This window comes from Lysinibacillus sp. JNUCC-52 (assembly GCF_015999545.1).
Lineage (GTDB): Bacteria > Bacillota > Bacilli > Bacillales_A > Planococcaceae > Lysinibacillus.
Genome location: NZ_CP065546.1, coordinates 4,490,146 through 4,605,488 on the forward strand (window position 1 = coordinate 4,490,146; position 115,343 = coordinate 4,605,488).

Sequence of the window (115,343 nt, forward strand, 5' to 3'; positions counted from 1 at the left end):
TTTTTTTACAAAGGAATAGAACCACCACTGGATGTAATAATTTTTTTAGGAATAATATTCCCTTGAATAATAGTGAAGTCTGTGTTTCCTGTCGCAAGGTTTTTAAATGCCAAATAGTTAACACTAAATTCAATAGAAACATAAGTTTTATTATCAATGAAAATTCGTAATAGTTTAGTTATTTGATCATAGCCTTCTTCTGCTAATCGTAAGACTTCATTTTTTCCCACTCATTCGCACTTGTTAATGCAGATACAAGTAGGGATGGAATAGCTGTATAAGCTGATTTATTAAAAACCTTTTCTAAAGCAGCAGTAGCTAGTCCACCTAGGAATGTTGTTGTTGCTGCCGATGAAACCTTACCGTTCCAATAATTGATGAATGCCTCTTGGGCTCGATGCATATCAGTAACATTTGGTCGAGAAATAGAAGTAGTTGCATTGTACTCATAACGTGAATATTTAGCTGTTGTCTTAATTAAATTCCTCCATATTAATAATAGATTTTGTTTTGTTAGTACTAACACTCTATTAAGGGGAATTTTGATTCCATTTTACAACCTCTTTTTTAAAAAGATTTAAAGCGTTATGGATACAATTTGTATTGGAATGGATAAAAAACCTGCCTCAGTTTTATAATGGATAATATTTGGAAATCTTGATAGAATAGTTTTCTATTAAGGTTTTATTTATAAAGAGAACACTTTGAAAGGGGCATTATATGTTAAACGATAAAGTCAGAAAGTTTCTTTTAAATAAAGGTTGGTTAGTTACGGATGACGATAAAGAATACGACAGTGTCATAAGTAATCTAGCTATCCCTTATAATTCTAGTTTTGCAGATTTTCAGAGATATACTACAGAGTGCACATTTAGTACAACAAAAGGACCTGAATTGATTAATATTTGCTGGTTTTCAATATATAGTGGTGATTTTAAAGCCTTGACAAATTCCCTGTGGAAAAAGAGACCAGGAGGAAATCTACCACAAAATTATATTCCATTTAGTAATAGAAGCGGAGACTCAATTTTATTATACGATAAAATTAACCAAGGCATATATTATGTAAATGAATTAGAAATTAGTGAACTGATTAAAGGTAAATTTAATCCACAGTGGGACGATTTCAATGAATTTTTAGAGTGGTACTTTGATATTAACTAAAGGAAAGGTCACTTTGATACTGTGAGAGTCTGAATATCCTAAGTATCAAAGATTAGGTGGTAAAGGGTAAAGTTCCTGGTCAAATGTTAAGAGGATACTATTCCTTTCATCATGTGTTTCCTATAGTGATTGGTGAAAAGTGAGGGCTAGATATAAAGCAGGTTCTTTCTGCCAGGATGCAATCCAAATAAAGAAATAGCATTAAAGTGAGGGAGGTAAATAATGGATATACGTAATAATAAAGAAATCGAATTGAAGAGATCAGAGCTATCGAAACACTTTACAGATTATTCAAATGATATTTATCAACATTATCTTAAGTTAAAGAGCACGATTACTAATTGGTCGTATTCTTTAGGTGTTACTGAAGATTTAATGCCATATGAGGAATTAATCCCTTCAGTTATTTCTACGAAAAAAGGGAAGCCTCTTCCAAAACCTAGTAGGGCTAACTTTGAGTCGAAAAATTTAGTTACCTATGGCATGGATCTTGAAGGTAATGTTCTTTTAGAGAGTAGAAAATATAATAAAGATATCGCGAAATTTGGAGAAAACATTAGATATGTAGATTTTATAAACGGCGAAAAAGTAATTGTTAATGCGCATATTTATGAGTCTAATCCTTCTAGCTCTAGATTAACTTCTCTTTGCCATGTTTTTGAGAAAAAAGGGTTAGTGTACTATGTTTCTATTACACCACCCCATAACTGGTATGTTAGAGTGGATTACATGCAAGATAATAAAATCGAAAAAATATCAACATACGCTACAAGTTGGTATAAACAAATGGATTACAGCCTTTATTATGATGACAGCTCCATGTTATCAAAAATAATGATTGAAGAGCATTTACATTGGGAAAATCGAAAATAAGTCCTAATAGTTTGCGAGACTAACTACGGTTCCACTTGGAGGAAATAAATGATTTTAAATTTTAAGTCGACACCTTTAATCACTAGAACAGGAAGAAACATTGAGGCATATGAAATCCATAGTCATTTTCAAACTATCATACCTTCAAGAATGATTGAGTTTTGGAAATCGTACAGTGAAGTTTCATTTGAAAACGGAGTAAATATTTATGGCCTTGATATCGCAATTGAAAGAAATAGGTTGTATGAAGTAAGTACTTATGCACCAGAATATATTTTAATAGGGGATGATGGAGGGGGGCAAGGATTGTTTATAAAGAAGAATGGCGACCTAAACGTTTACTATCAAGATTTGGGGGCTTTGTCATTGCCCTTTTATTCTTTAAATATTGATTTTTTTAGTTGGCTAGAAGATGATCCTGTAATAGATGAAGATAATTGGACTTCAGACGAACTTGATTTGATAGATAAGGTAAAAGTTTATGTTGTCAGAAAACCAATTGAAGCAAATAAATTTATGATGGAAATAAGAAAACTTTTTAATTTGAAACTTTCGATTCGCGATATGAGAGAAAAATTGAATAGTTTACCTTATTTGATGATCCAAGATATCACACTTATGAAGTATGGCCAAACAATTGAGGGTTTAAATAAAAAATACAATTGTTTAGAGGTTCGCAATTCAAAGAATGTTATTTTAATTAGTCCAGAAATAAATTAGCAAGTATTAAAGATTGAGTTAATATCGAGCAATGTATAAAGTGAAATGATATTAATTTTATGGTAAAATTAGGATGAAATTTCAGGGCATATGTAAAGAAAACGCTAAATAACGCTTTCATTACATATGTTTTTATTTATTAAAAAGGCTTTTGTAATGGGCATGGAAGTGTTAAAGCGTGTTATGTTCATAGACAGCGTCAAATTGAGGCAGCTAATCAAAAAAACGAGGGGATAGAATTATTTATGAAACAACTAGAAAATTCACTATTAAAATTCATACAGGCAATGGATGAATATCCAAAAGAAGAAGCTCCAGTTAACAAAAATGGTGGAGTACGATATAGGTCGAAATTAGCAAATCTTCATGTCGATGAAAAAATCTATCTATCTAGGGAATTAATATTCTTTTATCAACATTGTGAAATAATTTGTAAAATCCGTCCTGATGGCTATCAATTAGATTGTACAGATATTGATTTAGGGAATAGCCTACTTTATTTGTATCCAGCAGATAAATTGGTTCGAAGGCAAGAAGGATTTCGATGGATTGGAACCGAAAAAAGAGATAATCCAAATTGGGATCCCAATTGGCTTGTAGTTGCTGATAAGGATGATGATCCAATTGTAGTAGTCATAAACCAAGAAAATTCACCTGTTTTTGCAAGTTATGAAACAAGTCCTTTATTTCCAATTGCAGATTCTTTTTCGGCCTTTCTAGATGCACTTGCGGTGACATTAGAAATAATACATAAAAAATTCAAAGGAGAAATAATGGATGAAGAAACTTTCGATATCTACGATGATTTTATTGAGATGTTAAAGTCATCTTTGAGTAGTATTTTGAAAAAAGAGGAATACGCTGATAATTTTATTGATTACTTATATGGTTAATAAATTATAAATAAATTATCTATTCCGTTTTGATAGAAGAAACTAACCAAAATTAATGCACATGTAAGAAGGTTTTTTATATGTGCTTAATATTTATAGTCATTCAGTTAAGTGTAATGAACTCGGTTTTACAGCTAGCCTAAATGGTAGGTCAGCAACTATTCGAACCCATTTCGATATTACATCGTAGATTTATAAAACTACTGAGAGGTAAAAGGTATGAAAAGAGAGTTAAAAATATTACCTAAAATAGGGATAAACGAAGTGAGTCTATCTATGACCTCTTCAGACCTAAAAAATGTCTTAGGCGAATTGGAAAAGAAAACTGTCAAAGGAAATGAATTTTTTCAATATCAAGATGATTATATATTTCATTTTATAGATGATGTTTTGGTAAGTATATCAGTAAACAAACCAGAGATTATTTTCTTAAATAATCAAAACATTGACTTAATAAATGAATCAAAGCATTTTTTATTCAAAGAAAATCCGTATTTTATAGATGGATGTTATTTATTTCCTCAGTATAACATGTCGATTTACGGTTTAGATTTTCCTGATGATGGAATACAATTAACGATTTATTCAGATAACCGAAAATATATTTACGAGAAAGATATAAAATTAGGTTCCCAATTCAGAAGTACTGAAAATCAGTTAAAAACCTTAAAATATAAAATTTCTCCGTATCAATCAGTTGGATTATTGAAATTTGGTATGCAGCCGATTGAAGTTAAAAATATATGGGGAATGCCTTTAAAAACAAGCAAGAATACTAAAAAGGGTATAACAATAGAAAACTGGAAGAATAGTCAAGCAATCTATAATGAAAAAGGACAGTTAATTCAAATAGCTTTAAATTGTAAAGAGGATGTTCTTATTGATAATAAATTGTTATCTAAATTCGGCTCTAAATTGGATAGTTTGAAAAATGAAGAGTACTTTATCAACAGAAACTATAAAATATATTTCAAGTTTGGCATTGCATTAGATAATTTAGGAAACATATCTTCAAATGATTTTATTTATGTTTTTTCAGAAGGAATGATTCCTTACTGGAAAGATATATATCGCCCTATAATCTAACGATGCTCATAAAGGATTGAAATCGAAGCGGAATCAGAAATAAACCCATAAGTGCCGAGGATGTTTATAGAATGCTCTACTCAACTAACGATAAGTGATGTAAAAGATGTTGGGACTAAAAAGATAACTATCTAACAATTAATATGGCAGTTACAGTAGAAGAATATAGAAAATGTATAAAGTAGAGCAAAGGTATAATTTAGGGAAACTATTTTCAGAGCTTCTAAACACTGCGTTAGTAAAATACACCTTATTTTAATGCCAAAACACATGTAGTGATTTCATTACATGTGTTTTTTTATTAGAAATAAAAACTGCATGTGGTAAAACTTTTTACATGAGAAACAAAAGGAAATTTATACAAAAATCATGTTTATAAGGAGGGCAGCAGGTTACTTAAGTATTATTTTTTCTAAATTATGTTGAATAATAGGAGGGAAAATAATATGGTTAAAAGAAATAATGGTAATAAGTGTAATTTTGTGTATTTGGTTTAGTAATTACAACATACATGTCTGTCCAGATACAACATCCTGCTTGAGGATTATTAGAAACAAAAAATATTGGGATATATAGGCTCATCAAAGTATTCCATAAATCAAAAATTGGATTCGAAAAAGTAAAAATTAAAAATACATACGCGTTCCAAAAAGTGTAGTGAGGTTGATTATAAAGTCCATTGTTTGATACATACGGACAACCTAAAAAGTGAGTTATAAAAAGGCATTGGTATCCAAATTTTCTTGTTGTGCCGACAAGGATGAAGTCCCAATTGTAAGTGTAACAAACAAAGAGAATAGCATTGTTAATAAAGGAAGTGAATTATTTTGAATAATACGTTATTAAATATTGAGGAAATAAGGATAATTTTAGATAGAGATTTTATTCCTTTAGAGTCCTTTGTTACAGGGTTAAGATTAAAGAAACAAGTTGAAATGGAAACAAATGTTGAGCGGATAGAGCGGAGACTTAAGGTGAAACTCCCTGTTGATTTTGTTAATTTAATTTTAAATTACGATTTTGGGGATTTTAGTATTTTAGGTGTACATTTTGGTAGTAATACAAATTATCTAGATAAGCTAATAAGTTACCATGAACATTTATCTAATGAAGATATAAAGAATTTTTCCAATCAATTTATAACTATAGCTATGGGAGATTACTTTACATTTATTATGGATGTTAATTGTGGGAGTATTTACGTTTATGGCTCAGAGACATCATTTAATAAAAAAATAAAAGTGGCTGAAACTTTCACAAAACTAATTCAAACATTAGGAACAGCGTATTTTCATAGTTCTCAAAACACCCAAACTGAGTTTTTAGATATTGTAATAAAGAAATTTGACGAAGAATGCATAAACTTTTGGAAAGAAATCATTAATTAAACACTATGTTAAGCAGTTGTGGCAGTAACTAAAAGTAGAGATTTTTTTCATATTCCACTACTAGAAGATGAGGATGGTTGTACATATACAACATCTATTGGAGCAAAAGATAGAAGGATAGACTATTCCGAGGAATTCGAGAATTTTCTTCTATTACATATCCCTTTTGCAAATAATGATTTTTGGATTGATATTCAAACAGGTGAAACCGAATATATAGATTATGAAGAAAGTTACGATCCTGATGATGATGTAATTTTTGTAAATGATGAAGAAATGAAAACATTATGCAAGTACCTTCCTATTGCGAAATCAAAAGAGAATTTTGCCCCAATTGAGCAACGAATTATAGAAAACTTAAAAAAAAATTATGTGTATCTTGAAGATCCAGGTGAAAATAAAGCAAAAGTGATCCTAGCATTAAAAAAGAAACAGGACTTTCATTTGAGGAAATACGAAACCGATTAGATAGTCGTGAGTTTCTAATAGCTGAGGGCTATGGGGAAAATACTAAAGTTATAGCTGATTATTTTATTTCTTTGGGCGCAATTGTAAAAATAGAACAAAAATAAAAGATATTAGCACATTCAACTTTAAACGATTGGGGTAACATTATGAAATACTTTATGTTAGTCAATGATAGAGTTACTTCTCCCATTTATTTAGATGGGGTTTTGCACGAAAGCTTTACTGAAGATAAATATGCAGAAGGAATGAACTATGAATGGAATCGACCATTTATTGAACAAGTGGAGTTTCCAAAAGATCTTTGGTTAATAACGAGAAGCAAAGTTCAATTTGATTATTATGAAAATTTCTTCGGTCATATAATTTCTGGGGAGTTTTTATCTTCAATGGAACAAGTGAATGCATTACAGGATTATGTTATAGCTAATTTGGAAGTGGTGAGTACTAAAGGTAAACCAAAAGTAAATGGTTTATTTTTCTTTATAAAATGTATTAGACGACAATCATTAGTAGATTATGAAAGCTCTAAGTTTCTTACAAGAAAAGTGCCAAGCAATGCAAAATTAAAAGTTGATGGAAGTTTTGTTGATAAGTATATAAATTTGGTGTTAAAAGACACTGATTGTGATGTATTTCAATTAAATGATTTAAAACTGGGAAGATACTTGTTTTGTTCGCAAAGATTTAAATCATTGTGTGAAGAGGATGCTATTAAAGGTATTCAATTTATAGATTTAGAGTCAGTGCCTAACTATCTACAATCTATAGTGTAAGTAAGGAAAACATTCTATTAACGACATCATTTGTAAGGGGGGGAATACCCATTGAAAAATAAAAATGAAATATTAATAGAACAAAAAGAAAGTATTATATATCAGTTAGACAGGAACTTAGATTTTGGTAATGGATGGATTGGTGGAAATGCGCCAGCTTATTTTGATGATAAAATTGACCTGCTTAGTAACAGTGGAACGGATTATCAATTCTATCTGTGCTTTGTAAATCCTCTAGATAAAAATAACATGATATCTATCTTTATACCAAGTGAATATGAAAATCGTGTTTCAAACAATATTTATCCAAACTGTTCATTGAATATGTTTGAGCATCCGATTTCGAAAGAAAGTTTGGATTCAACTTATACTGAAGTTGGATTAGTTAAACACTATATTTCAGAAGGAATTAAGGTTAGTGAAGAACAAGCATTTGAAACACCTTTTTTTATTAAATTTGGAGGTAAACCCTTTCATATCCAAGAGGAGAAGTACTATTACACAGAGTTAAGAAAAGATGGATATAGTTTTTTCTGTCAAATTGACGAGGATGGCTATCCAGGTGGATTATTCCATCCAGGCACAAGCTTACCGTTTGGCTTTGGGGCTGTATATTTGTATGCAAACATAATGGAGGATTCTATTAAAAATCCCATAGTAGGATACTGGCAATATTCTTAGGGAAAGGTGTTAATAATGGCTGAGAGAAGTTTAAATAGAAAAGAGCTCATAGAATTGGTAACTAAGATAATGAATGCTGAAGGTAAGACCGAAGAGGAAAATGATCAGTTATTAGTAAGACTTCTTGAAAACGTACTTGATCCAGAAGCAGCTAATTACATTTTCTACGATAATTTACTCCCAGAAGAAGTAGTTGATAAAGTTTTGAGTTATAAGCCCATTCAATTATAAGGCTATTCATTGAAATGTCAGGATTTTTTTTAGAAGATAATCCTAAAATGTGATTCGTGCAATTTAAAAGGAAGTGACTTTACTAAATATTCTTATCAAATCGTAGAAAGAGGAGTTATGGTGGAAAAAATTTTAGATACCGCAAGTTACGGAATTTGTTTATTTTCCTTAGACGTATTAGGGGATTTTTTGAAAAAAGAAAAAGTGAGGTCGAAAAAACTTTTAAAAAATTTTCAGGATAATCATAAACGTTATTTAACTTCCCTAGCAGAAGGGATTTGGATTCCTGTCTTACCAATAGATTCTATTGAATATGTAATCAAAGTTGAAAATTTTAATCAGTCGTTTGACGATGAATGGGATGAAAAACTAGTCCATCATAACTTCAATATTGAAATTAAAGATTCTTTATGGATTGTTGATATTGGTTCGTTTTATACATTCGATAATAATAAATATTTAGATCAAGATAAAGTATCATATCAAACGTTAGATGGAGAGACATTGTATTCTGGATTTAAATATAAAGTTTCTTCTGGGAAATATTTAGTATCCATAAAGGGCTATGCACGTAAGAAAAGATTAGAATATCCTCATCCGAATTTTGGGTATTTATTTACACTTGTTAAAGTAAATGACTTTGATGGGTTTAATGATCCACGTGAAGATGAAATATATAACTTTAATGTGGCGAATATGGATTAATTCTTGCAAAAAAACTCTTTTAGCATTTTAAAAGCATAGCAGCAAGAATCTTAATAATTGGAGTTTTTTGCGACACATTTCTGTAGAATATTTATTCATGTTTTCAATGTTATGGGCAGGTTAAATTGGCAAAATATTATTTAATACGTTAGAGATAGGGGTAAATATTTTGAATAATTTTATGATTTTAAATGACAAACTTACGTCACCTACTTTCTTAGATGGGGTAATACATGAACATTTTGATGAAACAAAGTATTACGAAGGAATGGGTTATAATTGGAATCGTCATTTTTTTAACAAAGATGAATTTCCTAAAGAGTTGTGGCTAATAACAACAAGTAAAATTGAATTTGACTATTATGAAGGTTTTTTAGGTCATATTGTTGAAGAACAGTTCTTAAATCTAATGGTTGAGTCGAAATCGCAACAAGAGTACGTCTTAGCAAAACTAAATATAGTTAACACCAAGGGAAATGCAAAAATAAAGAAAAACAAAAACTATTATTTTATTAAATATTACGATGGTATTTCATTAGTGGATTATGAGAAATCGGATTTTATTTCTAGAGAAGTACCTAAACATAAAATTTTTAAATCGGAAGGTTCCTTTGTTGAAAAATATCAGAAAATAGTTTTCAAAAATACTGATTTTGATGTCTTTCGTTTAAAAGATCTAAGATTAAGTTCATACATATTTTGTTCAGAAAAATTTAAGCAACAATGCATTGCACAAAAATTAAAAGGTTTGAAATTTATTGAATTAAATGACGTGGCAAAACATATTAACGCTCATTTGGCAACAAATATAGAAAAAAGAGAACGGGTGATAATTGGAACTCCTCTGAGTTAGAAATGTTCAGAGAGAAAGGAAAGAAGGAGGAATTTGATGCACCTTGTTATACGTGGTGTTCTAGAAAAAGTACAAGGTGGGAATACGTTACAATCTAAACTGACAGGACAAGACTACATTGTTAAGGGGGGGTTACAAGATGAGTTATTTTAGATTATTGACATCGTATGAACGAGATGTATATTTCTTTTTTTCTGATGAAAATCCATACAATCGATTTGATTTGGAAAAAGGTATGTCTTATGCTCAGAATGAAAAATTACGTTACGTGGTCGATAGGTTTGATTCTTATTTAGATAAGTATGATATTTTACCAACAGTGGGTGGCAAGTTAGTAAGCGCAAAGCTAAAAAAGCTAATAGAAAGCTTAGGTTCAGATTGTGAGTTTATTCCTGCAATTATCAAATCTACAGAAACGGGAGAAATAAACGATTCCTTTTTTGTTATGAATGTATTAAATGTAATTCCTTGTTTAGACTATAAAAAGTCAGATTACGAACCATTAGTTAAATCTATACCTAATGGGCCAATTAGTTTAAATTATATTGCTCTTATTCCAGAATCCCTAAATAGCTATCATGTCGTAAGAATGAAAGAATCAAAAGAAGAGATAGTAGTAGATAGAGTTTTCGTGGATGCGTGCAAAAAAGAAAAAATTAAAGGTGTCTTGTTAGTTAAAGAAGGAAATGTACGTAGTCCAGAATTTGTTGAACTTAGATAACAATGAGGCTGATGTGTATAAATCTTCATATGGAACACATTACTTCAGTAAATTGTAGTAAATTTGATTTTTTTTCATACTTAAAAGAGTAGCATCAAACTTTCATAATCAAAATCAAAGGAGGAACCATTGTGAAAAAACTTGATTCGGAATTCAAATATTTATCGGATATGTACGAAGATTCTTATTATCCATCGTTTTTAGTAGATAAAATTAAATCAAACATTATTAAAGTAGTTCTTTTTATGGAAGAAGGCAATCATTCGGTTGCGGAGGTTCAGGAAAAGTTAGATGAAATGACTGTAGCAATCAATGAACTACAGGATGAGTTTTATCAAAATGATAGTGAAATTGAAACTGTTGCACGAGATTCTATCGCAATAACCGTAGAAGAAATTTTACAATATTTTGAGGTTGATATAGATATTGAAGAAGCTTTAAGAGAAAGAGATTGGTGAAAAACCAAATTACATGAGATATGACATATAATCATCTTCTTTATCTATGTTTTTTACCTGGGTAGAAGGCCAAATATATTTTAGCCTTCCTCTGACAATTAAATCAATTTCTCCTAAAGAAATAAAAAAGTAAAGAGTACTTGCTTGCCTAATAAGCAACAAGTGCTTTTTAATGTTTAAGGTAGATGCCCGACAATACTCTTGTTTTTAAATTAATCCACTTTATGCATTTTAATGTTTTTGAAACTGAAGAGGGGCTCCTACTAAACAGATTGCATAATATCTTCGTTTAGTAGGGGCCCCTCTAACTAATGCTAAAGAATTTGTTGAAAAGCGAACCTAGTGAATGAAATATCAATATATTACTATTTAGTAATGTTTAATAAGGAGAATTTACACCTTTTAGAAATATTCAATAAAACGAAAGAAATTATTGAAATATGACCGATATAAACAATAGATGTATGAAGGAGGTATAAAATTGAATAAAAAATTATTTATCACAGTAGCAGCTATTCCTGCAGTTCTTATTGTCCCAACAATTGCGGGAGCGGCGGAATCAGAAGTGACAGTGACAGGTCAAAATATGGTGAATGAAGTTTTAAAAGCTTCAATAGAAAACTTACCAGCCAATACAATTGTTAAAGGTTACCAATGGTATTATGTTGAAAAGACTTCGGGCGAAAATGGAACGACTAATGTTACAAATATACCGATTTCTGGTGCAACTACTTCATCATTCACAGTACCAGTAGATGCTGCAGGGAAAACAATTTTTGTAGAAGCGATCACAACGACAGATAATAGATATAAAAGTGCAACACGAACTATAAATACACTACAACTTGCGATTACAAAACCAGAATTTTTAATTGCTTCAAAATATATCGTACCTGGCGAAGAAGTAAAAGTGACAGTCGATGTTACTGATAGTGCAGGAGCAAAATTACAAAGTAGTCAAATTACATATAGCTACCAATGGTTTTATAAAGTTGGTGATTCTTTCACAATTATTGATGGAGCAACTAGCGGTACATATACAGTTCCAAAAAATGCATTAGAAGAAAATATAAAAGATATTATGGTTAGGGTAAAAGCAAAAGTTGGTCCTGCAATTGTAGAATCAGATTTTTCTGATGAGATTACTGTATCCAATGAACCAACTAACACAATGATTAATGAGATTAAAACGTTGCTTAAAAATGACCATCAATATAATATCTCAAGTCTAGCTTCATTTAAAGCGGATGTTACAGCGTTAGAGGCGAAGTACCAGGCCTTAACAGCACCTGCAAAGGCCAATGTGACAAATTATGATGTTTTAAAGCGAGCTATAGCTGATATAGAGACATTGAGTAAGTTAAATGAGAAAGTAGATAAAGTGAGTGAGGTTGAAGAAAAGAACCTATCACAATATTTAAAAGAAATTGAAGAGGCTTATGATAAGTTGGATTTATTACAACGCAGCTTAGATATCAATGATGCTTTATATAATAGTATTAAAACTATATTGAAAAATCCAACTGATATCGATGAATTTAAGGAAGTTAGACGATTAAATCAGGAAATTGTGGCATTATTAGCATATGAAAATTCCCTTGTGAAATATGTACCAACTAACATTAAAGCATTACAAACAGCAGTGGAAGCAATAGAAAAAGATATAGCCAAATTATCTCAAAATTATCGTTCAGCTGTTCAAAATCAAACCATTTTAAGTGATGCGAAGCAGGATATTAAAAAGGTTGAGCAATTTATTAAACTATTTGATAAGCTGTCACCCAATAATACACCTAGCAAGCAAGTGACGACAGCAAAATCAATACGTACAGCTTATGAAAAGCTAACATATAAACAATTACAGTTAGTACCAGCCAATTATGTCACGACATTACTTGAAGCGGAAAACGCAGAAGACAGTCAAATTGATAGATTAAATGCAGAAATCGACACCTACGTTGGTGATGCAGAAGACATGTACCCAATCGATCCGTCCGTACATTCTTGGCAAAGTCATGTTACGAATGTAAACCGAATTATTAATGAATATAAAGGGCTAACGAAAACTTCTGCTGCAAAAATTATTGGTTATGACCGCATTGTTACGTTGCAGAAGGATTTAAAAACAGCTGAAAAAGTAATAAAAGAAATGGATGCTTATAAAAAGCTTTCCGAAGTTTCTGGTGTTGCCGAAAACAAGCTTAATTCAAGCTATACTAGTACGTTGAAAGCTTATAATAAGTTAACTAGCTTGCAACAATCACTCGTTTATAGTGCAGATGATTTTTTATTAAATTCGCCTAATGTTACGGTTGATGGAAATGGTAAGGTGCCTGCTGATAAGGATGCTGCAGAAGCTTTAAAAGCAAACGTTGCAAAGCTTGCTGACGTTACAAGCTTTACATTTGCCCAATTTGAATCGGCTGTCAATGCAGCGACAGTGACATATAAGAGTCTATCTTCGCCAGCACGAAAGTATGTCACAAACTATTATTTATTAACTGCTGCTAGCAAAGATCTTTCTGGAGTTAAGTCATTCCATAAAAAAGTTCAAACAGCACGAGAAGAAACAGATGTTACAAAACAAGCAAAAAAAATTCAAACCGTACAAACTGCTTACGCTAAACTCCCTGCCAATCAGCAGCATTTAGCGAAACAGCAATACGAAGATTTACTTAACAATCGCTTAGTGGATGGTAATGCACCAGACATAGTTGCTTTGAATAATACAATTGCGACTATTATCTCAAATGATATGTATTCCGTTACAAAAGAGAAAATAATGGAGCTTTCCGCACAATATAATAAGTTAAGCGCTAATGATAAAAAACGTATTACGAATGCTTCGATTTTAACTGCGGCAGTTTCTGACGTGAAAAAGGTTGAGACCTTCCTAAAGCAGTATGAAAAATCATTTATTAGTAATCCAACAACAGTGATTAAAGCTTTTGCAAAGCTATCTTCCAAACAAATGAGTTTAGTTAGCTCAGAAATCCGACAAGCTATTATTGAGAAGGAACAAGGACAGCAGCAATCGAATGAAATTGCTTTGAAATTAATTGAATCCATTAATTCGTTGCTTATTCAAGGCGAATATATTGATGATTTAGAAACGAAAGTAAAAGAAATTCGTGCAACATATGACGCTCTAGGTACTTCTGAAAAAAGTATTGTGAAAAATTATTCAAAACTGACACAAGCAGAGAGTGACTTGAAAAAAGTTGCAGATGTTCATGCGCTCTATGTACCTGCTACAGAAGGCAACGAAGCGGCTCGTAAAGCATGGCAAAATGCCTATGCCAAGCTTTCAAAGAAATTAGAAATCCTTTATAATAAAATGTATACAACTGATAAATAATAACAATGTCCCCGAATAATTTTCTATTATTCGGGGTTTTCGTATAGTTGAAAATCTGCTGAATAAATGAAAAATATCGCTTTCATTTGTCCAGACAATCTAATTTTCGCTATACTATTTACAGTTAATTGATTAAAAAAGTGAGAATTCCTTAAAAAACAGTGCAGTTTGATAATAGAAGGTAGGAAGTTATGATGTATAAAATAGGTGTTGTTGGACCGATTAAATCTGTTGAAAAAATCATCGAAATGGCACAGGAAATAGAACAGGATATGGAGTTTATTCCATATATTTATGGCGTTGCTTCAGAAACAAGGCACATTGTGGAGACGCATAATCAAGATGTTGATTTTTGGCTATTTTCAGGATACATACCTTATACAATTGCGAATCAGTCAAGTATTTCAAAGGATAAGCTTGCGCATATTATTTTTTCTGAGGCAGCCATCTATAAAGGCTTTTTAGAGCAAACTTATAAAATGAAGAAATTTATTGAGCGTGTAAGTATAGATATTATCCCTTCCCCTGCACAAATGGCATCAGAAGGATTAGCAGAAATTGAAAAAAGCGTGAAGAAAATGTATGTAAAAGAATTTGATGTCGCCATTGATCCAAAGGAATTATTTAATTTCCATTATGAGCTTTGGAAGGATGGTAAAGTTGATTTTGTCATTACGTGTTATCCATCGGTAGATGAGCAATTAAAAAAAATGGGTGTTCCTTCGCATTGGGTTTCGCCAACAAAGACCGAGATTTATCATACAGTACAGTTATTCACTGAAAAAATCAAAACGTCGTATTATAAAGAAACGCAAATTGGTGCAGTGATGCTCGAAATTAAGGACTTCGATTCATTGAAGGAACGAATGAAACAAGGGTATCGTATACAGTATCTAGAATTACGGATGAAGGAAAACTTTCTGCAATTATGTGAACAAATTGATGGCTCCTTAATTGAAGAAGGGAATGGAAGGTATACGATTTTTAGTACGAGAGGTGCAATTGAAGGGCACATACAATTTATCACTGAAAAAATGTATCAATTATCTATCGAATTGGATGCCAAGGTTACAGCGGGCATAGGTTTTGCACAAACTGTCTTTAATGCGGAATTAAATGCACACCGCGCTGTCCGACAGACGAAAGTCAATGATTCCATCGATGTTGTGATGATTCAAGAAGATGGTACTATTATCGAATCTGTCGGAAATACAGAACAGCTCACTTATTCTTATCGAGCCGATGATCCTGAAATACTCGAAAAATTAAAAAGAGGTGGAGTCGGTATTAAAACCTATACAAAAATATTGGCTCTCGTCCAGAAAATGCGATGGAAGCATTTCACAACAAAAGATTTAGCTACCCAGCTTCAAATGAGTGAACGAAATGCACAGCGTATCGTTGCTGATTTATGTAATGTCGGTTTAGCAAAAATGTGCGGTGAGGAATTACAGCATACACGTGGTAGACCAATTAAAATCTATCAGCTTGTGTTGCAACATTCGACTAATTAAAATGAACAATGTCCCAAACCAATTATTGGTTTTTGGGGCATTTTTTATTTTGTGAGTAGAAAATAGAAGCGTAATTACCATTAAAAAATTTCAACTAGTTTTATAAACAGAGATTAATCTAAAAATGCAGGTACATCAACGATTTTTTGTTTCGACCAACATATTTGGAAGCTATTTCCCCTCGACTATCTATTAAAAATTTTCAAAAAAATATTGTCATATTTAAATAATTTGATTATTATACGAATATATAACGAAATTGTCGTTATATAAAGGGGATATTTATTTACACTAGATAGGGAGAGGTGGAAAAGTAGTGATATTTGTAAAAAATGGTAGTATGGGAAATTTTAAAAAATTACTCACCTTTGCCTATACTATCAATTGCAGCATTATTGGTGATAGACGTTTCATGAAACATGGGAGGGATATGGATGACAGCAAATGAAATGACAAAAAAATCTAGAAATATAATTCTTGCACTATTATTTTTAGGATGGTCGTTAGGGAATTTAGATCGTTACATTATGAACTATGCAGTTGTAGCAATTACAGGAGATTTAAGCTTAGATGCGTCTTCTACAGGTATTATTTTAAGCGCTTTCTTTCTAGGCTATGCCATTATGCAAATTCCTGGTGGATGGTTAGCAGATAAATTTGGAGCGAAACGAATTTTATTAATAGCAGTTATTATGTGGTCCATCTTTACGGGCTTAACTGCGATAGCGTGGTCTTTAGCAGCAATGATTGTCATTCGTTTTTTATTCGGAATTGGTGAAGGTGGGTTCCAGCCTTCTAGCTCAAAAATTATTGCAACCGTTTTCCCTAAAGAAGAAAGAGGAAGAGCAATGTCGATTATGCTTACCTCTGGAGGAATTGTATCGCTAATCGTTCCTCTACTTTCGGCTTATTTATTAGGAACGATTGGCTGGCGTATGATGTTCATTATTATCGGGTTAATAGGCGCAATTATCGCCATTTTGTACTGGAAATATATTAAACTTCCACAAGAGCAAACCGAATCAACAGGTAATGTTGGTGAAGGAAAAGTCACTACTAAAGTTAGCTTCAAGGAGCTATTTAAGACGCCACTTATGTGGAATTTAATTATCGCTTATTTTTGTATTTATGCAGTGAACTGGGGATTAGTATCATGGATTCCAACGTATCTACAAAAAAATCGTGGTCTTGATTTAATGTCAATCGGCTGGGCACAAACAATACCAGCAATTACAACAATTATTGGTGTTTATGGTAGTGGTTATATTATTGATAAGCTACCACGCGGGATGGACAAAATTTTAGGTGCAATTTCTTGTGCAGTGATTGGGATTTTATTGTATTTAATGTTTACAGCAGAATCTGTGACATTATTTATCGGTTATCAAACAGTTGTTTCGATCTTTATTGCATTTGTTATTACATTACTACCTGCCATTGTCTTAAAAAAGTTACCATCATCTATTACAGGTTCAGCAATGGGGATTGCCAATACTGGCGGTCAATTAGCAGGGTTTGTAACACCAATGGCTATCGGCTTTATGGTCGATGCGTTTGATGGTTCTTTTGACGCAGCCTTTTGGATGCTAATAGCATTTGCGGGTATTTGTATTATTTCATTACTAACATTAAATGATCAAAAAGGAAAACTATTAAATTTATAAACGTCATTGGAGGAGAAAATATGAGTATTTATGAAAAAATATCTTCGTTAATTGAAGCAAAAAGTGAAGCAAGTGTAGCATTAAGTAATACAATTTGGGCGGTGCCTGAACTGCACTTTCAAGAGAAAAAATCGGTTCAGTATATGAAAGCAGCATTAGAAAAAGAGGGCTTTGCGACAGAAGTTGGCGTTGCTGGGCTTGAAACGGCACTCGTAGGAACATTCGGTTCTGGAAAGCCTGTTATTGCTTTTTTAGGTGAGTATGATGCACTTCCTGGCTTGAGTCAAAAGGGTGGTGCTACCCATTATGAACCATTAGAGAATGGAGGAAGTGGTCATGGTTGTGGACATAACTTATTAGGAACAGGCGCATTTGCTGCTGCTGTTGCGGTGAAGGATTACTTAGAACAACATAATCAGTCGGCGACGATTCGATTCTACGGTTGTCCAGCTGAGGAAAATGGTTCAGGGAAAGCTTATATGGCGAAGGCGGGTATTTTTGATGATGTCGATATTGCAATATCTTGGCACCCAGGCACATTTACATCGGTCATGACTTGTAGCTCTCTAGCAAACTATGCAGTAACTTTTAAGTTTACTGGGAAGAGTGCACATGCTGCCGCTGCACCACATCTTGGCAGAAGTGCGTTAGATGCTGTTGAGCTCATGAATGTTGGGGTAAACTATTTACGCGAACACATTATTCCAGAGGCGCGCTTGCATTATGCGGTTACAGATTCGGGTGGAACATCTCCGAATGTTGTCCAACCATATGCGGAAGTAACTTACTTAGTAAGAGCACCTAAAAAACAACAAGTACAAGAGATATATCAACGTGTTGAAAATATTGCGAAAGGTGCAACGTTGATGACGGGAACTTCGGTGGAGATTGCCTTTGAGGGAGCTGCATCCAATCTTATTCCAAACAAAACACTGTATGACGCAATGCAAAAACAAATACTTGAAATTGGGATGCCAACTTATACAATAGAAGATGAGCAGCATGCACAAGCTATTTATAATACGTTTAGCCCTGAAATTCAAGCTTCCTCTTTCGTTGGTCTAAAAAAAGAGGATGCGATGCAATTAAAAGATAAAGTAATTGCTGATCACATTCCAAGTGTGCTGCCTGAATTTATTATGGGCGGATCAACAGATGTAGGAGATGTTAGCTGGATTGTTCCAACTGTTCAATGTACAACTGTTTGTATGGCACTCGGTACACCGCTTCATACTTGGCAGGTTGTATCACAGGGCGTCATGCCGATTGCACACAAAGGAATGCTACAGGCTGCCAACATTATGGCTTGCACGGCAGTTGAATTAATAAATAATCCTACGCTTATTGCAGAAGCTAAAAAAGAATGGAAGGAACGTCTAGATGGGGAAACTTATGTGTCATTAATCCCAGAAGGAACAATGCCTCCAAAGCGTTAAATGAAAAAGGAGTCTTCGTAGATGAACTATGAGGGCTCTATTTTTCCTAGTTAGAAAAAATGATGGCATTCATCTAAGAGAGGAGAATAGTATAATGCTTACCAATCATACTAACAACGATTACGATAATCCGCATCAACTTCTTGTAGCTGAGTGGGTAAAGGAGTTTCGACCATTTGCACAAGAGGGTAAATGTGCAAGCTATATTCCAGCATTAGCTCAAAAAGATCCTCATCAATTGGCCATTTCAATTATCGGACCAAATAATGACGAAATCAATGGAGGGGAGACAACTGAACTTTTTACGCTTCAAAGTGTTTCGAAAGTTGTAACATTTATTTTAGCGTGTATGGATCGAGGGTTGCCTTATGTGTTAGAGCGTGTAGATGTGGAGCCTACAGGTGATACTTTCAATTCAATTATTCGTCTGGAAAGTCATCAGCCTGGAAAACCGTTTAATCCGATGATTAATGCAGGAGCCATTACAGTTTCCTCGATGCTTGCAGGTAATTCCCCGCAGGAGAAAGTTTCAAAAATCCTCTATTTTTTAGAGAAAATTGTTGGGAAGAAATTAAAGGTAAATGAAGAAGTTTTTCAATCTGAATGGCACACCGCCAATCGCAATCGGTCATTAGCGTATTATTTAATGGATTCGGGCTTTTTAGATTGCCCTGTAGAAGAGGCATTGGAAGTGTATTTGAAGCAATGTGCAATTGAAGTAAATGTTTCGGATTTAGCGATGATCGGTTTAATCATTGCCAATGATGGCTATCATCCACTATTACAAACACAGCTGTTTCCTAAGCAGGTGGCAAAACTAGCGAAGGCATTGATGGTGACATGCGGTATGTATAATGCATCAGGTAAATTCGCTGCATTTATTGGATTACCCGCTAAAAGCGGTGTCTCGGGCGCCATTGTTGCGGCAGTTCCAAGTCACGCAAGCTTAGGTTCACCTTTCCCTGCTGGTTGTGGTATTGGCATTTATGGACCTGCTATAGATGAAATCGGCAATAGTGTCGCAGGAGTAAAATTACTAAAGCATGTGGCAGCTGAGTGGGATATGAATATTTTTTAATAAGGTAAACAAATAGCGTAGATAAGTACAGAGACTTACTTACGCTATTCTTTTATTAATTTAATAAATATTAATTGCAAGTGAAGACTAGTCGAAATTAAAAAGTGTATTCATTCATATAGAATTGGATTTCTCTTTGCTAGTTTGGAAAAAGGACTTAAGCTATGACATCTTTTCTAAAGAAACATTCGATTTTTTGAAAAATAAGAGATAGAAACCAAACGTAACAGTGATAATTCCTGTTATAATGATTAAATTTTCTACGTCATCATATATCATAGGTATTAACAAACATGTAACTATAGCAAAAGACGAAACTGTATTAATAACAGAAGTCACTTTGCCAATATGGTGAAAATCATAAAAATGATAAATCATTTTTCCATAAACTGTTCCTGACATACCAATTAATAAAAATGTTAATGCAAAGAGTGCGGTTTTTATGGCTATACTATCAATGAAAGCTATCAGTGTAATAGAAGCGCCAGAAACCAAATAATCTATCATGAAAAAGTTTTTAAAAGGCATTTTAATACGGTTTGAGAGAAAAGCTCCAACAAGCTCGGACCCTCTCTGGATAGCTAAAAGGACACCTAGATATTCAACGCCAATATTTAGTATTACTAGATAAGCACCGATAATACGCATGACCATGGTTGTAAGACCGCTTAAGATACCTTCCATTACAACTATTCGTGACGGGGTTTTTTCTTTCCAAAAATATTTAAAAGCATACAAAATATTATTTTTAAAATTAGGTTTGTCTTGAATTTGATTATTATTGTTTGGATGATATACAATATTTTTTACGTAAATTTTCAAAAATAATGCTATACATAAGAAAAAAGTAAACATGTCAATGAGTAGTATACTAATTACAGATATATATATAAGAATCACTGAAGATAGGAAATTAGATATTATATCAACTGTATTATTGGTAATATTCATGACATAAACAGATTTTTCAATATCTGTTTTTTTGAATCGTAGTATTTCAGGAATATAACTGGATTGAACTGGATAAATCAATGTATTCGCAAATGAAAATATAAAATGACATATGAAAATTAAGAGGATATCTAATCTGAAGTATACTGTGCATAATATGCCTGTAATAGAGAATAATTGTACAATTTCTAAAGAGATTAATAGGCTTTTTTTATTTCTACAGTTATCTATTAAAGTTCCAAAGGCAAAGTTAATTAAGGAGGGTAAAAAGGCGATTAATCCGATGAGTGCTAAAGAATCTGCACCTAGATTGTATATAGAGATAGTTATATAGGCTAATACAACAGTATATAAGCTATCTCCAAAATTTGTTATCACTCTACCGGATATAAAGTAAATAAAATTTTTATTTTTTCTTAAGGTCATATTTATATACATTCCAATTAAATAAATCAATTTGAATTGCCTCTGGTTTATAATTTAGTTGTGTAATAACGCTGAAAGCTTGATAAGAGATTAATCCTGCAGCCATATAAGTTACTGGTGCTATAACACTTGTAGAGAATGTAGTGTTTCCCAAAAGTTGTTCTCTTGGAGCACCTTGCTCATCATACAATTCAGAGCTTGTTATCGTTAAATTTGGATTCATACAAAATGTGTTGATAACTGTAGAAGCATATGAACCTGAAATAAAAGGTTTATTAAACTCTATTGATAAATCATCAAACCATACGACAATTTTGTATTTTGGCGTATCTGCACAACATATAGAAATATCAAAGTCATATTTTTGGAAAATATTCTTTAAATCATTTCTTGTAGCTAAATATTTATTTAATTTATTCACAATTATTTTTGAATCAATTTTTTTTATATATTTTTCAACGATGTCTACTTTATTTTTCCCTATGTCCTCCTCGAAATATGTTCCCTGTCTCGTTAAATTTGTTTCATCTATTTGATCATTATCAATGATAGTGAATGTTTGAATACCAAGTCTAGCTAAGATTTCACATACATTGGCACCAATCCCACCTAAACCTACGATCAAAACATGTCCTTTATTTAATTTTCTTTGATAAATCGAAGGGTCAGTATTATTTGAAATATCCATCCATTCGAAGAAATTTATGTTGCGTGAATATTTATATTGTTTATCATATTCATTTATAGTAAGTAGACCTAAATCTTTTAAAACCTTAACCTTATTATTAAATTCTTCTGTGCTTATTGATAATTGATCACGCTTTTTCTCGCCATTTAATACTTTTAAAATATCAATATTTTGTTCGTTTTTTTCTATTGACCTTTCTATTCCATCTTGACCAAAACCGAAGATTATTTTTTCGCCTACAATTAAAGGTTGTAAAGTCCTTTTTATTTTTAATAGAGTCATCGAAATATTCCTCCGTTTAAGAATGAAAACAAAACAGAAAGAATATAAATCCCTCCTGTTTTGCTTTATTGGAATCAAATTGCTAATATTAACAATTTTGATTTATATAATTGTTAATATTAGCGGTCTCCATTACGAAATGCTGGTAGCATAAAAAATCACCCCCAACTAATTTCTTAGTGACATTATAAAAAAAATAGCTGAAAATTCGCAATAAAAAATAAATGAAAATGCGCAATTTTTTCTCCCTATTATTCAGTCTAAATATATAGTAAAAATTTTTTATATTAGTAAACAATAAGTATGTGTGAGGAGAGACTGTTGTTGAATTGTTATCACAACTATATCCTGACAACTAGATTAGTATTGCACTAAATTGAAGATACAGAGTTAAATGACAGTAAATAGAGAAGGGGTTATGGCTGTTAGAGTAATATCAGTGCTACAGCTACACATTGTAGCGCTAGATAATTGGGGAACTGTAATAATGAAAGCAAAGACGCAATGGTTAGATTGCGTCTTTGCTGTGGATGTGGTTTATTGTTGGCGATTTTTGCGTTTGTATAGAATGAAAAGACCGATAAACCAGATAGGTGTTAGTAAAAGAGCCGTTCTTGTTTCTTCGGAAATTAACATAACAACTAATAAAAACGCGAAGAAAGCGAGTACTAAATAGTTCACAAATGGTGTTAATGGTGCTTTGAAAATTGACGCTTCATGTAGGGCGCGATTTTTACGTTTATAAATGATATGAGAGATTAAAATAATACTCCATACCCAAATAAAACAAATTGCACTAATTGTTGTCACGACGCTAAAGGCGTTTTCTGGCATGAGCTTACTTAGTAATGCGCCCACTGATACAACGATAGCAGAAATGGTAAGTGCATTACTTGGTACACTATTTTTATTTAGCTTTGCAAATGAAGCGGATGCTTGTTTATTGCGACCAAGATTATACAGCATGCGACTTGTCGAAAATAAACCACTATTGCCTGCTGATGCGGCAGATGTCAATACGACAAAATTAATAATACCTGCTGCAATAGGTATACCAGCTAATGTAAAAACTTGTACGAAGGGACTGCTTGTTCCAGACATTTCATACCAAGGGTTGATGCATAAGATGATTACTAATGCCCCTACATAAAACAATAAAATTCGGAGTGGAATTTTATTGATTGCAGATGGAATGTTTTTTTGAGGATCAGCGGTTTCAGCAGCAGAAACACCAACTAATTCTACCCCAACAAAAGCGAAGACAACCATTTGGAATGCCATTAGGAAGCCATATATACCGTTAGGGAAGAGCCCACCATGTGCCCAGAGGTTTTCCACGGATACTGTTCCAGAGCTTGTTTGGAATCCAGTGAATAGCATGAATAATCCAATAATTATAAGCGCAACAATTGTTACCACTTTTATAAGAGCAAACCAAAATTCGAGTTCCCCAAATAGTTTTACAGTCAATAAATTTAAAAATAATAAAAGGACTAAACAGCCAATTGCAGGCACCCATTGCGGGATATTAAGCCAATATTGTATGTAGACACCGACGGCAATAATATCAGCCATTGCAGTCATAATCCAGCAAAACCAATAGGTCCAGCCAGTGACATATCCTGCCCAAGAGCCGATGTACTCTGTAGCGAAATCTGTAAATGACGTATAGCCAGCATTCGATAATAACAGTTCTCCAAGCGCTCGCATAACGAAAAATAAAGCAGTGCCGACGATAAGATAGGCTAAAATAATAGATGGTCCTGCTAAAGCAATCGCTTTACCTGCTCCTAAAAATAAACCTGTACCAATTGTACCGCCAATCGCAATAAGTTGCACATGGCGATTTTTTAATTCACGTTTTAATTGTTGTTGTTCCACGTTCATTCCCCCATAAGATTCGTAGAAGCTGTGACTGGAAAATAAAAAGAGACTAGTTGCGACACTAGTCTCGTAAACGTCAGAATAACAATTACCATGTTCGAAAGTTCGGTTAGTTTAAAATAAATTCAACATTCGTGTGGTATAGCTTTCGTGATGAAAGTTTATATTACTCCTCTGTCCTTTTGCCTGAGATAGTGAACCCTTCGGCGACGCAAATTGCGCTCTCTCCAGAAATGCTCCTGCTATAGTTTAATCCATAGCATTCATAGCTTTAATCTATACATTATTTTAAGATATTATTTATCCTATCAATGCCTAGCAATTAATTCAAGGGAAAATTTCAGTAGTTTTCATCAAAAAAGAAGAATTAAGTTTATGCTGATAAATTTGTTACGAAAGTTAGTTATTTTGGACATACTGTTTTTTGTAATGGGGAAGGGTATAGCAAGTATGGAGGGGGCAGAAAATTCATATTTACGCCAAAAATCTCTTTTTGCTATATGGACGGGACACTGCATTAGAGCAGTTTAACATTCTACTATTTATTTTGTGATAAAGAAAATGAGAAAGCTAAACGACATGGTTAGTCGTTAGACAACTACTATTATATAGAAGAAACTCTGGATATTAGCAAAAAGAATCCATTACCAATGCAATTGGAATGGATTCTTTTTGTGCGAAAATAAGTATTGCTGTCGATTTATACAACATACTTGCTTTACGGAGAATTGTACTATTGAAAATAGTCACTTTTACCTTATAAAATTCGCAGTGATTATTATTTTTTTGTTTTAATTTTACCAGTCCAATTACGGAAGCCGCCATCAAGCTGGTAGATTTGATTGTAACCACGTTTTTTTAGGAAAAGAGCAGCACGCGCACTACGACCTGTATTTTGACAGTATAAGTATACTGGTAAATCTGGGCGGATTTCTTTATGACGTTGACGTAATGCTGTAGAAGGAACGTTACGAGCACCAAGAATATGACCTGCATCAAATTCTTTTTGTTCACGCACATCGATTAGTTGCGCTTTACGGTAGCCTTCAATAAATTGTTCTTGTGTTAAGTTGGTTACGGCTTTTTTTAGACGCATTGCATTAATAGCGATATATGCAATTAGAACTACTAAAATAACACCAATTGTGATAAGTATATCCAATTTCTTCTTACCCCTTTCTATCTTCTTTATTATTATAAAAGATGCGCTAGCGATAGTCCAATGAGTTTGATAAAATTAACTAGATTGTGGCTAGAAATGATCTATAGATGTAGGAGATGACGTAATGACAACTTGGTATTTTCTAAATTCAGGAAAATGTAGTCCTTCTTTTAATATGGCACTAGATGAGGCATTGCTTGATTGGCATAGTGAGGGATTAATTCCTCCTGTCATTCGTTTTTACGAGTGGGAGCCAGCGACATTGTCGATTGGTTATTTTCAACAAGCGAAAAGAGATATTAATTTAGATGCGTTACGTGAACAAGGAATAGGGTTTGTTCGTCGACCAACAGGCGGTCGAGCAGTTTTACATGAACATGAATTGACATATAGCGTAATTGTTACTGAAAGCTATCCTAATATGCCTGAATCAGTAACAGAGGCGTATCGCGTACTAAGTGAAGGGATATTAGAGGGCTTTCATAATTTAGGAATGGATGCGTATTTTAGCGTACCTGATACAGAAGAAAAGAAGGCAGATTTGAAACAGCCAAAAAGTGCCGTATGCTTTGATGCACCAAGTTGGTATGAGCTTGTCGTAGAAGGCAAAAAAATAGCAGGTAGTGCACAAACACGTCAAAAAGGTGTTATTTTACAGCATGGTGCGATTTTACTTGATTTAGATGAAGAGAAATTATTATCTGTATTTAATTTTTCTAGTGAAGAAGCAAAAGAGCGTATGCGAAAAAAACTACCAGAGAAGGCGGTTGCTATTAATAGTCTTGTTCAAAAACCTGTTTCTATTGAACAATGTGTCACTGCTTTCCGAGATGGCTTTGCAAAATCGTTGCAAATTGAATTAAAAGCATTTACACTTTCTGAGGAGCAATTAAATTATGTGCGTGATTTAGAGGAAAAAAAATATGCTCATGATGATTGGAACTTTAAAAAGTAAAATATGGTATAAGAAAAATATTTTTTATCGTTTAAACCTTGTAATGGCAAGCAGTAACCATTCTACTTGAAATTGCAAGAGTTGAATTAATAAACTATATATAGTATCTTTTTAAAAGCAACATACACAATATGTAGTGTTTACCAACACATGATATTGTGTATTTATTATTGTAAGGCTTAAAATAAGGGAGGCAAAACGATGGTACTCACAAATCATCAACCCGATGTAAACAAACAAATTGAACAGTTAAACAAAGATATTGAGCAATTCCCACAGGTTCACCCTGTTACGCCTGATATGCACATTACGCATACAGGTGTATCAAGACTTGTAATGATCGATCGCTACTCGTTTAAAGATACGGAAAAGAAAACATTAAAAGCTGGTGATTTCGTCGTATTAACGGTGAAGGCAGATCCAAAATTCCCTGCTCGTGGTTTAGGAACAATACAACATATTGATATGTCTACAAAAACAGCAGACATTTTGATTGAGGAAGACTACCGTAGCGCATTAGATGATCCAAAAGAGCAAGAAACAGGTGTGATCACACGTTCAATTGACGTGCTAGAAAAGCCTCTTGAAATTTTTTATGAGCAAATCGCAAAACGAAATGCAACAGGGCTTGCTTCAGTTGAAAAAACAGCCGAAAAACGCCAAGAATGGTTTGAGAAATTTTATAAACAGCTTTTATCATTGAAATTTGTACCAGCTGGCCGTGTCATTTATGGAGCAGGTTCTGAAACAGATGTAACCTTCTTCAATTGCTATGTAATGCCGTTCGTTGCGGATTCACGCGAAGGGATTAGTGATCACCGTAAGCAAGTAATGGAAATTATGAGCCGTGGTGGTGGTGTAGGAACGAATGGTTCAACACTACGCCCTCGCAATACGTTAGCACGTGGTGTGAACGGTAAATCTTCAGGTTCCGTATCATGGCTAGATGACATTGCAAAACTGACTCACCTTGTCGAGCAAGGTGGATCCCGTTAACCAAAACGGCGGGATTAAAATCTCGTGAATTGCTGGAACACCCTGAGAGCTTTTCTTGCTACAACGTAAACTGTGAAGTTAAACGTGAATGCTTAAAAAAAGAAAAGATTGGGCAATCAGCAGCGAAGCATCTGTGGAAATGCAGATGAACGTTCAACGACTATTGAACCTTCCTAAACTTATATGCCACTTTGGAGGTGGGAGCATGGAAGAAGTAAATCGTAATGTACGGAGACGTCCTTACGAGGCGCGAGACAAAGAACGATTGATTAAAGAGATAATTGAGTTACATGAGCATGGAATGAGCCAAGTAGATATTGCGAAAACGCTTTGTATAGGAAGAGGAACGATTCTTAGATGGAATAAAGAATTAGAACTTTTTAAACCGAGAACACCTGGTGAAGCTGGTAAGCTGAAAAATAAGAAATATCGTTATAATGAACACTACTTTAAACAAGTAGATACAGCGAATAAGGCTTATTTAGTAGGTTATATTACAGGTGATGGAACGATTTTTGATCGTGGGAAATCTAAACGCCTTGTGTTATCACTCGCAGAGCAAGATCGACAACTACTAGATGATATCGCTAAAGAATTATGTATGTTGGAAGCAATGAAATTCCGACCAAGCACAGCGCCAAATGAGCAAAATAAATATGCTTTACCAATCAATTCAACAGAAATGTGTAATGATTTAATTAAATTAGGGATTACACCACGAAAAACAGGTTTTGAAAGTTGGATTAATTTTGGAAGAGAAGATTTACAGTGGGCGTATTTAAGAGGTTTTTTTGATGCAGATGGTCATATATCAAGTCGTGGAAGACTGGGGTTTACAGGAAATAGTCATATGCTCCTGTCATTGCTACAATTTCTTCATAATAACCAGCTAGCTTTATCAGTCCATAAACTTTATCCGAAACAAGGTTGTGTAGACTTATACATTACTCGTAAAGATGATGTGAAAAAGATTGCGCAACAGTTATATAAGTATGGCTCTATACGACTCAATCGCAAATATGAAAAAATCAAATCCTTCTTTGATGATATAGTCTGATCTTATGTGAAAGCATAAGAATGTGGCAGAAATGACCACATCATAAAAGTATTTTAATATACTTTTTTGTAACAAAAAGCGTGGGGCACAAATGATTATGCTGGCAGATTGGCATCCTGATATCGTGGAATTTATTATTTCAAAAATGCAAAATCCACGTATTCTACGATACTTAATGGAAAATACAGCAGATGAGACGATTATTCGTCTAGCGAAAGAAAAATTAAACTTTAAGCCGCTTACAACGCAAGAAGAAGCGATGTATCAGGGCATTGTTAATTATAAAGGTATAGAGGGATTAGGCGGATTCGACAGTGGAATTATCCGTGAAGCAGAAAATAAATTACGTGATGGTGGTACGTACACAGTTCATAACCCAGAGTTTTTAACAGGTGCGAACATCTCTGTAACGTTAACAAAAGAATTTATGGCAGCTGTTGAAGCAGATGCTGACTTCGAGCTTCGTTTCCCAGCCGTTGAAGAATATTCAAAAGAAGAAATGGCTATATACAACAGTGAATGGCATAAAGTTGGAGATGTACGTGAATGGGAGAAGATGGGCTACAAAGTACGCACATATCGTACGATTAAGGCAAAAGAGCTTTGGAACCTCATCAACGTCTGTGCAACATACTCTGCAGAGCCAGGTATTTTCTTTATCGACAATGCTAACGATATGACAAATGCTAAAGCTTATGGTCAAAGTGTTGTAGCAACTAACCCATGTGGGGAACAACCACTAGCACCATATTCAGTTTGTAACTTAGCTGCTGTCAACTTAGCTCAGTTTGCGGATAAAGAACACCAAACAGTCGATTATGAAGCATTACGTGAAACAGTTCGTGTTGGTGTTCGTATGCAGGATAATGTTATTGATGCAACACCTTACTTCCTAGAAGAAAACCGAGTACAAGCTCTTGGTGAGCGCCGTGTCGGTTTAGGGGTAATGGGCTTAGCGGATTTACTTATTTATTGTGAAAAAGAATATGGCTCAGATGCGGGTAATGCACTTGTAGATGAAATCTTTAAAACAATTGCAGAAACGGCATATGAAGCTTCGACAGAGCTTGCAAAAGAACGTGGTAGCTTCCCATTCTTAGTTGGAGCGACAGAGGAAGAAACGGCCCGTTTACGCAAAGCGTTCACTGAAACAGGCTTCATGCAAAAAATGCCTGCACACATTAAAGAGCAAATTTTAGCAACAGGTATTCGTAACTCACATTTACTAACGGTTGCGCCAACTGGTTCTACTGGAACAATGGTAGGCGTAGCTACAGGTCTAGAACCGTATTTCTCATTTACTTATTATCGTTCTGGCCGATTAGGTAAATTTATTGAAGTAAAAGCGGAAATTGTTCAAGAATACTTAGACCGCCATCCAGAAGCTTCAGAAGATAAATTGCCTGAATGGTTTGTTACGGCAATGGAATTAAAACCAGAAGCGCATGCAGATGTGCAATGCATTATTCAAAAATGGATTGACTCATCAATTTCTAAAACAGTGAATGCTCCAAAAGGCTATACAGTTGAACAAGTAGAAAAAGTGTACGAGCGCTTATATAAAGGTGGCGCTAAAGGCGGGACGGTCTATGTTGATGGTAGCCGTGATTCACAAGTGCTTACACTAAAAGCAGAAGAAAATGATATGGATCAGTTATCATTTGAAGAAGAATTAGTCGAAGAGCACACAAAACGTCCAGTTGTATTAGTTGATACGATTCAAGCGCTTGAGTCTACAACTGTAATTGGCTCGGATGTAGGAAACACATGCCCAGTATGTCGTAAAGGAACAGTCGAAGAAATGGGTGGCTGTAACACATGTACAAACTGTGGTGCACAATTAAAATGCGGTTTGTAAATTGAAGAATTGATATAAAAGCTTTGTGGAATCATCTTACCTCTAAACATAATTAGGGGTGAGGTGATTTTTTTATTGGTAATTAATGTTATGATTATAGACAGAACTAAGAAACTAGGTTTCTACATAGTTGGGGGCGAAGACATGAAGCGTTCGTTGTGTAATATAACTAGGATAATGGGTATCGCATGCGCTATTTCAGCAATTTTTTATATTCGTAAGTGTATGTCTGGTAAAGCTCTCTTTGTTTCTAGTGGAATAAAAGTAGAGTACCCTCTTATTAATTTGGAAAACAGTCAGGTCACTGCTTATGTTACATATGATGGAAAGACATATATGCGTGTTCAATATAATGTATTAACAGAAGAAACAAAAGTCATTGGAAGTATAGAATCAATAAAATTAAATCGTTTGATAAAAAATAACATTACATTAACCGATGCTGACTTTATAGAAATGATTCAAAGCTCAGCGCGATTTTTTGTTGAAAATGAAATTGCTCATCCTGACGAATTTTACAGACAAAACCCCTCATAAAAAACTGCATCCAGTTAGATGCAGTCTTATTTTTTTCTAATCAGTGTATCGCCAAGCGGTATTCCAATCACTACAACCAAAACTGTTAAAACTAACAAGGCTTGAAATATAAAATACGCAATTTGATCAAACATCGTATCTCTCCTTCCTTTTATTCTTATAGTACCCAATTGTTGCAGAGCCAAACTAATGTAATAAAGCATAAAATCATTTGAGCCTTTTATAATATAGTTTACTGCAAACCAACGTATGTATGCAGTCGACTTAAATTTTTTAAACTTTCATAATAGCGCACAATGTATTAATAAGCATCACTGTTCTTCTTATACTTTTGGGGAAGGGTAGTTGTACAAAGTTCGATAACAATTTTAAATTATTGTGGTGGATATTTATACGTCTTTAGGTGGGTGTGTTTTATCAATGTAATTTCTGGTCCAGCAGAAATTTCATAGGTCATTTGATCTTTCCCAACTGGAATCCACTGGCCACCATCGGTTGGTTCGATTTCAAATGTAATTTGCAATTTAAATCCTCGGAAACCATTTACTCTACTCGTTTCTAACACTTCGATTTTCCAAGGAGTGACAGCAGGTGAAAAATCCTTTAAAATTTTTGGATAATAATAGCGATTTAAATCTTTTTCAATATAAGGACTAAGCATTAACATGAGCATATCCTGTAATCTTAGCTGATCAGAATCTTGCGTTGGTTCTGCTGATGAAACGGTTGTTGTTTGAAAAGAAGTAATGAGAACAAGTGAGAGTATAAAAACGAGTACTATCTTTTTCATTTTCTTCAATACACCTCTCTACGATTTTTCCCTAATTAAAGTGTATTGTTAACTTATATTAAATAAAGTATGTACTTTTTGAATTAACGAGTGCGATGATTTAAAAGGGGTGAAATAGCATGAGTCGTGATAAGAGATATAAGAAAATAAAAGGCAAAGTAATATACGGTAAGACGACCGAAGAACGATTTCAAGAAGTACATGGGATTACAATTGAGGAATGGGAAGCAAAAGGAGAAGAAAAATTTAAAGCAAAAATGGGAATGAGCTCCGACGAATGGTATATAAAACAGGTTAAATCCTTAACATCAATTGAGTATCTTAAATATAAAGGTGTTGATGTTTCTAAAGATGATGTAGATTTAGTTATGGATTTACAAGAGTTGGGATTAAATGATGGTGTTATAAATGTATTACTGGATTATGTAATAATTGTTAGTAAAATTGGGTTTATTCACTCATTGGTAAGAGAAATGGGTGAAAGTTGGCACAATAAGAATATCTCAACTATTGAGCGTGCAATGGCCTTCGTAAGGGAAGTGTGGAAAAACTAACGTCCTCGAATTTTTAAGCCGCATCGCTGTAGTTTTAGAATAGTGATACATGGAAGATAGAAATGTTATAGTATCAACTATTAGTATCTGGTGGTAAAATTGATGTTTAGGATATGAATTACATTGTGATGGGGGATTTAATAATGTACGATACTCAAAAAATAAAAGAAATTATTAAACATCGTTATCCATTTCTTTTAGTTGATAGGATTTTGGAATTAGAAGAAGGAAAACGTGCCGTTGGAATGAAAAATGTAACTATAAATGATAATTTTTTTAAAGGGCACTTCCCTCATTACCCTGTTATGCCTGGTGTTTTAATTGTAGAAGCATTAGCTCAGGTAAGTGCTGTTGTAATGTTAACTAAAGCAGGCAATCAAGGACGATTAGGGCTGTTAGCAGGAGTAGATAACTGTCGTTTCAAACGGCAAGTAAAGCCTGGAGATCAACTCCGTCTCGAGGTTGAAATCACGCGATTAAAAGGTCCTATTGGAAAAGCAAAAGGTATCGCTACAGTGGACGGGGAGCTGGCATGTGAAGCAGAAATTCTATTTGCTTTTGGTGATTGAAAGCAATTAGTAAAAAGTTACTCAAAATCTAAAACGAACAGTTAGCATATGCAACTCAATGTTCTTTGGTAAATTACAAGGAACTCTTATAGATAAAAGAATAGGATAAATAATTTGCTTGTGTCTATGATTTGTAATCTAAGATACAAGTTTTTTTATGTCAGTTATAATTATAAGGATGTTTTTCAATAAAAAGAAAATGCTTATAAAATAAATATTTTTTGGAAATTGAACCTATTTAAATTTGTTAGTCGTCTAATAGCAGAATTTGAAGTTAGTTGAAAGGGAGGGTAGTAGAGTGGAGAAAGATGAAAAAGATTTTTTACTAGAAAAAGTAATGATTGAGTATGGGAATGAGCTGGTACGATTGGCATTTTCTTATGTGAAAGATTCGGAGACTGCTAAGGATTTAGTGCAAAATACGTTTATTAAATGCTACAAAAATTTAGATTCCTTTCGATTTGATTCACAAATAAAAACATGGCTCTATCGTATAACAATTAACGAATGTAAAGATTATTTAAAAAGTTGGCATTATAAAATGGTGCAAGTAAAAAGTTTTATACAAGAAACTGCAAAGTCAATATACCCATCTACCGAAAAAACAGTTATTGATAAATATCATAATGAAGAAATTAAAGATACAATCTTTTCTCTTCCGAAAGTGTATCGTGAAGTCGTTTATTTATACTATTATGAGTCGTTAAAGACAGAGGAAATTGCTGATATTTTAGATATTCCAGTAAATACAGTAAAAACGAGATTAAGACGGGCAAAACAGAGGTTAGAGACGATGATAAAGGAGGCAGAGTTGAATGGAAGATAAACATGTAAGAGAAAAATTTTATAAGACTTCCGAAAAAGAATTAATATTTACACAAGAAGACCGACATGTAGTATTTGAACAAATTCGTACACTGGAGAAGAAAGATAAAATGCAAAAGAAATCTCTTTTTTCTTCCCCAAAAAGACTCGCGCCACTTACAGTTTCATTATTAGCAATAGGCTTATGTTTATTTTTATTTATTCCATCGATTTTTGTTGGAACTGGAAATGTTCAAAACGAGCTTAACAAAAGTGATATTAGTGGGGATGCCTATCAGGATGATGCCATTTTAACTACGCTCATTACTGTGAAGGCAAAAACGGAGGATAACAGAATACCACTTAATCTATTACTTACATATAGTAAAAATAAAAAGATGATGAAAGTTTTATCTATTCCAAGCGCTACGTATGCACCGATAAAAAACATGGATGGAACAACTTCGAACGATAAATTGTTATTTGCGTATGCCTACGGTTTGGGAGGGGCAGAAAATGTTAAAGCAACAGTGTCAAAACTATTTAATTTACCAATTGATTATTATGCTGTTATAGATTTAGAAACCTTTTCCACATTCATACATGCTGTGAATGGTATAGATTACGACTTACAGGAAGATACTCGAGTACGAGCTATAACGAGTGTGGCATTTGATTTTCAAAAAGGAACCAATCGGTTAAATGGGGAAGAGGTTGTGGCATTAATGATGGCGGCTACAGATGGAAGAAATTTAAGTGAAGAAAACCTCTTGCATCTCATTCATGCAGTTAGTAATAAAATGGAAAATGAAATGCCAGAAGAACAATTAAAAGAACTGCTATCTCAAATTGAAACTAATCTACCACTCGATCAATTGTTAGAGCAAAACCTAGAAATTAAATCAATTGAATCATTATCTTTAAGTGCTGGAACTAGAGATGACATGATAGATGGAAAATATTATGTGATGTTTGAGGAAGAATATTTAAAAACTGTTGCAGAAGAGTTACTTATATTTAACTAACTTAAAGTGTCTATCCGTCAAATGAGGTGGATAGGCATTTTTTTATGCACACGACTTATTCTTATAACGGATCAATTTTCGAAAAGGAAGATTTATAAAATTAGTTCGTAAAGTAGGGATTTTATGATATTAATAGAATATTTAATAAAAAGGGGGAGAGTATATGTCACGATTACCAATTATTGTAGCACCGATGTTTTTAGTATCAAATCCAGCGATGGTCATTGAGGCTAGTCGAGCGGGGGCTATTGGCTCGTTTCCGTTATTAAATGCAAGACCTGCGTCAACTTGCGCCGAATGGTTACAAGAGATTAAAGAAGCATTACCAACGGAGCTGTGGGCAGTCAATTTTATTTGTCATCCAGTAGCGAATGCACGTTTTGAGGAAGATTTGCAGTTAATTGAGGAATTTGAGCCGCCGATTGTTATTACATCGCTTGGTAATCCGAAAAGGGTCATCGACATTGTCCATCGCTATGGCGGTAAAGTATATGCTGATGTAGCAAACGTTAAGCATGCGGAGAAATCAGCCGCTACAGGTGTGGACGGCTTAATTCTTGTCTGTGCAGGGGCAGGTGGACATGGTGGGCAATTAAATCCATTTGGCTTTGTGTCGGCCGTTAAGAAATTCTTTAATGGAACAATTATATTATCAGGGTCTCTTTCAAGTGGTGCCGATGTTTTGGCAGCGCAAATTATTGGTGCGGACTATGCATATTTAGGAACGCGATTTATCGCTTGTCATGAAGGGAATGCTCCAGAGGATTATAAAAAGATGATTATCGACAGCAAAACAGATGATGTTTTATATACAGATGCGTTCAGTGGGGTTCATGTGAATGTGTTAATTCCATCTTTATTAAAGGAAGGGATTGACCCGACGACCTTAAAGCCGAGGGAAGATATTGATTTAACACACCTTGTAAATGTGAAGGCTTGGCGTGATATTTGGTCAGCAGGGCATGGTGTCACAAATATTGAAAAACGCGAGTCAGTCCTTGAAATTATTACGACATTACAAGAGGAATATGAATGTGCAAAGCAGCAATTAAATGCTGTTCAGTCTTTATAAAAGGCATTTAAGGTATAAAAAATGTAAAACGCACAATGCTATAGAATTCAGCGTATTGTGCGTTTTTATTATGCTAGTCGTGATTTAATGTAGCAGCAATTTCAGGTTGCTGTTCGACTTGGAGTAACATATTGAAAGATGCAATTGCTACTTCCACTTGTTCGTCCTGAGGCTCTCTTGTTGTTAATAATTGTAGCCAAAGGCCAGGATAGCCTAAGTATCGTAACAAAGGAATGTTACGGCATGCATTTGTTGCCTGTAATACTTCAAATGATACCCCTAAAACAACGGGAATTAATAAAATACGGTCTACAATTCGTAACCACAGAGGATCTGTTGGTACGAAGAAATACAAAAACATACCAACGAATACAGTGAATAACATAAAGCTACTACCACAACGATAATGTAAACGAGATTGCGCTTGTACATTTTTTACAGTAATATCCATACCTGCTTCATAGCAATTGATTACTTTATGCTCGGCACCGTGATATTGGAAAACGCGTTTAATAATCGGTGTTAAAGAAATAAAGTATAAATAGGTAAGCAAAAGAAGTAGTTTAATGCCACTTTCCAGAAGGACTTGGCCTACTTTACCATCAATCCATCTAGAAAAGAAATCGGCAATAAATACTGGAATTAAAGTAAAGGCGAATTTCCCAAATAGAAAGGAAAGAATGCCGACAACGGCAACGCCTAAAATCATTTGTAACTTTGAGCCGCCTTCTTCTACATTTTCAGCTTCTTCGCCTGGTGTAACGTCATAACGATCCCCTGAAAATTGCATATGGCGTGAACCTAAACCTGCTGATTCGATAAGTGCAACAACACCACGTACGAATGGGATTTTTTTTAGCTTTTGCAGAATCGGTTTTTGAACCTTTTTATAATGATAATAATCAATGGAATCATCGTTACGGCGAATGGCAGTAATCGTATGTTCCTTTCCTCCGAACATCACACCTTCTAATTGTGCTTGTCCCCCGTAAACAGGTGAATTGCTCAAGGCTAACACCACTCTCTTTATATATTTCAACTGTACCATTGTACTAAATTTAGCGAAAAACCTCTAGAGGTACGCATAGTAAATTTTCTATATGGTTACACTTATTGTGTAATTTTGTATTTTCAGAAAGATTGCTTTGTATGTGTACAATGATATAACACTACGAGCCATTGTGTTAAGGATCATGCTGCAATGCTCGCATGCACAAAGGTCAAAATAGGAGGTATTAATTATGAAGGTAGGCTTAATTACTTCAGTTGTTTATGCGATTGTTTTAGCGATAAGTTTAAAAGGACTTCATTTTTTTCATTTAATTTCTTGGAATCCAATAGGTTTTTATAAGAAGTGGGAATTGTTTGAGGATAGCTCCAAATTATTTCATTGGAGTTTTCTAACATTAGCACTATTTGTAGTAGGTTTCTTTTTATATATGACTTTACGATATACGCATATTATACCAGCAGTATTGACTTCTTTTTTACTAGGACTAATTGTAACAATCACATTAGAATGGTTCTTGTTGGATTTACCAATGCAATCGACATCGTTTAAAAAAGTATCTATTCCTTTTATCGTTGTCGTAATTTGTCTTCTTCGCTTTTTACTTGAAACAGCTAATTTTCATCAGAAAGAGCATACAGCACAAAAAGGAAATTAGTTGCTGTATGCATTTGGTATGATAAAATAAAAAACAAGTACATAGAAAGAGGCGAATACTGCGTGAAGTTATTATGTTTGAATGGACCAAACTTAAATCGACTAGGGAAACGTGAGCCCCATATATACGGTCATGAAACACTAGAAGATGTAAAGAATAATGTTCAAAATCTCGCGGCTTCTCTTGGTGCGACAGTCGAGTTTCGTCAATCGAATCACGAGGGTGTTCTTGTTGATTGGGTACACGAAGCAGAGGATGAAAAGTATGATGGTATTATCTTTAATCCAGGTGCATATACCCATACAAGTGTAGCATTACATGATGCAATTGCAGGAGTTGCCGTACCAGTTATTGAAGTACATATTTCCAATATTCACAAACGTGAGGCTTTTCGCCATCATTCCTATCTTGCACCAGCCTGCCTTGGCCAAATTAGTGGACTTGGTACGAAAGGCTATGAACTAGCATTACGCACTTTTATTGAGAGGGAGAAATAATTATGTTGAAATTACAAAAGCTTCGTAAAACACTTCAAGAAAAAAACATCGATGGCATTTTAATTACAAACGAGTACAACCGTCGATACATGACAGGGTTTACAGGTACAGCAGGAGTGGCAATCGTGTCACAAAATGATGCTGTATTTATTACTGACTTCCGATATACTGAGCAAGCAGCTGCGCAAATACAAGATTTCCGTATTGTACAACACGAAGTAACGCTTCTAGAAGAAATTGCGACACAAGTCAAAGCAATGAGTATTAAATCATTGGGATTTGAGAAAGATACTGTAAGCTTTGGAACATATGAGTTATATAAAAATGTGATTCAAGCTGATTTAATACCCGTTTCTGGATTAATTGAAAAAATTCGCTTGATTAAGACTGAACAAGAGATTAATATTATTAAGGTTGCGTGTGAAATTGCAGATCACGCATTTACACATATTTTAGACTTCATCAAGCCAGGTAAAACAGAGCTTGAAGTTTCGAATGAATTAGAGTTTTTCATGCGACAACAAGGAGCAACACAGTCCTCATTTGATACAATTGTAGCGTCTGGTCTTCGCTCAGCACTACCACATGGTGTTGCTACGAATAAGGTTATTGAAAAAGGCGACTTTGTCACATTAGATTTTGGTGCACTATACAATGGCTATATTTCGGATATAACACGTACAGTGGCAGTTGGTGAGCCATCTGAAAAATTAGTAGAAATGTATAATACAGTACTTGCATCGCAACTTTTATCACTTGAAAAAGTTGGCCCTGGTTTAACGGGTATTCAGGCAGATGCAATTGCACGTGACTATTTAACAGAAAAAGGCTATGGTGAGGCATTTGGTCATTCTTTAGGACATGGTATTGGTCTTGAAGTACATGAAGGCCCTGGCTTATCGAAGCGTTCTGAAACGGTATTAGAACCGGGGATGGCTGTAACGATAGAACCAGGTGTTTATGTACCAGGAGTTGGTGGTGTACGTATCGAGGACGATATTTTAATCACTGAGTCAGGTAATGAACTGCTAACACATTCGACTAAAGAACTCATCATTTTATAAACAATGGAGGAACACAAATGATTTCAGTAAACGATTTCCGTACAGGTCTAACAATTATTGTTGATGGCCAATTATACCGCGTGTTAGATTTCCAACACGTTAAGCCAGGTAAAGGTGCTGCATTCGTGCGTTCTAAATTACGTAACTTACGTAACGGTTCTGTGAATGAGAAAACATTCCGTGCTGGTGAAAAAGTAGAAAAAGCACAAATTGATAACCGTAAAATGCAATATTTATATGCTCAAGGTGATGAGCATGTATTTATGGATTTAGAATCATATGAGCAAACTGAACTAGCTTCAGCTGCTATTGAATATGAATTAAAATTCCTAAAAGAAAACATGGAAGTACACATCCAATCTTACCAAGGCGAAATGCTAGGTGTAGAATTACCAAACACGGTTGAATTAGAAGTAACAGAAACAGAACCAGGTATTAAAGGTGATACAGCTTCAGGTGGTACAAAACCTGCAACACTTCAAACTGGTCTTATTGTTCAAGTTCCATTCTTCGTTAACCAAGGTGATGTGTTAATTATCAACACTACAGAAGCTTCATACGTATCACGCGCATAAGTGCTATTTATTGAACCTACTCTTTTCATAAAGAGTAGGTTTTTTTCATCTATTATCACAAAATACAAAAATATGTAAAAAATTTGCAGGTCTTCTGGCTAAATAACGTTTACAATACAGATAAGAGGTGAAAGCAATGTTAAAAAAATTTGAGATGCAATATCCAATAATTCAAGCACCGATGGCAGGCGTGACGACACCGAAATTTGTTGCAGCTTGTGCAGAGGAAGGTATTTTAGGGTCTATTGGAGCGGGTTATTTAAATGGAGAGCAAACTAGAGACTTTATAAAAGAAGTGAAAAAGCTTACCAATAAACCTTTTGCGGTCAATTTATTTGTTCAGGAAGAGCCACGTATTGATATAGAAGTGCTCCACAAAGCACGTATGGCGTTGCAGCCATACTATGATGAGTTAGGATTATCACCTGTACAAAGCGTGACGTCTAACGAAGTGTTTGAAGGGCAATTACAGGCAGTACTGGAAGAGCAGGTAGCCGTTTGTTCATTTACATTTGGCATCCCATCGTCAGCGGTTATTCAACGTCTAAAAGACAACGGTGTATATGTCATTGGCACTGCTACTACGTTAGAAGAAGCTATTCATGTTGAACAAGCGGGTATGGATGCAGTCGTATTACAAGGTGGCGAGGCTGGTGGCCACCGCGGGTCTTTCATTGAACCACTCCAATTAATTGCTCGGGAAGATTTATTACAGCAAGTAGCGGGCAAAATTGCAATTCCAATCATAGTAGCTGGTGGCATTATCTCAAAAGAAGATGTAAAGCGCGCATTAGCAGGTGGTGCACAGGCGGTACAAATAGGTACAGCATTATTAGTTGCCGATGAATGTGAAATATCACCGCTATATAAAAATGCTATATTACAGTCGAAGGCACATCAGACGACTATAACGTATGCATTTACTGGCAAAGCGGCACGTGGCTTAGCCAATCATTTTACAGAACAAATGAAGGGTGCTGTCGTAGCTCCATATCCATTACAACATTATTTAACATCTACTATTCGTAAAGAAAGTACATTGCAAGGAAATGCTCAATATTTATCGATGTGGATGGGTGAAAATAGTCATCTAGTGGAACCAGGTACAGTGAAAGCTATCATTGAAAAATTAGTATAGGTGCCAGTCACTCAAACAATTCTGAATTGTTTGAGTGACTGGCACTGTTCTTTTTTTTTGGAGAGCGACATATATTGCTGTACACGAGGGGGCGTATGAATGGAATTACAGGACGTATTAAGAGTCGCTGGAGTGGGACTAGTAGTAGCGCTTCTTCATGTTTTTTTTGATCAAACAGGGAAGAAAGAATTTTCATTTTTCTTATTTTTCATTGCCTACTTATATATGACAGCAGAATTACTCAGATTTCTACGTCTATTTTTCACTGAAATATTAACATTCTTCCAGTGGTTGACCTCATCTGGGTAAGTAAATGGAAATTGTCATTGTTGCTGTTGTCATGCTGCTTTTATTGTTGCTTATAAAAGAAGTCATACAGCCACTCCACGCGCTAATAAGTGTTATGTTTTCGTTTTTGTTGTTCAGTCTTTTGTTTACGACACTCCTGTTGCCATTTATTAAACAATTACTCGGAATGCTTACATTTTTGCCATATGCAAAAGCCATAGTGATGAGTGCTAGCCTTTTTTATGTAGGGCAATGGGTGTCTATGTTATTAGTGGAGAATAGCTATAAAATTCTCGGCAGTATTGTTTTCGATGCTGTAAAAATTGTTATTTTGTTGTATTGGTTTAAAGAATTTTTGGATGTTTTACAGGGGGTGTCCGCTATTTTACAAAGGTTAAACTAAGGGGCGAGGCTGGTGCAGGAGCAACTCATTTCATTTTTAATCGATCCATTTTTTCTCTTGCTCAAGATGACGCTTATATTGTGTGGCTACGTCATCATTTTTTTGATTGTTAACATGATCATACCAGAATTTGAAAAAGGGACAAGAATACTTTTTTTTCTTATTGTGTTAGCAACTATAGGGCCTGTAGTCGTCAATTCATTTCAACTAATTGATGAAATTGCAAAAGGACTTTCACATATATTTACGGCATTTTATCCCATTCTTACTTCAAGTTTTTTGTTATCTAGCAGCATCACTGCTATTGCTTCTTGGCAGCCTTTTTTGCTTTTTTTTGTACAAGTCCTCACGATTATTAGTAGTAAATGGCTTATCCCAGGTGTGCTTTTTGCCATCGTTTTTGATGTATGTAGTGTCATTGTCAAAGAAATATCTTTTACAAGAATTGCAGAGTTAATCCGTTTTACCATTATGAGTATCGTTTCAGCATCCGTTATTTGCTACATCATTTTAATGTCGGCAAGCGGAGTTGCAGCATTTAGTGTTAATAAAGCTGTTGCTGAGCCAGTAAAAAAATTAATTGAAGAAAATATTCCAGTAGTCGGTTCATTTATTGTTGATAGTTTTTCGATGTTTCAGCATATGACTCAATTTTCTACATCCATTAGTAGTATCAGTGCCTTTATAGCAGTTATTACAGTATCGTTTATTCCGACTGTCCAGCTCGTAGTGAGTGCATACTCGTTGAAACTATTAGCAGCTATTTTAGAACCGATTGCTTTTGATGATATTTGTAAATTACTCGATCATGTTAGTAAATCTCTATTTACTTTATGTGCAGTATCATTTCTAATTGCTTTTTCATTTATGTTTTCTTGTTTTTTCCTTATCGTTTTCGTGCAAGTGATGGTTGGGGGGAGATAGATTGATTCTTTTATTGGCGTTGCTCTTTATTTGTCAATTATTCGTATTTCTAACTGATGACCAACAAATAATTTCACTAACAAAACTTGTCATTACGTTAGTATTTTTGCAAATGCTATTAAAGATTCCATTTATCAATTCATAGGAGGAAACAAGCGTACATACACTTGAAAAAGAGATGATGAAAGGAGGCAATGTAGAAGTGATGTGGAAAAGGTACGAAAAAAAACAACGTCATTTATTGTATTAATGCTTATTGCTGCCTCCGTAGGAATTTTCATCGTGTTACCTATGTATCAAACGAATTCAACAAATGACCAAGTAACACCGAATACGAATGAAGAAAAACTTGAGCAAACGCTTAAGGCTATGCAAGGCGTTGGGGAGGTAAAAGTATATTTTTATTACGGAGAGATGACAGATGCGAAGGATGAAAATAAACTATTTAGCCAGTATTTTCGAGGGACTGACCAAAGTACGAAGGATGTAACAGGAATGCTAATTGTTTCAGAAGGTGCATCAGATATTTTTGTCAAAAATGAAATACGTGCTGTCGTCAGTCAAGTGATGCAATTACCTATTCATCGAATTATTATCGTTCCAATGGAAAATAAGGAGGAAAAGTAAATGCGCGTACGTAGAAGAACAGTTTGGTTTATGACATTATTAAGTCTAGTAGCAGTAATTTCAGTTTATTATTTGGTTGATCCTGCAAAACAATTTAATGGCTTAACAATTTTTACAGATGATACATTACAGCAAACAGCGATTACAGGTGTTACAGATCAGGAGGCAACGAATCAAGATGCAACGCAAGAAGTATTGTCTCCAAGTCACTTATTTGAAGAAATGCGTATGCAAGTTAGTGATGAAAGAAGTCAATTACGTCAACAGCTAACACAAAAAATTGGTTCAGAAGAATATACTGCTGAAGAAAAAAATGAAGCCTTTAATGAAATTGACGGTTTAATTAAACAGGAATCGGCAGAGGCAATGCTTGAAATGCTTATTAAATCATTAGGCTATTCCGATGCTTTTGTTAGAGCGGAAGGTGAGAAAGTTTCTGTCACAGTTATGGCGGAAGAGTTATCAAAATCACAAGCAAATGAGATTATTTATCTAGTAAAAACAGAGTGGGAAGGCGCAAATGACGTGCAAGTTAAATTCAGCGCAAACAACTACTAGAAAATTTAAAGAAAAAAAGGAATATTCCGTTTATTAACTCATCGTTGTTATATATCAGCATAATGAAAAGGCTTTCGTTTAGTAAAAGAAAGCCTTTTATTATGTTTATATTTACTTAATTTTCATTTAAGTGTTTCAAATTGTGTCAAAAAAATATAGAATAGTGATTGTAGTAGATTTTATTTCATAAGGAGAGTTAGAAATGTTCAAAATTCAAGAAATTCGTGAAATTATTAAATTAGTAGATTCTTCTTCAATCGACGAGTTCGTTTATGAAGTAGATGGCGCAAAAGTTAAATTAAAAAAGAATGGTGTTGTTGTTACTGAAACTGTGGCACCTAAAAAAGTAGAAACAGCCCCTGTTGTACAACAATCTGCACCAGCTACACCTGTAGCAGCTCCAGCTCCAGCAAAAGTTGAAGAAGCACCCGCAACACCTGCAAGTAACGACCCATCGTTACATAAAATTGTATCACCAATGGTAGGTACGTTCTATGCAGCTCCAAACCCAGATTCACCAGCATACGTAAAAGTGGGCGACAAAGTAGGCGACGAAACAATTGTTTGTATCGTAGAAGCGATGAAGCTATTCAACGAAATCGAAGCAGAAGTTAAAGGTGAAATCGTTGAAGTACTAGCTAAAGATGGCGATTTAGTAGAATACGGTCAACCATTATTCCTTGTAAAAGCTGAGTAAGGAGTGCAAACCATGAAAAAAGTTTTAATCGCAAACCGCGGCGAAATCGCTGTACGTATTATTCGTGCTTGTAAAGAGTTAGGCATCAAATCAGTTGCCGTATTTTCTGAAGCAGATGCAGATGCATTACATGTGAAGTTAGCAGACGAAGCTTATTGTATCGGTCCGAAGCTATCAAAAGATTCTTATTTAAGCTTCCCAGCATTATTAAGCGTGGCAGAAAAAACAGGAGCAGACGGTATCCATCCTGGTTACGGTTTCGTTTCTGAAAATGCTGATTTTGCTGAGGCGTGTGAAAATGCGGGCATTAAATTTATTGGTCCTTCATCTGATTCAATTAAAATCATGGGGATTAAAGACGTTGCTCGTACAACAATGGAAGCTGCAGGTGTTCCACTTGTTCCAGGTACTGGTATTGTACCAGATATCGAAACAGGTAAAGAGTGGGCTGCGAAAATCGGTTACCCTGTAATTATTAAAGCAACTGCTGGGGGTGGCGGTAAAGGTATCCGTGTAGCTCGTACAGAAGAAGATCTTGTAAAAGGCATTGATATTACGCAAAAAGAGGCTGCTGCAGCGTTCGGTAACCCTGGCGTATATTTAGAAAAATTCATCGAATACTTCCGTCACTGTGAAATTCAAGTGTTAGCTGATAGTTTCGGTAATGTCGTACATTTAGGCGAACGTGACTGTACAGTACAACGTCGTATGCAGAAGTTAGTAGAGGAAGCTCCATCTCCTGCACTATCATCTGAACGTCGTGCAGAAATGGGTGCAGCAGCGGTGAAAGCAGCCGAAGCCTGTAACTATGAAGGTGCTGGTACAATCGAGTTCATCTACGACTATCAAGAGGACAAGTTCTACTTCATGGAAATGAATACGCGTATCCAAGTAGAACACCCAGTAACAGAAATGATTTCTGGTGTCGATCTTGTGCAACAACAATTAAAAATTGCATCTGGTGAGAAACTTCCATTCACACAAGATGATATTAAAATAAATGGTTGGGCAATTGAATGCCGTATTAACGCAGAAAATGCATACAAAAACTTCATGCCATCAGCTGGTACTGTAGACACTTACATCACACCAGGTGGCTATGGTGTACGTATCGATTCTGCTGTTTATGCAGGTTATACAATTCCTCCATACTACGATTCAATGGTAGCAAAACTTATTGTTCATGCTGATACGCGTGAAGAAGCCATTGCAAAAATGAATCGCGCGCTTGGCGAATTTGAAGTAGCTGGTCCTGGTATCAATACGACAATTCCATTCCACCAAGCACTAATGAACAATGACGTTTTCAAATCTGCGCAATTCAACACGAAATTCTTGGAAGAGAACGACGTATTAGGAACAAGCAAATAATTGATTTGTTAATACCCTTCTGACTTTTACTAGTCAGGAGGTTTTTTTGCGTCTAAAGAGAAATGGGGAGGGATTATTTTTTCTATTTTATGTTAAAATTATTAATTAATAGAAATAGCGAATTGATAGGGGGCTAACATGGTTTTTTATAATTTTGAAGAATACGATGACCCGACTTTATATGATAAAGAAAATGAACAATACATGCCCGAATTGCCATTTTTGCAAAAATGGGCATCAAATACGCAAGGTACTATTATTGATTTAGCTTGTGGCACGGGGAGAATAACTATTCCATTGGCTACAAACGGTTGCAAATTGATAGGAGTAGACATACATGAAGGCATGTTAAATGAGGCAAAGAAAAAGGCATCTAATCTTGATTTGCCAATCAAATGGGTGGAACAAGATTGTACGAAATTGAATTTAACAACTAAAAGTAATTTCATCTATTCAGTAGGTAATACATTTCAACATTTCCTTACAAACCAATTGCAAGATGAATTCCTTTCCTCTGTGCACAAGCATTTAGAAATTAGTGGCATTTTCATTTTTGGTACAAGGTTCCCGAGTGTTGAGGAATTGCTGCAACCGAGCACAGAAGAATATTGGAGAACTTATACTGATAGTGAAACGCTTCAAATTGTAGACCTTTATACGATTAGTCATTATGATTCATTAAATCAAATTCAACACTATACGACGAATAGAAAGTATAAAAACAATGATGGTCAAATTGTAGATGAAAAGAGCACTAAAATTAGCTTAAGATATGTCTTTCCAAAAGAAATGGAAAGGTTGTTGTTTTACAATGGCTTTGAAATCATTGCGGTTTATCAGGATTGGAACGAAACGCCAGCCACAAATGATAGTTATGGGTTAGTATATGTTTGTAAAAAAATAAGCAAATGAAATATTGAAATGATTTTCTTTTCCTTCAACTTTAAGTAGATTGAAGGTTTTTTTATGTAAGCATCCTAAAGAACTTACGTATAAGCATATATCTTATCCCAGAAGTTCATGATGTAAAAATTAATATAGTTTATTCATTAAGAAAAAATTTAGCCCCCAACCAATAATTGAAACAACAATAATACTCCAAGCATGTTTCTTGCGCTGTTTTACACCGACAATTCCCATAATCAACCCTAATAATGGAAATATAATTAAACCGATAATATATGCAAAAATATTGTAGGTTTGATAACTGTATATTTCGCTTTCTTCATTTTCAATTGTTTCAGTTTCCATCTTCATTCCCCTATCTACTGCTGTCTGAATAATCTTTATGTATTATAGCATTTAGGAAAAGAGAATGGTAGATAAATGGAAAAGGGGGCGTGAAGACCAAATAAGCAAATTCCTTTAGCTTGAAAAATGCTGCTTGTTTTTGGGCGTTTTTGGATGGAAATGATTGAATGTAGTTTTTCGATGTTCTATAATAAAACCGTAAAACGAATGGCTCGTGGCTGGATTGATTGAACTTAAAACTGTAACATAAACATCCAAAAACAATCATGAAAACCACTTAAACTTCTTGATAAATCATAGGAAAAATTTCTAGGGGGATATCAAAATGAAAAAAACATTCAAAATTACAGTACTAGAAGGTTTACATGCAAGACCATCGACATTATTAGTAACAACTGTGTCCTCATTTAAATCGGACGTTACCATTACATACAAAGATAGATCTGCAAATTTAAAATCAATTATGGGCGTTATGTCACTGGCGATTTCACTGGGTTCAGTTATAGAAATTTCAGCTGAAGGTGCAGACGCACAACAATTAATGGATAAAGTAACAAAAGTAATCATCTCTCAAGGGATTGGTGAAGAATGCTAGAAATAAAAGGGATTGCTGTTTCCGATGGTATCGCTGTAGCGAAAGCTTATTGTTTAGTTGAACCCGACTTGTCGTTTAAAAAAGAAAGGATTGAGGATATCGATGCAGAAAAGGATAGATTGCAAGAGGCGATTATCAAAGCAAAATTGGAATTAGAAAATATCCGCGCTATTGCCAATCGAAAATTCGGCGCTGAAAAGGCAGCTATTTTTTCCGCGCATTTATTGCTGTTAGCTGATCCAGAAATTATGGTAGCAATTGAAACAATAATTAATGATGGCTGGAATGCAGAATTTGCTGTCCAAAAAACCGCCAATACATATATTGAAATGTTTGAAGCAATGGAAAATGGATATATGCAAGAACGTGCGGCAGATATTCGCGATATTTCAACTCGCTTACTAGCTCATTTGATAGGTATAGAAATAGCGGATTATAGCCGTATATCTACAGATGTCATTATTGTTGCGGAAGATTTAACTCCATCTATAACGGCCCAATTAGATACATCCTATGTAAAAGGCTTTATTACTAATATAGGGGGCGTAACTTCACATTCTGCTATTTTAGCGAGAATGATGGAGATTCCCGCTATTGTGGGCACTAAAACAGCCACGCAAGATATTGTGCAAGGGGCTCCAGTTATTATTGATAGTGCGAGTGGCAAAGTAATTATAAATGCTACGGAGGAAATACTCGATAATTACTTGGAGAAACAGAAAGCTTACAATGAGAAGAAACAATTACTGAAGCAATACTGTTTTAGTGATAGCGTGAGCGCTGATGGTTATCGTGTAGAAATTGCAGGGAACATCGGGAAGCCAGAAGATGTGGAATCGATTATTGCAAATGGTGGGGATGGAATCGGACTATTTCGTACCGAATTTTTATATATGAATCGCCATGAATTGCCAACTGAAGAAGAGCAATTTATAGCGTACAAAACGGTTCTTGAAAAAATGCAAGGCAAACCTACTGTCGTTCGCACATTGGATATTGGTGGCGATAAAAACCTTCCTTATTTAAAACTAGAGCATGAGATGAATCCTTTTTTAGGTTATCGTGCAGTACGTCTCTGTTTAGACATGCGGGGCATTTTCCGTACGCAATTACGTGCCCTTTTAAGAGCAAGCATTTACGGTAATTTGAAAATAATGTTCCCAATGATTGCAACACTTGAAGAATTTAGAGAGGCAAAATCATTATTATTTGAGGAAAAACAAAAGCTTCTAAATGAAGGAATTGCAGTATCTAAAACGATTGAAGTAGGGATGATGGTTGAAATCCCATCTGCAGCAATTATTGCTGATATATTCGCGCAAGAGGCTGATTTTCTATCAATTGGAACGAATGATTTAATACAATATACTTTAGCAGCAGACCGTATGAATGAAAAAGTTTCGTATTTGTATCAGCCTTATCATCCTGCCATTTTAAGGCTTGTGAAAACAGTCATTGAGGCTGCACATAAAAATGGTAAATGGGTAGGAATGTGTGGTGAAATGGCTAGAGACGAAATAGCTATTCCGATTTTGTTGGCGCTTGGATTAGATGAATTTTCAATGAGTGCTCCGTCTATATTAAAGGCACGTGCACAAATTGCGAAATTAGCTAAAACGGAACTAACTGAGCATCTTGAGCAAATATTTAAACTAACGACAGCGCTTGAAGTAGAAGGTTACGTTAAAAAGTATTTATTAAAATCGTGTCAATAAAATTTATAGTTAAATTAGGCTGTAGCTAAAGTCGAAGTTTTCGAGTTTAACTGCAATTTTTTTATAACATAACAAGAGGGTGTAGGCTTATTATTACAGCGGAACGACATCATATTATTTTAGATTTATTAACTTCTAATGGTGTAGTGGAGTTGCAGAATTTAGTGCTAAGAACGAAAACATCCGAGTCAACGATTAGGAGAGATTTAGCACTTTTAGAAGAGCAAGGACTACTGAAGCGGATTCATGGAGGAGCAACGCATCCTTCTTCCAAAATTGATGAGCCAACAATCCATGATAAATCATCCATCAACCTTTATGATAAGCAAATCATTGCTAAAGCTGCCGCGAGCATGATTCGTGACGGAGATTGTGTTTATTTTGATGCAGGATCGACTGTTTCTGAAATGATTCCTTTTGTCAAAAATAAAAAAATCATCGTTGTAACGAATGGCTTGATGCATGTTGATGCATTAACGTCAGCCAATATCCCGACCTATATATTAGGCGGAAGAATAAAAATGAATACGAAAGCAATAGTTGGCACTGTAGCGCAAGAAAATTTAAAACAGTATCGATTTGATAAGTGCTTTTTAGGTATGAACGGCGTTGATGTAAAGTATGGATTTACAACGCCTGATCCTGAAGAAGCTGCGCTTAAGAAAACTGCAATGCAATTAGCTGAAGAAACGTTTGTTTTGGCTGATAAGAGTAAGTTCTCAGAAATATTTTTTGCAAAAGTAGCGGAGATAGAAAAGGCAAGCATTATGACAACGAATGTGGATAATGACACTATTAAAGAATACTTAGAAAAAACAAGCTTGAAGGTTGTGACATCATGATTTATACAGTAACACTTAATCCCTCTATTGACTTAGTTGTTGAGGTGGCCAATTTTCAAATCAATCAAATCAATCGTATTGAGCGTGAGCGTAAATTTCCAGGTGGAAAAGGAATCAATGTATCTCGTGTTTTAAACACGATTGGCGTCCCTTCTGTCGCATTAGGTTTTATTGGAGGCTTTACAGGAGCATTCATTCAAGGCGCGTTAGAAAGTGAAGGGATTCAAACAGATTTGGTAAAAATACAGGAAGATACTCGAATAAACATCAAGCTGAAAACAGGGAAAGAGACTGAAATGAATGCTCAAGGACCTGCTCTAACCGAACAAAATATACGGGAGTTATATAAAAAGTTAGAGAGCTTACAACAAGGCGATTTTTTAGTTTTAGCAGGCAGCATCCCTCCTTCACTGCCTAAAACCTTTTATTCAGATTTAACAAGGATGTATCGTACACGTGGAGTGAAAGTTGTAGTGGATGCGGGTGGAAATGTTTTGGCTGAAGTATTACAAAATAAGCCCTTTTTAGTAAAACCGAATCATCATGAGTTAAGCGATTTGTTCGGCGTTGCAATTAAGACGTTTGATGAAATCATTTCATACGGTAAAAAAGTTGTAGAAATGGGAGCTGAAAATGTGATTGTTTCAATGGCTGGCGATGGCGCACTGCTATTTACAAATGGTGAAGTTTACAAGGCTTCTATACCGAAAGGTGAAGTGGTGAATTCTGTAGGAGCAGGTGACTCGTTAGTAGCAGGCTTTATTGGCACTTATGCGAAAGAGCAAAACTTTAGTAAAGCATTCCAAATGGCTGTTGCAAGCGGAAGTGCTACTACTTTTAGCGAAGATTTAGCTTCAAAAGAAAAAATTGATTTTTTATTTGATCAAGTAACTATCAAAAAAATTTAATATAGGTGGTGTAGTCGACTATGAAAATTACGGATTTATTAAAAAAAGATACCGTTATTATCGATTTGGCTGCTACTAGCAAAGATGCAGCTATAGATGAAATGGCTAAAAAATTACATATAGCTGGATGTTTAAACAATTTTGATGGATTTAAAGAAGCGATCTTAAAGAGAGAATATCAGAGTACTACTGGTATCGGGGAAGGGATTGCGATTCCTCATGCAAAAACAGATGCAGTAAAAACACCATCCATTTTATTTGCAAAATCTGCGAAAGGTGTAGATTATGAATCATTAGATGGACAACCAGCCCATCTATTATTTATGATTGCAGCAAGTGATGGTACTAATAATGAGCATCTTGAAACATTATCTCGTCTTTCTTCCTTATTGATGGATACAACGTTGCGCGAGAATTTATTAGCGGCGCAATCTCCAGAAGATGTGATTCGTATAATTGAAGCGAAAGAAAATGAAGAAGAAACTGCAAAAAAGAAAGACAGAGAGCGACTAATTCTAGCTGTAACTGCATGTCCTACAGGTATTGCTCATACATATATGGCTGCTGATGCATTACAGGCAAAAGCAAAAGAAAGAGGAATTGCAATAAAAGTTGAAACAAATGGTTCAACTGGAATTAAGAACGCTTTAACTGCAAAGGAAATTGACAAAGCAACAGCGATTATCGTTGCAGCCGATAAGCAAGTTGAAATGAGCCGTTTTGACGGTAAACATGTCATTAAAGTACCTGTTGCAGCGGGTATTCGTAAACCAGATGAGTTGCTTGACCGTGCTTTAAATCAAGATGCACCAATTTTTAATGTAACACGTGAATCTAGTGGCAATACTGAAGAAGGCATTACTGAAAATAGGTTCAAAGAATACTTCTATAAACCATTGATGAACGGTATCTCTAATATGTTACCGTTTGTTGTTGGTGGCGGTTTATTAATTGCTTTATCTTTCTTAATCGGAGGAATTAATGCTGAAGGACTTTTTGCTGAAGCTCTAAATTTAATAGGTGGTGGAAATGCCTTTGCATTACTTATACCCGTATTAGCTGGATTTATTGCAATGGGGATTGCTGATCGTCTTGGTTTAGCGCCTGGTATGGTTGGTGGTTTCTTAGCTGCTTCAGGTGGTGCGGGATTTTTAGGGGGATTAGTGGCAGGGTTTTTAGCAGGTTATGTTGTTTTAGGCTTAATAAAACTATTTTCTCATTTACCTCAGTCATTCGAGGGAATCAAGCCTGTACTGCTATATCCATTTTTTAGCATGGTGATTGTCGGCTTCATTATGATATTTGTTGTGAATACCCCTGTGAAATGGATAATGGATGGATTAACTGCATGGTTAAATAGTTTAAGCGGAACAAATATCATATTTTTAGGTATTATCCTTGCGGGGATGATGGCAGTTGATATGGGGGGCCCAATTAATAAGGCGGCCTTCACATTCGGTATAGCGATGATCGATGCAGGTCATTATGCTCCTCAGGCAGCAGTCATGATTGGTGGTATGATTCCACCGCTTGGTTTAGCCCTCGCTACAACATTCTTTAAAAAGAAATTTACGCTAGCTCAACGTGATGCTGGTAAAACAAACTTTGTTATGGGTCTTTCCTTCATTACAGAAGGAGCAATTCCATTTGCAGCAGCAGATCCGATACGTGTTATCGTTAGTTCTGTTATCGGTGCAGCAATTGCTGGTGGTTTAGCTTTATATTTTGGCTGTACACTTCAAGCTCCACACGGTGGTATCTTTGTCATTTGGGCCGTGAAAAACCCACTTATGTACCTAGTGTCGTTAGTAGTTGGTGCAGTGGTTACGGCTGCTATCGTTGGATTGTGGAAAAAGCCACTTGTAGAAAAAATGTAATGTATATAAAAAAACAATTCAAAACTGAAAAAATAAACTTAACAATTTGCTCGCTTCGTTTTGAAAAGAGGGATTATAATCAATGACCGAGCTGTATTCAAAAAATGAAAAGCGTCTTTCCTAAGCTAAACCTTCCTTTTTATAGTATAATAAGCATAACAACAGCATTTGCTTGCGATGCGTAGTGGAAAGGATGATATTGTATGGCAGAGAAAGTAGGACAATCTTTCGTACAACCAACTCCTTCTGGTAAAGAAGAGCTTGGGAAAATTGAAGTAGCTGCAGAAGTGATTGAAATTGTAGCTGGAATCGCGGTTAACGAGGTAGAGGGTATCGCAGCAACTCGTGGCAATATTGCAACTGGCGTCGTTGAACGTTTCGGTAAAAAAGTACACAATAAAGGCATTAAATCAGGTGTCACAGAAAATGGAGAAATCGCTATTGATGTATTTTGCTCTGTAAAATATGGCTATGCGATTCCGAAAGTGGCAAAGGATGTACAAACGCAAATTCGCCAAGCAATTTTAAATATGACTGCACTTGAAACAGCCGAGGTGAATGTACATATTACAGGTATTCACTTCGAAAAAGAGGAAGTAATGATACAATAATTAAAAAAAGAGGGGCTGCCAGCGTGGTGAATATTTCACCATAGCAGGCAACTCCTCTTTTTTATTTTGTGATTAACAACTTTAACAGTTATAAAGCGATATCTTTTGGTTTCCTCCAGAAAAATGCGAGGATAATACCGAAAACTAAGACGATTGTAGCGAAGTAATATGGATAGTTTAAATCAATGTCGAATAACATGCCTCCAATGATTGGTCCAAAAATATTTCCGAGACTTGTGAACATTGAGTTCATTCCTCCGACAAAGCCTTGCTCATTCCCCGCGATTTTAGATAAATAAGAAGTAACGGCAGGTCTGATTAAATCGAAGCCAACAAAAATAAAGAATGTAACAAATAATATGGCGAAATAATGATTAACCATTGTCATCGCAAATGTCAGTACAGCAGAAAGGATGAGTGAGTATCGAATTACGTTGATTTCGCCCATTTTCTTTGTAAGCCAATCAAATAATAACAACTGTGCAAGTGCGCCAATAATTCCACTTCCGGTAATAATAATGGCAATATCCGATGGTGTAAATGCAAATTTATGATCGACGAATAAACTAAAGAGTGATTCGAATGCTGCTAGACCAAAGGAAAGGACAAAAATAAGCACAAACGCGATAAAGTATAAAGGACTAAAAACACGCTTTGCACTGCTTAAAATAGATGGAGCAGCTTCAGTGTCATCCATTGCACGTGTAGGTTCTTTTAATAGTGTAAACGATAATATTGCCGCTATAAAACCGAGTACACCTGCAGCGTAAAAAGGTATACGTGTGCCGAATTCTGCTAAAAATCCACCGAGTCCTGGTCCGATAATAAAACCAGTGCTAATCGCTGCACTCATATAGCCGAGTGCTTTTGGACGCTGTGCCATTGTTGTGATATCGGCGATAAATGCAGTTACTGCGGGCATGATAAAAGCAGCACTTACACCACCAAGCATGCGTGATATAAATAAAATTTCAATTGAGCGGCCCATCCCGAATAAAAGTTCTGAAAGTCCAAAAATAATTAGACCAACAACAATCATAACTTTTCGACCAACGCGATCGACTAGTCTTCCTGCGATTGGCGATACAATAAGTTGGGTAATGGCAAATGCTGCAACCATATAGCCAACGACAGAGCCTGTTATATTCAGTTCATTCATGATAGTTGGCAATACGGGAATAACCAATCCTATCCCTAAAAAGGCAATGAATAAATTGGATAACAAAATAGTTAAGGTTAAAGCTTGTTTCTTGTTCATTTTTCTCTCCTTCAACATTTCACAATACATGAGATTGATAATCTACTAGAAGATTTCCATCTAATACAATAAACCCTATAGTAACTATAGGGTCAAAAGATTTGTTTTAATTTTTGTTATTACTTTCTAGGCATTATTAGTGTGCAAGTAAAACGCAATAGTTATACAGTATACATCCATTAAAAACCTGTTAAAAGAGGGGTTAAAGCGCAAAAGAGAAGGCTAAATAGCATTTTGTCTAATTTTTAATTCGACAATAAATTTCTTTTCACGCTCAGATGAAATTGTTGTAGGCATATAAAATTCGTAAACGGTTGATTCAAATGATGCTTTCTGAGAATCTACATGTTTTTTAAGCTTTTCATAAAAAGAAAAATACGTATCGGGATGGTAAATAAAAGCGATGCAAGCATACTTACCTCCTGGTACAATCGTTTGCTTTACGTTAGCAGACAGTTTAGAAAAAGTCCGTTCCGTTAATAGTGGTGTGAATATTGCATCATAAATAATATCATTCACATCTTGATAATGCGCGAGCGGAAAAATACATCCATATCGACTATTTAAGACACTTCCTTCGTTTTCAATGATTTTTGTTAATGTTCCATAATACGTATTGGTGCTAGATGTAGGCGTAAGTTCAGTCGTAGTAACTTGTAATATAGGCATTTCTTCTTCAAAACGTGTATATACCTCTCCGAAGATTGGAATTTCAATTTGCTCTTGCATCTGTTTTTTCGTTTTTAATAAGGTATATTTCACTTCGTTGAGTCGTGAAATTTTCTCCTCCAAACGTTGCTCTTGGTGTTCTAAAAAGCCAAGTAGCTCCTCAGATGTCAGCATAAGTGCCTTTTTTATATCCTCTAGCGATGTGCCAATGTATTTGAGCGATTTAATGATATCTAAATAAAAAATCTGACTATCTTTATAATAGCGATAATTGCTAGCGGAATCTGTATAAGCAGGTTTAAACAAATCAATTTGGTCATAATATCGCAGTGTTTGCACAGATAGATTTGCTAATTTTGCGACCTCACCAATAGTATAATAATGTTCTTTCATAGTTGGCCTCCACTAGTGTTAATGTAGCATTTGCTTTTAGTTTATTTTTAGACATAAAGGTTTATTGAAAGTATTATAGAACATTTTAGACTTCTATCCATTACAAAATATAATGTAGCTCATAATAATAAGGAAGTTAATAATTATGTCAATAAAATGAAGACGGAGTTTTAAATAATTTCGGCTGAAAAAGAAAATGCTTTAGTCATGTTGTACAAGGTTTCTTAAGTTAAGCATTTTGTTTTCAATTACAGAAAAAATTTGAATCAGCTAGGATTGTCTACGATTTGGGGAACCTTAAATGGTGTTTTTCCGTATTAATAAATGAAAGATTTATTAAAGAAAAAACAAAGGTAGCATTTCTTTTTATTCATATCAACAAAGTTGAAGAGAAAAATAAGTAGAAAGTTGCTTGAAAAAGGTTTCAGATTATTGAAAACTTGCTTGAATTCGTGTTTCTCGTATGAATTTATGCTATTATAAACCTTAATGCCACTTAAGAAGGAGAGCTTTACATGAAACGACATGAAGCACGTGAAAAAGCGTTGCAAGTTTTGTTTCAGCTAGACAATACTGATCTTACAGTCGAAGAAGCAAAAGAACATATTAAAGGTCAACCTACAAATGCTTTCTACGAAAAGATTATTAATGGAACAGCTGAACATTTAGAGGAAATTGATGCGGCATTATCGCAGCATCTAGAAAAGTGGTCACTTGCCCGTCTACCGAAAATTGAGAGAACAGTTTTAAGACTAGCTGTATATGAACTTTTATACATGCAAGAAACACCAAAAAGAGTAGTACTTAATGAAGCAATCGAGTTATGCAAAACATTTGGAGACGATGGTTCGTCGAAATTTGTCAATGGCGTACTTTCTAAATTTACAGAACAATAAAAACGTGTTGAATTGGAAGGAGTAACTAAGGTTTATGTCAAGTGCAATTATTAATGGTAAAGAGATTGGTCAAGAAATTCGTAATTCAGTAGCAGAGCGCGTTGCTCGATTAAAAGAGCAAGGATTAACACCAGGCTTAGCAGTTGTTCTAGTAGGGGACAACCAAGCTTCGGCTACATATGTGAGAAATAAGCAAAAATCTTGTGAAGCGATTGGGATGTTTTCGGAGTTAATTAAACTACCTGAGGAAACGACACAAGACGAGCTTTTAGTGCAAATTGAATTATTAAATACTCGTGAAGATATTCATGGGATTTTAGTACAATTACCACTGCCAAAACATATTGATGAGAATATTGTTATAGCTACAATCGCTGTTGAAAAAGACGTTGATGGCTTCTCGCCTGTCAGCGTTGGGAAGATGATGCTTGGCCAAGAAACATTTTTACCATGTACACCGTTTGGCGTGATGAAACTTCTTGAATATTCAGGGATTGAAATCGCAGGTAAGCATGCAGTAATTGTTGGTAGAAGTCATATCGTAGGGAAACCGATGGGCCAACTATTATTACAAAAAGATGCAACAGTGACATATACACATTCAAAAACACCAGATTTACCTTCATTCACAAAACAAGCGGATATTTTAATTGCAGCGGTTGGTCGTGCGAATTTTATTACAAAAGAGCATGTCAAAGAAGGGGCTGTTGTTATTGATGTCGGTATTAACCGTGATGAAAACAACAAACTTTGCGGAGATGTAAACTTTACAGAGGTTGACGGTATTGCATCTCACATTACACCAGTACCAGGCGGTGTAGGACCGATGACAATCACAATGTTACTCTTCAACACAGTGCAGGCAGCAGAAATAAAACTTGCAAAAATAAAGTAATAATTTAAAATAGAATCTTTCGTTTGCTTAGAGAGCCATCTCAGTACTTTTGAGGTGGCTCTCTTTTTGCAAATTACAACGAGTAGACTTGGGACGAAAAATTTTGGTTAGAGTATAGTGAACGCCGATAGAATAGAGGAAATCACCACTAAAATAAAGCTAATCGCCGATAGAGCGAATCCAATCGCTGATTAACATAAGCAAAACTCGAAAAGACAGACAAAAAGAAGCGACTTTTACGAGCCAAGATGGGAATAAATATGTTACAGTATTGTTTTCAAGTAGTCTGAAAGACAGACGTTTTTTCTATTGAAACTGTATTTTCTCACGTCAGGCGCATTAAAAAATGTTATGATAAGTGTAGTTTTGTGAAAAACTTGATTTTAGTAAAGGAGCCGAAAATAATGTCATCAGCTTCTTCATATTTAACTGTAAAAGCGTTAACGAAATATATTAAACGAAAATTCGATGCTGATCCACATCTGCGTGAAGTGTATGTCAAAGGTGAACTATCAAATGTGAAAGTACACCAATCTGGACATATTTACTTTACTTTAAAAGATGATGGGGCACGTATTGCTGCAACGATGTTTAAAACCGCAGCAACAAAATTAGCTTTTGAGCCAAAAGATGGCATGCAAGTATTTATCCGAGGCGATGTAAACGTTTACGAGGGCTATGGTACATATCAATTATATGTGCAGGAAATGCAACCAGATGGTATCGGTAGCTTATTTGTTGCCTTTAACCAACTGAAAGAACAGCTTCAAAAAGAAGGTCTTTTTAAACCTGAATGGAAGCAGCCAATTCCGAAGTTTCCTGAAAAAATCGGTGTTTTAACGTCCACTACTGGTGCAGCAATTCGTGATATTTGTACAACATTAAAACGACGCTATCCACTTGCTGAAATAATCATTTATCCAACACTTGTACAAGGAGCACAAGCTGCGCCTAGTATCGTTCAAAATATCGAACGAGCTAATCAAGATGCAATATGTGATGTATTGTTAGTTGGACGTGGTGGGGGATCTATTGAAGATCTATGGGCGTTTAATGAAGAAGTAGTTGCACGCGCCATATTTGACAGTCGGATTCCAATTATTAGCGCAGTAGGGCATGAAACCGATACGACGATTGCCGATTTTGTGGCAGATTTGCGTGCGCCGACTCCTACTGCAGCAGCTGAAATGGCTGTTCCTGATCAGCAGGAGCTATATCAACGAGTATTGACGCAAAAATCACAGCTCCACCAAATTGTGAGGGCGCAACTTATAACAGAACGACAACGTCTAAATAAGCTACAGCAGTCTTATCCTTTAGCGATGCCAGATAGATTGTATCGACCATTTACAGAACGCTTAGCACAGCTTGAGACGACTTTACAAAAAGCAATGCAAGTTGATTTGATGAAAAAAGAAGCTAAGCTACAAAAATTGCATAGCGCTGTGGAGCAGCAATCACCGAAAAAGGCACTTGTTTTTCATCAAAGAGAGTTGGAACACCGTATTCAGCAGCTAACACGTTCAGCTTCACAATATGTGACAAAGCAGAAGCAACAATTTGAGGCATCTGTGCGAACACTTGAAGCTTTAAATCCACTTGCTATTTTAACGAGGGGATTTACTGTAGCCTACAAAGATGACAAAGTGTTGAAATCGTCTACTGACTTAAAGCGGCAGGACCAACTAACACTGTCCTTCCACGATGGGAAAGTAATTGCCGAAGTGACAAATGTCTTGCCAAATAATAAGGAGGAATAGAAATGGCGAAAAAGCAACAAACATTCGCAGAAGCAATGACGGCACTTGAAGAAATAGTCCGCCAATTAGAACAAGGTGATGTACCATTAGAGAATGCGATTGATTTATATAAACAGGGCATGGAGCTTTCTCAATTTTGCCATAGCAAACTACAGCATGCCGAAGAACAACTAATTTCAATTGTCCAAGAGACAGGTGAAACAACAGCATTTGATCCGCTAAAGGGAGAGAACTAGTTAAAATGAACGAACAATTAAAACATTTTATTCAAAGCAACACACCACAAGTAGAAGCTGAAATGTTTGCACTTGTTGAAAAAATTGACGCACCGACCAATTTAAAAGAGTCGATGCTATATTCATTAAAAGCAGGAGGCAAGCGTATTCGCCCACTGTTTGTATTAGCAGTTTTAGAACAATACGGGAAAGACAGTAAAGCAGGGCTGACAGTCGGTGCCGTTATTGAAATGATTCATACGTATTCTTTAATACACGATGATCTACCAAGCATGGACAACGATGATTTCCGTCGTGGTAAACCAACTAACCATAAAGTATTTGGTGAGGCGCTAGCAACACTTGCAGGTGACGCATTAAATACATTAGCATTTGGCATTTTAGCGCGCATGGATATTGCGGCAGAGCAACGAATAGAACTAGTAAATCTTCTAAGCGTAGCAGCTGGTGCAGAAGGAATGGTTGGCGGTCAAGTATTGGATATGGAAGGTGAGCAACGCCAGCTTAACTTAACTGAACTAGAGCATGTCCATGTTAATAAAACTGGAGCTCTATTAAGATTCAGTATTGAATCAGGTGCAGTTCTAGCTAATGTTTCGCAAGAAGAACGAGCTACTTTAAAGGAATATGCACATCACATCGGCTTAGCCTTCCAAATTCAAGACGATATTTTAGATATTGAAGGAACAACAGAAGAATTAGGCAAAACTGCAGGAAAGGATGTTGCTAGTGATAAAAGCACATATCCTGCATTATTAACTTTAGCGGGTGCTAAAGAAAAACTTGCTGACCATTATCAGCTCGCAATAGCAGCGCTTGAGAAGCTACAAGTAGATGTAAGCTTACTGCGTGAGTTTGCAGCCTATATTGTTCATCGTAAAAACTAAGAGAAAAAAAGGGCTTTACAGGTCAAGAATATGCTAGAATAGGTGGGGACGTTTGCCAATAGGCAAACAATAAAGTGTTCGTACTTTTAGCATATGGATAACACTGTTATAATGGTGGAAACACGATTGCGGTGAATAATTTATTGAAAAGGTGTGTGAGAAAGGTGGATTTAAACAACATTTCTAGTCCATCCTTTTTAAAAAACTTAGATAAGAAAGGCCTTGAACAGCTTGCAAAAGAGATTCGAACTTTCTTAATCGAAAAATGTTCTGTCACAGGTGGTCATATTGGACCAAACCTAGGTGTTGTGGAGCTTACAATTATGCTTCATAAAATGTTTGACAGTCCAAAAGATAAGTTTTTATGGGATGTTGGCCACCAAGCTTACGTGCATAAAATTTTGACAGGTCGTGCGAGTCAATTTGACACATTACGTCAGTTCAAAGGGCTTTGTGGTTTTCCGAAGCTTGTGGAGAGTGAACATGATGAATGGGAAACAGGTCATAGCTCGACATCGTTGTCAGCAGCCATGGGTATGGCAGCAGCACGTGATATAAAAAATGAGAAAAACTTCGTCGTACCGATTATTGGGGACGGTGCTTTAACAGGCGGTATGGCGCTTGAAGCTTTAAATCATATTGGGCATGCAAAAACAAACATGATTGTCATTTTAAATGATAATGAAATGTCCATCGCTCCGAACGTTGGAGCATTACACAATGTATTAGGACGTTTACGTACTGCTAAAGAATATTCAAAAGCAAAAGAAGAGCTAGAATCGTTAATCAATAAAATTCCTGTTCTAGGTGGTAAGCTTGCTTCCACTGCTGAACGTTTGAAAGACAGTTTGAAATATTTAGTAGTTTCTGGTGTCTTTTTTGAGGAATTAGGATTTAAATATTTAGGTCCTATCGATGGTCACGACTTCGAAGCGCTTGAAACAACATTATCTTATGCTAAAAAAGTAAAAGGCCCAGTTCTTGTTCATGTTATTACGAAAAAAGGGAAAGGCTATAAACCAGCGGAAGATGATACAATCGGTAACTGGCACGGAACAGGTCCATATAAAATGGAGACTGGTGCATTTGTAAAGTCCGAGACAAAAGGTCCTGCTTGGAGTAGTTTAATCGCTGAAACTGTTCGTAAAATTGCCCATGAGGATGAACGTGTTGTTACAATCACACCTGCAATGCCTGTTGGCTCAAAATTACAGGGCATTCAAAAAGATTTTCCGAAACGCTTTTTTGACGTGGGGATCGCTGAGCAGCATGCTGCTACAATGGCGGCAGGTCTAGCTACTCAAAAGATGAAGCCGTTTTTAGCTATTTACTCAACATTTTTACAACGTGCTTATGACCAAGTCCTTCATGACATTGCGCGTCCCAATTTAAATGTTTTTATCGGGATTGACCGTGCTGGTTTAGTTGGTGCAGATGGCGAAACACATCAAGGCGTCTTTGATATTGCATTCCTTCGTCATATTCCAAACATGGCGATTATGATGCCAAAGGATGAAAATGAAGGTCAGCATATGGTGAAAACAGCCATTGATTATAATGGCGGTCCGATTGCCCTTCGTTATCCACGCGGAAATGGGATAGGTGTCCCGCTTGATGATGAGCTGATGGCTTTACCAATTGGTAGCTGGGAAGTATTACGTGAGGGGAAAGATGCTACCATATTAACATTTGGTACAACTATTCCTATGGCCATGGAAGCGGCACTTATGCTAGCTCAACAGGGCATAGAAATCGAAGTAGTAAATGCACGTTTTATTAAGCCGATGGATGAGGATATGCTGCATCGCATATTTACTAGCAATAAGCCAGTGTTAACGATTGAAGAGGCAGTATTACGAGGTGGCTTTGGTAGTGGCGTATTAGAATTTGCCCATGACCATAGTTATTTAAATGCAATAATCGATCGTATGGGCATACCTGATCAATTTATTGAGCATGGAAATGTCGATCAACTGCTTGAAGAAATTCATATGACAGCAGAAGATACAGTGGCACGCATGCAAGTGTTACTACAACAAAAACAGCAAGTAGGTTTAAATAAATAATGACAAAACAACCGAAAGAACGTGTAGACATTTTACTTGTTGAGCGTGGACTATGTGAAACACGGGAGAAGGCAAAACGATCCATTATGGCAGGTCTTGTCTTTTCCAACGAGATACGCATCGACAAAGCAGGAGAAAAAATCACCATAGATGCTCCGCTACAAGTAAAAGGTTCGGATTTAAAATATGTGAGCCGTGGAGGCTTAAAGTTAGAAAAAGCTTTACAAATTTTTGATATGTCTGTAGAAGGAAAGCTGATGCTTGACATCGGCTCTTCTACAGGTGGATTTACCGACTGTGCCTTACAGAATGGTGCTAGACATTGTTATGCTCTAGACGTTGGTTCCAATCAGTTAGCGTGGAAAATTCGCTCAGATGAACGTGTAACCGTTATGGAAAAAACAAATTTCCGTTACACAACAGCTGCTGATTTAACTGAGGGCTTACCAGAGTTTGCCACTATAGATGTCAGCTTCATCTCTTTATCATTGATTTTACCAGTACTAAAAACGGTATTAATGCCTGGCGGCGATGTCATGGCTTTAGTAAAACCGCAATTTGAAGCAGGTAAAGAAAATGTAGGTAAAAAAGGCATTGTCCGTGATAAAAAGGTACATCTCGATGTTTTAGAAAAAACAGCTGCTATGGCAACAGAAGTTGGCTTTGTGGTAAAAGATGCTTCTTATTCTCCAATTACAGGTGGGGAAGGAAACATTGAATTTTTATTCCATCTAGTGAATCCAATTGCTGATGAGGTTATCCAGCCATATACAGCTTTTAATGCACTCGTCGAAGAAGCGCATAGTGCACTAAAATAACACGTGCTCAGTAAGTAGAGCCGTGTTTTTTCTTGTGCTTTTATGCTGGAGATGGTAGTGTAATTATACAAATATTTAACTATTTATAAGAGGTGAACGATATGAATAAAGGACAAAGACATATACGAATTCGAGATATTATTGCGAATCATGAAATCGAAACACAAGATGATTTAGTCGATTTTTTAAAGGATGCAGGCTATAATGTGACACAAGCAACCGTATCAAGAGATATTAAAGAATTGCATTTAGTGAAAGTGCCATTGCAGGATGGACGTTATAAATATAGCTTACCCGCAGACCAACGATTCAATCCTGTACAAAAATTACATCGTGCGCTAGCTGATGCTTTTGTGAGTATTGACGGTGCATCACATTTTCTAGTCATGAAAGCACTTCCTGGTAACGCGAATGCAATTGCTTCATTACTTGATCATTTAGATTGGCCAGAAATTTTAGGTACCATTTCTGGAGACGATACAATTTTGATTATTTGTCGTGATGAAGGTGAACGTGAAAATACAAAAAATCGCTTATTGGACATGCTATAAAATGTAACTTTAATCGGTGTTAATCTACCTTTTAATAGTAAAGAGAATTTCAATACTACAGATGCTTAATTTTTTCCATTAAAGGGTATATGCATCTGTTAGTACGAATTTCAATAGCAGTTGAATTTAATTCAGAGGTGACCTTTTGTGTTAAGAGAGCTTAGTATTCGAAATTTTGCCATTATTGAGGATTTAACAGTTAGTTTTTCAGATGGGCTAACTGTGTTAACAGGAGAAACTGGTGCTGGTAAGTCAATAATTATTGATGCGGTACATTTACTTGCTGGTGGTAGAGGTAATTCGGAATTTATACGTCATGGTGCAAAAAAAGCCGAATTAGGTGGGCTATTTCAAATTTCAAGTGCTGCACATCCTGTATATAAAAAACTGGAGGAGGCAGGCATTGAAATAGAAGAGGATTCCATTATTTTGCGTCGGGACTTAAATGACTCGGGCAAAAGTGTCTGTCGGGTTAATGGTAAATTAGTGCCATTATCGGTTTTGCGTGACATTGGTGCAAGTCTTATTGATATTCATGGTCAACATGAAAACCAAGAACTTATGGATGAAAAGCAACATATTTATTTACTCGATCACTTCGCGGAAGAGCAACTAGCACCAATTCTTGAAAAATACAGTAAACAATATAACGAATATCGTGCATTGAAAAAAGAATTAGCGACAATTTCTATAGATGAGCAGTTAATGGCTCAGCGTATTGATTTGTATCAGTTCCAAATAAAAGAACTTGAAGATGCAAATTTAAAGCTAGGTGAAGAAGATGAGCTTCTTGATGAACGTCGACGTCTGATGAATTTTAATAAAATATTTGAGCGCTCAAGTGCTGCTTATGAAGCGATTCAAGGTGAAACAAAAGGTCTTGACTGGATCGGCACAGCAATGGGAGCATTAGATGATGCAGCGACGATTGATGAACAGTTTAAAGAGGCATCTGAGTCAGTAACAACTGCCTTTTACGCACTGCAAGATGCAGCATATCAAGTGAAAAACGTTTTAGATGAGCTAGAATTTGATCCAGCGCGCTTAAATGAAGTTGAGCAACGCCTTGCGCTGTTCCAAAACTTAAAGCGTAAATATGGCTCAACAGTCGAAGAAATGATTGCCTATTATGAAAAAATTAAAACTGAGCTAGGTGAGCTTTTAAATCGCGATGAAATTTTACAAGTAAAAGAACGGAAAGTACTTGAAATGGAAGTCATATTAGGCGAACTTGCAGAAGAACTATCACATGTTCGAAAAGAAGCGGCAAATGACTTAAGTGAAGCCATTATGGCAGAGCTACGTGAATTACATATGGAAAAAGCAAAATTTATTGTAAATTTTGATACTTTACCTTATTTTGATGTAAATGGTAAAGATCAAGTTGTATTTTATATTTCAACGAATGTCGGTGAACCACCTAAATCTTTACCGAAAATTGCTTCTGGTGGAGAACTATCACGTATGATGTTAGCCCTAAAGACAATTTTCTCATCTTCAAACGGTGTGACGTCCATCATTTTCGATGAAGTGGATACTGGTGTAAGTGGTCGAGTGGCGCAAGCAATTGCTGAAAAAATTGCAGCCATTTCGGTTAATTCTCAAGTGCTGTGTATTTCACATCTTCCACAAGTGGCAGCGATGGCCGATCATCATTACTTTATTAAAAAAGAGGTTGAACATGATCGTACATTTACATCATTAGCTGAAATTGATACCCATGCACGTATTGAGGAAGTAAGCAGAATGATGTCAGGTGCAGAAATTACCGAATTAACTTTACAGCATGCGACAGAATTGTTAAAGATGGCTAACGAACGAAAAAAACATATGCGCTAACTTTTTGAAAAATCCAGAGGCAGGTCAACTGTTTCTGGGTTTTTTTCATTTTGCGCAAATATTTACCGCTTATAAGAACGGTACAACAACACATAGTATAAAGACAAAATTCAAAAGGAGGTGTCGTATGAATCGTCGTTGGCGTCAATTTGTCATTTTGCCTATGCTCATCGTTTTGTTATTTATGCCCATACAGGCTTTTGCGGCCAAAAAATTAATACCGATGGGCGAAGCAATTGGAATTCAACTTCAGTTATCACATGTCTTTGTTGCTCATGATGTGTTGTTAGCTTCCAATCAATGGATGAAAGGGGGCGCTGTTATTGAAAAAATAAATGATACAACAGTCAAAACACTTGCTGAGGCCAAGCAAGCAATTGCTCGTCAAGGGCAACAAAAATGGACGATAAAAAGTGAAGGTAAAGAAGTTACAGTTGACTTACAAAAACAAGAAGCAGAACATGTCATCTCTTTTTTAAAGGATGAAACAGATGGAGTAGGAACATTGACATACATTGATCCAGAGACATCAAATTACGGAGCGTTAGGCCATCAAATTGTCGATTCAACTCTTCAAGAAGCACCTGTCTTCAGAGCAGGCTCCATTTTTTTAGCATCCATTCAGCAAATCCGTAAAAGCCTACCTGGTCAACCTGGCTACAAAATATCCTCTATTGAAAAACATCAGGAAAGATTAGGTAGTATCGATAAAAATACGGTTTATGGAATATTTGGCCGTTGGGAAGATAGTTATCAACAAAGATTGCCAAAAGCCATCGAAATTATGCATGCAAAAGATATAAAAATGGGTCATGCTGAAATCTATACAGCCATTGAAGGCAGTAAAGTCGAAACATTTTCTATTGAAATTACCAAAGTGGAAAATGAAAGGCTTGAATTTATTGTCTCTGATGAGAAGCTCATTGAAAAAACAGGTGGAATTTTACAAGGTATGAGTGGTAGCCCAATCATACAGGACGGGCGTTTTGTTGGCGCTGTCACACATATGTTTGTAGAAGAACCGAAAAAAGGGGCAGCTATTACAGTGGCTGAAATGTTAAAAAAATCATCATGAATGGGATGGGGCTGCCTTTGGTAGCTCCGTTCGTTCTTTCTTGAAAAAATTAGGTTAAACTAGCTCTTTCCCTAAGTATTTCATGTTGTTTGCTGACCAGTTTCGCGATACTTAAAAAAAAGTGTAGTTTTATCTCAGTTTTTTCACTAAAATAAGGGGTAAGAGCATTCGACAATTTGCAGTTAAGTATCGTAACTTGTCGAGAAAAAAAGAAAGTATCGGACTACATACTCATTTTTGGAAATAGAAAAGGTTTTTAAAGCAAAAATGTCGAAAATTCCACAGTGTGTCAAAATAGACATTAGGGGTAAAAGGTTTGTGCTTTGAATAGTCAAAGCAAAGTCCAGAAGGAGGAATTGAAATGACAAAGGTAAAAGTGGCGATAGCAGATGATAATCGTGAATTATTAAAAACAATGGAGCAGTATTTTCAAGGTCATCCCGAAATTGAAATCATAGCAACTGCTTCAAACGGGAAAGTGTGTCTTCAAATGCTTGAAGAGTTTTCTCCTGATATTTTATTACTGGATATTATTATGCCTCATCTAGATGGATTAGCTGTTTTAGAGGCGATGTACCAAAATGATCGCATGTCTTCCATACAAGTCATCATGCTAACTGCATTTGGTCAAGAAGATGTCATGAAACAAGCAGTGGATTTAGGTGCATCATACTTTATGTTAAAACCGTTTGAATTTGATCAGCTCGTTCAAAAAATATTGCATTGTGCTGGCCAAAAGGCAGCAATACCGAAAAAATCAAGTGTATTACAGCCGACAACTCCTCAAAAATTAAATCAGCATCAGCTTGATAGCACTATTACAGCGATTATTAAAGAAATCGGTGTTCCTGCACATATTAAAGGTTACTCTTATTTACGTGAAGCTATACAAATGGTGTTTGAAGATATCGAGTTATTAGGATCTGTGACGAAAATCCTTTATCCTGAAATTGCAAAAAAATTCAACACAACACCATCACGCGTAGAACGTGCCATTCGTCATGCCATTGAAGTCGCATGGAATCGTGGCAATTACGAGTCTATTTCGTCGATGTTTGGCTACACAGTGCACCATTTAAAGTCTAAACCAACAAATAGCGAATTCATCGCGATGATAGCGGACAAGATTCGTATAGATATGATGGCGAGCTAAGAGCTATCTCTATGTTTATGGACGGCAGGCTAGCGGGGAATAGCCAGTAAACTTATTTTATGTATTGATTATATAATGGTAATTTTAACGCCTTATTAAGCAGTTTACGCCGACTGTTTAGGGGGCGTATTTTTTTGTCTAAATGTATATTTATAGATAAAACGCTCGTAAATGGATGAACAGAAGGGCGAGAAATAGAAATTAGACGCGAAGTGTAATGAAATTCACAATATGGCAATTAGTGCGTTAGAAGTGATTGATTTTATGAATACTATAGTCTGTAATATTGTAGTAAAATGTAAGATATACTATATAAAGGTTGAACAATTGGAGGGAGCATAAATGGGTCTTTTTGATGGTTTGATGGGAAATGCAAGCGAAGTGAATTTAGATAAATTACAGGAAGAAATGAAAGAAATATTAATACCAAATGAGACAATTCAAAATGCATATAAAATTATTAGAGATACATTTATCTTTACGAATAAGCGACTAATCTTAATCGATAAACAAGGGGTAACAGGTAAGAAAACGGAATATCATTCGATTCCATATAAGAATATTCTTCATTTTTCTGTTGAGACGGCGGGGACATTTGATTTAGATGCTGAGTTGAAAATTTGGGTATCAGGTAGTCAGGTTCCCATTCAGAAAAATTTCAATAAATCCACTAATATCTACAAAGTTCAAAGTGTATTAGCAGAATACGTGTTAGTGTAGCAATTTTGACGGTTAACAGTTAGCTGTTAATCGTTTTTATATGCATTTTCCTATCAACTAGAGTTGAAATACCTGAAATAAAGGAAGCAGTCGCTAACATAGATATTTTAGCGAAACTTTTTGAGCAGTCTTGAAAAAATGAAGAAGCGCTTATGCCGTGGTATTATTGTTGCTATAGAATTAAACAGGGGGATACAAATGAAAAGTGTAAACTTTCAGCTTGACCATCACAATTCATTAGAATTAACACAAATAGATGAGCAATTATTTGAGGTCCGACTCGAAATGAATGGCCGTATTAGTCTTTTCTATATGACGCGCGAACAATTGGGTGCTGATGGTCGAATTGAAGCGCTTCAGAAGCGATTAGTTAGTGGTTTTTTTCCAGATAGCAACTAAAGCGAAACATATTAGCCTTAATATTCGTTAAACGCTCCTTTCTGAAAGGGCGTTTTTTAGTAGACAAGACCTAAATCAAAATGATCGCTAAGTGGATAGCGCTTTTTCTTTTTTCTTTCCTTTATTGCGGATTACCTAAAATATGACTGTATTTTTATACATTCCACACATTTGCACTTTTGCAATGAAGGAAAACTTGCTTTTTTATAGGATATATCGTCTATTTTTTAGAGGAAAATTGTATGAGCTATATGAAGTACTTACTGATAAAGTAGGGGTATTTTCTTTATGAGTAGTGACAATTGTCTCTAAACAAATGTAAATAGATTGTATATACTTACATATAGAGGGAAGGAGGAGGTAGCGTGATTCTAGTTCGAAATGATAACTTCGAAATATCGGAAGAAAACGGAAAGGTATTTATGCTTACATATAGTGCGGGATTTCCATTAAAAGAATTTGATGGTATCTTACGTAGTCATCCACGACTAAAGTTATCTAATTTTTCTATTTTAAAAACTGTACTAGCGACAGAAAGCACTAGTCCTGTTGAAATTGGACGCTGGCTTCCAAATGTTGAAGCTGAAATTGCACGAGATAAAATGTCTGCCTCTATATTTATATATGAAACACATGATTACATTCAAAAGAATAAAGAAAAGTTAACAGCACAAATTACTGATACACTAGCTAGCGAAGGCATAACCTATGGCATTTTAGATTTTGATATTTTAAAAATTGAGCCAGGAAAAGCGTTTTTAATTGCACAAGGCACACCACCTGTCGCAGGCATGGATGCGCAAATTACATACTTACCAAAACCAGAGAGAAAACCCGTTATTCGAGATGATGGAAAAGCTGATTACTATGACATGAATTTTATTTCAGAAATTTCTGAAGGATCTTGGCTTGGGGAAAAAATTCCTGCAACGTTGGGCGAGCCTGGTCAAAATGTACTCGGTGAAATGATTGCGGCAACACCAGGTCGTGATTTTCCCATTCGATATGATAAAAAGTCAGCCTATGAAGTAGAAGAGGATGATAAAATTGTCATTCGCTCAAAAATTGCTGGTGTGTTAGACGACGTTAAAGGAATGATTGGGGTTAACCGTCATTTACCTATACATGGAGATGTGGGCGTTGAGACAGGCAATTTAGAGTTCAATGGCTCTTTAAGTATTAAAGGCACCGTTACAACGGGCTATACAGTTATTGCGACTGGAGATATATCAATCGAAGGGGCAGAAGGTGTAAGTGGAGCTAAACTGATTAAATCGATCGAAGGTGATGTATACATTCGTGGAGGTATTTTTGGTTTGGGCTCAACGCTTGTAGAAGCGGGAGGGAATATTTTCGTTAAGCACGTAAATGAAGCTAATTTAGTAGCAGACGATAGTATTCATATCGGCTTTTATTCACTAGGGTCTCAGCTTACTGCTCATTCCATTTATGTTGATGAGCGAAAAGGTAAAATTATTGGCGGACGTGCTGTTGCCAAAAATACAATCGTCACAGCAATCTCTGGTAATCGACTAGAGAGAAGAACGGATTTAATTATCGAAAGTGTTAATAAACAGGAAAGTTATGCTTTGATGCAAAATAAAGCAACTCAGCTAAAGCAACAGCAAACTGAAATTTCAGAACTTGAAGCGAAGATTACGAGTTTATTACCACTTCTTAAGCAAATGTCAACACAACAAATTGCCTCATTTGAAGAAACAAAACAGCAATTATCAAAATTGAAGGCAGAAGCGGTGACAATGGACCGTGAAATAAAGTTAATGATGGACGAAATGCGTCATGCTGGGAAGGAAGAAATTATCGTAACAAAAGAAGCCTACCCAGGTACGTATATTCAAATTGGGAAGAAATCCTCGTTATTAAATAACATGACCAATGGTAAATTTTTACTTGAGTTCGGTGAGTTAAATGTATAATGCATTGTTCATCCCTGTGTTTGCACATCGTGGGGCGTCTGCTTATGCTCTCGAAAACAGTTTCAAAGCTTTTGAAAAAGCATTAGAACTAGGCGCAGATGGGATTGAATTAGATATTCAGCTATCAAAAGAAGGAATTCCAGTTGTCTACCACGATCCGCAATTATCAAGATTAGTAGGCTCCAATAAATTGGTAAATGAATGTACGATAGCGGAACTACAAAACTTTAAATTAGGAAAGCCATTGAGAAGATTATTTTCAGCGTATCGGATTCCAACATTTGATGCAGTTTTAGCATGGGCAAATAAACAGCAGCTACCTCTTAATATCGAATTAAAATCGACCATTCTTGACAATAAGGATGCGCTCGTTCAATTGCTTCAAGGACTTATTTTACCTAAAGGTAGTCATTTTTCTTCATTCCATTATGAGCTATTAGAGGTTGTGAAACACCATGCGCCACATTTTGAAACTGCACTTATCGCTACTAAAAAATTGAAATGGGATTTGCTATGTGATTATAAGGCAATTGATTGTGTCCATATGCATAAAAGATATTATAAGCCGCAATATTTAGAGGCTTGTGTAACCAGTTCAAAGACTTGTCGTGTTTATGCGATTGACGGTAGTGAAAAATACTTGACGAATCCGCATTCATCTGTAGTTGGTTGGATTACAGATTTTCCTGATAGGGTAATTACCGTTCAGCAACGTCAATAAAAATAGCTATCCAGTAAGTCACGTTGAGTGACTTATTTGGATAGCTATTTTTATTTTTTTTGGAAGCGCGGAGCCACTTTTCCGTTTTTTCGGTCGCGGTGTAGTAAAAAGCCTGCGAAAAAGCCAAAGCCTACAACAAAGAAAATGATGCCAATAACAAATTGCAGCCATAAAAATGGGAAAGGTGAGATGAGCTTACCGAATAATGTATCACGCATAAATTTAATGCCACCTGCAGCCATTAGACCTGGAATAAGCATTACAATAAACGCAGCAAATCGAGCCATGCATGTCCCTCCTCATACCTAAATATAATTGTACCTGTCGATATGGGAATGTCAAGAAAGCCTATGAATGTTAGCAGTCTAGGAAACGTGAAGGAAGAAGTTATAAAACTATTAATCGTAACTGAATTTTTAGAAAATTCTTACTTAGTAGGAAAAGTGTAATAATAGTTGCGAAATTGTGAATTTGTCAGTATTGTAAAATTAAATGGAGCGATATTATCCATTGCAAAACAGTTTTTAATATTATTTTTAAATTTGATTGGGATGGGCATTAGGGGTTGCGCTTTCCAAAGCAAAGGGGCGAGTTTTCATGGAAATCTTCAAGTATATGGAAAAGTATGATTATGAACAATTGGTATTTTGCCAAGACGAAGCATCTGGGTTAAAAGCGATTATCGCTATCCATGACACGACACTTGGACCAGCATTAGGTGGTGCTCGTATGTGGACCTACGCGACAGAAGAGAATGCGATAGAGGATGCATTGAGACTAGCACGTGGGATGACATATAAAAACGCGGCTGCTGGTTTAAACCTTGGCGGTGGAAAAACGGTCATTATTGGGGACCCATTTAAAGATAAAAATGAAGAAATGTTCAGAGCTTTAGGGCGTTTCATCCAAGGACTTAACGGTCGCTATATTACAGCTGAGGATGTTGGTACAACAGTAACAGATATGGATTTAATTCATGAAGAAACAAACTATGTTACTGGAATCTCACCAGCGTTCGGTTCATCAGGTAATCCGTCACCAGTAACTGCTTACGGTGTTTATCGTGGTATGAAAGCAGCTGCAAAAGAAGCATTTGGTACGGATTCATTAGAAGGTCGTACAATTTCTGTTCAAGGACTAGGGAATGTTGCTTACAAGCTTTGCGAGTATTTACATAACGAAGGTGCAAAACTTGTTGTAACTGATATTAACCAAGCGGCAATTGATCGTGTAGTGAATGATTTTGGTGCTAGAGCAGTTGCGCCAGAAGAAATCTATTCACAGGAAGTTGATATTTTCTCACCTTGTGCATTAGGAGCTATTCTGAATGACGAAACAATCCCACAATTAAAAGCAAAAGTGATCGCTGGTTCTGCTAATAACCAATTGCAGGATTCTCGACATGGGGATTATTTACATGAGCTAGGTATTGTCTATGCTCCTGACTATGTGATTAATGCTGGTGGCGTAATTAACGTCGCTGATGAATTATACGGCTATAATCGTGAACGTGCGATGAAACGTGTAGATGGTATATACGATAGCATTGAAAAAATCTTTGATATTTCAAAACGTGATGGCATTCCTACTTATGTAGCGGCTAATCGTTTAGCAGAGGAACGCATTGCTCGTGTATCAAAATCGCGCAGTCAGTTTTTAAAAAATGAAAAAAATATTTTGAACGGTCGTTAACAGCTGTTCGTGAAAAGAAGTCGCATAGTCGACTTCTTCTCTTTAGATAATGGTAAATAAAGGATTCACAAATTATAAATAGTCACAAGAAAAGATTACGCAATAACTTCAAGTGAACGTAATAAGGTGCACCTTTCATTTCAATGTCTTGATGTATAGAGATAGTTGCTTGTGGCGATACAGCTATTTCCTTTATGGATTTCACTGTCACACATGTTTGGAAGAGGGGCTTTAGCACTTTTCTCATAAGGAGGAATAAAAAATGGCTCAAAATTATGATGTAGTTATTTTAGGGGGAGGGACAGGAGGCTACGTAGCAGCAATTCGGGCAGCACAATTAGGCTTGAAAACAGCTATAGTGGAACGTGAACGACTTGGTGGTACCTGTCTACATAAAGGCTGTATTCCTAGTAAGGCGTTACTTCGCAGTGCAGAAGTGTATCGTATGGCGAATAAAACGGCAAGTGAATTTGGTGTAGATATCTCTGGGGTTACATTGCAATTCAATAAAGTGCAAGCTCGCAAACAAGCAATTGTAGAGCAATTAAGCCAAGGTGTGAATACACTGATGAAAAAAGGCAAGATTGATGTATATGAAGGAACAGGGCGGATTTTAGGACCTTCTATTTTCTCACCGATGCCAGGTACGATTTCTGTTGAGATGCTAAATGGTGAAGAAAATGAAATGCTAGTTCCAACGAATGTTGTCATTGCAACAGGATCGAAACCGAGAGGAATGGCTGGGTTAACAGTGGATGGCAAATATATCATGAATTCTGACCATGCTTTGCAAATGGAGGAATTGCCATCGTCATTACTGATTGTCGGTGGTGGTGTAATTGGTATTGAATGGGCATCGATGCTATGTGATTTTGGAGTATCGGTAACAGTCGTGGAATATGGCCCATCAATTTTACCAGCAGAAGATGCAGATGTCGTAAAGGAAGTGACAAAGCAGCTTGAAAGTCGTGGCGTACGTATTGTAACAAATGCACGCTTAGATTTAGATAGCTATAAAACTGAAAATGATAACGTTTTCATTTCAGCGAAGCTTCAAGATAAAGAAGAACATTTCACGGCAGAGAAATTGTTGCTATGTGTTGGACGTGAAGCAAATATACATGGTATCGGATTAGAAAACACAGACATTGAAATAGACAACGGCTTTATTAAAGTAAGCGATTCTTATCAAACGAAAGAATCACATATGTATGCCATTGGGGATGTTATAGGTGGGTTACAGTTAGCACATGTTGCCTCCCATGAAGGATTGTCTGCGATTGAACATATTGCAAATGGAAAAAAAGCGCCGTTAGATGTATTGAAGGTGCCAAAATGTGTATATTCCTTCCCAGAAGTAGCTAGTATTGGTTTAACGGAAAGTGCTGCCCGCGAACAGGGATATGCATTAAAGGTGGGCAAATTCCCATTTAAAGCAATAGGAAAAGCGCTTGTCAATGGAGATTCAGATGGCTTTGTTAAAATAATAGCAGATGAAGAAACGGATGACATTTTGGGTATTCATATGGTGGGGCCACATGTAACGGATTTAATAGGAGAGGCGTCATTAGCAAAATTATTGGACGCGACTCCTTGGGAAATTAGTCAAGCAATCCACCCACATCCATCACTAAATGAAGTGTTAGTAGAATCTGCCTTAGCTGTTGATAAGCGGGCTATCCATTTTTAACTTGGATTGAGCCTAAGTCGTCTACATCTAGGAAGCGGAATGGGAACGATAGCTCGTTAGGGGCTCTCACCCAAGTTAATCTAAGTTAACAGCCTTAGTAGATGACACAGATTTTATAAAGGGCTTTCTAGAAAACGCCAAAAATCTGAAGGCAATTACGCCAAGGTGTAAAAATACTGTCATAATTTAAATACTAGAGTAGCTTGTACATGGATTACAGGCACTTTAGCATTTTCTCTAATGCGAAAGGGGTGTTCATATGCAAGACGTTCAAATAAAACATGAAGATTTAGGTTTATCGACTGAAGATGTCGTTGCTATGTTCGAAACGATGTTAATGGCAAGAAGACTAGATGAGCGTATGTGGTTATTAAACCGCTCAGGTAAAATTCCATTTGTTATTTCTTGTCAAGGGCAGGAGGCAGCTCAAGTAGGAGCAGCCTTTGCACTAAATAAGGATATAGACTATATTGCACCATATTACCGAGATATGGGTGTTGTATTACATTTTGGAATGACACCAAAAGAGTTAATGTTATCAGCTTTTGCAAAGGCTGAAGACCCGAATTCGGGCGGCCGCCAAATGCCAGGGCACTTTGGCCAAAAGAAAAATCGCATTTTGACTGGTTCTTCGCCAGTGACAACACAAGTTCCACATGCAGTTGGTGTGGCGCTTGCAGGACGTTTGCAAAAAGAGGATTTTATTACCTTTGTCACATTAGGAGAAGGCTCTTCCAACCAAGGTGATTTTCATGAAGGTGCGAATTTTGCAGGAGTGCATAAGTTACCCGTCATCATAATGGTAGAAAATAATCAATATGCAATTTCAGTACCAGTAGAACGTCAATTAGGTTGTGCAAAAGTATCCGATCGTGGTATTGGCTATGGGATGCCTGGCGTTACAGTGGATGGTAAATGTCCATTACAGGTTTATAAGGTCGTTAAAGAGGCAGCAGAACGTGCACGTAGCGGTGCTGGTCCAAGTCTAATCGAAACGGTAACTTTCCGTTTAACTGCACACTCTTCAGATGACGATGATCGTCAATATCGAACAGCTGAAGATATTGCAGAAGGAAAAGCGAAGGATCCGATTGTATTATTCGAGAAGTATTTACAAGATGCTGGCATTATGACTGAATCTCTTCGAAAAGAAATAGAAGAGCGTATCATGGCTGAGGTGAATGAAGCAACGGATTATGCAGAAGCAGCACCGTATGCCCAACCAGAAGATGCCTTGAAATACGTATATGCACCAGTGGACGGAGGTGACGTGTAATGGCAGTTATGTCTTATATTGATGCGATTACATTAGCGATGAAGGAAGAAATGGAACGGGACGACCGCGTTTTCATCTTAGGGGAAGATGTTGGTCGCAAAGGTGGCGTTTTTAAAGCAACTACGGGTCTTTACGAGCAGTTTGGTGAGTATCGCGTATTAGATACACCACTTGCTGAAAGTGCCATTGCAGGGGTCGGGATTGGTGCGGCAATGTATGGGATGCGCCCAATTGCTGAAATGCAGTTTGCAGACTTTATTATGCCAGCTGTGAACCAAATAGTTTCCGAGGCTGCGAAAATCCGTTATCGTTCAAATAATGACTGGACTTGTCCGATTGTCGTACGTGCTCCTTTCGGTGGAGGAATTCATGGAGCGCTTTATCATTCACAATCGGTTGAGGCTCTTTTTGCTGGAACGCCTGGTTTGAAAATTGTCATTCCTTCTACACCATATGATGCAAAAGGTTTGTTAAAAGCAGCGATTCGCGATGAAGATCCTGTGTTATTTTTTGAGCATAAGCGAGCATATCGACTAATTAAAGGAGAAGTCCCATTAGACGATTATACATTACCAATTGGTAAAGCCGACGTTAAGCGTGAAGGTGAAGACGTTACAGTAATAACATATGGTTTAGCTGTTCATTTCGCTTTACAAGCAGCAGAGCGATTAGCAGCAGATGGTATTTCAACGCATATTTTAGATTTACGTACTGTGTATCCTCTAGATAAAGAAGCAATCATTGAAGCGGCAAGTAAAACAGGCAAAGTTTTACTAATTACTGAAGATAACAAAGAAGGTAGCATTATAAGTGAGGTCGCAGCTATTATTGCTGAGAATTGCTTGTTTGATCTTGATGCACCTATCCAACGATTAGCTGGTCCAGATGTCCCTGCGATGCCATATGCACCGACAATGGAAAAGTTTTTCATGATTAATCCAGAAAAAGTAGAACGTGCTTTGCGAGATTTAGCTGCATTTTAATTACTCAGATGATACTCCTGTATATTAGGAGAAAAATACTTAGTTGTAGTCTCTTTTTGAAGTAAGCGTTAGGGGCGCATACTCAAAATAGCAAAAGCCTCGGGCGGTCGTCACAGATTTTAAACTTGCTTGCTTTGTCAACGCAATATCTTGGCTAAGGTTACTACCGAGGCGTAATTGATGGGGGGAATAGGATAATGGCGATTCAAAACATTACGATGCCACAGCTCGGTGAAAGCGTAACAGAAGGTACAATCGAAAAATGGCTCGTGCAACCAGGTGATACAGTAAAAAAATATGATCCATTAGCAGAAGTTGTGACAGATAAAGTAAATGCAGAAATCCCATCCTCTTTTGAAGGGGTTATTAAAGAGTTACTTGCTGAGGAAGGGCAAACGTTACCTGTGGGAGCCGTTGTTTGTTCAATCGAAATTGCAGGTGACGGTGAGTTACCTGAATCTCAACCTGCGAAAAAATCAACAGTAAGTTCAGCGATTCTCAATGCTGGTATTCAGAAAAAACAAGAGGCGCCAAAGGAAACGACGGTTGCCGTTTCGGCAGAAAAACCAGTAAGACAGCAAAAAGCGCGTTACTCACCAGCCGTACTTAGACTAGCGCAAGAACATGATATTGCACTTGAGCAAGTAGTTGGGACTGGAGAGGGTGGTCGTATTACACGAAAAGACCTTCAACAATTAATTGAAGCTGGCAATGTGCCAACGGCTAAAGATGCACCAACTTCTGAGCCAGTTGCCGCTGTTAGTAACCAACAAGTCACGCCATCTGAACAAGCTGCAAAACCAGTACCATCTGGCCAAGAAACACAAGCTGGTGATATTGAAATACCAGTTACAAACGTGCGTCGTGCCATTGCTAATAATATGGTGCGTAGTGCTCAAGAAGTACCACATGCTTGGATGATGATGGAAGTGGATGTAACGGATTTAGTTGCGTATCGAGATAGCATTAAGACAGAATTCAAACAAAAAGAGGGCTTTAATATTACTTACTTTGCATTCTTTGTTAAGGCTGTTGCACAAGCATTAAAAGAGTTCCCAATGATGAATTCAATGTGGGCAGGAGATAAAATCATTCAAAAACATGATATAAATATTTCCATTGCCGTAGCAACGGATGATGCACTCTTTGTCCCTGTTATAAAACACGCGGATGAAAAGTCCATTAAAGGGATTGCTAAAGAGATTCATGAGCTTGCTCAAAAAGTTCGCGCAGGCAAACTGACGATGGATAATATTAAAGGCGGTACGTTTACGGTTAATAATACAGGTGCTTTCGGCTCTATGCAGTCAATGGGCATCATTAATTACCCGCAAGCAGCTATTCTTCAAGTGGAAAGTATTGTAAAAAAACCTGTTGTTTTACCTGGCGGAATGTTTGCTGCACGCGATATCGTAAATTTATGTTTATCTTTAGATCATCGTATACTAGATGGATTAGTTTGTGGTAAATTCCTAAATAGAGTAAAAGAAATACTCGAAAATACAAATAAATCTTCGACGTCAGTCTACTGATGATTTGTCGGAAACCTGTTGTATAACGGTTTCCGATTTTTTTTTGCTTTTCGAGTAGCAAATTGTCATGTAGAATAACAAATAGAAACTACTAAGGGGGGAAGCTGATTAAGCGTCCGCATGTCAAACAACATGAAAAATATTGAATTTGAAAAGCCGTCCTATTCAGAATGGCAAGATGCAGCAATCAAAGCTTTAAAAGGGAAACCATTCGAGTCTCTTTTAACGAAAACAAGTGAGGGTGTTACGTTAGAACCGCTTTACACGCAAGAAAGTTTAGTAGCCAAACTAGGTGATGAGCTAGATCAACAAGTTGCCACAATCCGTTCCCTACAAAATGGCGAAGTATTTCGTGTGGCACAGCAAGTTTATGCTGAAACAAGTGAAGCATTCTTCGCGCAGCTTGATGATAGCTTAGCTCGTGGCAATGAGGTAGTGACAGTTGATAGTCGTGTAAGCTTTGAATGGACTGAAGAAATATTGGCACAACTAGCTACATATTTCTCTGAATATTCGTTTAAAATGACGGTAAAAAATGAAAATGACCCTTTACTGGCAGTATTCAACAACATACCAACTGAACAACGACAAGATGTAAACGGCTTCATTATTTCTAACAATCCAATTAAGCTTGTAGGATTGCCAAATGTACGTACGTTAAGTGCAGATACAGTGTCTTTCCATAATGAGGGTGCTAATGCTGTGCAAGAATTAGCATATGCACTTGCAATTGCGGCTAAATATGCAGAGCAAGAAGAAAGCTTTGAAGCTTTTGCACAAAAATTTTATGTTTCATTTGCCCTTGATACGCAATTCTTTACAGAAATCGCTAAACTACGTGCTTTTAAAGTACTTTGGAAAGCGTTCTCATCAGCTTATGGTGTGACAGAAAATGTAAAAGTTCCAACACTTGCTGAAACTTCGCTTCGAAGCTTCTCTAAATTGGATGTTTACGTAAATTTACTTCGCGCTGCAAATGAAGCGCTTTCTGGATTAATTGGCGGTGCGGATGTCTTTACAGTTCACCCACATGATGCATTAACGAAACCGACAGAGCAATCTGTACGTATAGCGCGCAATGTATCTCTAGTATTAAAAGAAGAAACAAATGTGTTAAAAATAACAGATCCTGCGGGTGGTTCATACTTCATTGAATCATTAACAGCTGACTTCGTAAAAGAAGCATGGACATTATTTTTAGAAATTGAGGCTGCTGGTGGTATAGATGCTTATACAGCTTCGGGGAAATTAGCTGAAGCGTTAGAAGCATCTTATCAAGCACGCATTAAAGCTGCACAAACACGCAAACAATCAGTTATCGGAACAAATATTTATGCAAATCCTGCAGATGTACTTGATAGCGAAACAAACCCACTATTTGCAAATATTAAGCGAATTACGATACCGTTCGAGCAACTGCGTTTACAAATGACTGCTGCCAATGTGAAAACTGGCATCTTAGCATTAGGCTCACTAAAAAGTTCTAAACCTCGTGCTGATTTTGTATCTGGTTTCTTAAATACTGTTGGTCTTGTACCCGAAAAAAGCGAACCAGCTGTAACAGCTAAGGAAGCACTTGCCTGGTTAGAAGCTACAGACGCAAAATATGTAGTTATCGCAGGTAATGATGATGCTACAAAAGAAATGGTTCCCGCAATTTTAGCTGAAAAACCAGCACACGTGATTGTAGACATTGCAGGTAAATTTAAAGACGAAGAAGAAGCTTGGTTAGCAAATGGCTTAAACGGCTTTATTTTCGCAGGACAGAACATCATTGAAAAATTAAATTCGGTGTTCGCTAGCATGAAGGAGGTCCAACGATGAGCAAGCCAAATTTTAGTGCAATTGAAATCGAAAAAGTATTAACAGCAGAAGCTCCTGCGGCTTCAGACGACAAATTCATGACAAATGAAGGTATTGAAATTAAAGATATTTATACAAAAGATGATATTAAAGATGTAAAACACTTAGATGATGTTGCAGGTATTGCGCCAAATACACGCGGGCCATACCCTACTATGTATGTCGCTCGTCCTTGGACAGTTCGTCAATATGCAGGTTTCTCCACTGCAGAAGAATCCAATGCATTTTACAAACGTAACCTTGCAATGGGGCAAAAAGGTCTTTCAGTAGCCTTTGACTTAGCAACTCACCGTGGATATGATTCGGATCACCCACGTGTAACAGGTGATGTTGGTAAAGCAGGGGTAGCAATTGATTCAGTAGAAGATATGAAAATTTTATTCGATCAAATTCCTTTAGATCAAATGTCTGTGTCAATGACGATGAATGGTGCCGTACTTCCGATACTCGCATTCTATATCGTTGCTGCTGAAGAACAAGGTGTTACTCCAGAACAGCTTGCAGGGACAATCCAAAATGATATTTTAAAAGAATATATGGTACGTAACACGTATATTTACCCACCAGCAATGTCGATGAAAATTATTGCAGATATTTTTGAATTTACAGCTAAGTTTATGCCTAAATTTAACTCTATTTCGATCTCAGGCTATCATATTCAAGAAGCGGGTGCTACAAATGACATCGAGCTTGCGTATACATTAGCGGACGGTCTTGAATATGTTCGGACTGGTTTAAAAGCTGGTATTGATATTGATGCCTTTGCACCACGTTTATCATTCTTCTGGGCTATCGGGATGAACTATTATATGGAAGTTGCGAAAATGCGAGCTGCTCGTCGTATTTGGGCACAAATGATGTCTACGTTCAATCCAAAAAATCCAAAGACATTGGCATTACGTACACACTCACAAACATCTGGATGGTCTTTAACAGAGCAAGATCCATTCAATAATGTAACGCGTACATTAATTGAGGCGAATGCTTCATCTATGGGCCATACGCAATCTCTTCATACGAATGCACTAGACGAAGCAATTGCATTACCAACAGATTTCTCTGCACGTATTGCACGTAATACGCAACTATTCCTACAAGAAGAAACGGCTATGACAAAAGTGATTGACCCTTGGGGTGGCTCATATTATGTTGAGAAATTAACAGATGAAATCACAAAGTCTGCATGGGCGTTAATCGAAGAAATCGAAGAACTTGGTGGTATGGCAAAAGCAATCGAAACTGGCCTACCAAAAATGAAGGTTGAAGAAGCTGCGGCTAAACGTCAGGCGAAAATCGATTCTAAATCTGAAACGATTGTAGGCGTGAACAAATATCGTCTAGAAAAAGAAGAACCAATCGATATTCTTGATATCGACAACACACTTGTGCGTCAAAAACAAATTGAGCGTTTAGATGCCATGAAAGCTTCTCGTGATGAGGCAGAGGTTCAAAAACATCTTGCTCGCTTAACGAAAGCAGCACAAGATGGTGAAGAAAACTTACTTTCAATAGCAGTAGACGCTGCACGTGCTCGTGCATCGCTGGGAGAAATCTCTGACGCTATCGAGGTAGTATCTGGTCGTCATAAAGCAATCATTCGCTCTATCTCAGGTGTTTATTCTGCAAACTTCTCGGATGAAGAGCAAATTACAGAAGTAAAAAATATGACAGATGAGTTCCTTGAAAATGAAGGTCGTCGCCCACGTATTTTAGTAGCTAAAATGGGACAAGACGGGCATGATCGCGGTGCTAAAGTAATTGCAACAGGCTACGCTGACTTAGGCTTCGATGTCGATATTTCACCACTATTCATGACACCAGAAGAAACGGCGCAAATGGCTGTTGAAAATGACGTACATTGTATTGGTGTATCATCACTCGCAGCAGGACACAAAACTCTTGTGCCAGCGTTAGTTTCTGAACTGACAAAGTTGGGCCGTGAAGATATTATCATTATCGTTGGCGGCGTTATTCCAGCACAAGATTATGAATTCCTTTATGAAGCAGGGGCAGTGGCAATCTTTGGACCTGGTACAGTTATACCAGTTTCTGCAATTAAAATTATTGAGGAAATTTATAAACGTTTAGGTTACGAGGAAGTGTCTAAATAATGGACAAAAACAAAGAGATGCAGGAAAGTGCTCTATTTGTCATGGATGGCGTGGAGGCATCTCACGATGGTATGCAATATGGTGTACCAAAAAAATTCCGAAAGAAAAAAGCTGACAAACTTGATATCCAAGAGCTTGCACGAAATGTCCGTGCAGGCTCGCGTGTACAATTGTCTAAAGCTATTACACTCATTGAAAGCTCAAATATGACTCATAAAGTACAGGCGCAAGAGCTATTACAGGAGCTTTTACCGCATACAGGCAACAGCGTCCGTATTGGTATTACGGGAGTACCAGGCGCAGGGAAAAGCTCTTTCATTGAAGCTTTCGGAACGATGTTATGTGAGATGGGTAAAAAAGTAGCAGTACTTGCAATAGACCCGAGTTCTTCGTTATCGGGGGGCAGTATTTTAGGCGATAAAACACGCATGGAAGAACTAGTGAAAAAGCCGAATGCGTTCGTTCGCCCGTCACCGTCTGCTGGTACCCTAGGGGGTGTTCATAAGAAGACGCGTGAAACGATGCTTGTCTGTGAAGCGGCTGGGTATGATGTGATTTTGATTGAGACGGTTGGTGTTGGTCAAAGTGAAACATATGTCCGAGGAATGGTTGATTTCTTCTTATTGTTAGTATTGACGGGTGCAGGAGATGAACTGCAGGGCATGAAAAAGGGCATTATGGAATTAGCAGATGCCATTGTTGTGCATAAGGCTGATGGTGATAATGTGCGACTAGCGAAAAAAACCGTTTCCGAATATAAGCAAATATTGCATTTCCTTCAACCCGCAACGCCAGGATGGATGTCTACTGCTATGCCAGTTAGTTCGTGGGAAAAAAAAGGACTCGATAAAGTATGGAATACGATCGGTGATTTTAGACAAACGGTGGAAGCGAATAATTACTGGTCCATTCGCCGTCAAAATCAAACGAAAGATTGGTTCCAATCCATGATTACAGATCATCTAATTGATGCATTTTATGGGGATCCAAACCGTAAAGAACAAGTACAGTTACTAGAGCGCCAAATTCTTAATGGACAATTGACAGTAACGCAAGGTGTAGATCGTTTATTTAGCGATGAGCAAACACAGAAATAATGTACGCTTTTATATGAGCATGTAGGTGCACAAAATCGTCACTTACTGCTATGATAGGAGATGTATGAGTGCTATCTAAAGCATCTAAAGCTTAAAGACAAGCGCGAAATTGAAAGGAGCTATCGCTTTATGAATATGGATTACGATTTATTTATGCAAGAAATTTTAAAAACAGCACGTGCTGAAATTGAAACTGCAGGTTATGAGCAATTACGCACACCTGAAGCTGTTGAAGAGGCGTTTGCTCGTCCTGGTACAACATTAGTCATGGTAAATTCAGTATGCGGCTGTGCGGGAGGTATTGCTCGACCAGCAGCAGCACAATGCGTGCATTACGATAAACGACCAGATCATTTAGTTACTGTATTTGCAGGTCAAGATAAAGAAGCAACAGCAGCTGCTCGTTATCACTTCGGTGAAGACCACCTACCATCTTCTCCATCATTTGTACTTTTAAAAGATGGACAAGTTGTAGCAGAAGTTGGCCGCTATGAAATTGAAGGGCATGATCCGATGTCGGTCGTGACAAACTTACAAGCAAATTTTGAAGAATATTGTGAAGAGCTTTAATATTTTTCAATATCTATGTAAGGCAAGATTAAATAGGGCTTAGCTATTATTCATTTGACTAGAGTGACATGTGCACTTTAGTCAAATCCTTTTGGAATTTTTGTAATATTGGCTAAATAAAAGTCTTGCTGATTAAAAAGTTTTACTAGATAAGAAAAGCTTCTAATGAATAATTATTCGTTATGAAAGTTGCAGGATGGGAGGCAGTCGACTTGAAGAAATTTTCAATCGGCTATCGTACATTAAAAACAGCAATCGGTGCAGCTATTGCCATAGCGATTGCGCAGTATTTTGAATTGGCTTCTTATGCTTCAGCTGGTATTCTAACGATCCTATGTGTGCAGCCAACAAAGAAAAAATCGCTTCATGCTGCTTATACCCGCTTTGTCGCAAGCATAGTTGGTATGCTGTATGCATTTTTAAGCTTTGAGCTATTTTCTTATCACCCGCTAACATTGGCAGGTATGCTTGTATTGTTTATCCCGACAATTGTGTCGTTAAAGGTAGCAGATGGTTTCGTCTCTAGTGCGGTTATAATTATGCATATATACGCTGCAAAGGGCTTTACGTTAGCTCTTGTTTATAATGAATTTGCTTTAATGGCTATCGGGTATGGTACGGGAATAGCGATAAATATGTATATGCCAGATATTCAAAAGGAATTAAATTACTATAGAGTTAAAATAGAGGAGCTGTACAAAAAGATTTTTTTAGAAATTGCCAGCTATTTAAGACAAGGCGATACATTATGGGATGGGCAGGAAATTATTCAAGCTATTAAAACGTTGAATGATGCAAAATCATTAGCTTTTAAAGATGTTGAAAATCATTTTACACGAAGACAAAATGATTATTATCTTTACTTCGATATGCGTGAACAGCAGCTTGAAATAATTGAACGAGTACTCCCTAAAATAACTGCCCTACCTGTTATAGTACAAGAGGCGGAAATCGTTGCGGACTTCCTACAAGACCTTGGTGAGCATGTCCATTCAGGAAATACTGCAGGTCATTTTAGGGAGAAATTAGAGCTAGCAAAGAGAGATTTTGCCGAATTACCTTTACCGACAAATCATCAAGAGTTTATTGCTCAGGCTGCGCTTTATCAATTCATTGAAGAAATGGATCGTTATTTAGAGATAAAGCAATCATATAAGGGCTTAAAGGTCAAAGGAAAGCGCCCACAGTAATGTGGACGCTTCGCACTTTCTTAAACTAGCATCGATAAACCAAATGCAAGAGATGAGATTACCATAATGGCAATCATAGCATAAACTACGATTTTCTGAAATTTTTTATTACTCATATGCTCGTTCGCTCCTTCTTTTCTTATAAATAGTTTAGCAAATCTGAAAAATTTCTCAAGTAGTAGAGTTTTGACAAAAAAATCTGTAAAATAGGGTATGTACCATAACAGAAGGAGATGTCACCATGGAGAAAGTAGACCATATTGGGATTGCAGTGCGCGATCTTGATGAACGCATTACATATTATACAGAAACTTTAGGTTTAAAGTTACTGAAAGTAGAAGAGGTTGAATCTCAGCAAGTCCGTGTTGCATTTATCGACGCTGGCAACGTGAAACTAGAATTACTAGAACCGATGAGCGAAAAAAGTACGATTCACGGATTTATCGAGAAACGTGGCGAAGGCATTCACCATGTAGCATTCGGTGTAACAGGTATTCGTGAGCGTATGGCGGAACTTCGTGATAAAGGCGTGCGCCTCTTATCAGAAGAGCCAGGGCCAGGTGCTGGTGGTGCAGAGGTTGCTTTCTTGCATCCTAAATCATCTTTCGGTGTGCTATATGAATTATGTGATAAAAGCGGAAAAGGGGAAAAGTGATTAGTATGGATATGTTCGATAAAATTAATGACTTATATGATCGTAAGACGGTAATTGAACTTGGCGGTGGCTATGAACGCATCGAAAAGCAACATGAAAAAGGTAAGCTAACTGCGCGTGAGCGTATTGAATTATTACTCGATGAAGGTACGTTTTTCGAAATTAACCCATTCATTACACACCGTACAGTCGATTTCGGTATGGACAAACTAGAAGGACCTGGCGACGGCGTAGTAACAGGATTTGGTAAAATTAACGGACGTCCAGTTTACTTATTCTCTCAAGATTTCACTGTATTCGGTGGAGCACTTGGTGAAATGCACGCTAAAAAAATGGCGACAGTAATGGATCTTGCTGCTAAAAATGGCACACCATTCATCGGCATTAACGATTCAGGCGGCGCACGTATTCAAGAGGGTGTACTTTCTTTAGACGGTTACGGACATATTTTCTACCGTAATGCAATCTACTCTGGTGTTATTCCACAAATCTCAGTCATTATGGGACCTTGTGCAGGTGGAGCAGTGTATTCTCCAGCTATCACAGACTTTATCCTAATGGTCGATAAAACATCTCAAATGTTCATTACTGGACCAAAAGTTATTGAAACAGTAACAGGTGAAAAAATTTCTGCTGAAGACCTTGGTGGCTCTAAAGTAAATAATGCAGTAAGTGGTAACGCTCACTTCCGTGCACCGTCGGAAGAAGCTGCCATCGATCAAATTAAACAATTATTAAGTTATTTACCACAAAACAATAAAGAAAAAGCACCACGCCAGGCACGTCCTGAAGGGGACGATTACCGTCCTGAAATCGTAGACACTGTTCCAATCGAAACAACTCGCCCATACGATGTGCGTAAAGTAGTGGAACAAGTAGTAGACGAAGGTTCATTCATGGAAGTTCACTCTGAATTTGCGAAAAACGTAGTAGTAGGCTTTGCGCGTATTGCAGGTGAATCAGTAGGACTTGTATGTAACCAACCTAAAGTATTAGCTGGCGGTCTTGATATCGACTCTTCCGATAAGGCAGCCCGTTTCATTCGAACTTGTGATGCGTACAATGTACCAATCATCACATTTGAAGACGTTTCTGGATTCTTCCCAGGCGTAAAACAAGAGCATGGTGGAATTATCCGTCATGGTGCGAAAATCCTTTATGCCTATTCAGAAGCAACTGTACCAAAAATTACAGTAATTTTACGTAAAGCATATGGTGGTGCATACGTTGCACTTAACTCTAAATCAATTGGCGCTGACCTAGTATTCTCTTGGCCAAATGCTGAAATCGCGGTTATGGGTGCAGCGGGTGCTGCAAATATCATCTTTGCGCGTGAAATTGCGAAGTCAGAAGATCCTGAAGCAACGCGTGCAGCGAAAATTGAAGAATACAAAGAGAAGTTTGCCAATCCTTACGTGGCGGCATCTCGTGGTATGGTAGATGATGTTATCGATCCACGTGATACACGTATTAAACTTATCCAAGCTTTAGACATGCTGTCAAATAAACACGAAACACGTCCTGAGAAAAAACACGGAAATATTCCGCTATAATAATATACAAACCCAGTAGCCATTTGGTTGCTGGGTTTTTGTATGAGAGATAACAGATTCGGAACAAAAAAGAATTTTATAAAATGGCAGATAATTGAAACATTTCTTTCGCTCATCCGTACAAATACAAAAGGGGAGTTGAGATGAATGGAATGGCAACAATTACAGACTGAGCAGGAAACACTTCAAGGACAACTAAGAAATGCTAATAGATTAAGAGAGCAGAGGTTTTTAATTGAAGGGCAAATCGAGCATGCACAGCAGGAAATTACTAAGCATTCTACTGAACACAATCAAATTCGTATGAAACTTGATAAACTAGAGGGCTTTTCGTTTATGAATATGATTCGTACATGGACTGGGCAACAAGACGATTTGCGCGCTGAGAAAATCGATAAGGCAGCCATTCTAGAATTAAAAATCAAGGAAGCGGAAAAAATGCTGAAAGACTTAACATTTGATTTTGAACAGGTTAATCAAAAGCTCAAGCAAATTAATGAAAAACAACTTCAAGAAGCATTAAACATTCTACATATAAAAAAGAAAAACTATCTCCAATTACATGAACCCGAAGTTGCTCACAAAATAGAACAGCTTGCAAATGAAGAATTTATAACGAAGCAGTTAATCTCAGAAATACAAGAAGCGGAAGATGCAGGTGACATTGCGCTTACTAAACTGGGGCAGGCGGCTGCATCACTACACTCAGCGAGCGGCTATTCGACATGGGATACATTTTTTGGCGGCGGCCTTATTGCCACACATTTAAAGCATGATGCGCTTGATAAAACGGAAAACTATCTCCATAGTGCACAAATTGCCTTGCAACGCTTTCATAACGAATTGCTGGATGTACAGGACATGTCGACAAAATCTTTGCAAATTGAAACAGATGGCTTTGTGAAATTTGCAGACTACTTCTTTGATGATATATTTTCGGCTTGGTCAGTCCATTCCAAAATATCTACAGCAAGAGAGCAAGTATCCAGAGTACAAGATGATGTACATAATACAGTTAGACGTTTGCAGGAAAAGCATAATAGAGCACTGGAATATTTGGAAACATTAAAAATGGAAAAGAAAGAGATTTTACAACTATAAAAAAGTCTGTGGAAAGAGCTTCTCATACTCTTTTCACAGGCTTTTATGCATTTTTGAATATAAAATAAAGAAGTTACTACTAGCGTATTATTCCAACTCTTCAGTCAATGTGCTAAACTAATACATATATTATGACGTGGAAAACACGTAAATCAAGGGAGTTTTACAACATGACAAGTCGTTTAGTAGAAGAGTTTTTTGAGCTCGTACAAATCGATTCAGAAACAAAACACGAACAGCTTATTGCACCAGTTCTAATTGAAAAATTAACAGCACTTGGTTTTTCAGTAGTGCAAGATGATGCACATACACGCAACGGTCACGGTGCTGGAAATATTATCGCGACATTAAAAGGTACATTAGATATTGAGCCAATCTATTTTACTTCACATATGGATACGGTTGTACCAGGAAAAGGTATTAAACCATCGCTTCGTGAAGATGGCTATATCGTTTCAGATGGCACAACAATTTTAGGTGCAGACGATAAAGCAGGTCTAGCAGCGATGTTTGAAATGGCAAAGCGATTAAAAGAACAACAAATTGAACATGGTGACATCCAGTTTATCATCACAGCAGGGGAAGAGAGTGGTTTAGTAGGAGCGAAAGAATTGGACCCTACTGCTATTATCGCAAAATACGGCTTTGCAGTTGACAGTGATGGCAAAGTTGGTGGAATCGTGACAGCAGCGCCATTCCAAGCGAAAATATTTACGAAAATCATCGGTAAAACTGCGCATGCAGGTGTTGCTCCTGAGAAAGGGATATCTGCCATTACGGTTGCTTCAAAATGTATTGCACAAATGAAGCTTGGAAGATTAGATGAAGAAACAACTGCGAATATTGGCCGCTTTGAAGGTGGACAAGCTACAAACATTGTGTGCGATGAAGTGAACATTTTAGCAGAAGCACGTTCAATTGATAAAACAAAGCTAGATGCCCAAACAAAACATATGCAAGATACGTTTGAGCAAGTTGCAGCTTCAATGGGCGCACGTGCTGAAGTAGAAGTAAAACTAATGTACCCTGGCTTCCGTGTAACAGAGTCAGATAAAGTCGTACAGGTAGCTATGGCGGCAGCACGTAATATTGACAGAACACCTCTATTAGGTATTTCTGGAGGTGGCTCTGACGCTAATATTATTGCAGGCTTTGGTATCCCTACGGTTAACCTATCAGTAGGGTATGAAGATATTCATACAACAAATGAAAAGATTCCTGTAGAAGAATTAGAGAAATTAGCCGATTTGCTTGTTGAAATCGTGAAAGAAACAGCTAAACACGAGCGCTAAAATAAAAGGAAGTGACCTGATGGAAAGTGTAAAGGCAGTAGTTTTTGCATGTGGTACAGAGGAATATGCAGTACCAGTGGAGCAAGCAATATCCATTGAAAAACTAGAGCAAGTAACCCCAATTCCGCATTTACCGAATTATTTACTAGGTTTTACAAGAAATCGAGGAGAGCTAATTCCAGTATTAGATTTTGAACGTATTCTCTATAATCGTTCGTCAAATGCACCGACAGCACGTGTGATTGTATTAAATACAGATGTAGTAAACTATGGGCTGCTCGTGACAGAAGCTAGGGAAATTCTCGATTTAGATGAATCTGTTTTAAAGCAAATGGGTCTTGTCAATTATGCTAAAACACGCTATTTTACGGCTGTGGCGAATTTAGAAAATCGTATGATTACGTATGTTGACCCAAAAATACTCGTAGATTCCTTAGAGGGCATTCGAGAAATTATAAACTATTTACACAAAATGCTTGAAAACGAAAAAGAAAACGTAGAGATTTAAGCTTTACATATTGATGTCAAAAGTCATTACACCAATAAAAAGAACCCCCTCCAACCGTAATAGATTGGAGGGGGTTCTCGTTTTCATTAAGAAAGTCGACCACTATAGTCTTCGAACTTAAATTCACGAATCACTTTAATGCCTTCTGAATCGTTATACGAAACGATAGATGGCAGGTTAACACCGTTAAACATATGATTTTTTACCATGGAGTAGTGCGCCATATCTGTGAAAACAAGGCGATCTCCAGGTTTCAACGGTTCTTCAAATGAGTAATCTCCAATCACATCACCAGCAAGACATGTAAGCCCACCTAAGCGATATGTGTGTGCTAGCTCATTTGCTTGTCCTGAACCGATGATCATTGGGCGGTAAGGCATTTCAAGCACATCAGGCATATGACAAGTTGCAGAAGTGTCCAAAATAGCTAAGTCCATCCCATTTTTCTGAACATCTAGAACAGTTGCTACAAGGTAACCTGTATTTAGCGCCACAGCTTCACCAGGCTCTAAATAAACAAGGAGATTGTATTTATCTTGAATATAATTGATGATATTCACTAGTTTTTCAACATCATAATCTTCACGAGTGATATGGTGACCACCGCCGAAGTTTAGCCATTTCATTTGATGTAAAACATCACCAAATTTTTCTTCGACAACTTCAATAATGCGCTCTAATGTATCAGAGTTTTGCTCACACATTGCATGGAAGTGTAAGCCATCTATACCATCAAGTTGAGATTTGTCAAAGTTAGCTAATGTTGTACCAAGACGAGAGTTCGTATAGCAAGGATCATAAAGTGCTGTTTCAATCTCAGAGTATTCAGGATTTACACGAATTCCACATTCAATTGATTTACCAGTAGCTTTGACTTTGTCTTTGTATTGAGCCCATTGGTTGAAAGAGTTAAAGACGATGTGATCCACATAGCCAAGAAGCTCGTCCATTTCATGCTCTACGTAAGCAGGTGCATAAACATGAACTTCTTTACCCATCTTTTCATAACCAAGACGGGCTTCAAATAGGGAGCTTGATGTAATGCCAGCTAAGTATTCACCAACTAAAGGGAATGTTGAATGCATTGAAAACCCTTTAAGTGCAAGTAAAATACGGCAGCCAGTACGATCTTGTATCGACTTTAAAAGCTCAAGGTTTTTTGTTAATAGACGTTCATCCACTACGTATGAAGGTGATGGAACTTTGGTGAAATCAATTGGTTTCATCGGCTATGTTCCTTCGCTTCAGTCTCTAGGTCTAGTAATTCTGGGTTATGGCTTTCTTGCCATGGAAGACCCCATTTGTTTAGCGCATCCATAAATGGATCTGGATCGAATTCTTCTACGTTCCAAACGCCAGGCTTTTGCCATTGACCGTTCATGACAAGCATTGCACCAATCATTGCTGGTACACCTGTTGTGTATGAAATCGCTTGTGAACCTACCTCGTTATAGCACTCTTCGTGGTCACATACGTTATATACGTAGTAAGTTTTTTCTTTGCCATCTTTTAAACCACGGATAATACAGCCGATATTTGTTTTCCCTTTTGTACGTGGTCCTAGTGATGCAGGATCTGGTAATACTGCTTTAAGGAAGTGGATTGGCTGAATCATTTGACCTTCGAATTCGATTGGTTCAATTGAAGTCATGCCTACATTTTCTAATACTTTTAAGTGTGTTAAGTATTTTTCAGAGAATGTCATCCAGAATCGAATTTGCTTTAGACCTTTAATGTTTTTAGCAATTGATTCTAATTCTTCATGATACAGTAGGTAAATATCTTTAGGACCGATTTCGGGTAAGTTGTAAACTTCTTTTTTCTCAAGTGGTGCTGTTTCAATCCACTTGCCATCTTTCCAGTAACGACCATTCGCTGTAATTTCACGAATGTTGATTTCTGGATTAAAGTTTGTTGCGAAATGATAACCGTGGTCACCAGCGTTGGCATCTACGATATCAATATAGTGGATTTCGTCGAATTCATGTTTTTGAGCATGCGCAGTGAAAACGCCTGTTACGCCTGGATCAAATCCACTACCAAGTAACGCAGTTAAGCCAGCTTTTTCGAACTTTTCTTTATAAGCCCATTGCCATTTATATTCAAATTTTGCCGTTTCAGGTGGCTCGTAGTTTGCAGTATCCACATAGTGCACACCTGTCGCTAAGCAAGCATCCATAATCGTTAAGTCTTGATAAGGTAACGCTACGTTAATGACAACATCTGGTCCGAAGCTTTTAATAAGCTCGATTAATTCTTCAGTATTGTCAGCGTCTACCTGTGCAGTATGAATCTTTGTTTTTCCGCCGTCTAGTTTTTCTTTTAGAGCGTCACATTTTGAAACAGTTCTGCTTGCGATACAAATTTCCTCAAATACGTCCGAATTCTGAACACACTTGTGTACCACAACACTGGCTACTCCGCCAGCTCCTATAATCAATGCTTTACCCAATTGTCTACCCCCAAGTTCATATAAAGTATTGTCAAACAAGCTGATTATACAGAAAATTGATATACTACTCAATCATTGTTTTTAAATTTCTACAAAAAAAATTTTTTTTCTACATTTATTAGGCGAACTTAAGAGGGAATAGCTAAATTGTGTGAGTGACTGGCACGTTAAGTGGGCACCTAAAGTTGATGCTCGACGTCCCCCCATAAATAAAAAATAAAGATTAGTAGCATACTTAATAATCCCATCACGAGGCCATAGGTGCTGAAGGCCACTTGCACTTGACTTTGCAAAGCATAAATGAAAATGGCTCCTAGTATAAGTAAATTGCCCATTAGTAGTATTAACAGATGAAAGTGTCGATTCATAGCAAGCCCTCCTAAATTGAAATTTACTAGCCCCAAAACACGAAATAAATTTTACTTCAATTATCTCATAATTCAGAAAATAATCCAAATAATAACTATTATGATGATGAAAAACTAGAATTAAGCATTATGGTTTTCGTCTTTACTTTCAAACGAGCATAATTCGTATTTTTTGCTCCAATAATTTGCAAATTGAGATTTGAATGGTTTTCGACAAGAACAATAGGGTGACCATATGTATATTAAAAAAATGGGCTTTTCATGCATTGCTTTTCATGATAATTGCTGTTTTTCTCTCTAAAGATGGTAAACTACCAATAAGACTTTTCTTTAGGTGAAGGTGAGGATTATATAGTGATAAATCAATTTAATGAACAAGTGCAACAAGTAAATGAATTTTTTGTAAATGGTCAAGTAAAAGAAAGCTATAATTTGGCAAAAGCATTATTAGTGGATGAATCATTTGGAGCTGACGCTTCATTTCCAACTATCCAACAGCATGTGGCACTTTTAGAGGCAAATGGATATGCCAATATGCCGACGCCAAGTGCGGAAAATATGCAACAAAGTGTTGAACGTGTAGATGGATCTTATCCTGAGCGTGATGTCCTCGCCGCATATATTGGAACTCAGGATGATGAGCAGTTTGGCAAAGTAGTTGATGAATTATTAGCAGGGTCAATAGAAGCACAGGCGAATGCTTACTATACAATGGCTGAATATTTTGTCCTTGCCAAAGAGCCAGATAAAGCAATGGTACAATATGCGGAAGCGATAAAACTCCAGCCTAATAAAGCTTTATACTGGGGAGCCTTTGCCCAATTTATTAATCGTTTGGAAGCGAGCCCATATTTGGCACTGCGCCTTATTGAAGAAGCGATTGAGTTAGATAGAATGAACCCTCGTTGGTACTATATTCAAGGGAATATTTTTTTCCAGCTAGTAGCTTCTACGAAAAATTTAAGTTACATACCTGCATTGGAGGAAGCTTGGCAAAAGGCGAAAAAACGTTGCTCTGCCAAGCAAGTTGAGTTAAAGGTTGAAATTGCGAAGTCTGAGGATTTACTAGCTCAATGGAAGAAACAAATGTTGTAAAACGAAAAAACACGTCGATTTCATACTTAGCATTCTTTGAATAATTATAAATTGTTTGGGTGACTGGCACGCAACATATTTGCGCTCCTGTAGCAGTTTATGTGGCTTTTTACATGAATAAATATAAATTGTATGAGTGTCAGGCACTTATAAATGAATAAATATAAAAAAATAAACAATTTCTGTATTTTTATGCTAGAATATTTATATAAACGGACGTAAGAAGCTTATTTTATAGCATGAAAGAAGTGTTTGTTTGAGTTTATATGTTGCGTATTTATTAGTTGGACTTGCTATCGCAATGCCTGTAGGCGCCATTACTGTTGAAATGACAAAGCAAGGGTTAAAAAATGGCTTTATGCATGGCTGGGCAGTAGGTCTTGGTGGTATGACGGTTGATGTAGTATTAGTTTTTGCCCTGTATATGGGACTTGCTACTATATTAGCCATGCCGATAATTCAACTGCCAATGTGGATTATTGGAGCTGGTTTTTTATTTTTACTAGGACTCGATTCGATTAAAAACGCCGATAAGGATATTACGCTAGCGGGTGAAAAGGTGACTAAATCATTTTTCACATCGTATCGAAATGGGCTGCTAGTGGCTATTTCGCCAGGCAACCTCGTTTTTTGGGTAAATGTATTCGGTGTCGTTCTAGCAAAATCGTATAATCAAGGGGAATCGGCTAGCTTCCTAGTAATAGCTGCTGGAATACTTAGCGGTATTTTACTGCACGACATTGGTTTAATGACCATTGTTTCGGTTACACGTAAGGCGATGAGTCGCAAGATGATTAAAACACTTACAATGATCTCAGGCGTCTTATTAATTTGTTTCGCAGGATATTTCATTTATGAGTTTATTCAAGGCATTAAAATGTATAGATAAAGATAAGCATCGACAAGGCATTGAGGAGATTCTCAATGCCTTTTTATATTGCAACAAAGAACTAACCATCAAATAAACAAAGACTATAAACAATTTGTTTATAGTCTAAAGTTGATGTGAAAATTTTTCGTCGTGAATAGTTATGCAGGAATTTCACGATGTTCATGAAGACAAGCTAAAATCTCTTCTGCAACTTGATGTGCCAAAGTTAGTTCCGAAGTAAAGCCTACACATGAACAATTCATTTCACCTAAAATGTAACAATCTTCTCCTGCTTCATTTGTATCCAACATGAAATCAGCTGTCCAAATAAGTGGTAGGTCGTAATTGCCTAATAAGTTCGTGACAAGAGGTAGCTGTGTTAAAAAGTTTTGTACAAGTTCTTCCCATTCCTCTGGTTTATCGTAGCGATATTGAGCACCAGAAAAAAGTGTTGCACTAAAGGCATCTTCAGTATCAGCTGGTTTTTTATGTACCACGTGAACTGGTTTGTCACGCAACATAAATAAGCGGATTTCGCCTTCAGTAATACGTGGAAGGAAGCGCATATCAATGAGCATCCCATTTGTGCCAGTGATATACTGCTCGCAAAATGTCATGAACTCGCCAAGCTTCCAATACTCTACATGATTGTCTTTTGCCTCAGTACATTTAATCTCGGTATCTAGCGGTACATCTGTAATGCCAGCAGCAAGCGGTTCGACTAATTTTACACGCCAAATACCCTCTCCAGTTGAGCCTCTATTTTGCTTTAATACGCGCTCAGTAATTGCAAGGGAGGTAGGGAATTGTGCCTTAAATGCTTCAATTGTGTAATAAGCAAACGTATCATCGGGTACTAAATTTGTAGAGACTAATTTCGATAATACATCTTTAGAACCGTAGCCAGTCATTGCATCGGGATGTGGCATGCCAATGACCCCCGCTGCACATAAATCACGCAGCATTTCGAAATATTCTTCCTCGTGTTCTAAATTACCAGGGTTAATGCGGGATACATAGGCAATGCCGTGTTCTTTAACGTACTCAAAGATGGCGTCTTTTTTTGTGATATCAAAGAACACTACTTCCGCATCTTGTCCGCGTTGTTTAAGTGCATTTACCATTGGCATCGTATCTTGTCTGAAGCCATCGGGACCCTTATCAGTGCCTCCACGTACTTCGAAGAAAATTACTTTTCTATTCATATATATACCTCCTTATTGTCATGATATTTTTTAGTATACTGGACAAACAAGGAGAAAAGATATATGAAATATGTAAATTTTATATACAAAATCATAGTTGGAATTTTCAATCTAGTAGTTTGTGACTATTAATTTTTGGAATTATCTAATTTTACCGTCTTATGCTAATAATTTGGTTTTTTAGCCCAATTCAAGTTGTTTTTTCTGAAATACCGTAAGATATAAAATCATGCATAGGATAAGGAATGTTCCAAGCATTTGGAAGCCCCCAAACGGAATTTGTAGCCATAGCACACTTGTCAATACAGCTGTTAATGGCTCTAGGCTGCCTAGTAAACTTGTTTCTTTTGGTGATAAGTAATGCAAACTTGCAATGTAGAACCAAAAGGCAAGCATTGTCCCAAAAATAATGATAAACAAAAAGTAAGCGCTCGTAGCCATGGTCCATGTCGATAAGTCGATGTGCCATGGCTGATAAAAAATGCTCATAACAGAACCGCCAATTAGCATTGCCCAACCGACTACAAGTAATGAATGAAATTGCTGTAAAAGCGGTACTGCATATAATGTATAAAAAGCGACAGAAAGCCCCGATAGCACACCCCAAACTACGCTCATCGCTGGTACAGAAAGCGTAGAAAGAGATCCATTTGTCAGCAATAATGTCGTACCTGTAAGTGTGAGTGTAACTGCAATTCCATCCTGCTTCGTAAGTTTGCTTTGCCTTTTAATAATATAAAAAGCGATGATAAAGAGAGGAGCCAAATATTGCAGTAAAGTCGCTACAGCAGAATTGCCGATTGCAATGGACATCATGTAGGTGTATTGTACAGCAAGCATGCCGAGTATACTAAAAAGAATTTGTCTAAAAGCATCTTGCTTTGTTCGCCACATAACAAAAATGGATCGTTGACGATGTGTAATCTTGTAGACGACAATTAACAGCATACCAGCTAACAGAAGCCTGCTCGAAACAAGCCACCCAACTTCAATTTGTTCTTGTTGGAAAAGTTTTTGGGCGACTGTTCCACCAATTCCCCAAAAACTTGCGCCGAGAATGACAAGTATAAAACCAAAAATAGGATTTTTTTTATTTTGTTGATTCATCACTATAACATCTCCTAAACTATCAATATAGAGATATTATAAACACTTATTACTTGAAGAAATATCGAATTATACGGTTAGAAATATCAATATATTGAGGTGATTACAATGGCGCTAACACATATTAAAGTAGCGAAAGATTTACAGGAATTAACGTTACATGGCTCGAATGCTTTTCCTGTTGCGTTATATGAAACGTATTTGCGAATTGATCGGCGTGATTTTTTACCATTACATTGGCATAAGGAAATTCAATTTGTCTATGTCAAAAGTGGACGCATCAAATATCGTGTAGGTGCTGATGTGTTAATACTTGAGGAGGGGGAGGGCTTATTTGTCAATGCGGCTTGTTTACATGAAGCAAGACCTTACAATGTTGAGCAATCGCAGCTTTTTTGTATAAATGTAGATCCAAAATTTTTAGGAGGACATGAAGGGAGTATTGTCACAGCTAAATATGTCAGTCCATATGTAGAAAATAATAGACTCCCATATGTAAAGCTTTCAGGAGAGCTTGCGCAAGAAGTTGAAAGAACTGCTCACCTAATAAAAGAACGAACTGCGTATTTTGAAATTCAAGTGTTGAGGGCATTGCTATCGATTTGGGAATCGATATTAATGCAATCAAAGCTAACAGAGGAAACGATGCAGTCATCGATGATTGTCCAACATGAGCGTGCAAAAGAAATGCTCGATTATATCCATTGTCATTATCAAGAAAAAATAACACTTGAAATGTTAGCTGCACATGTTTTTATAAGTAGAGCTGAATGTAGTCGCTTCTTTAAAAAAATAGTGGGTATAACACCTTTTACCTATTTATTACAATATCGTTTACGAAAAAGTATCGAACTGTTGCGAGATAGTGAGCATTCCATCACTTTTATTGCCTCCATCACTGGCTTTAGTACGGTGAGCTACTATATTGAACGCTTTAAGGAGTATACGGGCTATTCCCCCCATGTGTATCGTAAAAAATTTCTAGCAAAATAACCTACTGCGGAATGACTGGACAAATCAGTGAACATTCAATGACAACTCTAGCATAATAAAAGTCGTTTGTTATGGAAAAGACTTTGAAAATTATACCAAATATTTTAAAGTTAACTATATAGATAACAATAGGAATGGAAGTAATGGCAATTTTAAAGGAGGGATACGTCATGATAGCCTTAAAAGAGAAGCGAAATATTTGGCTTGTATTTTTATTCGTTGTATTAATTAGTAACTACTCGCTATATAACACAGGCATTGGTGTGTCGATATTACCAGCCGAAACAGCAGGCGTTGTACTCGGTTCATTACTCGATTTTATAATCGTTATGCCAGTGTTAATGATGCTTTATAAACGAAAATTTTCTATTAAGCAAGCGATTATTTTAGCCGCTTCAGGCTGTATTGCTGCACGTTTTATTATTCCAATCGATCATTTACAGCCGTTCGTCGCGGTAACTTGGGCTGGATTTGCGATTGAGGGTGCACTAATTGTTATTGAAGTATTATTCGTCACAACGCTTGTCTACTATATGCCTAAAATATTTGCGGATGTAAGAGCAAGTGCACTGCCAGATATATTCTCTTTTCCGCAAGCTGTTGAAAAACATGCGCCGAAGTATCCGATCATTCAATTGCTCTGTACAGATTTACTCGTTCTTTATTACGGATTTGCAAGTTGGAAGAGGAAAGAACGAGCGGGAATTACTTTGCATAAAAACTCCAGCTACATTGCCTTTCAAATGATGATGATTCATGCGATCGTCATAGAAACAATCGGCATACATTGGTGGTTGCATGAGAAATCAATGGTATTATCTATCCTTTTATTAATACTTAATGTATATTCAGTGTTATTTTTCATAGCAGATATTCAGGCAGTTCGCCTAAATCCTATTTATGCAACAAATGATGCACTTTATTTATCTTTAGGTTTAATGAAACGAACGACTATTCGCTTTGCTAATATCGAAAAAATAGAAAAAGACCTAGAATTGTTAAAAGAGAAATTATCGAAAGATACCATTGATTTTATCGCACGTGATTTTGGAGAAGCCTATCCCCAAATAATATTGAAGATGAGAGAACCGCTGGAAGTAACGTTTATGTTAGGCATTAAAAAGCGCTATAATCATGTAGCAATTAAAGTCGATCAAATACAGGAATTAAAAGAAATACTTCAGCAAGGTATGGGAAATAATGAAGCGTGATTGTAATAAAGTTAGCGCCTCGCACATATTTGTGCGAGGCTTTTTTTATTAAACTATTTGAATAAGATAGCCAACTTTTTGTAGGGCAATATGAGGTGGGGGATTATTTTTTACTAGGGAAAATGATATACGAAAGACTAATAACAGCATCTACTAGTAAAACGATGCCCCAAATTTTCATGACTTGGAAGAGGGAAGATGTATCAGTCAGTTGACCGATAAAAATAATCATCGCATACAATAAGCTAGCACTAATTATGTAGGCAATGACATGAAGACCAAGCATTTTAATTTCATGAATACCTTTCGCTAGTCCCGTTAGTCGTTTCTTTTCTATCGGCAGTCTTAAAAACCATTGTTGAAACTTTTCATCTGCCCAAGCAATCATCGTTTTTCCATAGGCAATTGAAACACCAATATATACTGCGGCGATACCATGAGATATGGATGCTGGGGTACCAGCTCGTAAATCCATAACAGTTAGCCATACAAGTAATAAATCAATAATAGGTGTAAGTGCAAAAAAAATGATGCTTAGTTTTTGCTTTTTAAAATGGTATCTACTTATGAGACCTAGTAGGATGACAATCCAAAAGGCAATTTCAGCAGTAATAATCCAAGCAATCATAAAAATATTCTCCTTACTAAATACGGATGTATTTCATTAAATTTACCATATGTTTCAATGTATTACATGAGTAAATTGCCCATCTAGAGTTAATCTAGATGGGCAATTGCTTTTAGTATGTCTTCGCTAACAGCCTCCCAAAATTGTTGCTGTACTGAATCATTATATGTATATAGCTCTTTATTTTGCACGTGCTCGTAAATCTCTGCAATTGTTTCCTTATGAAAATGTAGGCGATGATTTAATGCTTGTCGGTCTTCTTCAATACAAAAATTCTTATAAATATCCGCTAGTCGTTCGAGCTTCGTACACTTTTGTTTTGTCGCCTCATACTGGATTTGATGAAAACGTCCTACTGCTGTATGCATTGAAATTTTTGCTCGATGCTCTGCTTGTAATGTTCGATATTCTTCCTGACGAATGGCCAAGCGGTACCAAAATTCATAACGCACTGGTAAATCCCTAATCTCGTAAGTAAGTAATGAATTTAAAATTTTGCTCACTTGCTCATATGGTTCAATGATTTTCTCAGTTTCTTTAAACAATCCAAACATTTTGCCACCCCCTATCTTCTTAATACTACATAGTAGGACTAAAATCCTTTTTAAATTTTGAAACAACAAATTACTAATAAACCCAAATAAATCGCTAGTGGAACACGCTTTAATTAATATAAAAAAGCAGGATTTTTCGTAAAAAAACTAAAAAGAGCATTTACAAAATGAAAATATATGTGTTAACTTAAATTCTATAGTTAGTTAACTCAAAATGAAAGGGAGGTTAAGATGCAACATTTTTGGGTTGTTGGCACAGATACGGATGTTGGTAAAACCATTGTTACAACATTATTAGTGCGAAATTTGCAAAAACAGGGCTTCCATGTGACGCCTTACAAGCCAGTACAAACTGGTGAAGTCCATGATGGAGAGCAAACCTACTACTACGATACGTCCATGTATGAAAAATATTCTTTACAATTGCTCGACCGAGAAAATTTAAATGGCTATTCATTTAAAGAAGCAGCCTCGCCACATTTTGCTGCTCAACTGGAGGGGCAGCAAATAAATATACAGCGATTATTAAGTCAGATGCAGCAATTACAGCAAAAATGGGATGTTGTCATTTGTGAAGGCGCAGGAGGGATTTTTGTCCCACTGGACTCAGATGGCGAAACAACACTTATCGATGTCATTGTTCAAAGTAAACTACCAGTTGTCGTTGTCACTCGAACAACGCTTGGTACGATAAATCATACGCTTTTAACATTAGAGGCTTTAAACTCACGGCAAATTGAAGTTCTTGGCATTGTTTTCAACGGTGACATGGGTAGTGAGATAGAGCAAGATAATATTAAAACGATTTTAAAACATTACCCATTACCGTTTGCGACGATTCCAATGCTGAAAGATATATCGCAGATGATTGAGTTTGCGATAACGGATACAACATTGTTTGAAAGGCTATTAAAACATGAAACAAGTAATAACTGAATTACAAAAAATGGATTTGCAACATGTATGGCATCCATGCTCTCAAATGAAGGATTATGAGGACTTCCCGCCAATTGTTATTAAAAAAGGACAAGGCGTATGGTTGTACGATGAAAAGAATAATCGTTATTTAGATGCTGTTTCTTCCTGGTGGGTGAACTTATTTGGACATGCTAACCCGCGAATAAGTCAGGCTTTAAGTGAGCAAGCATTTACGTTGGAGCATGTAATTTTTGCAAATTTCTCACATGTGCCAGCTATTAAGCTCGCGCAAAAATTAGTAGCTTTAACACCACGAAGCTTGCAAAAAGTATTTTTTGCCGATAATGGCTCATCCGCGATCGAAATTGCATTAAAAATGAGTTTTCAGTATCACATGCAAATAGGAAAAACGACGAAAAAACGATTTCTTGCATTAACAGATGCTTATCACGGAGAAACACTTGGTGCTTTATCAGTCGGTGGTGTCGATCTTTATAATGAGGTGTATCAGCCACTTTTACTGGATACAGTGCGAGCTCAGGGACCTGATTGTTTTCGTTGTCCCTTCAATAAAAATCCACAAAGTTGTGATGCCCAATGCATATCTTTTGTTGAAAAAGAGCTGAGTCAGCATCATATGGAAATTACAGCGGTCATTATTGAGCCACTGATTCAAGCGGCGGCAGGCATGAAAATGTATCCTTCTATTTATTTACAACGTTTACGGGAGCTATGTACAAACTATGATGTCCATCTAATAGCTGATGAAATTGCAGTTGGCTTTGGTCGAACAGGTACACTCTTTGCCTGCGAGCAAGCTGCTATTTCACCAGATTTTATGTGCTTGTCAAAAGGCTTAACAGGTGGTTATTTACCGCTTTCTGTTGTGTTAACAACAAATGAAGTATACCAAGCATTTTATGATGATTATGCGACGATGAAAGCATTTTTACATTCGCATAGTTATACGGGCAATACACTTGCTTGCCGTGTTGCTCTAGAAGTATTGTCGATGTTTGAAGAAGAGCATTATATAGACATTGTACAAGAAAAAGGTGAACGCATGCGTAAGCTAGCAGTTGAGGCTTTTAGTGATTTGCCTTTTGTTGGCGAATATCGACAAGTAGGCTTTGTCGGGGCAATCGAGTTAGTGGCGAATCGTGAAATGAAAGAGCCATTCTCGAGTGAGGAGCGTATTGGCTATCAAATATATAAAAGAGCATTAACAAAAGGATTACTTATTCGTCCATTAGGGAATGTTTTGTACTTTATGCCGCCTTATATAATAACGGACGAAGAGATGCAATTTATGATACAGACAACAAAAGAAACAATTGTTCAATTTTTTGAAGAACGGGGGAATAATGCATGTTTCAAAGACAATCAACGCTATCACTTGTGATGATCGCAATGTTTGCTGCTTTAACAGCCATTGGTGCTTTTATTAAAATACCACTTCCTGTAGTGCCGTTTACATTACAAATTGTCTTTGTTTTTTTGGCAGGTTGCTTACTTGGTGGACGCAATGGATTTCTAAGTCAACTCGTTTACATAGGAATTGGTTTAGCTGGCATGCCAGTTTTTACACAAGGTGGGGGCATTACATATGTATTGCAACCGACTTTTGGTTACTTAATAGGCTTCGCACTTGCTGCATTAGTGATCGGTTTTCTAATTAATCGAGTAGAAGCTCCAACAAAAAAACATTTCATTGGTGCCAATATTGTAGGGCTTATCATTATTTATGCAGTGGCGGTTCCATATTTATATTTGGCATTGAATGTATGGTTAAATATGCAATCAAGCTGGTCTCATGTTTTCTTAGTAGGGTTTCTAAATAGTATTGTTGCAGACTTTTGCTTAGCGATTGCCTCTGCCTTATTAGCAGAACGATTATATAAAGTATTTCGTTCAGCTAGAGCTATAAAACTTGTGCGAGTTGAAAAGGAGAATGTACAGTGAATTGGTTACAATTAGCAAATGAAGTGATTGCGGGTAAAATAATTAGTCATGACGAGGCACTTGCTATTTTAAATAGTCATGACGATGACATTTTAAAGCTAATGGACGGTGCCTTTGCTATCCGAAAGCATTATTACGGCAAAAAGGTAAAGTTGAATATGATCATGAATGCAAAGAGTGGCTATTGTCCAGAAGATTGTGGGTATTGCTCTCAGTCATCCAAGTCAACAGCTCCTATAGAGAAATACCCTTTCATAACAAAAGAGGAAATATTAGCTGGGGCAAAACGTGCGTTTGAAAATAAAATAGGTACCTACTGCATTGTAGCAAGCGGACGGGGACCAACTCGAAAAGACATCAATATAGTGAGTGAAGCAGTTGAAGAAATTAAAGCACAATACGGTTTAAAAGTTTGTGCTTGTCTTGGATTACTAAAGGAAGAGCAAGCGCAGCAATTAAAAAAAGCTGGTGTTGATCGCTACAATCATAATTTAAATACATCTGCGCGACATCATTCTTTTATTACGACTACCCACACGTATGAAGATCGTGTCAATACGGTTGAAGTTGTGAAAAAACATGGTCTTTCGCCGTGCTCTGGGGCCATTATTGGCATGAAGGAAACGAAAGAAGATGTAGTGGAAATAGCACGTGCTCTGCACCAATTGGATGCAGATTCGATTCCTGTTAACTTTCTACATGCAATCGATGGGACGAAGCTAGAAGGAACTCAGGAGTTAAATCCTCGCTATTGTTTAAAAGTTTTAGCATTGTTCCGTTATATAAATCCAACGAAGGAAATTCGTATTTCTGGTGGCCGCGAAGTTAATTTAGGTTCTCTCCAACCATTCGGAATGTATGCAGCAAATAGTATCTTTGTCGGGGATTACTTAACGACGGAAGGGCAGGAAGTGAATAGCGATTTTCGTATGCTCGAAGATTTAGGCTTTGAAATAGAGCTTACACAAAAGCAAGAAGAAGTGTTTTGTTAAAATCATCATCCTTATAAAATAAAATCTACTACTACTTACTGATGATTGAAATTGGAAGACCGTTTATACGTCGTGGAAAAGGCGTACAGACGGTTTTTCTTATGTTCATGTAAAGTTATCGTAGGCAAGTATATGGTTCATCATTTATACCTAAAATATGAAGATTTTCACAAATTGTTCAATGTAAGCGTTTTGAAATTGAACAGTTTGTGAAGGGCTTCACATAAAGCTTTATTTTTTAAAAAAAGAGCGTAAAATAAGAATCAGCAAGAAGTTGTTATAAGACAGTTTGATTTTTACATCACATTTTCGATGATTGTTATATTACAAAAATAAAATAGAAAGGAGAGGTTAAGATGTGGGTTGTAACAGTATTTGAGAATAATAATGTTCGTATTTTTGAATATACAAACAAAGATGAGGCAACAGCAGCGTTAGCGAAATATAAGAAAAATGCCGTTTTAACATATACAAAATAATGCTTATTCGTTTAAAGAAACCACATTGTACGCAATAACGTACAATGTGGTTTCTTTGTTTTCATTAGTGTATGAGTATTGAAAAGGCACTATAAACTAATAACAGTGCCATTACAATATTAAATGGTTGACGATATTTAATGAGTATTTTGCGAAAAGCTGAACCAAATAGCGCCCAACTAAATGTACTTATAATGCCCACAAACCCTAAAAATAGGGCGAAAAAAATGTAGCTCGTAAACGATGAATAATAAGGGAGAATATAGGTAGCAACTACTGTAATGCCAAATAATATCCCTTTTGGATTTATAAATTGCAAGAAAGCACCGAGCAACAAAAGGCTGCGTTTTTTTTCATTAGAATAGTGGCCATTATTATTATCATTCTCTTTTGAAGTTAATATTTTATAAGCTAAATATAACATATAGAGTACCCCTAAAATGGTTAATGGGAGGTTAATAATAGGCATGACGCTGATGAGTGCAATATTAAAAAAACAACTTAGTGCAGTTATTGTACAAAAACCAATTCCAACACCTAGACAAAACTGAATGGTTTTGGTCAAACCGAATTGATTGGCAAATGCCATGGCCATAATGTTGTTCGGACCTGGCGTAAAGCTAGTAATAACCACGAATACTAAAAAAGATAGGTAGGGCATTTTCATCCTCCTTTTAACTTGTATGTTATAATGTCTGAAATAAACAATATAACGTCGTTCTTTTTATTATACAAAACGTACGTTATATTGTACATATTTAAAGAGGTGATCGTATGGAAGAAATTCATCTTATTTTTGCAAGAAATTTAAAAGCCATTCGAGAAAAAGAAAAATTAAGCTTAGAAAAAGTGTCTCAACTATGTGGTGTAAGTAAAACAATGATTGGACAAATTGAAAGAGGGGAGTCCAGTCCGACGCTTACAACAATATGGAAAATCGCAAATGGGCTAAAGGTTTCTTTTACTTCCCTTATCCATCAACCACAAACGGATACTGAAGTAATTTATAAAAAGGATATTCAAGTATTGTCAGAGGATAATGGAAAATATAGAGTATATCCGAATTTTCCATTTCAAGAGGACGGTCGCTTTGAAATATATACCATTGAGATTGATAAAGAGGGAAAATTAAGCGCTGAAGCGCATAAGGAAGGAACGGAAGAGTTTATTACCGTTTTTGAAGGCGAATTAATGATACGGGTTAATGACAACGAGTATAAATTAAAAAATGGTGACTCTATTCGATTTAAAGCTGACCGACCGCATTTCTATAGCAATACATGTAATACATTAACGAAGTTTGCGATGACAATCTATTATCCTAATGAAAAATAAAAAGCCGTATGGGCGCGTATTCATAGCGCCTTATACGGTTCTTTTTGTCTTTATAAAATACTGCCTAAACGCTTAATCCCTTCACGGATAATTTCAGGTGTGGCATTTGTATAGTTTAGACGCATTGTATTTACGCCTGTTTTAGATGTGTAGAATGGGTCACCAGGAACGAATGCGACTTTTTGTTCCATTGCCTTGTTGAAAACGTCCAATGCAGTTGCTCCGTTATGCATTGTAGCCCAGATAAACATTCCCCCATCTGGTCTTGTGTACGTAACGTGTGCAGGGAAGAATTCTTGCATCGCATCTAGCATTGCATCGGATTGATTTTTATATAATGAAACAATTTTTTTCACGTGTTCTGTATAGTCATTATTTGCTAAATAATCATAAATGACATATTGAGAGAAAATGTTTGTGTGTAGGTCAGTTGCTTGCTTTGCTGTTTCAATATGTTTCATTAACTCTTTGTTTTTTGTAATGACAAAGCCTAAGCGCATACCTGGTGTAACTGTTTTAGAGAAAGAACCTAATAAAATACTATTTTCGAGTTTTCCAGCACCGATATAAGGTAGTGGCTCACCATGGAAGCGTAATTCTCCATACGGATCATCTTCAATTAATGCTACGTCATATTTAGCAATGATGTCATAAATTTGTTGACGCTTTTCCTTTGAATACGTTAGTCCAGTTGGATTTTGAAAGTTTGGTACAGTATAGATGAATTTTACGTTAGGTTGCTGTAAAGCATTCTCTAACTCTTCTAAATTAAGACCATCATTTTCAAGTGTTACACCATAAAAAGTAGGCTCACTTAATGTGAAGGCTTGAATCGCTCCTAAATAGCCTGGCTCCTCAATGATGATGCCATCTCCTTTATTGATAAGTACCTTCCCAATCAGTTCAAGTGCTTGCTGTGAACCAGTTGTAATCAATATATCATCCGCATGGATATCTAACCCATGAACACGTCGATATTTTGCAGCGATGTATTCACGTAGAGGTGCATAACCTTGCGTTGATGAATATTGGAATAGTCGACTACCATTTTCACTAATGGCGTGATCAACAGATGCTTTTAATGCATCAATGGGGAAAGAGATTGGGTTTGGAAGCCCGCCAGCAAAGGAAATAACATCCTCGGCATCCGTTACTTTTAAAATATTACGGATAAATGAGGATGGTGTGTTTAAGATTCTTTCAGAATATTGCATAATTTTATCGGTCCTTTTTCTGATTTTTTAAAAATTATATCATTGTAATCATATGCATACAATATTATCATTGTATGCAAGACAATTTAAATATTGTATGCAAATTTGAGGAGAAAGGGGCATAAAATATGCCATTCAATTCATTTGATGAATACCCAATGAGCTGGAAGCCAAATATCCGTAATATTTCAGGACCAATATATATTGCAATTGCTGAACAGCTTGAACAGGATATTAAAGAAGGTATTTTATTGCCAGGAACAAAGTTACCTCCACAACGTGAGATTGCTGATTATTTAGATGTAAATTTAAGCACGATTACGCGTGCGTTTAAGCTTTGCGGACAAAAAGGGCTCATTTATGCTTCAATAGGGAGCGGTACGTTTGTTTCTTCTGATGCCGCAACGAATAAAATTTTATTACCTACAAGTCATTCTGCTCATATGATTGAGTTGGGTTCCGTGTTGCCTACGACATATGCCAATGAGGAAATAACACGCTATATGAAAAAAATGCTGAATGATTCGCATTTCAGCAATTTGTTTCAATATGGACGACCTGAGGCGAACGCCTGGCAAACAGAAGCAGCAGCAAAACTTTTGGAAAAAGTCGGCTTTCAAACAGATCAGCCTATCGTGTTGGGGGCAGGAGGACAAAATGCAATTGTCGCTACACTAGCAGCATTGTTCCATCCAGGAGATCGCATTGGAACAGATCCAATTACATATGCGGGGATAAAAACGGCGGCGAATATGCTCGGAATACAACTTGTGGCTATTCACCAAAAAGATGGAGAAATGACAAAAGAAGGGCTCTTATATGCTTGTAAAAATGAACATATTAAAGGTCTTTACGTCATTCCTGATTTTCATAATCCTACAACCCATACAATGTCAATCGATACGAGGAAAATGATTGCAGAAGTGGCAAGGCAAAAAGATATAATTGTTATTGAGGATGCAATATATAGCTTTTTACAAGAACAGCCTCTTGCACCAATTGCACTTTATGCACCAGAAAAGGTAGTTTATATTGCTAGCGTGTCCAAAACGATTTCACCTGGGTTAAGACTTTCTTTTGTTGTGACACCTAGTGCTTTAAGAAAGAAAATTATTGAAACATTATATAATATGAATATATCTGTTTCACCAGTCATGGTGGAGCTTACAGCAAGATTAATCCAAGATGGAGTTGCTCAAACGATTTTAGAGAAACAACGATTATATGCTAAACAACAAAATGCCCTTGTTAATCAATATTTAGGTGAGTACAATATTTTAGGCAATGATGAATGCATTTTTAGATGGCTTCTATTGCCTGAAAAATTTACTGGTGTGCAGTTTGAATTGCTTGCATCGAAAGCGGGCGTACAAGTATATGCTGCAGAGCGTTTTGCAGTAGGAAATGCTAAACCTGTAAATGCAGTTCGATTGGCAATAACTGCACCCGAAAATAGCATGCAACTGGAGCAAGCCTTAACCGTATTAAAGGAATTGCTCGAAAGTGATGGTGACTATACTTTTATAGATTAAAAATAGATAGTACATAATAATGGTATGTGTGGTGAAATGATGGAACATAAAGGACGGATTATTTTTCATGTTGATATGAATAGTTTTTATGCATCTGTTGAGCAGGCGCATGATCCTAGCTTAAAAGGGAAACCAATCGCAATTGCAGGGAACCCAAAGGAAAGACGGGGCATATTAGTGACATGTTCATATGAGGCGAGGGCGCTTGGCGTTTATACGACAATGACGGTACATGAAGCAAAACGTAAATGTCCAGATTTATTGTTGCTACCACCAGATTTTCAAAAATACCGTGAGGCTTCCAAAGCGATGTTTGCTATTTTACGTAGCTATACGGCACTGGTGGAACCAGTATCAATTGATGAAGGCTATATGGATGTAACATTATTAAGTAAGGAGCGCCATGCGCTTCAAATTGCCCAGGAAATACAAAGTCGATTATTAGCTGAATTGGATTTGCCTTGCTCTATTGGTGTAGCCCCCAATAAGTTTTTAGCAAAAACTGCATCGGATATGAAAAAACCGATGGGTATTACAGTATTAAGACTACGAGATATTGAACAAGTACTTTGGCCACTTGAAGTAGTCGAAATGCATGGCATTGGTGAAAGTACAGCCAAAAAGTTAAATGACCAAGGCATTTTTACAATCGGTCATTTGGCTAAGGTGGATGAACATAAAATCAAACATATATTAGGGAAAAATGGGGTTAGACTCCGCGCAAGAGCCAATGGAATTGATACTAGAGAAGTTGATCCAGAAGCAATTTATGATACGAAAAGTGTCGGTAATTCTACGACATTACCACATGATGTAACCGATTTACGTGCCTTGCATAAAACGATTGAAGGATTGTGTAAAAAGGTAGCAGAACGGCTTGATGCAAAACGTTTAGCAGGTTCCACAGTCAGTATACAAATTCGTGATGCAGATTGGCACAATCATACACGCTCAAAATCGATGACGAATGTCATTTATCGCTTTGAGGATATTTATGAAATTGCCTGTGGACTATTTGATAAACATTGGGATGAATCGCCTGTTCGTTTGCTCGGGGTGACTGTTTCCAATGTGGTTGATCGGAAAGATTATAGCCAACAGTTGTCTATTTTCAATTTTGAAGAGCATGTAAAAGACGAGCCGATTTTAAAGGTAGTGGATGAGATTGAAGGGCGCTTTGGGAAAGGGATCATTAAACGAGGTGTGGATATCGGCAAACGATCATCTTACCAATCACAAACGAGCTTTAGCAAAGACTTTTTGGACGACCACGAGTAGGAGTTAACCTAAACATAAGTACAAAGGGGCATTACGTTCACGTAAGCCCCAACCTGCATCTTTATTTCATCGGATTAATAATTCCGTAAAAAACTATATCTTCAAACACGTCATTTTTGTAAATATGGTCTTTTAAAGTACCTTCATAATGCATACCACACTTTTCCATAATCTTACCAGAAGCGGGATTTGATTTAAAATAGCGAGCGTAAACACGATGATAGTTTTTCTCTGTAAACACAAAGTCGATAAGAGCCTTAGCTGCTTCTGTTGCATAGCCATTGCCCCAATGTTCTTCACCAATCCAATAGGCAATTTCGCCATTTTTGTATTGTTGATGATTGGAAATACCGATAGCCCCATATAACTGACCACTTTGTTTGTCTGTAATAGCAAATTCATATATTTGATCTAAGTCATAGTTTTTTTCATGATTTGCAATCCATGTCAGTGCACAATCAATTGAGTATGGATAAGGTAAATTCAACGTGCTTTTGTATAGATTGTAATTGTTGCAATACTTACTGACTTCCTGTGCATCCGTTTCTTTAAAAAGGCGTAGCAGTAGCCGATCTGTTTCGAGTGTTTTATCAGTTTTACTATAAATCATGTTCTTCCTCCTTCTTCTAGTTATTTCATGCCATGAAAACTTATTTTCATAGTATATCACATATAAATGGTTATTTTGTATAATTTTGGGTAATTCAAATGTTGAATACAGCTGGAAACATAATAACGATTTTAATAACATTTTGTTCTTAACAAAAAATGAAATAAGTGAATAATTAGCAATCCTATATGGCACATTAACATATAGGAGGTGGAAGAAAAATGTCTAAAATTATTGGTGTCGAACAATCATTATCAAATGTTGAAGATGCATTAAAAGCTAAAGGTTATGAAGTGATTCAGCTTCGCAATGAAGAAGATGCAAAAAAATGCGATGCTTGCGTAATTACAGGGCAGGATAGAGATGTTATGGGAATTAGTGATCCTATAATGGCAGGACCTGTTATTGATGCGGCTGGGCTTTCTGCTGATGAAGTAATACAGCGTGTAGATCATTATTTCCACTAAATATGGCTTAGGTGCTGTTTTTGAAGTCTAAAGTGGCTTCGAAAGCGGCATCTTTTAATTTCCACCTGAAGCAAGCTAAGTTTATCTCTTAAGTACTATTCCTAATATCTTTATACCAGCATTTCCTTTATAATTAACACTAGCTACATATTTTAACAATCACGGGTAGACATAAGGGGAGAGACTGAAATGGAAATACTTCACGCGACTCTGGATGAATTAGAAGAAGTAACAGTGCTATTTGATGAATATCGCCAGTTTTATGGATTAGAATCAGATAGAAGTAGTGCTAAAGCATTTATCCAATTACGAATGGCTTTAAAAGAATCCATTATTTTTATTGCTAAAGTAAATGGGAAAACGATTGGCTTTGCGCAACTATATCCAACTTTTTCATCTATCGCATTACAGCGGGCATATATACTAAATGATATATATGTAACAGACGATGCTAGAGGCCAAGGGGTGGGCAAAGCATTGATGGAGAAAGTGTTTCAATATTGTGAGCAACAATATGCAAGATATGTTACACTTCAAACGGCTACAGATAATGTGCATGCACGAAAGCTCTATGAAAATCTCAATATGAAGCAAGATCAATATTGTAATTATGTTAAGTATTTTAATTAGGAAAAAGCATCTCATCCATTTTGGATGTAGATGCTTTTTTTATGTCTATCTACAATAGCGTGATAGGTTTCATTGTAGTAGAAGTATGTGATAACTTAATCTTCTTTTTGAATTTTTGCATACACCAGAAAAGAAAACAATATTTGATTGAGATAAAAGTTAATTTTCGAATGAAGTCGTTGAGAATAAAGACAAAAGGCATCGAGGAACCTAACTCGATGCCTTGCTTTGTTTATAGTTGCTAGTTACTGTACTTCGAGCGTATATGGTTTTGTACTCGCTTTGCCGTTTACTTCACTAACTTCTATATAATATGTTCCTTTATCTAGTTCGACAAAACCTATTTCCGTATCTTTAGAACCGTAAAGATCTAATGTTTCAACCGTTTTTCCAAATGCATCAATAATTCGAATTACACCATCTAAACCTTTTTCAGTTTGTAAAGAGAAGAACACATCGCGTTTGCGGTCATTGTAAAATTCAAAATAGTCTTTATCGCCAAATGGCACACTGGCATTTAAATATTGATTAGCAACATATTTATCGCCACTTTTCGTTAGCTTTGTTGGTTCTGTTGGCAAACCATTCACTAATGTGGAATTTGCATCTTCATCAACATTTTTATGATTAAATACAGATAATGTGTATGGTTGCAGTGATACGAGCCCAAAGTCCGTACCGTTTATAGTAATAAAATAACCGTGATTTCTTTTTGCTAGGAAAGAGGTGTTGACCTCTGAAGTTCCCGAGAGACCAAGGAATATTTCAAATAAGCTTTCACCTTGTCCAAACGGAATTTCTGTTGCTAGTTCTTCGTCATCGATTTGCATATTGCCATTTGTATCCTCGATAATTGAACCAGAAAACTTCAAGTCAAATTGAAGTTCTTTTGGTAACTGATTGAGTTGTTTATTTGTATAAGGTACGGAAGATATCAGAAGACTTAAAACTGTATCCTCCCCTCGCTGTTTATAGTAGTAGTAATCTTTATCATCATTATAGAGAAGATGATTTTGATAGTCCTTACCTGGTACAATTGTTTGGGCATCGATGTCTGCATTTATATCATTGTTTTTGTCATCAGGTATAGCAACCATCTTACTTGTTGATAGTGTATATGGTTCGATAGAATGGCCACCAGTATTGATAATTTTCACAACGTATGTTTTATCTTTTTTCAGTGCTATTGCTTTTGCATCGTTTTCATCAATTGTTATGCCGTAAAGTAGACCAATTAGCCCTGGATCATTAGTTAATGAAGAAAATGGTAGCAACTCATTCGTTTCCTCATCATATTCCAATAATGTAGCGGCTGGCTTATGATTATATCCTTTTTTAATTTGGAAACCATAAATCGCATCTTCTGGAGCGGTAAATACGAAATAATCTTCATCATATTCCGTTTGGAAGTATGCTTTTTGACTTTCACCGATATTATAAGGAATCGCATTCTCCATAATAAGGTCAGCATCTATAGCATTTTCATCAAAATCTGAATCTAAACTTATATTTAAAAAATTATTTACTCGTTCCCGTTTCTTTCCTTTTAATGGAGCTGGCTCATTTTCACTGTATGGTAAATCGTCTTCAACAATTGGCTCATTCAAAGGAAGTCCGTCTTCATCTTCAGGAAGATGAACAATTTCTCCTTTTAACGTGTAAGGAATAATAGATTCATTAATGGACGATTTTTCCTCATTATCAATACCGCCGCTAAGGAGAATATCGATTGAGATTACGCCACTGTTGTCATTGGAAACGCTTAATACATACTCTTCCTCAGGGATTGCATCAAATACGATACTTGCATTTTCACCTTTTTCGGAGCTGAAATATGCTTGTATTGGGTAGGGGGCAATTTCATTTTCTTCAACATCTACTTGTTCTGTTGGGATGCTATCCAACTCACTTTTTAGATAGATTTCCATTGATGCTGTAACACCTGGTATACCTGATAAATCAAATTTTAATGTAGATGGTTCAGTTACTGAAAAAGTAAAGTAATCTTTGTCGATTTGTTGATCCTCTGAAAGTAATGTATAATTTTCCCCCGCTGTACTAAATGGGAACTGTTGAATATTATATGGACTGTCTATTGCTAATGAATCGATAGGTAATTCCTTCGTCGTTTCAGCTGTGAAAATGAAGTTAGATGCACCTTTTAGGCTATAGCTTCCATTATAATCTTTGACGCCAATAAGAAGCGTTCCTGCTTGTTCTGCTTTATAAAGGTAGCCTTCTTGTTTTCCTGCGCGAACATCATTTACATTAATCGTTTCTGACTCATCTTTTTGACCTGCAGGGTAGAAGTATAGGTCAAATGCATAGTCAAAGTAGCTAGCTCCTTTTAATGACAGTTGTGCATATTCACCTGCATCTAATTCAATTTTATACCATTTCTTTTCATCAGGTAGCTTGAACTCGCCTTTTTCGGTATTTTTACTATTTTTATTTAGCACTTTGGCATTGTTTAGGCGCTCTTCGTTTGTTTCAGAATAGCGCTTCGGTAGGTTGTTTAAATCGAAGTGTAATGCTTTAAATGGGTCAACGAGGCCATGTCCATAGGTGAGATCGTAGCCTCTTTCACCTAAATCCTTTGCGGTCATTTCGAGTATTGCCTCTATTTCATGAGGCTTTAAAGTAGGATATTTTGATTTTAGTAGAGCAGCTACACCCGCCACAACAGGAGATGCCATTGAAGTCCCGCTAAATGTTGTGAATGAGGATCCCTTTTTTCCATCATAAACGGTACTATAAATTTCTTCTCCTGGCGC

General features: G+C 36.3%; 115 protein-coding genes, 2 pseudogenes and 1 riboswitch (1 of these 118 running past the window's edge). Of the genes and pseudogenes, 93 read left to right on the plus strand and 24 right to left on the minus strand.

Features of this window, described 5'->3' with window-relative positions:
• Positions 1-5: 5 nt before the first annotated feature.
• A complete protein-coding gene (locus JNUCC52_RS22195) occupies positions 6-230 on the minus strand; it encodes a hypothetical protein (RefSeq protein ID WP_337980850.1) in 225 nt (74 codons plus the stop codon).
• On the minus strand, positions 203-403 hold the full coding sequence (locus JNUCC52_RS22200) for a hypothetical protein (protein ID WP_337980851.1): 201 nt from the start codon (positions 401-403) through the stop codon (positions 203-205). The genes JNUCC52_RS22195 and JNUCC52_RS22200 overlap by 28 nt, the downstream gene beginning before the upstream one ends.
• 317 nt (positions 404-720) lie before the next feature.
• On the opposite strand from JNUCC52_RS22200, the gene JNUCC52_RS22205 reads away from it, so the two are divergent.
• The 19 genes from JNUCC52_RS22205 to JNUCC52_RS22295 all read left to right on the plus strand — a co-directional run bounded on the left by JNUCC52_RS22205 (position 721) and on the right by JNUCC52_RS22295 (position 20,064).
• The gene (locus JNUCC52_RS22205) at positions 721-1,164 is read left to right on the plus strand and encodes a hypothetical protein (protein ID WP_337980852.1); all 444 of its coding nucleotides are present in this window, start codon (positions 721-723) and stop codon (positions 1,162-1,164) included.
• A gap of 222 nt (positions 1,165-1,386) precedes the next feature.
• Positions 1,387-2,037 carry a hypothetical protein gene (locus tag JNUCC52_RS22210; protein WP_337980853.1) on the plus strand — a complete coding sequence of 217 codons (651 nt, stop codon included), beginning with the start codon at positions 1,387-1,389 and terminating at the stop codon, positions 2,035-2,037.
• A 48-nt stretch (positions 2,038-2,085) separates the two neighbouring features.
• Positions 2,086-2,757, plus strand: coding sequence for a hypothetical protein (locus tag JNUCC52_RS22215; protein WP_337980854.1), 672 nt, complete (start codon positions 2,086-2,088; stop codon positions 2,755-2,757).
• Positions 2,758-3,002: 245 nt separating this feature from the next.
• Entirely contained in the window at positions 3,003-3,650 is a 648-nt protein-coding gene (locus JNUCC52_RS22220; protein ID WP_337980855.1) for a L,D-transpeptidase family protein, read from the plus strand.
• A 219-nt stretch (positions 3,651-3,869) separates the two neighbouring features.
• A complete protein-coding gene (locus tag JNUCC52_RS22225) occupies positions 3,870-4,736 on the plus strand; it encodes a hypothetical protein (protein WP_337980856.1) in 867 nt (288 codons plus the stop codon).
• Between the two features lie 827 nt (positions 4,737-5,563).
• Entirely contained in the window at positions 5,564-6,124 is a 561-nt protein-coding gene (locus tag JNUCC52_RS22230; RefSeq protein WP_337980857.1) for an SMI1/KNR4 family protein, read from the plus strand.
• An 18-nt stretch (positions 6,125-6,142) separates the two neighbouring features.
• The gene (locus JNUCC52_RS22235; RefSeq protein ID WP_337980858.1) at positions 6,143-6,592 is read left to right on the plus strand and encodes a hypothetical protein; all 450 of its coding nucleotides are present in this window, start codon (positions 6,143-6,145) and stop codon (positions 6,590-6,592) included.
• A gap of 146 nt (positions 6,593-6,738) precedes the next feature.
• Positions 6,739-7,365: an Imm43 family immunity protein gene (locus JNUCC52_RS22240; protein ID WP_337980859.1), complete on the plus strand. Its 627-nt coding sequence runs from the start codon at positions 6,739-6,741 to the stop codon at positions 7,363-7,365.
• 51 nt (positions 7,366-7,416) lie between these two features.
• Positions 7,417-8,046 carry a hypothetical protein gene (locus JNUCC52_RS22245; protein WP_337980860.1) on the plus strand — a complete coding sequence of 210 codons (630 nt, stop codon included), beginning with the start codon at positions 7,417-7,419 and terminating at the stop codon, positions 8,044-8,046.
• 15 nt (positions 8,047-8,061) lie between these two features.
• On the plus strand, positions 8,062-8,277 hold the full coding sequence (locus JNUCC52_RS22250) for a bacteriocin immunity protein (RefSeq protein ID WP_337980861.1): 216 nt from the start codon (positions 8,062-8,064) through the stop codon (positions 8,275-8,277).
• Positions 8,278-8,394: 117 nt separating this feature from the next.
• Positions 8,395-8,982: a hypothetical protein gene (locus JNUCC52_RS22255; protein WP_337980862.1), complete on the plus strand. Its 588-nt coding sequence runs from the start codon at positions 8,395-8,397 to the stop codon at positions 8,980-8,982.
• A 169-nt stretch (positions 8,983-9,151) separates the two neighbouring features.
• Positions 9,152-9,835 carry an Imm43 family immunity protein gene (locus JNUCC52_RS22260; RefSeq protein ID WP_337980863.1) on the plus strand — a complete coding sequence of 228 codons (684 nt, stop codon included), beginning with the start codon at positions 9,152-9,154 and terminating at the stop codon, positions 9,833-9,835.
• Positions 9,836-9,974: 139 nt separating this feature from the next.
• Positions 9,975-10,556 (plus strand): imm11 family protein, encoded by a 582-nt coding sequence (locus tag JNUCC52_RS22265; protein WP_173479095.1) that lies wholly within the window; start codon positions 9,975-9,977, stop codon positions 10,554-10,556.
• A 170-nt stretch (positions 10,557-10,726) separates the two neighbouring features.
• Positions 10,727-11,014, plus strand: coding sequence for a DUF5713 family protein (locus JNUCC52_RS22270; protein WP_337982248.1), 288 nt, complete (start codon positions 10,727-10,729; stop codon positions 11,012-11,014).
• Between the two features lie 481 nt (positions 11,015-11,495).
• Positions 11,496-14,372: a hypothetical protein gene (locus tag JNUCC52_RS22275; protein ID WP_337980864.1), complete on the plus strand. Its 2,877-nt coding sequence runs from the start codon at positions 11,496-11,498 to the stop codon at positions 14,370-14,372.
• A gap of 191 nt (positions 14,373-14,563) precedes the next feature.
• Complete coding sequence (locus JNUCC52_RS22280; protein WP_228134088.1) at positions 14,564-15,886, plus strand: hypothetical protein; 1,323 nt, start codon at positions 14,564-14,566, stop codon at positions 15,884-15,886.
• 434 nt (positions 15,887-16,320) lie between these two features.
• Positions 16,321-17,550, plus strand: a complete 1,230-nt coding sequence (locus tag JNUCC52_RS22285; protein WP_337980865.1) for an MFS transporter — start codon at positions 16,321-16,323, stop codon at positions 17,548-17,550.
• A gap of 20 nt (positions 17,551-17,570) precedes the next feature.
• Entirely contained in the window at positions 17,571-18,986 is a 1,416-nt protein-coding gene (locus JNUCC52_RS22290) for a M20 family metallopeptidase (RefSeq protein ID WP_337980866.1), read from the plus strand.
• 94 nt (positions 18,987-19,080) lie between these two features.
• Positions 19,081-20,064, plus strand: coding sequence for a glutaminase (locus JNUCC52_RS22295; protein WP_173479088.1), 984 nt, complete (start codon positions 19,081-19,083; stop codon positions 20,062-20,064).
• A gap of 162 nt (positions 20,065-20,226) precedes the next feature.
• On the opposite strand, the gene JNUCC52_RS22300 is transcribed toward JNUCC52_RS22295, so the two are convergent.
• The 4 genes from JNUCC52_RS22300 to JNUCC52_RS22315 all read right to left on the minus strand — a co-directional run bounded on the left by JNUCC52_RS22300 (position 20,227) and on the right by JNUCC52_RS22315 (position 25,457).
• Positions 20,227-21,471, minus strand: a complete 1,245-nt coding sequence (locus JNUCC52_RS22300; protein ID WP_337980867.1) for an MFS transporter — start codon at positions 21,469-21,471, stop codon at positions 20,227-20,229.
• Positions 21,422-22,411, minus strand: coding sequence for a ThiF family adenylyltransferase (locus JNUCC52_RS22305; protein WP_337980868.1), 990 nt, complete (start codon positions 22,409-22,411; stop codon positions 21,422-21,424). Before JNUCC52_RS22305 ends, JNUCC52_RS22300 begins: the two co-directional genes overlap by 50 nt.
• A 537-nt stretch (positions 22,412-22,948) precedes the next feature.
• Positions 22,949-24,292, minus strand: coding sequence for an amino acid permease (locus JNUCC52_RS22310; protein ID WP_337980869.1), 1,344 nt, complete (start codon positions 24,290-24,292; stop codon positions 22,949-22,951).
• 167 nt (positions 24,293-24,459) lie between these two features.
• Positions 24,460-24,536: riboswitch (glycine riboswitch) on the minus strand.
• 537 nt (positions 24,537-25,073) lie between these two features.
• Positions 25,074-25,457, minus strand: a complete 384-nt coding sequence (locus JNUCC52_RS22315; RefSeq protein ID WP_173479084.1) for a rhodanese-like domain-containing protein — start codon at positions 25,455-25,457, stop codon at positions 25,074-25,076.
• Positions 25,458-25,581: 124 nt separating this feature from the next.
• Between JNUCC52_RS22315 and JNUCC52_RS22320 the strand changes: the two genes are divergently transcribed.
• From JNUCC52_RS22320 to JNUCC52_RS22340, 5 genes and pseudogenes are all read left to right on the plus strand, one after another.
• Positions 25,582-26,412, plus strand: a complete 831-nt coding sequence (locus JNUCC52_RS22320; protein ID WP_337980870.1) for a lipoate--protein ligase family protein — start codon at positions 25,582-25,584, stop codon at positions 26,410-26,412.
• Positions 26,413-26,613: 201 nt separating this feature from the next.
• Positions 26,614-27,405: pseudogene (locus tag JNUCC52_RS22325) on the plus strand (ribonucleotide reductase N-terminal alpha domain-containing protein); the annotation flags it as partial.
• A gap of 208 nt (positions 27,406-27,613) precedes the next feature.
• The gene (locus tag JNUCC52_RS22330; protein ID WP_337980871.1) at positions 27,614-28,465 is read left to right on the plus strand and encodes an LAGLIDADG family homing endonuclease; all 852 of its coding nucleotides are present in this window, start codon (positions 27,614-27,616) and stop codon (positions 28,463-28,465) included.
• Positions 28,466-28,541: 76 nt separating this feature from the next.
• A pseudogene (locus JNUCC52_RS22335) lies at positions 28,542-30,323 on the plus strand (vitamin B12-dependent ribonucleotide reductase); the annotation flags it as partial.
• A 144-nt stretch (positions 30,324-30,467) separates the two neighbouring features.
• Positions 30,468-30,860 carry a hypothetical protein gene (locus tag JNUCC52_RS22340; RefSeq protein WP_337980872.1) on the plus strand — a complete coding sequence of 131 codons (393 nt, stop codon included), beginning with the start codon at positions 30,468-30,470 and terminating at the stop codon, positions 30,858-30,860.
• Positions 30,861-31,233: 373 nt separating this feature from the next.
• Here JNUCC52_RS22340 and JNUCC52_RS22345 read toward each other — a convergent pair whose 3' ends face one another.
• The gene (locus tag JNUCC52_RS22345; protein ID WP_337980873.1) at positions 31,234-31,650 is read right to left on the minus strand and encodes a DUF3888 domain-containing protein; all 417 of its coding nucleotides are present in this window, start codon (positions 31,648-31,650) and stop codon (positions 31,234-31,236) included.
• A 119-nt stretch (positions 31,651-31,769) separates the two neighbouring features.
• Between JNUCC52_RS22345 and JNUCC52_RS22350 the strand changes: the two genes are divergently transcribed.
• The 5 genes from JNUCC52_RS22350 to JNUCC52_RS22370 all read left to right on the plus strand — a co-directional run bounded on the left by JNUCC52_RS22350 (position 31,770) and on the right by JNUCC52_RS22370 (position 35,674).
• A complete protein-coding gene (locus JNUCC52_RS22350) occupies positions 31,770-32,204 on the plus strand; it encodes a DnaD domain protein (RefSeq protein ID WP_337980874.1) in 435 nt (144 codons plus the stop codon).
• Positions 32,205-32,347: 143 nt separating this feature from the next.
• A complete protein-coding gene (gene fabZ, locus JNUCC52_RS22355) occupies positions 32,348-32,773 on the plus strand; it encodes a 3-hydroxyacyl-ACP dehydratase FabZ (protein ID WP_337980875.1) in 426 nt (141 codons plus the stop codon).
• Between the two features lie 298 nt (positions 32,774-33,071).
• On the plus strand, positions 33,072-33,599 hold the full coding sequence (locus tag JNUCC52_RS22360; protein ID WP_337980876.1) for a sigma-70 family RNA polymerase sigma factor: 528 nt from the start codon (positions 33,072-33,074) through the stop codon (positions 33,597-33,599).
• On the plus strand, positions 33,589-34,602 hold the full coding sequence (locus JNUCC52_RS22365) for an LCP family protein (RefSeq protein WP_337980877.1): 1,014 nt from the start codon (positions 33,589-33,591) through the stop codon (positions 34,600-34,602). Before JNUCC52_RS22360 ends, JNUCC52_RS22365 begins: the two co-directional genes overlap by 11 nt.
• Before the next feature lie 163 nt (positions 34,603-34,765).
• On the plus strand, positions 34,766-35,674 hold the full coding sequence (locus JNUCC52_RS22370) for an NAD(P)H-dependent flavin oxidoreductase (protein WP_173479074.1): 909 nt from the start codon (positions 34,766-34,768) through the stop codon (positions 35,672-35,674).
• Between the two features lie 73 nt (positions 35,675-35,747).
• Here JNUCC52_RS22370 and JNUCC52_RS22375 read toward each other — a convergent pair whose 3' ends face one another.
• On the minus strand, positions 35,748-36,722 hold the full coding sequence (locus JNUCC52_RS22375) for a DUF1385 domain-containing protein (RefSeq protein ID WP_173479073.1): 975 nt from the start codon (positions 36,720-36,722) through the stop codon (positions 35,748-35,750).
• A gap of 193 nt (positions 36,723-36,915) precedes the next feature.
• Between JNUCC52_RS22375 and JNUCC52_RS22380 the strand changes: the two genes are divergently transcribed.
• The 14 genes from JNUCC52_RS22380 to JNUCC52_RS22445 all read left to right on the plus strand — a co-directional run bounded on the left by JNUCC52_RS22380 (position 36,916) and on the right by JNUCC52_RS22445 (position 46,395).
• Positions 36,916-37,341, plus strand: a complete 426-nt coding sequence (locus tag JNUCC52_RS22380; RefSeq protein ID WP_173479072.1) for a hypothetical protein — start codon at positions 36,916-36,918, stop codon at positions 37,339-37,341.
• 62 nt (positions 37,342-37,403) lie between these two features.
• Positions 37,404-37,838: a type II 3-dehydroquinate dehydratase gene (aroQ, locus tag JNUCC52_RS22385; protein WP_173479071.1), complete on the plus strand. Its 435-nt coding sequence runs from the start codon at positions 37,404-37,406 to the stop codon at positions 37,836-37,838.
• 2 nt (positions 37,839-37,840) lie between these two features.
• The gene (locus JNUCC52_RS22390) at positions 37,841-38,902 is read left to right on the plus strand and encodes a M24 family metallopeptidase (protein ID WP_173479070.1); all 1,062 of its coding nucleotides are present in this window, start codon (positions 37,841-37,843) and stop codon (positions 38,900-38,902) included.
• A 17-nt stretch (positions 38,903-38,919) separates the two neighbouring features.
• Complete coding sequence (efp, locus tag JNUCC52_RS22395; protein WP_173479069.1) at positions 38,920-39,477, plus strand: elongation factor P; 558 nt, start codon at positions 38,920-38,922, stop codon at positions 39,475-39,477.
• A gap of 136 nt (positions 39,478-39,613) precedes the next feature.
• Entirely contained in the window at positions 39,614-40,615 is a 1,002-nt protein-coding gene (locus tag JNUCC52_RS22400; protein WP_173479068.1) for an NAD(P)H-dependent flavin oxidoreductase, read from the plus strand.
• Between the two features lie 99 nt (positions 40,616-40,714).
• Positions 40,715-40,924: a hypothetical protein gene (locus JNUCC52_RS22405; RefSeq protein WP_008179863.1), complete on the plus strand. Its 210-nt coding sequence runs from the start codon at positions 40,715-40,717 to the stop codon at positions 40,922-40,924.
• 4 nt (positions 40,925-40,928) lie between these two features.
• On the plus strand, positions 40,929-41,306 hold the full coding sequence (locus tag JNUCC52_RS22410; protein WP_173479067.1) for a hypothetical protein: 378 nt from the start codon (positions 40,929-40,931) through the stop codon (positions 41,304-41,306).
• Between the two features lie 12 nt (positions 41,307-41,318).
• Positions 41,319-42,230, plus strand: a complete 912-nt coding sequence (locus tag JNUCC52_RS22415; protein WP_173479066.1) for a stage III sporulation protein AE — start codon at positions 41,319-41,321, stop codon at positions 42,228-42,230.
• 1 nt (position 42,231) lies between these two features.
• On the plus strand, positions 42,232-42,375 hold the full coding sequence (locus JNUCC52_RS22420) for a hypothetical protein (RefSeq protein ID WP_173479065.1): 144 nt from the start codon (positions 42,232-42,234) through the stop codon (positions 42,373-42,375).
• Between the two features lie 62 nt (positions 42,376-42,437).
• Positions 42,438-42,857, plus strand: coding sequence for a SpoIIIAG-related protein (locus JNUCC52_RS22425; RefSeq protein WP_173479064.1), 420 nt, complete (start codon positions 42,438-42,440; stop codon positions 42,855-42,857).
• A complete protein-coding gene (locus tag JNUCC52_RS22430; protein WP_173479063.1) occupies positions 42,858-43,415 on the plus strand; it encodes a SpoIIIAH-like family protein in 558 nt (185 codons plus the stop codon).
• Positions 43,416-43,617: 202 nt separating this feature from the next.
• Entirely contained in the window at positions 43,618-44,112 is a 495-nt protein-coding gene (gene accB / locus JNUCC52_RS22435) for an acetyl-CoA carboxylase biotin carboxyl carrier protein (protein ID WP_173479062.1), read from the plus strand.
• Positions 44,113-44,124: 12 nt separating this feature from the next.
• A complete protein-coding gene (gene accC / locus JNUCC52_RS22440; protein ID WP_337980878.1) occupies positions 44,125-45,483 on the plus strand; it encodes an acetyl-CoA carboxylase biotin carboxylase subunit in 1,359 nt (452 codons plus the stop codon).
• A 138-nt stretch (positions 45,484-45,621) separates the two neighbouring features.
• Positions 45,622-46,395: a class I SAM-dependent methyltransferase gene (locus JNUCC52_RS22445; protein WP_337980879.1), complete on the plus strand. Its 774-nt coding sequence runs from the start codon at positions 45,622-45,624 to the stop codon at positions 46,393-46,395.
• Positions 46,396-46,515: 120 nt separating this feature from the next.
• Here JNUCC52_RS22445 and JNUCC52_RS22450 read toward each other — a convergent pair whose 3' ends face one another.
• The gene (locus tag JNUCC52_RS22450) at positions 46,516-46,734 is read right to left on the minus strand and encodes a hypothetical protein (RefSeq protein WP_173479041.1); all 219 of its coding nucleotides are present in this window, start codon (positions 46,732-46,734) and stop codon (positions 46,516-46,518) included.
• A 325-nt stretch (positions 46,735-47,059) separates the two neighbouring features.
• On the opposite strand from JNUCC52_RS22450, the gene JNUCC52_RS22455 reads away from it, so the two are divergent.
• The 6 genes from JNUCC52_RS22455 (at position 47,060) to JNUCC52_RS22480 (ending at position 53,282) form a co-directional block, all read left to right on the plus strand.
• Positions 47,060-47,329, plus strand: coding sequence for an HPr family phosphocarrier protein (locus tag JNUCC52_RS22455; protein ID WP_173479040.1), 270 nt, complete (start codon positions 47,060-47,062; stop codon positions 47,327-47,329).
• The gene (gene ptsP, locus JNUCC52_RS22460) at positions 47,323-49,044 is read left to right on the plus strand and encodes a phosphoenolpyruvate--protein phosphotransferase (protein WP_337980880.1); all 1,722 of its coding nucleotides are present in this window, start codon (positions 47,323-47,325) and stop codon (positions 49,042-49,044) included. Before JNUCC52_RS22455 ends, ptsP begins: the two co-directional genes overlap by 7 nt.
• Positions 49,045-49,133: 89 nt before the next feature.
• Positions 49,134-49,886 (plus strand): DeoR/GlpR family DNA-binding transcription regulator, encoded by a 753-nt coding sequence (locus JNUCC52_RS22465; protein WP_173479119.1) that lies wholly within the window; start codon positions 49,134-49,136, stop codon positions 49,884-49,886.
• Entirely contained in the window at positions 49,883-50,794 is a 912-nt protein-coding gene (gene pfkB, locus JNUCC52_RS22470) for a 1-phosphofructokinase (RefSeq protein ID WP_337980881.1), read from the plus strand. Before JNUCC52_RS22465 ends, pfkB begins: the two co-directional genes overlap by 4 nt.
• A gap of 20 nt (positions 50,795-50,814) precedes the next feature.
• Positions 50,815-52,671 carry a PTS fructose transporter subunit IIABC gene (locus JNUCC52_RS22475; RefSeq protein WP_337980882.1) on the plus strand — a complete coding sequence of 619 codons (1,857 nt, stop codon included), beginning with the start codon at positions 50,815-50,817 and terminating at the stop codon, positions 52,669-52,671.
• Between the two features lie 203 nt (positions 52,672-52,874).
• On the plus strand, positions 52,875-53,282 hold the full coding sequence (locus JNUCC52_RS22480; protein ID WP_173479036.1) for an Asp23/Gls24 family envelope stress response protein: 408 nt from the start codon (positions 52,875-52,877) through the stop codon (positions 53,280-53,282).
• Positions 53,283-53,370: 88 nt separating this feature from the next.
• Here JNUCC52_RS22480 and JNUCC52_RS22485 read toward each other — a convergent pair whose 3' ends face one another.
• Positions 53,371-54,540: an MFS transporter gene (locus JNUCC52_RS22485; protein ID WP_173479035.1), complete on the minus strand. Its 1,170-nt coding sequence runs from the start codon at positions 54,538-54,540 to the stop codon at positions 53,371-53,373.
• Positions 54,541-54,762: 222 nt separating this feature from the next.
• Complete coding sequence (locus JNUCC52_RS22490) at positions 54,763-55,602, minus strand: MerR family transcriptional regulator (protein ID WP_337980883.1); 840 nt, start codon at positions 55,600-55,602, stop codon at positions 54,763-54,765.
• A gap of 515 nt (positions 55,603-56,117) precedes the next feature.
• Between JNUCC52_RS22490 and nusB the strand changes: the two genes are divergently transcribed.
• The 15 genes from nusB (at position 56,118) to JNUCC52_RS22565 (ending at position 71,555) form a co-directional block, all read left to right on the plus strand.
• Positions 56,118-56,498: a transcription antitermination factor NusB gene (gene nusB / locus JNUCC52_RS22495; protein ID WP_173479033.1), complete on the plus strand. Its 381-nt coding sequence runs from the start codon at positions 56,118-56,120 to the stop codon at positions 56,496-56,498.
• A gap of 34 nt (positions 56,499-56,532) precedes the next feature.
• Positions 56,533-57,393, plus strand: coding sequence for a bifunctional methylenetetrahydrofolate dehydrogenase/methenyltetrahydrofolate cyclohydrolase FolD (gene folD, locus JNUCC52_RS22500; RefSeq protein WP_173479032.1), 861 nt, complete (start codon positions 56,533-56,535; stop codon positions 57,391-57,393).
• Positions 57,394-57,797: 404 nt separating this feature from the next.
• Positions 57,798-59,153 (plus strand): exodeoxyribonuclease VII large subunit, encoded by a 1,356-nt coding sequence (xseA, locus tag JNUCC52_RS22505; RefSeq protein WP_173479031.1) that lies wholly within the window; start codon positions 57,798-57,800, stop codon positions 59,151-59,153.
• Positions 59,154-59,155: 2 nt separating this feature from the next.
• The gene (gene xseB, locus JNUCC52_RS22510) at positions 59,156-59,389 is read left to right on the plus strand and encodes an exodeoxyribonuclease VII small subunit (protein ID WP_173479030.1); all 234 of its coding nucleotides are present in this window, start codon (positions 59,156-59,158) and stop codon (positions 59,387-59,389) included.
• A gap of 5 nt (positions 59,390-59,394) precedes the next feature.
• Complete coding sequence (locus tag JNUCC52_RS22515; protein WP_337980884.1) at positions 59,395-60,276, plus strand: polyprenyl synthetase family protein; 882 nt, start codon at positions 59,395-59,397, stop codon at positions 60,274-60,276.
• Positions 60,277-60,440: 164 nt separating this feature from the next.
• On the plus strand, positions 60,441-62,342 hold the full coding sequence (gene dxs / locus JNUCC52_RS22520) for a 1-deoxy-D-xylulose-5-phosphate synthase (RefSeq protein ID WP_173479028.1): 1,902 nt from the start codon (positions 60,441-60,443) through the stop codon (positions 62,340-62,342).
• Positions 62,342-63,160, plus strand: a complete 819-nt coding sequence (locus tag JNUCC52_RS22525; protein ID WP_173479027.1) for a TlyA family RNA methyltransferase — start codon at positions 62,342-62,344, stop codon at positions 63,158-63,160. The genes dxs and JNUCC52_RS22525 overlap by 1 nt, the downstream gene beginning before the upstream one ends.
• A 101-nt stretch (positions 63,161-63,261) precedes the next feature.
• Positions 63,262-63,711 carry a transcriptional regulator AhrC/ArgR gene (ahrC, locus tag JNUCC52_RS22530; protein WP_173479026.1) on the plus strand — a complete coding sequence of 150 codons (450 nt, stop codon included), beginning with the start codon at positions 63,262-63,264 and terminating at the stop codon, positions 63,709-63,711.
• 147 nt (positions 63,712-63,858) lie between these two features.
• On the plus strand, positions 63,859-65,550 hold the full coding sequence (recN, locus tag JNUCC52_RS22535; protein ID WP_337980885.1) for a DNA repair protein RecN: 1,692 nt from the start codon (positions 63,859-63,861) through the stop codon (positions 65,548-65,550).
• A 127-nt stretch (positions 65,551-65,677) separates the two neighbouring features.
• Entirely contained in the window at positions 65,678-66,625 is a 948-nt protein-coding gene (locus tag JNUCC52_RS22540) for a SpoIVB peptidase S55 domain-containing protein (protein WP_173479024.1), read from the plus strand.
• 361 nt (positions 66,626-66,986) lie between these two features.
• Positions 66,987-67,778, plus strand: a complete 792-nt coding sequence (gene spo0A / locus JNUCC52_RS22545; protein WP_173479023.1) for a sporulation transcription factor Spo0A — start codon at positions 66,987-66,989, stop codon at positions 67,776-67,778.
• Positions 67,779-68,120: 342 nt separating this feature from the next.
• Positions 68,121-68,498 carry a PH domain-containing protein gene (locus JNUCC52_RS22550; protein WP_173479022.1) on the plus strand — a complete coding sequence of 126 codons (378 nt, stop codon included), beginning with the start codon at positions 68,121-68,123 and terminating at the stop codon, positions 68,496-68,498.
• 198 nt (positions 68,499-68,696) lie between these two features.
• Complete coding sequence (locus JNUCC52_RS22555; protein ID WP_337980886.1) at positions 68,697-68,897, plus strand: hypothetical protein; 201 nt, start codon at positions 68,697-68,699, stop codon at positions 68,895-68,897.
• A gap of 365 nt (positions 68,898-69,262) precedes the next feature.
• Positions 69,263-70,834, plus strand: a complete 1,572-nt coding sequence (locus tag JNUCC52_RS22560; protein WP_337980887.1) for a flagellar assembly protein A — start codon at positions 69,263-69,265, stop codon at positions 70,832-70,834.
• Positions 70,827-71,555 carry a glycerophosphodiester phosphodiesterase gene (locus tag JNUCC52_RS22565; protein ID WP_139860619.1) on the plus strand — a complete coding sequence of 243 codons (729 nt, stop codon included), beginning with the start codon at positions 70,827-70,829 and terminating at the stop codon, positions 71,553-71,555. The genes JNUCC52_RS22560 and JNUCC52_RS22565 overlap by 8 nt, the downstream gene beginning before the upstream one ends.
• Positions 71,556-71,605: 50 nt before the next feature.
• Here JNUCC52_RS22565 and JNUCC52_RS22570 read toward each other — a convergent pair whose 3' ends face one another.
• Positions 71,606-71,842, minus strand: a complete 237-nt coding sequence (locus JNUCC52_RS22570; RefSeq protein WP_139860622.1) for a DUF2627 domain-containing protein — start codon at positions 71,840-71,842, stop codon at positions 71,606-71,608.
• 310 nt (positions 71,843-72,152) lie between these two features.
• On the opposite strand from JNUCC52_RS22570, the gene JNUCC52_RS22575 reads away from it, so the two are divergent.
• The 10 genes from JNUCC52_RS22575 to JNUCC52_RS22620 all read left to right on the plus strand — a co-directional run bounded on the left by JNUCC52_RS22575 (position 72,153) and on the right by JNUCC52_RS22620 (position 85,559).
• A complete protein-coding gene (locus JNUCC52_RS22575; RefSeq protein WP_173479019.1) occupies positions 72,153-73,247 on the plus strand; it encodes a Leu/Phe/Val dehydrogenase in 1,095 nt (364 codons plus the stop codon).
• A 262-nt stretch (positions 73,248-73,509) separates the two neighbouring features.
• On the plus strand, positions 73,510-74,937 hold the full coding sequence (lpdA, locus tag JNUCC52_RS22580; protein WP_337980888.1) for a dihydrolipoyl dehydrogenase: 1,428 nt from the start codon (positions 73,510-73,512) through the stop codon (positions 74,935-74,937).
• A 259-nt stretch (positions 74,938-75,196) separates the two neighbouring features.
• Positions 75,197-76,213, plus strand: a complete 1,017-nt coding sequence (locus JNUCC52_RS22585) for a thiamine pyrophosphate-dependent dehydrogenase E1 component subunit alpha (RefSeq protein WP_173479017.1) — start codon at positions 75,197-75,199, stop codon at positions 76,211-76,213.
• Positions 76,213-77,196: an alpha-ketoacid dehydrogenase subunit beta gene (locus JNUCC52_RS22590; protein WP_337980889.1), complete on the plus strand. Its 984-nt coding sequence runs from the start codon at positions 76,213-76,215 to the stop codon at positions 77,194-77,196. The genes JNUCC52_RS22585 and JNUCC52_RS22590 overlap by 1 nt, the downstream gene beginning before the upstream one ends.
• A gap of 197 nt (positions 77,197-77,393) precedes the next feature.
• Positions 77,394-78,728: a dihydrolipoamide acetyltransferase family protein gene (locus JNUCC52_RS22595; RefSeq protein WP_337980890.1), complete on the plus strand. Its 1,335-nt coding sequence runs from the start codon at positions 77,394-77,396 to the stop codon at positions 78,726-78,728.
• Between the two features lie 132 nt (positions 78,729-78,860).
• Positions 78,861-80,552: a methylmalonyl-CoA mutase family protein gene (locus JNUCC52_RS22600; RefSeq protein WP_443136904.1), complete on the plus strand. Its 1,692-nt coding sequence runs from the start codon at positions 78,861-78,863 to the stop codon at positions 80,550-80,552.
• A complete protein-coding gene (scpA, locus tag JNUCC52_RS22605; protein ID WP_337980892.1) occupies positions 80,549-82,702 on the plus strand; it encodes a methylmalonyl-CoA mutase in 2,154 nt (717 codons plus the stop codon). The genes JNUCC52_RS22600 and scpA overlap by 4 nt, the downstream gene beginning before the upstream one ends.
• On the plus strand, positions 82,702-83,799 hold the full coding sequence (meaB, locus tag JNUCC52_RS22610; protein ID WP_173479012.1) for a methylmalonyl Co-A mutase-associated GTPase MeaB: 1,098 nt from the start codon (positions 82,702-82,704) through the stop codon (positions 83,797-83,799). The genes scpA and meaB overlap by 1 nt, the downstream gene beginning before the upstream one ends.
• Before the next feature lie 129 nt (positions 83,800-83,928).
• Positions 83,929-84,369: a BrxA/BrxB family bacilliredoxin gene (locus JNUCC52_RS22615; protein WP_173479011.1), complete on the plus strand. Its 441-nt coding sequence runs from the start codon at positions 83,929-83,931 to the stop codon at positions 84,367-84,369.
• A 182-nt stretch (positions 84,370-84,551) separates the two neighbouring features.
• Complete coding sequence (locus tag JNUCC52_RS22620; RefSeq protein ID WP_337980893.1) at positions 84,552-85,559, plus strand: aromatic acid exporter family protein; 1,008 nt, start codon at positions 84,552-84,554, stop codon at positions 85,557-85,559.
• A 20-nt stretch (positions 85,560-85,579) separates the two neighbouring features.
• Here the strand turns inward: JNUCC52_RS22620 and prli42 are convergent, their stop codons facing one another.
• Entirely contained in the window at positions 85,580-85,675 is a 96-nt protein-coding gene (prli42, locus tag JNUCC52_RS22625) for a stressosome-associated protein Prli42 (protein WP_173479009.1), read from the minus strand.
• 125 nt (positions 85,676-85,800) lie between these two features.
• Between prli42 and mce the strand changes: the two genes are divergently transcribed.
• The 5 genes from mce (at position 85,801) to JNUCC52_RS22650 (ending at position 90,668) form a co-directional block, all read left to right on the plus strand.
• Positions 85,801-86,214: a methylmalonyl-CoA epimerase gene (gene mce / locus JNUCC52_RS22630; RefSeq protein ID WP_173479008.1), complete on the plus strand. Its 414-nt coding sequence runs from the start codon at positions 85,801-85,803 to the stop codon at positions 86,212-86,214.
• A gap of 5 nt (positions 86,215-86,219) precedes the next feature.
• The gene (locus tag JNUCC52_RS22635; protein ID WP_173479007.1) at positions 86,220-87,767 is read left to right on the plus strand and encodes an acyl-CoA carboxylase subunit beta; all 1,548 of its coding nucleotides are present in this window, start codon (positions 86,220-86,222) and stop codon (positions 87,765-87,767) included.
• Positions 87,768-87,914: 147 nt separating this feature from the next.
• Positions 87,915-88,868, plus strand: coding sequence for a hypothetical protein (locus JNUCC52_RS22640; protein ID WP_337980894.1), 954 nt, complete (start codon positions 87,915-87,917; stop codon positions 88,866-88,868).
• A 170-nt stretch (positions 88,869-89,038) separates the two neighbouring features.
• Positions 89,039-90,160, plus strand: a complete 1,122-nt coding sequence (locus JNUCC52_RS22645; RefSeq protein ID WP_173479005.1) for a M20/M25/M40 family metallo-hydrolase — start codon at positions 89,039-89,041, stop codon at positions 90,158-90,160.
• 19 nt (positions 90,161-90,179) lie between these two features.
• The gene (locus tag JNUCC52_RS22650) at positions 90,180-90,668 is read left to right on the plus strand and encodes a chemotaxis protein CheW (RefSeq protein WP_139860559.1); all 489 of its coding nucleotides are present in this window, start codon (positions 90,180-90,182) and stop codon (positions 90,666-90,668) included.
• Positions 90,669-90,754: 86 nt separating this feature from the next.
• Here JNUCC52_RS22650 and nspC read toward each other — a convergent pair whose 3' ends face one another.
• The 3 genes from nspC to JNUCC52_RS22665 form a co-directional block, all read right to left on the minus strand.
• Positions 90,755-91,894, minus strand: coding sequence for a carboxynorspermidine decarboxylase (gene nspC / locus JNUCC52_RS22655; RefSeq protein ID WP_139860561.1), 1,140 nt, complete (start codon positions 91,892-91,894; stop codon positions 90,755-90,757).
• A complete protein-coding gene (locus JNUCC52_RS22660; protein ID WP_139860563.1) occupies positions 91,891-93,120 on the minus strand; it encodes a saccharopine dehydrogenase family protein in 1,230 nt (409 codons plus the stop codon). Before JNUCC52_RS22660 ends, nspC begins: the two co-directional genes overlap by 4 nt.
• Before the next feature lie 179 nt (positions 93,121-93,299).
• Complete coding sequence (locus JNUCC52_RS22665) at positions 93,300-93,488, minus strand: hypothetical protein (RefSeq protein ID WP_173479004.1); 189 nt, start codon at positions 93,486-93,488, stop codon at positions 93,300-93,302.
• A gap of 354 nt (positions 93,489-93,842) precedes the next feature.
• Between JNUCC52_RS22665 and JNUCC52_RS22670 the strand changes: the two genes are divergently transcribed.
• The gene (locus JNUCC52_RS22670) at positions 93,843-94,583 is read left to right on the plus strand and encodes a tetratricopeptide repeat protein (protein ID WP_337980895.1); all 741 of its coding nucleotides are present in this window, start codon (positions 93,843-93,845) and stop codon (positions 94,581-94,583) included.
• A 256-nt stretch (positions 94,584-94,839) separates the two neighbouring features.
• Positions 94,840-95,472: a LysE family transporter gene (locus JNUCC52_RS22675; protein ID WP_337980896.1), complete on the plus strand. Its 633-nt coding sequence runs from the start codon at positions 94,840-94,842 to the stop codon at positions 95,470-95,472.
• A gap of 140 nt (positions 95,473-95,612) precedes the next feature.
• Here the strand turns inward: JNUCC52_RS22675 and JNUCC52_RS22680 are convergent, their stop codons facing one another.
• Entirely contained in the window at positions 95,613-96,659 is a 1,047-nt protein-coding gene (locus JNUCC52_RS22680; protein WP_337980897.1) for a Cj0069 family protein, read from the minus strand.
• A gap of 180 nt (positions 96,660-96,839) precedes the next feature.
• On the minus strand, positions 96,840-97,766 hold the full coding sequence (locus JNUCC52_RS22685) for an EamA family transporter (protein WP_337982249.1): 927 nt from the start codon (positions 97,764-97,766) through the stop codon (positions 96,840-96,842).
• Between the two features lie 108 nt (positions 97,767-97,874).
• Here JNUCC52_RS22685 and JNUCC52_RS22690 point away from each other — a divergent pair, with 108 nt between their 5' ends.
• Both JNUCC52_RS22690 and JNUCC52_RS22695 read left to right on the plus strand, forming a co-directional pair.
• On the plus strand, positions 97,875-98,759 hold the full coding sequence (locus JNUCC52_RS22690; RefSeq protein ID WP_173479001.1) for an AraC family transcriptional regulator: 885 nt from the start codon (positions 97,875-97,877) through the stop codon (positions 98,757-98,759).
• Positions 98,760-98,929: 170 nt separating this feature from the next.
• A complete protein-coding gene (locus JNUCC52_RS22695; RefSeq protein WP_337980898.1) occupies positions 98,930-99,970 on the plus strand; it encodes a beta-carotene 15,15'-monooxygenase in 1,041 nt (346 codons plus the stop codon).
• Between the two features lie 103 nt (positions 99,971-100,073).
• Here the strand turns inward: JNUCC52_RS22695 and JNUCC52_RS22700 are convergent, their stop codons facing one another.
• Together JNUCC52_RS22700 and JNUCC52_RS22705 are read right to left on the minus strand one after the other, a co-directional pair.
• On the minus strand, positions 100,074-100,598 hold the full coding sequence (locus JNUCC52_RS22700) for a hypothetical protein (protein WP_337980899.1): 525 nt from the start codon (positions 100,596-100,598) through the stop codon (positions 100,074-100,076).
• Positions 100,599-100,687: 89 nt separating this feature from the next.
• On the minus strand, positions 100,688-101,152 hold the full coding sequence (locus JNUCC52_RS22705) for a hypothetical protein (protein WP_337980900.1): 465 nt from the start codon (positions 101,150-101,152) through the stop codon (positions 100,688-100,690).
• A 231-nt stretch (positions 101,153-101,383) separates the two neighbouring features.
• Between JNUCC52_RS22705 and bioD the strand changes: the two genes are divergently transcribed.
• The 5 genes from bioD (at position 101,384) to JNUCC52_RS22730 (ending at position 105,503) form a co-directional block, all read left to right on the plus strand.
• Positions 101,384-102,088: a dethiobiotin synthase gene (gene bioD, locus JNUCC52_RS22710; protein WP_173478997.1), complete on the plus strand. Its 705-nt coding sequence runs from the start codon at positions 101,384-101,386 to the stop codon at positions 102,086-102,088.
• The gene (bioA, locus tag JNUCC52_RS22715; RefSeq protein ID WP_337980901.1) at positions 102,069-103,472 is read left to right on the plus strand and encodes an adenosylmethionine--8-amino-7-oxononanoate transaminase; all 1,404 of its coding nucleotides are present in this window, start codon (positions 102,069-102,071) and stop codon (positions 103,470-103,472) included. The genes bioD and bioA overlap by 20 nt, the downstream gene beginning before the upstream one ends.
• Entirely contained in the window at positions 103,439-104,032 is a 594-nt protein-coding gene (locus JNUCC52_RS22720) for a biotin transporter BioY (RefSeq protein WP_173478995.1), read from the plus strand. Before bioA ends, JNUCC52_RS22720 begins: the two co-directional genes overlap by 34 nt.
• Positions 104,029-105,024, plus strand: coding sequence for a biotin synthase BioB (gene bioB, locus JNUCC52_RS22725; protein ID WP_337980902.1), 996 nt, complete (start codon positions 104,029-104,031; stop codon positions 105,022-105,024). The genes JNUCC52_RS22720 and bioB overlap by 4 nt, the downstream gene beginning before the upstream one ends.
• 356 nt (positions 105,025-105,380) lie before the next feature.
• Positions 105,381-105,503, plus strand: a complete 123-nt coding sequence (locus JNUCC52_RS22730; RefSeq protein ID WP_337980903.1) for a hypothetical protein — start codon at positions 105,381-105,383, stop codon at positions 105,501-105,503.
• A 64-nt stretch (positions 105,504-105,567) separates the two neighbouring features.
• On the opposite strand, the gene JNUCC52_RS22735 is transcribed toward JNUCC52_RS22730, so the two are convergent.
• Complete coding sequence (locus JNUCC52_RS22735) at positions 105,568-106,164, minus strand: LysE family translocator (protein WP_337980904.1); 597 nt, start codon at positions 106,162-106,164, stop codon at positions 105,568-105,570.
• Between the two features lie 113 nt (positions 106,165-106,277).
• On the opposite strand from JNUCC52_RS22735, the gene JNUCC52_RS22740 reads away from it, so the two are divergent.
• Positions 106,278-106,838, plus strand: coding sequence for a helix-turn-helix domain-containing protein (locus JNUCC52_RS22740; protein ID WP_337980905.1), 561 nt, complete (start codon positions 106,278-106,280; stop codon positions 106,836-106,838).
• A 50-nt stretch (positions 106,839-106,888) separates the two neighbouring features.
• Here the strand turns inward: JNUCC52_RS22740 and JNUCC52_RS22745 are convergent, their stop codons facing one another.
• Positions 106,889-108,052, minus strand: coding sequence for an aminotransferase-like domain-containing protein (locus JNUCC52_RS22745; protein ID WP_173478991.1), 1,164 nt, complete (start codon positions 108,050-108,052; stop codon positions 106,889-106,891).
• Between the two features lie 128 nt (positions 108,053-108,180).
• On the opposite strand from JNUCC52_RS22745, the gene JNUCC52_RS22750 reads away from it, so the two are divergent.
• Complete coding sequence (locus tag JNUCC52_RS22750) at positions 108,181-109,584, plus strand: aminotransferase-like domain-containing protein (RefSeq protein WP_337980906.1); 1,404 nt, start codon at positions 108,181-108,183, stop codon at positions 109,582-109,584.
• A gap of 39 nt (positions 109,585-109,623) precedes the next feature.
• Positions 109,624-110,862, plus strand: coding sequence for a DNA polymerase IV (locus JNUCC52_RS22755; RefSeq protein ID WP_337982250.1), 1,239 nt, complete (start codon positions 109,624-109,626; stop codon positions 110,860-110,862).
• Between the two features lie 61 nt (positions 110,863-110,923).
• On the opposite strand, the gene JNUCC52_RS22760 is transcribed toward JNUCC52_RS22755, so the two are convergent.
• Positions 110,924-111,472 carry a GNAT family N-acetyltransferase gene (locus JNUCC52_RS22760; RefSeq protein ID WP_337980907.1) on the minus strand — a complete coding sequence of 183 codons (549 nt, stop codon included), beginning with the start codon at positions 111,470-111,472 and terminating at the stop codon, positions 110,924-110,926.
• A 221-nt stretch (positions 111,473-111,693) separates the two neighbouring features.
• Between JNUCC52_RS22760 and JNUCC52_RS22765 the strand changes: the two genes are divergently transcribed.
• Together JNUCC52_RS22765 and JNUCC52_RS22770 are read left to right on the plus strand one after the other, a co-directional pair.
• Positions 111,694-111,939 (plus strand): YkuS family protein, encoded by a 246-nt coding sequence (locus JNUCC52_RS22765; RefSeq protein WP_173478988.1) that lies wholly within the window; start codon positions 111,694-111,696, stop codon positions 111,937-111,939.
• A 189-nt stretch (positions 111,940-112,128) separates the two neighbouring features.
• Positions 112,129-112,569: a GNAT family N-acetyltransferase gene (locus JNUCC52_RS22770; protein ID WP_173478987.1), complete on the plus strand. Its 441-nt coding sequence runs from the start codon at positions 112,129-112,131 to the stop codon at positions 112,567-112,569.
• 245 nt (positions 112,570-112,814) lie between these two features.
• Here the strand turns inward: JNUCC52_RS22770 and JNUCC52_RS22775 are convergent, their stop codons facing one another.
• Positions 112,815-115,343: the 3' portion of a S8 family peptidase gene (locus tag JNUCC52_RS22775; protein ID WP_337980908.1), read on the minus strand. It continues 990 nt past the right edge of the window; 2,529 of the gene's 3,519 nt are visible here — the last part of the coding sequence; its start codon lies off the right edge, out of view; the stop codon is at positions 112,815-112,817.

Bases quoted from the DNA above. Each gene is read 5' to 3' on its own strand.
- JNUCC52_RS22555 (WP_337980886.1), top strand. From the start codon at position 68,697: ATGAAAAGTGTAAACTTTCAGCTTGACCATCACAATTCATTAGAATTA.
- JNUCC52_RS22735 (WP_337980904.1), bottom strand. From the start codon at position 106,164: ATGCCCTACCTATCTTTTTTAGTATTCGTGGTTATTACTAGCTTTACG.
- folD (WP_173479032.1), top strand. From the start codon at position 56,533: ATGTCAAGTGCAATTATTAATGGTAAAGAGATTGGTCAAGAAATTCGT.
- JNUCC52_RS22295 (WP_173479088.1), top strand. From the start codon at position 19,081: ATGCTTACCAATCATACTAACAACGATTACGATAATCCGCATCAACTT.
- JNUCC52_RS22270 (WP_337982248.1), top strand. From the start codon at position 10,727: ATGTACGAAGATTCTTATTATCCATCGTTTTTAGTAGATAAAATTAAA.
- JNUCC52_RS22695 (WP_337980898.1), top strand. From the start codon at position 98,930: ATGATAGCCTTAAAAGAGAAGCGAAATATTTGGCTTGTATTTTTATTC.
- JNUCC52_RS22635 (WP_173479007.1), top strand. From the start codon at position 86,220: ATGGATATGTTCGATAAAATTAATGACTTATATGATCGTAAGACGGTA.
- accB (WP_173479062.1), top strand. From the start codon at position 43,618: ATGTTCAAAATTCAAGAAATTCGTGAAATTATTAAATTAGTAGATTCT.
- JNUCC52_RS22575 (WP_173479019.1), top strand. From the start codon at position 72,153: ATGGAAATCTTCAAGTATATGGAAAAGTATGATTATGAACAATTGGTA.
- JNUCC52_RS22265 (WP_173479095.1), top strand. From the start codon at position 9,975: ATGAGTTATTTTAGATTATTGACATCGTATGAACGAGATGTATATTTC.
- JNUCC52_RS22255 (WP_337980862.1), top strand. From the start codon at position 8,395: ATGGTGGAAAAAATTTTAGATACCGCAAGTTACGGAATTTGTTTATTT.
- JNUCC52_RS22240 (WP_337980859.1), top strand. From the start codon at position 6,739: ATGAAATACTTTATGTTAGTCAATGATAGAGTTACTTCTCCCATTTAT.
- JNUCC52_RS22650 (WP_139860559.1), top strand. From the start codon at position 90,180: ATGGAAAGTGTAAAGGCAGTAGTTTTTGCATGTGGTACAGAGGAATAT.
- JNUCC52_RS22340 (WP_337980872.1), top strand. From the start codon at position 30,468: ATGAAGCGTTCGTTGTGTAATATAACTAGGATAATGGGTATCGCATGC.
- lpdA (WP_337980888.1), top strand. From the start codon at position 73,510: ATGGCTCAAAATTATGATGTAGTTATTTTAGGGGGAGGGACAGGAGGC.
- JNUCC52_RS22380 (WP_173479072.1), top strand. From the start codon at position 36,916: ATGAAGGTAGGCTTAATTACTTCAGTTGTTTATGCGATTGTTTTAGCG.
- JNUCC52_RS22430 (WP_173479063.1), top strand. From the start codon at position 42,858: ATGCGCGTACGTAGAAGAACAGTTTGGTTTATGACATTATTAAGTCTA.
- JNUCC52_RS22225 (WP_337980856.1), top strand. From the start codon at position 3,870: ATGAAAAGAGAGTTAAAAATATTACCTAAAATAGGGATAAACGAAGTG.
- JNUCC52_RS22445 (WP_337980879.1), top strand. From the start codon at position 45,622: ATGGTTTTTTATAATTTTGAAGAATACGATGACCCGACTTTATATGAT.
- bioA (WP_337980901.1), top strand. From the start codon at position 102,069: ATGAAACAAGTAATAACTGAATTACAAAAAATGGATTTGCAACATGTA.
- JNUCC52_RS22615 (WP_173479011.1), top strand. From the start codon at position 83,929: ATGAATATGGATTACGATTTATTTATGCAAGAAATTTTAAAAACAGCA.
- JNUCC52_RS22755 (WP_337982250.1), top strand. From the start codon at position 109,624: ATGGAACATAAAGGACGGATTATTTTTCATGTTGATATGAATAGTTTT.
- xseA (WP_173479031.1), top strand. From the start codon at position 57,798: ATGTCATCAGCTTCTTCATATTTAACTGTAAAAGCGTTAACGAAATAT.
- JNUCC52_RS22745 (WP_173478991.1), bottom strand. From the start codon at position 108,052: ATGCAATATTCTGAAAGAATCTTAAACACACCATCCTCATTTATCCGT.
- JNUCC52_RS22685 (WP_337982249.1), bottom strand. From the start codon at position 97,766: ATGAATCAACAAAATAAAAAAAATCCTATTTTTGGTTTTATACTTGTC.
- JNUCC52_RS22485 (WP_173479035.1), bottom strand. From the start codon at position 54,540: ATGAACAAGAAACAAGCTTTAACCTTAACTATTTTGTTATCCAATTTA.
- JNUCC52_RS22290 (WP_337980866.1), top strand. From the start codon at position 17,571: ATGAGTATTTATGAAAAAATATCTTCGTTAATTGAAGCAAAAAGTGAA.
- JNUCC52_RS22250 (WP_337980861.1), top strand. From the start codon at position 8,062: ATGGCTGAGAGAAGTTTAAATAGAAAAGAGCTCATAGAATTGGTAACT.
- JNUCC52_RS22205 (WP_337980852.1), top strand. From the start codon at position 721: ATGTTAAACGATAAAGTCAGAAAGTTTCTTTTAAATAAAGGTTGGTTA.
- JNUCC52_RS22705 (WP_337980900.1), bottom strand. From the start codon at position 101,152: ATGTTTGGATTGTTTAAAGAAACTGAGAAAATCATTGAACCATATGAG.
- JNUCC52_RS22700 (WP_337980899.1), bottom strand. From the start codon at position 100,598: ATGATTGCTTGGATTATTACTGCTGAAATTGCCTTTTGGATTGTCATC.
- JNUCC52_RS22770 (WP_173478987.1), top strand. From the start codon at position 112,129: ATGGAAATACTTCACGCGACTCTGGATGAATTAGAAGAAGTAACAGTG.
- JNUCC52_RS22645 (WP_173479005.1), top strand. From the start codon at position 89,039: ATGACAAGTCGTTTAGTAGAAGAGTTTTTTGAGCTCGTACAAATCGAT.
- JNUCC52_RS22490 (WP_337980883.1), bottom strand. From the start codon at position 55,602: ATGAAAGAACATTATTATACTATTGGTGAGGTCGCAAAATTAGCAAAT.
- bioD (WP_173478997.1), top strand. From the start codon at position 101,384: ATGCAACATTTTTGGGTTGTTGGCACAGATACGGATGTTGGTAAAACC.
- JNUCC52_RS22515 (WP_337980884.1), top strand. From the start codon at position 59,395: ATGAACGAACAATTAAAACATTTTATTCAAAGCAACACACCACAAGTA.
- JNUCC52_RS22600 (WP_443136904.1), top strand. From the start codon at position 78,861: ATGAAAAATATTGAATTTGAAAAGCCGTCCTATTCAGAATGGCAAGAT.
- JNUCC52_RS22620 (WP_337980893.1), top strand. From the start codon at position 84,552: ATGAAAGTTGCAGGATGGGAGGCAGTCGACTTGAAGAAATTTTCAATC.
- JNUCC52_RS22480 (WP_173479036.1), top strand. From the start codon at position 52,875: ATGGCAGAGAAAGTAGGACAATCTTTCGTACAACCAACTCCTTCTGGT.
- JNUCC52_RS22210 (WP_337980853.1), top strand. From the start codon at position 1,387: ATGGATATACGTAATAATAAAGAAATCGAATTGAAGAGATCAGAGCTA.
- JNUCC52_RS22665 (WP_173479004.1), bottom strand. From the start codon at position 93,488: ATGAATCGACACTTTCATCTGTTAATACTACTAATGGGCAATTTACTT.
- JNUCC52_RS22590 (WP_337980889.1), top strand. From the start codon at position 76,213: ATGGCAGTTATGTCTTATATTGATGCGATTACATTAGCGATGAAGGAA.
- JNUCC52_RS22720 (WP_173478995.1), top strand. From the start codon at position 103,439: ATGTTTCAAAGACAATCAACGCTATCACTTGTGATGATCGCAATGTTT.
- accC (WP_337980878.1), top strand. From the start codon at position 44,125: ATGAAAAAAGTTTTAATCGCAAACCGCGGCGAAATCGCTGTACGTATT.
- JNUCC52_RS22680 (WP_337980897.1), bottom strand. From the start codon at position 96,659: ATGAATAGAAAAGTAATTTTCTTCGAAGTACGTGGAGGCACTGATAAG.
- JNUCC52_RS22525 (WP_173479027.1), top strand. From the start codon at position 62,342: ATGACAAAACAACCGAAAGAACGTGTAGACATTTTACTTGTTGAGCGT.
- JNUCC52_RS22285 (WP_337980865.1), top strand. From the start codon at position 16,321: ATGACAGCAAATGAAATGACAAAAAAATCTAGAAATATAATTCTTGCA.
- JNUCC52_RS22450 (WP_173479041.1), bottom strand. From the start codon at position 46,734: ATGGAAACTGAAACAATTGAAAATGAAGAAAGCGAAATATACAGTTAT.
- nusB (WP_173479033.1), top strand. From the start codon at position 56,118: ATGAAACGACATGAAGCACGTGAAAAAGCGTTGCAAGTTTTGTTTCAG.
- JNUCC52_RS22570 (WP_139860622.1), bottom strand. From the start codon at position 71,842: ATGGCTCGATTTGCTGCGTTTATTGTAATGCTTATTCCAGGTCTAATG.
- JNUCC52_RS22365 (WP_337980877.1), top strand. From the start codon at position 33,589: ATGGAAGATAAACATGTAAGAGAAAAATTTTATAAGACTTCCGAAAAA.
- JNUCC52_RS22585 (WP_173479017.1), top strand. From the start codon at position 75,197: ATGCAAGACGTTCAAATAAAACATGAAGATTTAGGTTTATCGACTGAA.
- JNUCC52_RS22475 (WP_337980882.1), top strand. From the start codon at position 50,815: ATGAAAATTACGGATTTATTAAAAAAAGATACCGTTATTATCGATTTG.
- JNUCC52_RS22320 (WP_337980870.1), top strand. From the start codon at position 25,582: ATGACAACTTGGTATTTTCTAAATTCAGGAAAATGTAGTCCTTCTTTT.
- JNUCC52_RS22760 (WP_337980907.1), bottom strand. From the start codon at position 111,472: ATGATTTATAGTAAAACTGATAAAACACTCGAAACAGATCGGCTACTG.
- JNUCC52_RS22690 (WP_173479001.1), top strand. From the start codon at position 97,875: ATGGCGCTAACACATATTAAAGTAGCGAAAGATTTACAGGAATTAACG.
- JNUCC52_RS22550 (WP_173479022.1), top strand. From the start codon at position 68,121: ATGGGTCTTTTTGATGGTTTGATGGGAAATGCAAGCGAAGTGAATTTA.
- JNUCC52_RS22375 (WP_173479073.1), bottom strand. From the start codon at position 36,722: ATGGTACAGTTGAAATATATAAAGAGAGTGGTGTTAGCCTTGAGCAAT.
- JNUCC52_RS22370 (WP_173479074.1), top strand. From the start codon at position 34,766: ATGTCACGATTACCAATTATTGTAGCACCGATGTTTTTAGTATCAAAT.
- JNUCC52_RS22765 (WP_173478988.1), top strand. From the start codon at position 111,694: ATGTCTAAAATTATTGGTGTCGAACAATCATTATCAAATGTTGAAGAT.
- pfkB (WP_337980881.1), top strand. From the start codon at position 49,883: ATGATTTATACAGTAACACTTAATCCCTCTATTGACTTAGTTGTTGAG.
- JNUCC52_RS22405 (WP_008179863.1), top strand. From the start codon at position 40,715: ATGGAATTACAGGACGTATTAAGAGTCGCTGGAGTGGGACTAGTAGTA.
- JNUCC52_RS22640 (WP_337980894.1), top strand. From the start codon at position 87,915: ATGGAATGGCAACAATTACAGACTGAGCAGGAAACACTTCAAGGACAA.
- JNUCC52_RS22455 (WP_173479040.1), top strand. From the start codon at position 47,060: ATGAAAAAAACATTCAAAATTACAGTACTAGAAGGTTTACATGCAAGA.
- meaB (WP_173479012.1), top strand. From the start codon at position 82,702: ATGGACAAAAACAAAGAGATGCAGGAAAGTGCTCTATTTGTCATGGAT.
- JNUCC52_RS22565 (WP_139860619.1), top strand. From the start codon at position 70,827: ATGTATAATGCATTGTTCATCCCTGTGTTTGCACATCGTGGGGCGTCT.
- JNUCC52_RS22740 (WP_337980905.1), top strand. From the start codon at position 106,278: ATGGAAGAAATTCATCTTATTTTTGCAAGAAATTTAAAAGCCATTCGA.
- mce (WP_173479008.1), top strand. From the start codon at position 85,801: ATGGAGAAAGTAGACCATATTGGGATTGCAGTGCGCGATCTTGATGAA.
- nspC (WP_139860561.1), bottom strand. From the start codon at position 91,894: ATGAAACCAATTGATTTCACCAAAGTTCCATCACCTTCATACGTAGTG.
- ahrC (WP_173479026.1), top strand. From the start codon at position 63,262: ATGAATAAAGGACAAAGACATATACGAATTCGAGATATTATTGCGAAT.
- JNUCC52_RS22390 (WP_173479070.1), top strand. From the start codon at position 37,841: ATGTTGAAATTACAAAAGCTTCGTAAAACACTTCAAGAAAAAAACATC.
- JNUCC52_RS22540 (WP_173479024.1), top strand. From the start codon at position 65,678: ATGAATCGTCGTTGGCGTCAATTTGTCATTTTGCCTATGCTCATCGTT.
- scpA (WP_337980892.1), top strand. From the start codon at position 80,549: ATGAGCAAGCCAAATTTTAGTGCAATTGAAATCGAAAAAGTATTAACA.
- JNUCC52_RS22730 (WP_337980903.1), top strand. From the start codon at position 105,381: ATGTGGGTTGTAACAGTATTTGAGAATAATAATGTTCGTATTTTTGAA.
- JNUCC52_RS22305 (WP_337980868.1), bottom strand. From the start codon at position 22,411: ATGACTCTATTAAAAATAAAAAGGACTTTACAACCTTTAATTGTAGGC.
- fabZ (WP_337980875.1), top strand. From the start codon at position 32,348: ATGTACGATACTCAAAAAATAAAAGAAATTATTAAACATCGTTATCCA.
- JNUCC52_RS22345 (WP_337980873.1), bottom strand. From the start codon at position 31,650: ATGAAAAAGATAGTACTCGTTTTTATACTCTCACTTGTTCTCATTACT.
- JNUCC52_RS22220 (WP_337980855.1), top strand. From the start codon at position 3,003: ATGAAACAACTAGAAAATTCACTATTAAAATTCATACAGGCAATGGAT.
- ptsP (WP_337980880.1), top strand. From the start codon at position 47,323: ATGCTAGAAATAAAAGGGATTGCTGTTTCCGATGGTATCGCTGTAGCG.
- JNUCC52_RS22280 (WP_228134088.1), top strand. From the start codon at position 14,564: ATGATGTATAAAATAGGTGTTGTTGGACCGATTAAATCTGTTGAAAAA.
- JNUCC52_RS22330 (WP_337980871.1), top strand. From the start codon at position 27,614: ATGGAAGAAGTAAATCGTAATGTACGGAGACGTCCTTACGAGGCGCGA.
- JNUCC52_RS22200 (WP_337980851.1), bottom strand. From the start codon at position 403: ATGCATCGAGCCCAAGAGGCATTCATCAATTATTGGAACGGTAAGGTT.
- JNUCC52_RS22350 (WP_337980874.1), top strand. From the start codon at position 31,770: ATGAGTCGTGATAAGAGATATAAGAAAATAAAAGGCAAAGTAATATAC.
- prli42 (WP_173479009.1), bottom strand. From the start codon at position 85,675: ATGAGTAATAAAAAATTTCAGAAAATCGTAGTTTATGCTATGATTGCC.
- JNUCC52_RS22410 (WP_173479067.1), top strand. From the start codon at position 40,929: ATGGAAATTGTCATTGTTGCTGTTGTCATGCTGCTTTTATTGTTGCTT.
- JNUCC52_RS22215 (WP_337980854.1), top strand. From the start codon at position 2,086: ATGATTTTAAATTTTAAGTCGACACCTTTAATCACTAGAACAGGAAGA.
- efp (WP_173479069.1), top strand. From the start codon at position 38,920: ATGATTTCAGTAAACGATTTCCGTACAGGTCTAACAATTATTGTTGAT.
- JNUCC52_RS22750 (WP_337980906.1), top strand. From the start codon at position 108,181: ATGCCATTCAATTCATTTGATGAATACCCAATGAGCTGGAAGCCAAAT.
- xseB (WP_173479030.1), top strand. From the start codon at position 59,156: ATGGCGAAAAAGCAACAAACATTCGCAGAAGCAATGACGGCACTTGAA.
- JNUCC52_RS22595 (WP_337980890.1), top strand. From the start codon at position 77,394: ATGGCGATTCAAAACATTACGATGCCACAGCTCGGTGAAAGCGTAACA.
- spo0A (WP_173479023.1), top strand. From the start codon at position 66,987: ATGACAAAGGTAAAAGTGGCGATAGCAGATGATAATCGTGAATTATTA.
- JNUCC52_RS22400 (WP_173479068.1), top strand. From the start codon at position 39,614: ATGTTAAAAAAATTTGAGATGCAATATCCAATAATTCAAGCACCGATG.